The 112,780-nt window shown below is 69.9% G+C and carries 108 protein-coding genes and 1 pseudogene (2 of these 109 only partly in view); 55 read left to right on the forward strand and 54 right to left on the reverse strand.

Features of this window, described 5'->3' with window-relative positions:
* A protein-coding gene (locus tag AB0J16_RS06660) for a DEAD/DEAH box helicase (protein WP_358535381.1) crosses the window boundary here: on the reverse strand, positions 1-565 show its start. 4,280 nt of this gene lie to the left of the window's left edge; only the first 565 of its 4,845 coding nucleotides appear in the window; it begins with the start codon at positions 563-565; the stop codon falls past the left edge of the window.
* A gap of 89 nt (positions 566-654) precedes the next feature.
* Here AB0J16_RS06660 and AB0J16_RS06665 point away from each other — a divergent pair, with 89 nt between their 5' ends.
* Complete coding sequence (locus AB0J16_RS06665; protein ID WP_358436160.1) at positions 655-1,143, forward strand: VOC family protein; 489 nt, start codon at positions 655-657, stop codon at positions 1,141-1,143.
* Between the two features lie 239 nt (positions 1,144-1,382).
* Positions 1,383-1,577: a DUF3046 domain-containing protein gene (locus AB0J16_RS06670; RefSeq protein ID WP_225290661.1), complete on the forward strand. Its 195-nt coding sequence runs from the start codon at positions 1,383-1,385 to the stop codon at positions 1,575-1,577.
* A gap of 142 nt (positions 1,578-1,719) precedes the next feature.
* Here the strand turns inward: AB0J16_RS06670 and AB0J16_RS06675 are convergent, their stop codons facing one another.
* From AB0J16_RS06675 to AB0J16_RS06685, 3 genes are all read right to left on the reverse strand, one after another.
* Positions 1,720-1,998 carry a hypothetical protein gene (locus AB0J16_RS06675; RefSeq protein WP_358535383.1) on the reverse strand — a complete coding sequence of 93 codons (279 nt, stop codon included), beginning with the start codon at positions 1,996-1,998 and terminating at the stop codon, positions 1,720-1,722.
* Positions 1,999-2,211: 213 nt separating this feature from the next.
* Positions 2,212-2,490, reverse strand: a complete 279-nt coding sequence (locus AB0J16_RS06680; RefSeq protein ID WP_358535385.1) for a hypothetical protein — start codon at positions 2,488-2,490, stop codon at positions 2,212-2,214.
* Between the two features lie 11 nt (positions 2,491-2,501).
* Entirely contained in the window at positions 2,502-2,849 is a 348-nt protein-coding gene (locus AB0J16_RS06685; protein ID WP_358535387.1) for a VOC family protein, read from the reverse strand.
* Positions 2,850-3,247: 398 nt separating this feature from the next.
* On the opposite strand from AB0J16_RS06685, the gene recA reads away from it, so the two are divergent.
* The 4 genes from recA (at position 3,248) to AB0J16_RS06705 (ending at position 9,879) form a co-directional block, all read left to right on the forward strand.
* Positions 3,248-4,348 carry a recombinase RecA gene (gene recA / locus AB0J16_RS06690; RefSeq protein WP_357947004.1) on the forward strand — a complete coding sequence of 367 codons (1,101 nt, stop codon included), beginning with the start codon at positions 3,248-3,250 and terminating at the stop codon, positions 4,346-4,348.
* 1,071 nt (positions 4,349-5,419) lie between these two features.
* Positions 5,420-5,896, forward strand: a complete 477-nt coding sequence (locus AB0J16_RS06695; RefSeq protein ID WP_358535389.1) for a regulatory protein RecX — start codon at positions 5,420-5,422, stop codon at positions 5,894-5,896.
* Between the two features lie 600 nt (positions 5,897-6,496).
* A complete protein-coding gene (gene rny / locus AB0J16_RS06700; protein ID WP_358535391.1) occupies positions 6,497-8,113 on the forward strand; it encodes a ribonuclease Y in 1,617 nt (538 codons plus the stop codon).
* Positions 8,114-8,967: 854 nt separating this feature from the next.
* Positions 8,968-9,879 carry a hypothetical protein gene (locus AB0J16_RS06705; RefSeq protein ID WP_358535393.1) on the forward strand — a complete coding sequence of 304 codons (912 nt, stop codon included), beginning with the start codon at positions 8,968-8,970 and terminating at the stop codon, positions 9,877-9,879.
* Positions 9,880-9,956: 77 nt separating this feature from the next.
* Here AB0J16_RS06705 and AB0J16_RS06710 read toward each other — a convergent pair whose 3' ends face one another.
* The 10 genes from AB0J16_RS06710 to AB0J16_RS06755 all read right to left on the reverse strand — a co-directional run bounded on the left by AB0J16_RS06710 (position 9,957) and on the right by AB0J16_RS06755 (position 21,272).
* Positions 9,957-10,919, reverse strand: coding sequence for an ABC transporter permease (locus tag AB0J16_RS06710; protein WP_358535395.1), 963 nt, complete (start codon positions 10,917-10,919; stop codon positions 9,957-9,959).
* The gene (locus AB0J16_RS06715) at positions 10,919-11,881 is read right to left on the reverse strand and encodes an ABC transporter permease (RefSeq protein ID WP_358535397.1); all 963 of its coding nucleotides are present in this window, start codon (positions 11,879-11,881) and stop codon (positions 10,919-10,921) included. Before AB0J16_RS06715 ends, AB0J16_RS06710 begins: the two co-directional genes overlap by 1 nt.
* On the reverse strand, positions 11,878-12,894 hold the full coding sequence (locus AB0J16_RS06720; RefSeq protein WP_358535399.1) for a dipeptide ABC transporter ATP-binding protein: 1,017 nt from the start codon (positions 12,892-12,894) through the stop codon (positions 11,878-11,880). The genes AB0J16_RS06715 and AB0J16_RS06720 overlap by 4 nt, the downstream gene beginning before the upstream one ends.
* Entirely contained in the window at positions 12,894-13,916 is a 1,023-nt protein-coding gene (locus tag AB0J16_RS06725; RefSeq protein ID WP_358535401.1) for an ABC transporter ATP-binding protein, read from the reverse strand. Before AB0J16_RS06725 ends, AB0J16_RS06720 begins: the two co-directional genes overlap by 1 nt.
* Positions 13,917-13,964: 48 nt before the next feature.
* Entirely contained in the window at positions 13,965-15,791 is a 1,827-nt protein-coding gene (locus AB0J16_RS06730) for an ABC transporter substrate-binding protein (protein ID WP_358535403.1), read from the reverse strand.
* A gap of 210 nt (positions 15,792-16,001) precedes the next feature.
* Positions 16,002-17,855 (reverse strand): prolyl oligopeptidase family serine peptidase, encoded by a 1,854-nt coding sequence (locus AB0J16_RS06735; protein ID WP_358535405.1) that lies wholly within the window; start codon positions 17,853-17,855, stop codon positions 16,002-16,004.
* A 139-nt stretch (positions 17,856-17,994) separates the two neighbouring features.
* Positions 17,995-18,894 (reverse strand): amino acid ABC transporter permease, encoded by a 900-nt coding sequence (locus tag AB0J16_RS06740; protein ID WP_358535407.1) that lies wholly within the window; start codon positions 18,892-18,894, stop codon positions 17,995-17,997.
* Positions 18,891-19,562, reverse strand: coding sequence for an amino acid ABC transporter permease (locus AB0J16_RS06745; protein ID WP_225290673.1), 672 nt, complete (start codon positions 19,560-19,562; stop codon positions 18,891-18,893). The genes AB0J16_RS06740 and AB0J16_RS06745 overlap by 4 nt, the downstream gene beginning before the upstream one ends.
* Positions 19,563-19,623: 61 nt before the next feature.
* Positions 19,624-20,481 (reverse strand): glutamate ABC transporter substrate-binding protein, encoded by an 858-nt coding sequence (locus AB0J16_RS06750; protein ID WP_358535409.1) that lies wholly within the window; start codon positions 20,479-20,481, stop codon positions 19,624-19,626.
* 35 nt (positions 20,482-20,516) lie between these two features.
* Entirely contained in the window at positions 20,517-21,272 is a 756-nt protein-coding gene (locus tag AB0J16_RS06755; protein ID WP_225290675.1) for an amino acid ABC transporter ATP-binding protein, read from the reverse strand.
* A gap of 134 nt (positions 21,273-21,406) precedes the next feature.
* On the opposite strand from AB0J16_RS06755, the gene miaB reads away from it, so the two are divergent.
* The 4 genes from miaB to AB0J16_RS06775 all read left to right on the forward strand — a co-directional run bounded on the left by miaB (position 21,407) and on the right by AB0J16_RS06775 (position 25,328).
* Complete coding sequence (miaB, locus tag AB0J16_RS06760) at positions 21,407-22,894, forward strand: tRNA (N6-isopentenyl adenosine(37)-C2)-methylthiotransferase MiaB (protein WP_358535411.1); 1,488 nt, start codon at positions 21,407-21,409, stop codon at positions 22,892-22,894.
* 700 nt (positions 22,895-23,594) lie between these two features.
* A complete protein-coding gene (locus AB0J16_RS06765; protein ID WP_358535413.1) occupies positions 23,595-23,765 on the forward strand; it encodes a hypothetical protein in 171 nt (56 codons plus the stop codon).
* A 117-nt stretch (positions 23,766-23,882) separates the two neighbouring features.
* A complete protein-coding gene (locus AB0J16_RS06770) occupies positions 23,883-24,437 on the forward strand; it encodes a hypothetical protein (RefSeq protein ID WP_358535415.1) in 555 nt (184 codons plus the stop codon).
* A gap of 147 nt (positions 24,438-24,584) precedes the next feature.
* Positions 24,585-25,328, forward strand: a complete 744-nt coding sequence (locus tag AB0J16_RS06775; RefSeq protein WP_358535417.1) for an isocitrate lyase/phosphoenolpyruvate mutase family protein — start codon at positions 24,585-24,587, stop codon at positions 25,326-25,328.
* 12 nt (positions 25,329-25,340) lie between these two features.
* Here AB0J16_RS06775 and AB0J16_RS06780 read toward each other — a convergent pair whose 3' ends face one another.
* Positions 25,341-25,733 carry a VOC family protein gene (locus AB0J16_RS06780; protein ID WP_358535419.1) on the reverse strand — a complete coding sequence of 131 codons (393 nt, stop codon included), beginning with the start codon at positions 25,731-25,733 and terminating at the stop codon, positions 25,341-25,343.
* A 63-nt stretch (positions 25,734-25,796) separates the two neighbouring features.
* Between AB0J16_RS06780 and AB0J16_RS06785 the strand changes: the two genes are divergently transcribed.
* Entirely contained in the window at positions 25,797-26,222 is a 426-nt protein-coding gene (locus AB0J16_RS06785) for a MarR family winged helix-turn-helix transcriptional regulator (RefSeq protein WP_358535421.1), read from the forward strand.
* A gap of 43 nt (positions 26,223-26,265) precedes the next feature.
* The gene (locus AB0J16_RS06790; RefSeq protein WP_358535423.1) at positions 26,266-27,138 is read left to right on the forward strand and encodes an LLM class flavin-dependent oxidoreductase; all 873 of its coding nucleotides are present in this window, start codon (positions 26,266-26,268) and stop codon (positions 27,136-27,138) included.
* Position 27,139: 1 nt separating this feature from the next.
* Here the strand turns inward: AB0J16_RS06790 and AB0J16_RS06795 are convergent, their stop codons facing one another.
* The gene (locus tag AB0J16_RS06795) at positions 27,140-28,042 is read right to left on the reverse strand and encodes a ribonuclease Z (RefSeq protein WP_358535425.1); all 903 of its coding nucleotides are present in this window, start codon (positions 28,040-28,042) and stop codon (positions 27,140-27,142) included.
* 364 nt (positions 28,043-28,406) lie between these two features.
* Positions 28,407-29,669, reverse strand: a complete 1,263-nt coding sequence (locus tag AB0J16_RS06800; protein ID WP_358535427.1) for an RNA-guided endonuclease TnpB family protein — start codon at positions 29,667-29,669, stop codon at positions 28,407-28,409.
* A 45-nt stretch (positions 29,670-29,714) separates the two neighbouring features.
* Here AB0J16_RS06800 and tnpA (AB0J16_RS06805) point away from each other — a divergent pair, with 45 nt between their 5' ends.
* The 8 genes from tnpA (AB0J16_RS06805) (at position 29,715) to AB0J16_RS06840 (ending at position 37,183) form a co-directional block, all read left to right on the forward strand.
* Positions 29,715-30,131: an IS200/IS605 family transposase gene (gene tnpA / locus AB0J16_RS06805; protein ID WP_358535429.1), complete on the forward strand. Its 417-nt coding sequence runs from the start codon at positions 29,715-29,717 to the stop codon at positions 30,129-30,131.
* A gap of 246 nt (positions 30,132-30,377) precedes the next feature.
* Positions 30,378-30,893 carry a methylated-DNA--[protein]-cysteine S-methyltransferase gene (locus tag AB0J16_RS06810; RefSeq protein WP_358535431.1) on the forward strand — a complete coding sequence of 172 codons (516 nt, stop codon included), beginning with the start codon at positions 30,378-30,380 and terminating at the stop codon, positions 30,891-30,893.
* Positions 30,894-30,948: 55 nt separating this feature from the next.
* Positions 30,949-31,854 carry a tRNA (adenosine(37)-N6)-dimethylallyltransferase MiaA gene (miaA, locus tag AB0J16_RS06815; protein ID WP_358535433.1) on the forward strand — a complete coding sequence of 302 codons (906 nt, stop codon included), beginning with the start codon at positions 30,949-30,951 and terminating at the stop codon, positions 31,852-31,854.
* Positions 31,855-31,863: 9 nt separating this feature from the next.
* On the forward strand, positions 31,864-32,676 hold the full coding sequence (dapF, locus tag AB0J16_RS06820; protein WP_358535435.1) for a diaminopimelate epimerase: 813 nt from the start codon (positions 31,864-31,866) through the stop codon (positions 32,674-32,676).
* A 66-nt stretch (positions 32,677-32,742) separates the two neighbouring features.
* Positions 32,743-33,498, forward strand: coding sequence for a hypothetical protein (locus tag AB0J16_RS06825; RefSeq protein ID WP_358535437.1), 756 nt, complete (start codon positions 32,743-32,745; stop codon positions 33,496-33,498).
* 19 nt (positions 33,499-33,517) lie between these two features.
* The gene (locus AB0J16_RS06830; protein WP_358535439.1) at positions 33,518-35,794 is read left to right on the forward strand and encodes a tetratricopeptide repeat protein; all 2,277 of its coding nucleotides are present in this window, start codon (positions 33,518-33,520) and stop codon (positions 35,792-35,794) included.
* A gap of 44 nt (positions 35,795-35,838) precedes the next feature.
* The gene (locus AB0J16_RS06835; protein ID WP_358535441.1) at positions 35,839-36,597 is read left to right on the forward strand and encodes an SDR family oxidoreductase; all 759 of its coding nucleotides are present in this window, start codon (positions 35,839-35,841) and stop codon (positions 36,595-36,597) included.
* Positions 36,598-36,820: 223 nt separating this feature from the next.
* On the forward strand, positions 36,821-37,183 hold the full coding sequence (locus AB0J16_RS06840; protein WP_214638474.1) for a phosphomannose isomerase type II C-terminal cupin domain: 363 nt from the start codon (positions 36,821-36,823) through the stop codon (positions 37,181-37,183).
* Between the two features lie 47 nt (positions 37,184-37,230).
* Here the strand turns inward: AB0J16_RS06840 and AB0J16_RS06845 are convergent, their stop codons facing one another.
* Positions 37,231-38,508: a transposase gene (locus AB0J16_RS06845; RefSeq protein ID WP_358535443.1), complete on the reverse strand. Its 1,278-nt coding sequence runs from the start codon at positions 38,506-38,508 to the stop codon at positions 37,231-37,233.
* A gap of 31 nt (positions 38,509-38,539) precedes the next feature.
* Here AB0J16_RS06845 and tnpA (AB0J16_RS06850) point away from each other — a divergent pair, with 31 nt between their 5' ends.
* From tnpA (AB0J16_RS06850) to AB0J16_RS06870, 5 genes are all read left to right on the forward strand, one after another.
* Positions 38,540-38,956 (forward strand): IS200/IS605 family transposase, encoded by a 417-nt coding sequence (tnpA, locus tag AB0J16_RS06850; protein WP_358535445.1) that lies wholly within the window; start codon positions 38,540-38,542, stop codon positions 38,954-38,956.
* 426 nt (positions 38,957-39,382) lie between these two features.
* Positions 39,383-39,571, forward strand: a complete 189-nt coding sequence (locus AB0J16_RS06855) for a sarcosine oxidase subunit delta (RefSeq protein ID WP_358535447.1) — start codon at positions 39,383-39,385, stop codon at positions 39,569-39,571.
* A 133-nt stretch (positions 39,572-39,704) separates the two neighbouring features.
* Positions 39,705-40,808 (forward strand): FAD/NAD(P)-binding oxidoreductase, encoded by a 1,104-nt coding sequence (locus AB0J16_RS06860; RefSeq protein WP_358535449.1) that lies wholly within the window; start codon positions 39,705-39,707, stop codon positions 40,806-40,808.
* A complete protein-coding gene (locus tag AB0J16_RS06865; RefSeq protein ID WP_358535451.1) occupies positions 40,729-42,015 on the forward strand; it encodes a glycine cleavage T C-terminal barrel domain-containing protein in 1,287 nt (428 codons plus the stop codon). The genes AB0J16_RS06860 and AB0J16_RS06865 overlap by 80 nt, the downstream gene beginning before the upstream one ends.
* Positions 42,016-42,078: 63 nt before the next feature.
* Positions 42,079-42,747, forward strand: coding sequence for an HNH endonuclease family protein (locus tag AB0J16_RS06870; RefSeq protein WP_358535453.1), 669 nt, complete (start codon positions 42,079-42,081; stop codon positions 42,745-42,747).
* 47 nt (positions 42,748-42,794) lie between these two features.
* Here the strand turns inward: AB0J16_RS06870 and AB0J16_RS06875 are convergent, their stop codons facing one another.
* The 3 genes from AB0J16_RS06875 to AB0J16_RS06885 are packed head-to-tail and all read right to left on the reverse strand — an operon-like array spanning position 42,795 to position 45,057.
* A complete protein-coding gene (locus AB0J16_RS06875; RefSeq protein WP_358535455.1) occupies positions 42,795-43,109 on the reverse strand; it encodes a PepSY domain-containing protein in 315 nt (104 codons plus the stop codon).
* Between the two features lie 35 nt (positions 43,110-43,144).
* Positions 43,145-44,383 (reverse strand): HAMP domain-containing sensor histidine kinase, encoded by a 1,239-nt coding sequence (locus AB0J16_RS06880; RefSeq protein ID WP_358535458.1) that lies wholly within the window; start codon positions 44,381-44,383, stop codon positions 43,145-43,147.
* Positions 44,380-45,057 carry a response regulator transcription factor gene (locus tag AB0J16_RS06885; RefSeq protein ID WP_358535460.1) on the reverse strand — a complete coding sequence of 226 codons (678 nt, stop codon included), beginning with the start codon at positions 45,055-45,057 and terminating at the stop codon, positions 44,380-44,382. Before AB0J16_RS06885 ends, AB0J16_RS06880 begins: the two co-directional genes overlap by 4 nt.
* A gap of 90 nt (positions 45,058-45,147) precedes the next feature.
* Here AB0J16_RS06885 and AB0J16_RS06890 point away from each other — a divergent pair, with 90 nt between their 5' ends.
* Positions 45,148-45,579, forward strand: a complete 432-nt coding sequence (locus tag AB0J16_RS06890; protein WP_358535462.1) for a hypothetical protein — start codon at positions 45,148-45,150, stop codon at positions 45,577-45,579.
* Here AB0J16_RS06890 and AB0J16_RS06895 read toward each other — a convergent pair.
* From AB0J16_RS06895 to aceB, 8 genes are all read right to left on the reverse strand, one after another.
* Complete coding sequence (locus AB0J16_RS06895; protein WP_358535464.1) at positions 45,563-47,476, reverse strand: hypothetical protein; 1,914 nt, start codon at positions 47,474-47,476, stop codon at positions 45,563-45,565. The two genes, AB0J16_RS06890 and AB0J16_RS06895, sit on opposite strands and share 17 nt — an antisense overlap.
* A 62-nt stretch (positions 47,477-47,538) precedes the next feature.
* Complete coding sequence (locus AB0J16_RS06900; RefSeq protein ID WP_225290696.1) at positions 47,539-47,751, reverse strand: DUF2277 domain-containing protein; 213 nt, start codon at positions 47,749-47,751, stop codon at positions 47,539-47,541.
* 4 nt (positions 47,752-47,755) lie between these two features.
* Positions 47,756-48,109, reverse strand: coding sequence for an IclR family transcriptional regulator C-terminal domain-containing protein (locus AB0J16_RS06905; protein ID WP_358535466.1), 354 nt, complete (start codon positions 48,107-48,109; stop codon positions 47,756-47,758).
* Between the two features lie 221 nt (positions 48,110-48,330).
* Positions 48,331-49,083: an IclR family transcriptional regulator gene (locus AB0J16_RS06910; RefSeq protein WP_358535468.1), complete on the reverse strand. Its 753-nt coding sequence runs from the start codon at positions 49,081-49,083 to the stop codon at positions 48,331-48,333.
* A 19-nt stretch (positions 49,084-49,102) separates the two neighbouring features.
* Entirely contained in the window at positions 49,103-50,320 is a 1,218-nt protein-coding gene (locus AB0J16_RS06915) for a heterodisulfide reductase-related iron-sulfur binding cluster (RefSeq protein ID WP_358535470.1), read from the reverse strand.
* Between the two features lie 27 nt (positions 50,321-50,347).
* Positions 50,348-51,541, reverse strand: coding sequence for an FAD-binding oxidoreductase (locus AB0J16_RS06920; RefSeq protein WP_358535472.1), 1,194 nt, complete (start codon positions 51,539-51,541; stop codon positions 50,348-50,350).
* Positions 51,541-52,992 (reverse strand): FAD-linked oxidase C-terminal domain-containing protein, encoded by a 1,452-nt coding sequence (locus AB0J16_RS06925; RefSeq protein WP_358535474.1) that lies wholly within the window; start codon positions 52,990-52,992, stop codon positions 51,541-51,543. Before AB0J16_RS06925 ends, AB0J16_RS06920 begins: the two co-directional genes overlap by 1 nt.
* Before the next feature lie 186 nt (positions 52,993-53,178).
* Entirely contained in the window at positions 53,179-54,756 is a 1,578-nt protein-coding gene (aceB, locus tag AB0J16_RS06930) for a malate synthase A (protein WP_358535476.1), read from the reverse strand.
* A gap of 155 nt (positions 54,757-54,911) precedes the next feature.
* On the opposite strand from aceB, the gene AB0J16_RS06935 reads away from it, so the two are divergent.
* The 5 genes from AB0J16_RS06935 (at position 54,912) to AB0J16_RS06955 (ending at position 61,194) form a co-directional block, all read left to right on the forward strand.
* The gene (locus AB0J16_RS06935) at positions 54,912-55,601 is read left to right on the forward strand and encodes a DUF4097 family beta strand repeat-containing protein (RefSeq protein WP_358535478.1); all 690 of its coding nucleotides are present in this window, start codon (positions 54,912-54,914) and stop codon (positions 55,599-55,601) included.
* 83 nt (positions 55,602-55,684) lie between these two features.
* Complete coding sequence (hflX, locus tag AB0J16_RS06940; protein WP_358536135.1) at positions 55,685-57,097, forward strand: GTPase HflX; 1,413 nt, start codon at positions 55,685-55,687, stop codon at positions 57,095-57,097.
* A gap of 451 nt (positions 57,098-57,548) precedes the next feature.
* Positions 57,549-58,757: an amidohydrolase family protein gene (locus AB0J16_RS06945; protein WP_225290705.1), complete on the forward strand. Its 1,209-nt coding sequence runs from the start codon at positions 57,549-57,551 to the stop codon at positions 58,755-58,757.
* Between the two features lie 13 nt (positions 58,758-58,770).
* A complete protein-coding gene (locus AB0J16_RS06950) occupies positions 58,771-59,583 on the forward strand; it encodes a DegV family protein (protein WP_358535480.1) in 813 nt (270 codons plus the stop codon).
* A gap of 969 nt (positions 59,584-60,552) precedes the next feature.
* A complete protein-coding gene (locus AB0J16_RS06955; protein ID WP_358535482.1) occupies positions 60,553-61,194 on the forward strand; it encodes a ComEA family DNA-binding protein in 642 nt (213 codons plus the stop codon).
* A 27-nt stretch (positions 61,195-61,221) separates the two neighbouring features.
* Here the strand turns inward: AB0J16_RS06955 and AB0J16_RS06960 are convergent, their stop codons facing one another.
* Positions 61,222-61,395, reverse strand: coding sequence for a hypothetical protein (locus tag AB0J16_RS06960; RefSeq protein ID WP_358536160.1), 174 nt, complete (start codon positions 61,393-61,395; stop codon positions 61,222-61,224).
* Positions 61,396-62,059: 664 nt separating this feature from the next.
* Between AB0J16_RS06960 and AB0J16_RS06965 the strand changes: the two genes are divergently transcribed.
* Positions 62,060-64,153, forward strand: coding sequence for a ComEC/Rec2 family competence protein (locus AB0J16_RS06965; protein ID WP_358536137.1), 2,094 nt, complete (start codon positions 62,060-62,062; stop codon positions 64,151-64,153).
* Positions 64,154-64,553: 400 nt separating this feature from the next.
* On the opposite strand, the gene AB0J16_RS06970 is transcribed toward AB0J16_RS06965, so the two are convergent.
* From AB0J16_RS06970 to AB0J16_RS06985, 4 genes are all read right to left on the reverse strand, one after another.
* Positions 64,554-65,444 carry a hypothetical protein gene (locus AB0J16_RS06970; RefSeq protein ID WP_358535484.1) on the reverse strand — a complete coding sequence of 297 codons (891 nt, stop codon included), beginning with the start codon at positions 65,442-65,444 and terminating at the stop codon, positions 64,554-64,556.
* Positions 65,441-65,719 (reverse strand): hypothetical protein, encoded by a 279-nt coding sequence (locus tag AB0J16_RS06975; protein ID WP_358535486.1) that lies wholly within the window; start codon positions 65,717-65,719, stop codon positions 65,441-65,443. The genes AB0J16_RS06970 and AB0J16_RS06975 overlap by 4 nt, the downstream gene beginning before the upstream one ends.
* 368 nt (positions 65,720-66,087) lie before the next feature.
* Positions 66,088-66,915: a helix-turn-helix transcriptional regulator gene (locus AB0J16_RS06980; RefSeq protein ID WP_357947153.1), complete on the reverse strand. Its 828-nt coding sequence runs from the start codon at positions 66,913-66,915 to the stop codon at positions 66,088-66,090.
* 215 nt (positions 66,916-67,130) lie between these two features.
* Positions 67,131-67,688, reverse strand: a complete 558-nt coding sequence (locus tag AB0J16_RS06985; protein ID WP_358535488.1) for a TetR/AcrR family transcriptional regulator — start codon at positions 67,686-67,688, stop codon at positions 67,131-67,133.
* Positions 67,689-67,761: 73 nt separating this feature from the next.
* On the opposite strand from AB0J16_RS06985, the gene AB0J16_RS06990 reads away from it, so the two are divergent.
* The 4 genes from AB0J16_RS06990 (at position 67,762) to AB0J16_RS07005 (ending at position 72,358) form a co-directional block, all read left to right on the forward strand.
* Positions 67,762-68,457, forward strand: coding sequence for an alpha/beta hydrolase (locus tag AB0J16_RS06990; protein ID WP_358535490.1), 696 nt, complete (start codon positions 67,762-67,764; stop codon positions 68,455-68,457).
* A 145-nt stretch (positions 68,458-68,602) separates the two neighbouring features.
* A complete protein-coding gene (locus AB0J16_RS06995; RefSeq protein WP_358535492.1) occupies positions 68,603-70,060 on the forward strand; it encodes an ankyrin repeat domain-containing protein in 1,458 nt (485 codons plus the stop codon).
* 57 nt (positions 70,061-70,117) lie between these two features.
* On the forward strand, positions 70,118-71,089 hold the full coding sequence (holA, locus tag AB0J16_RS07000) for a DNA polymerase III subunit delta (RefSeq protein ID WP_358535494.1): 972 nt from the start codon (positions 70,118-70,120) through the stop codon (positions 71,087-71,089).
* A 123-nt stretch (positions 71,090-71,212) separates the two neighbouring features.
* Positions 71,213-72,358, forward strand: a complete 1,146-nt coding sequence (locus AB0J16_RS07005) for an epoxide hydrolase family protein (RefSeq protein WP_358535496.1) — start codon at positions 71,213-71,215, stop codon at positions 72,356-72,358.
* A gap of 39 nt (positions 72,359-72,397) precedes the next feature.
* Here AB0J16_RS07005 and AB0J16_RS07010 read toward each other — a convergent pair whose 3' ends face one another.
* Positions 72,398-72,931 (reverse strand): MarR family transcriptional regulator, encoded by a 534-nt coding sequence (locus tag AB0J16_RS07010; RefSeq protein WP_358536139.1) that lies wholly within the window; start codon positions 72,929-72,931, stop codon positions 72,398-72,400.
* 76 nt (positions 72,932-73,007) lie between these two features.
* Between AB0J16_RS07010 and AB0J16_RS07015 the strand changes: the two genes are divergently transcribed.
* Entirely contained in the window at positions 73,008-74,201 is a 1,194-nt protein-coding gene (locus AB0J16_RS07015) for an MFS transporter (protein WP_358535498.1), read from the forward strand.
* Here the strand turns inward: AB0J16_RS07015 and AB0J16_RS07020 are convergent.
* Both AB0J16_RS07020 and AB0J16_RS07025 read right to left on the reverse strand, forming a co-directional pair.
* Positions 74,143-74,856 carry an ABC transporter ATP-binding protein gene (locus AB0J16_RS07020; protein WP_358535500.1) on the reverse strand — a complete coding sequence of 238 codons (714 nt, stop codon included), beginning with the start codon at positions 74,854-74,856 and terminating at the stop codon, positions 74,143-74,145. The two genes, AB0J16_RS07015 and AB0J16_RS07020, sit on opposite strands and share 59 nt — an antisense overlap.
* Complete coding sequence (locus tag AB0J16_RS07025) at positions 74,846-75,769, reverse strand: ABC transporter ATP-binding protein (RefSeq protein WP_358535502.1); 924 nt, start codon at positions 75,767-75,769, stop codon at positions 74,846-74,848. Before AB0J16_RS07025 ends, AB0J16_RS07020 begins: the two co-directional genes overlap by 11 nt.
* Before the next feature lie 137 nt (positions 75,770-75,906).
* On the opposite strand from AB0J16_RS07025, the gene AB0J16_RS07030 reads away from it, so the two are divergent.
* On the forward strand, positions 75,907-77,136 hold the full coding sequence (locus AB0J16_RS07030) for a transposase (protein WP_358535504.1): 1,230 nt from the start codon (positions 75,907-75,909) through the stop codon (positions 77,134-77,136).
* Here AB0J16_RS07030 and AB0J16_RS07035 read toward each other — a convergent pair.
* From AB0J16_RS07035 to AB0J16_RS07050, 4 genes are all read right to left on the reverse strand, one after another.
* On the reverse strand, positions 77,119-79,734 hold the full coding sequence (locus AB0J16_RS07035; RefSeq protein ID WP_358535506.1) for an FtsX-like permease family protein: 2,616 nt from the start codon (positions 79,732-79,734) through the stop codon (positions 77,119-77,121). The two genes, AB0J16_RS07030 and AB0J16_RS07035, sit on opposite strands and share 18 nt — an antisense overlap.
* A complete protein-coding gene (locus tag AB0J16_RS07040) occupies positions 79,731-82,778 on the reverse strand; it encodes an FtsX-like permease family protein (protein WP_358535508.1) in 3,048 nt (1,015 codons plus the stop codon). The genes AB0J16_RS07035 and AB0J16_RS07040 overlap by 4 nt, the downstream gene beginning before the upstream one ends.
* Before the next feature lie 186 nt (positions 82,779-82,964).
* Complete coding sequence (gene rpsT, locus AB0J16_RS07045; protein ID WP_219527587.1) at positions 82,965-83,234, reverse strand: 30S ribosomal protein S20; 270 nt, start codon at positions 83,232-83,234, stop codon at positions 82,965-82,967.
* Between the two features lie 149 nt (positions 83,235-83,383).
* The gene (locus AB0J16_RS07050) at positions 83,384-84,373 is read right to left on the reverse strand and encodes a hypothetical protein (RefSeq protein ID WP_358535510.1); all 990 of its coding nucleotides are present in this window, start codon (positions 84,371-84,373) and stop codon (positions 83,384-83,386) included.
* 55 nt (positions 84,374-84,428) lie between these two features.
* Here AB0J16_RS07050 and lepA point away from each other — a divergent pair, with 55 nt between their 5' ends.
* A complete protein-coding gene (gene lepA, locus AB0J16_RS07055) occupies positions 84,429-86,258 on the forward strand; it encodes a translation elongation factor 4 (protein ID WP_358535512.1) in 1,830 nt (609 codons plus the stop codon).
* Positions 86,259-86,831: 573 nt separating this feature from the next.
* Here the strand turns inward: lepA and AB0J16_RS07060 are convergent.
* A complete protein-coding gene (locus tag AB0J16_RS07060; RefSeq protein ID WP_358536162.1) occupies positions 86,832-86,966 on the reverse strand; it encodes a hypothetical protein in 135 nt (44 codons plus the stop codon).
* On the opposite strand from AB0J16_RS07060, the gene AB0J16_RS07065 reads away from it, so the two are divergent.
* Together AB0J16_RS07065 and AB0J16_RS07070 are read left to right on the forward strand one after the other, a co-directional pair.
* Positions 86,938-87,252, forward strand: coding sequence for a hypothetical protein (locus AB0J16_RS07065; protein WP_358536141.1), 315 nt, complete (start codon positions 86,938-86,940; stop codon positions 87,250-87,252). The genes AB0J16_RS07060 and AB0J16_RS07065 overlap by 29 nt on opposite strands.
* A pseudogene (locus AB0J16_RS07070) lies at positions 87,240-87,386 on the forward strand (PaaX family transcriptional regulator C-terminal domain-containing protein); the annotation flags it as partial. The gene AB0J16_RS07065 and the pseudogene AB0J16_RS07070, both read left to right, overlap by 13 nt.
* 6 nt (positions 87,387-87,392) lie before the next feature.
* Here AB0J16_RS07070 and AB0J16_RS07075 read toward each other — a convergent pair.
* The gene (locus AB0J16_RS07075) at positions 87,393-87,530 is read right to left on the reverse strand and encodes a hypothetical protein (RefSeq protein ID WP_358536164.1); all 138 of its coding nucleotides are present in this window, start codon (positions 87,528-87,530) and stop codon (positions 87,393-87,395) included.
* A gap of 234 nt (positions 87,531-87,764) precedes the next feature.
* On the opposite strand from AB0J16_RS07075, the gene AB0J16_RS07080 reads away from it, so the two are divergent.
* The 4 genes from AB0J16_RS07080 (at position 87,765) to AB0J16_RS07095 (ending at position 93,438) form a co-directional block, all read left to right on the forward strand.
* Positions 87,765-87,944, forward strand: coding sequence for a hypothetical protein (locus tag AB0J16_RS07080; protein ID WP_358536166.1), 180 nt, complete (start codon positions 87,765-87,767; stop codon positions 87,942-87,944).
* A 229-nt stretch (positions 87,945-88,173) separates the two neighbouring features.
* Positions 88,174-90,408, forward strand: a complete 2,235-nt coding sequence (locus AB0J16_RS07085) for a carbohydrate-binding protein (RefSeq protein WP_358535514.1) — start codon at positions 88,174-88,176, stop codon at positions 90,406-90,408.
* A 100-nt stretch (positions 90,409-90,508) separates the two neighbouring features.
* Positions 90,509-91,975, forward strand: coding sequence for a GDSL-type esterase/lipase family protein (locus tag AB0J16_RS07090; RefSeq protein ID WP_358535516.1), 1,467 nt, complete (start codon positions 90,509-90,511; stop codon positions 91,973-91,975).
* On the forward strand, positions 91,972-93,438 hold the full coding sequence (locus AB0J16_RS07095; protein WP_358535518.1) for an RICIN domain-containing protein: 1,467 nt from the start codon (positions 91,972-91,974) through the stop codon (positions 93,436-93,438). The genes AB0J16_RS07090 and AB0J16_RS07095 overlap by 4 nt, the downstream gene beginning before the upstream one ends.
* A gap of 2 nt (positions 93,439-93,440) precedes the next feature.
* Here AB0J16_RS07095 and AB0J16_RS07100 read toward each other — a convergent pair whose 3' ends face one another.
* Complete coding sequence (locus tag AB0J16_RS07100) at positions 93,441-93,584, reverse strand: hypothetical protein (RefSeq protein ID WP_358535520.1); 144 nt, start codon at positions 93,582-93,584, stop codon at positions 93,441-93,443.
* A 118-nt stretch (positions 93,585-93,702) separates the two neighbouring features.
* On the opposite strand from AB0J16_RS07100, the gene AB0J16_RS07105 reads away from it, so the two are divergent.
* Entirely contained in the window at positions 93,703-94,038 is a 336-nt protein-coding gene (locus tag AB0J16_RS07105; protein ID WP_358535522.1) for a hypothetical protein, read from the forward strand.
* Here the strand turns inward: AB0J16_RS07105 and AB0J16_RS07110 are convergent.
* From AB0J16_RS07110 to AB0J16_RS07125, 4 genes are all read right to left on the reverse strand, one after another.
* Positions 93,995-94,834 (reverse strand): response regulator transcription factor, encoded by an 840-nt coding sequence (locus AB0J16_RS07110; protein ID WP_358535524.1) that lies wholly within the window; start codon positions 94,832-94,834, stop codon positions 93,995-93,997. The two genes, AB0J16_RS07105 and AB0J16_RS07110, sit on opposite strands and share 44 nt — an antisense overlap.
* Before the next feature lie 134 nt (positions 94,835-94,968).
* The gene (locus AB0J16_RS07115) at positions 94,969-96,051 is read right to left on the reverse strand and encodes a sensor histidine kinase (protein ID WP_358535526.1); all 1,083 of its coding nucleotides are present in this window, start codon (positions 96,049-96,051) and stop codon (positions 94,969-94,971) included.
* 338 nt (positions 96,052-96,389) lie between these two features.
* Positions 96,390-96,878, reverse strand: a complete 489-nt coding sequence (locus AB0J16_RS07120) for a hypothetical protein (protein WP_358535528.1) — start codon at positions 96,876-96,878, stop codon at positions 96,390-96,392.
* Between the two features lie 468 nt (positions 96,879-97,346).
* A complete protein-coding gene (locus AB0J16_RS07125; RefSeq protein ID WP_358535530.1) occupies positions 97,347-98,594 on the reverse strand; it encodes a glycoside hydrolase family 18 protein in 1,248 nt (415 codons plus the stop codon).
* Positions 98,595-98,687: 93 nt separating this feature from the next.
* Here AB0J16_RS07125 and hemW point away from each other — a divergent pair, with 93 nt between their 5' ends.
* Positions 98,688-99,908, forward strand: coding sequence for a radical SAM family heme chaperone HemW (hemW, locus tag AB0J16_RS07130; RefSeq protein ID WP_358535532.1), 1,221 nt, complete (start codon positions 98,688-98,690; stop codon positions 99,906-99,908).
* Positions 99,909-99,958: 50 nt separating this feature from the next.
* Here hemW and AB0J16_RS07135 read toward each other — a convergent pair whose 3' ends face one another.
* The 3 genes from AB0J16_RS07135 to AB0J16_RS07145 are packed head-to-tail and all read right to left on the reverse strand — an operon-like array spanning position 99,959 to position 102,401.
* Positions 99,959-100,813 (reverse strand): DUF4870 domain-containing protein, encoded by an 855-nt coding sequence (locus AB0J16_RS07135; RefSeq protein WP_358535534.1) that lies wholly within the window; start codon positions 100,811-100,813, stop codon positions 99,959-99,961.
* A complete protein-coding gene (locus tag AB0J16_RS07140) occupies positions 100,810-101,619 on the reverse strand; it encodes a DUF3097 domain-containing protein (protein ID WP_357947231.1) in 810 nt (269 codons plus the stop codon). The genes AB0J16_RS07135 and AB0J16_RS07140 overlap by 4 nt, the downstream gene beginning before the upstream one ends.
* A 17-nt stretch (positions 101,620-101,636) precedes the next feature.
* Positions 101,637-102,401 (reverse strand): hypothetical protein, encoded by a 765-nt coding sequence (locus AB0J16_RS07145; RefSeq protein ID WP_358535536.1) that lies wholly within the window; start codon positions 102,399-102,401, stop codon positions 101,637-101,639.
* 144 nt (positions 102,402-102,545) lie between these two features.
* Here AB0J16_RS07145 and hrcA point away from each other — a divergent pair, with 144 nt between their 5' ends.
* A complete protein-coding gene (gene hrcA, locus AB0J16_RS07150) occupies positions 102,546-103,559 on the forward strand; it encodes a heat-inducible transcriptional repressor HrcA (RefSeq protein WP_357947237.1) in 1,014 nt (337 codons plus the stop codon).
* Between the two features lie 11 nt (positions 103,560-103,570).
* Entirely contained in the window at positions 103,571-104,710 is a 1,140-nt protein-coding gene (dnaJ, locus tag AB0J16_RS07155; protein ID WP_358535538.1) for a molecular chaperone DnaJ, read from the forward strand.
* A gap of 35 nt (positions 104,711-104,745) precedes the next feature.
* Here the strand turns inward: dnaJ and AB0J16_RS07160 are convergent, their stop codons facing one another.
* The gene (locus tag AB0J16_RS07160; RefSeq protein ID WP_358535540.1) at positions 104,746-105,408 is read right to left on the reverse strand and encodes an ATP-binding protein; all 663 of its coding nucleotides are present in this window, start codon (positions 105,406-105,408) and stop codon (positions 104,746-104,748) included.
* Positions 105,409-105,517: 109 nt separating this feature from the next.
* Between AB0J16_RS07160 and AB0J16_RS07165 the strand changes: the two genes are divergently transcribed.
* The gene (locus tag AB0J16_RS07165) at positions 105,518-106,252 is read left to right on the forward strand and encodes a 16S rRNA (uracil(1498)-N(3))-methyltransferase (RefSeq protein ID WP_358535542.1); all 735 of its coding nucleotides are present in this window, start codon (positions 105,518-105,520) and stop codon (positions 106,250-106,252) included.
* 12 nt (positions 106,253-106,264) lie between these two features.
* On the opposite strand, the gene AB0J16_RS07170 is transcribed toward AB0J16_RS07165, so the two are convergent.
* Positions 106,265-106,924, reverse strand: a complete 660-nt coding sequence (locus AB0J16_RS07170) for a hypothetical protein (protein ID WP_358535544.1) — start codon at positions 106,922-106,924, stop codon at positions 106,265-106,267.
* Complete coding sequence (locus tag AB0J16_RS07175; RefSeq protein WP_214638568.1) at positions 106,921-107,400, reverse strand: SigE family RNA polymerase sigma factor; 480 nt, start codon at positions 107,398-107,400, stop codon at positions 106,921-106,923. Before AB0J16_RS07175 ends, AB0J16_RS07170 begins: the two co-directional genes overlap by 4 nt.
* A gap of 357 nt (positions 107,401-107,757) precedes the next feature.
* Between AB0J16_RS07175 and AB0J16_RS07180 the strand changes: the two genes are divergently transcribed.
* The 5 genes from AB0J16_RS07180 to ybeY form a co-directional block, all read left to right on the forward strand.
* Complete coding sequence (locus AB0J16_RS07180; protein WP_358535546.1) at positions 107,758-109,740, forward strand: vWA domain-containing protein; 1,983 nt, start codon at positions 107,758-107,760, stop codon at positions 109,738-109,740.
* Complete coding sequence (locus AB0J16_RS07185; protein ID WP_358535548.1) at positions 109,737-111,044, forward strand: extracellular solute-binding protein; 1,308 nt, start codon at positions 109,737-109,739, stop codon at positions 111,042-111,044. The genes AB0J16_RS07180 and AB0J16_RS07185 overlap by 4 nt, the downstream gene beginning before the upstream one ends.
* Before the next feature lie 4 nt (positions 111,045-111,048).
* Complete coding sequence (locus AB0J16_RS07190; protein WP_225291013.1) at positions 111,049-111,399, forward strand: histidine triad nucleotide-binding protein; 351 nt, start codon at positions 111,049-111,051, stop codon at positions 111,397-111,399.
* Positions 111,400-111,503: 104 nt separating this feature from the next.
* Complete coding sequence (locus AB0J16_RS07195; protein WP_358535550.1) at positions 111,504-112,532, forward strand: PhoH family protein; 1,029 nt, start codon at positions 111,504-111,506, stop codon at positions 112,530-112,532.
* Positions 112,529-112,780: the 5' portion of an rRNA maturation RNase YbeY gene (gene ybeY, locus AB0J16_RS07200; RefSeq protein ID WP_358535552.1), read on the forward strand. 225 nt of this gene lie beyond the right edge of the window; only the first 252 of its 477 coding nucleotides appear in the window; it begins with the start codon at positions 112,529-112,531; the stop codon falls past the right edge of the window. Before AB0J16_RS07195 ends, ybeY begins: the two co-directional genes overlap by 4 nt.

Here is a 112,780-nt window from a genome sequence, read left to right on the forward strand (position 1 = left end):
CCGGCGTGGTGATGAGGATGTCGGACGGGTGGGCGGCGAACCGCCTGCGGTCCTCGGCGGGGGTGTCGCCGGAGCGGATGGCCACCGAGATCTCCGGCACCGGCAGGCCGAGCCGGCGCGCGGTCTGCTTGAGCCCGGCCAGCGGTGCACGCAGGTTGCGCTCCACGTCGACGGCCAGCGCCTTGAGCGGCGACACGTACAAGACCTTGGTCTGCTTCTTGACCTGCTTCGGCCCTTGCTTGGGACCGGCGTCGACCTGCTTCTGACCCGCGTCGACCTGCTTCTGACCCGCGTCGACCTGCGTCGGACCCGCGTCGACCTGCGTCGGATCCGCGTCGACCTGCGTCGGATCCGCCGGAGTGGTGGGGTGGTCGGCGGCGGCCAGGCGGTCGAGGGACCAAAGGAAGGCCGCCAGCGTCTTGCCCGACCCGGTGGGTGCCACCACGAGCGTGTTGTCGCCGCGCGCGATGGACTCCCACGCGCCTTCCTGCGCACTCGTGGGCGCCTCGAACGCTCCGGCGAACCACTGCCTGGTGGTGTGGGAGAAATGTTCTAGCGAGCTCACCAGCACATACTGCCTCGTCGCACCGACAGAAAACTCATTGTGGCGGCGGTGCGAGATTGAGGCGGGGGCGCTGCGGACATAGAGCGAGCGTGGGCATCGACTACGCAGCCATTGAGAACCGCCGCGAGGACATCAGGGAGCGCTATCTGTTAGCGCACCGGCCGTCCAGTAGCGCGCGCGGCCTGCACCATTTCGCCCTGCTGTCGTCGGACGTGGAGCGGACGGTCAAGTTCTACCAGGAGCTTCTTGAGTTCCCCTTGACGGAGATTTTCGAGAACCGTGACTTCAAGGGCTCCAACCACTTCTTCTTCGACATCGGCAACGGCAACCTCCTCGCCTTCTTCGACTTCCCGGGGCTCGACCTCGGCCCCTACCAGGAGGTGCTCGGCGGGCTGCACCACATCGCGATCTCCGTCGACCCCGCCACCTGGGAGCGGCTGCGCGGCAAGCTCGAGGTGGCCGGCGTGCCGCACCAGATCGAGAGCGGCGCCTCCATCTACTTCAAGGACCCCGACGGCGCCCGGCTGGAGCTGCTCGCCGACCATCTGGGTGAGATGTACGGCTCGCGCGTGATGTGATCTACCGTCGCGACGCTCTACGCGTACGCGGTGTGCCCGCCCGAGGCTCCTGCCTGATGCCTGCGTGCCTTTCGGCTCTTTCCGATTTCTCCTGCTGTACGGCTAAGCGCTGGGTTAACCGGAGCTGGCGGCGCTTCTTTCGGTTGGCTTTGCACTCGGCGGACTTGGGCGGGGAGTGCTTGGGGGTCTTTGCCATGGGGGTGTCCTACCCACCCTTCCGGCGGTTCCATACTTGTGTGATGCGGCTGACCGAGTTCTGGAGACGGATGCGCGCCCACTTCGGGGAGTCGTACGCCGACTCGTGGGCCCGCGACTACGTGCTCGCCCCACTCGAAGGGCGGACGGTCGACCAGGCGCTGGCGGACGGCGAGAGCGCCAAGACCGTCTGGCGCGCGGTCTGCCAGGTCGAGAACGTCTCCTCCCGCCTCCGCTGACCTCCCGCCTCCGCTGACCTCCCGCCTCTACTGACCTCACGGCTCCCGGCTGACCTCACGGCCCCGGGCGGACCTCACGGCCCCGGGCGGACCTCACGGCCCCGGGCGGACCTCACGGCCCCGGGCGGACCTCACGGCCCCGCTAACCTCCCTGCTCGTCATCCTCCATGCTCTCTTTCAGTGAGCGGGCCGTCAGATGCAGGTCGTCGGCGGTGCCCTGACCGCCGGGCGACCACAGGAACTGCCACCCACGACCGGCGGGGGTGGCGAAAACGAGCGTCTGCTTGCCGGTGCGGGGATGCCACGCCCACAGCACTGGCTCCTCACCGCCCATCATGCGGCTCGCCAGCCCGTGACCGGGCAACAACTTGGCGAGTGCTTCCAGATGGGTGCGCCGTTCCCCGGTGTAGCCGCCCGTCAAGCCGCCTCCAACCCTCGCCCCTGCAGTGAGTCTCCCCAGCTCACCCCGCCTGACAACACCCGGAGGCCAACCCTCGTGAACATCACTTGACGGGATCTGGAGGTTACGCGGCGGTGTCCATGAGGGTCCGCACAAGAGCGTCCACACCCGCGTGATGGTGCGCTGGGTATCGGCGCGGAGGCCCTCGGGAGGGCGGGGGCCTCTTTCGCGTGCTCAGGATCCTGCGCTACCCAGCACACGCTCCGGATCGTCCAGCCAGATCCGCTGGCCCTCCGGCGTGACGGTGATGCCGTACCGCCGCCGGCTCGGCTCGCCCCAGGCGACCCGCTGGGCGTACGCCTGGAAGGCCTCATCCCACACCGGCCGGTCGCCGACCTGCTGAACGCCGTGTTCCGCGCTCCCCGGCCGCCAGGTGGCGACGGCCCACAGCGTACCTTGATCGGTATTCCAGGTGGAGCTGTCGTCTGCCGGCGAACGTTGAGCGCATGCCATCAAATTCCGATTCAGGGCGCAGGCATAGTCTCGCCTCCGATGCCTGTCTCGTTGCCGTCAGCGTCACGGAAGACCCACTTGCAGACGTTGCCGTGCTGCTCCATGTCCACCGGCCGCAGGCCGCGCCCTGCGATCCGCTCCACCTCGGACGTCGGATCGTCCAGCCAGATCATGCTCACGCCGCCGCCGGCGCGAGCGGCGTCCTCGATGACGTACACGTACCGGTCCTCGGCCAGTTGCCACACCGCTTCGACGTCGTTGGGCCAGAACGCCGGACCCCTGCCGAGAAGCCTGGTGTACCACTCCACGGCACTCTTGCAGTCGCGGACAGGGATGCCCGCGAAGATCCCCACTGCCACGATCGGATCTCCTCTCGCCACAGGGCCGGGAAGGTCCAGCCCACCAAAGGAATAGACTCCGCGCGTCTGCGGAAATCATCGCGGTCCGCGTCAGGCGCGCGGGGGGACCGCCTCGTCCGACCCCTGTGGGCAGACGCTCTGGCCTGCACACTTAATCTTCGATGTCACGAGCTCGCGTCCGTCAAGGTTCATCGGCACGCGCTCAACGTTCGGTGTAGGGGGACAGGAGCCGTTTGCGTGGGGCATTACCGCGTGTTCCTGCTGTGATCGAACAGCCGTTCGGCTAGGATGTAATCCGCCAGGCCACGCCCTCCCAGCGGCGACTCCGCAAAACTGTCGGTGGCAGGCCGTAGCTTTCACTCGACTGATCGGACCACAACCCTCCAGGGGGAGTTCCCATGGCTATCAACGACCGCGAGAAGGCCCTCGAGACCGCCCTCGCTCAGATCGAGAGGCAGTTCGGCAAGGGCTCCGTCATGCGCCTCGGCGACGACGCCCGAGCCCCCATCGAGGTGATCCCCACGGGTTCGATCTCCCTGGACGTCGCGCTGGGCATCGGCGGATTGCCGCGTGGCAGGATCGTCGAGGTCTACGGCCCGGAGTCCTCGGGTAAGACCACGATCGCCCTGCACGCGGTGGCCAACGCCCAGCGCGCGGGCGGCATCGCGGCGTTCATCGACGCCGAGCACGCCCTCGACCCCGAATACGCCAAGAAGCTCGGCGTCGACACCGACGCTCTGCTCGTCTCCCAGCCCGACACGGGTGAGCAGGCGCTCGAGATCGCCGACATGCTGATCAGGTCGGGCGCCGTCGACATCATCGTCATCGACTCGGTGGCCGCCCTGGTCCCCAAGGCCGAAATCGAGGGCGAGATGGGCGACAGCCACGTCGGCCTCCAGGCCCGCCTGATGTCCCAGGCCCTGCGCAAGGTCGCCGGCGCGCTCAGCAACACCGGCACCACCGCCATCTTCATCAACCAGCTCCGCGAGAAGATCGGCGTCATGTTCGGCTCGCCCGAGACCACGACCGGCGGTAAGGCGCTCAAGTTCTACGCCTCGGTCCGCCTCGACATCCGCCGTATCGAGACGCTCAAGGACGGCACGGAGGCGGTCGGCAACCGCACGCGGGTCAAGGTCGTCAAGAACAAGATGGCCCCGCCCTTCCGGGTCGCCGACTTCGACATCCTCTACGGCGTGGGCGTCTCCCGCGAGGGCGGCCTCATCGACATGGGCGTCGAGCACGGCTTCGTCCGCAAGTCCGGCGCCTGGTACACCTACGAGGGTGACCAGCTCGGCCAGGGCAAGGAGAATGCCCGCAACTTCCTGAAGAACCACCCCGACATGTCCAACGAGATCGAGAAGAAGATCAAGGACAAGCTCGGCGTCGGCCCCCGCTTGGACGCCCCGGCCGAGGCACCCGCGGCCCCGGCCGCCCCCGCCGCCGCTCCCTCGGGCCGCGGCGCCAAGGCCGCCGCCACGCCGAAGCCCGGTGACGTCTGATCAGTCGCCACATGAGTGACTCTGATCGGTCGTCGGATGAGTGACACGGACCCGTCGCAGGCGCCCCATTCCCATGACTGGGGCGCCTGGCCCGACCTCCCCACTCCACCTCCGGGCCGCCGCCGCAACTCCAGCGCCAACCTCTTTCCGCGGTCATCAACCCCGGAGGACACCTGGCCCTCCGAGCTCTCCTCGGACGACTCACCTCGAGGTCGGAAACCATCCCGGAGGAAACGGTCCAGCGGGAGGCTGCCCGGCGGCGACTCGTCCGATGGGAGGCCGCCTGGCGGCGAACCGTCTAGCGGGAAGCTGCCCGGCACCGAGCCGTCGGGTAGGAAGCCGTCCGGCGGGGAGCCGTCGGCAGGGTGGCCGTCGCTCAGCGAATGGCGCCAACGGTCCCGCTCCTCGGCCGAGCCACCCCCGGCCGAGCCACCCTCGGCCTACACGTCCCCGGCCCAGCCCGCTCATGCACCTGCCGATCCGAGCTCCGAGCTGGGCGCAGCATCGATCGCTGAGTCGTCCGGTGATTCGGGCGGCGGACAGAACGACGAGCGGCTCTCAACCGCGCCCCAAGAAACCGTCTGGCGGCCTGCCCAGGACAACTCACTGCCCACCGCAGGCAGGGCGGCTCCCCAGGGCGACGACGTGTCTCGGCCTGCTCAGGACAACTCAGTGTCCACCGCAGGCAATGCGTCTCCCGGGGGCCAGGACGTGCCTCCGCCTGCCCAAGGCAATTCATCGTCCACCGTGGACAACCCATCTCCCCGAGGCGACGTGCCGTTCTCCCAGGACGGCCTGTCGTCCGGTGCGGGCACCCACAGCGGTCAGTTCGAGGGCGGTTCCTATATCGGTGGCCAGGCCGGTGGCCACGCCGAGGATGATCCGTACCAGGATGATCCGTACCAGGGCGGCCGACGTGGGGAGAGGCGCTCCGGTAGAGGACGGCGATCGGGAGGGCGGGGTGGGAAGGGGGCACGTTCGGCGGGCTCTCGGGGGCGTGCTGGGTGGCTTCCCGACGGACCCGATGAGGGGTCGGCCGCCGGTGCGGCTCCCAACGCCGACCCTGAGTCGGTGGCTCGGGCCATCTGCCTCCGTCTGCTGACGATGGCTCCCAAGACGCGAGCTCAACTGGCCGAGGCGCTCCGTAAGCGTGACGTACCGGATGAAGCCGCGGAGGCGGTCCTCGACCGCTTCTCCGAGCTGGGCCTGATCAACGATGAGGCATTCGCCGAAGCCTGGGTCGACTCCCGCCACCACGGTCGTGGGCTCGCCAAACGCGCCCTGGCCGCGGAGCTTCGCCACCGCGGCGTCGACTCCGAGACCGTCAACGAGGCCGTGGACCGCCTCGAGCCCGACCAGGAGCTCGAAACGGCGCGCCGCCTCGTCGAACGCAAGCTGTCCTCAACCCGCGGCCTCGACCCCCAGGTCCGCACGCGCCGCCTCGCCGGGATGCTGGCCAGAAAGGGGTACGCCCCGGGACTGGCCTTCCGCGTCATCCGCGAGGCACTGGAGACGGAGGGCGTCGAAATCGAGGACGACTTCTCCTGACCTCCACACGGCCCCGCCCGCACCGGATCACTCTCCTCACACACGTTCCACACCGGGGTGCGGTTCGTCGGGGTGGGGTGCCGAGTCTCTGGGGCGGGTTGCTTGGTTTCTGGCGGTGCCGGGGTGCGGGGCTGTCCGAGGGGTGCCCGGCCCCTCGGGTGAGGTGTTCGGGCTCTGGCGGCAGCGGAGGCGGGCCTCTTTCTGGTCGGGCTCGAGGTTTGGTGGGAGGGCGTGCGTAGTTGCGTGCGGAGCGGCATTTCGGGGCAGAAGCGGGAAATCTGCCTCAATGAAGAGATGCAAGCCCGTAAGACACGCTTGATGACTCGTTTGCTTGCTCGTGACTTGTTCGACGCATAACCTCGACGGCAGTGAGGAGTTACTCCGCGCAGTGCGGATTGCCATACCGGTGATTGACGGACGAACGAGCTCGGTGGATCGAGGCAGGCGAGGTGTCGGCTATCGCAGTCGACGCCCGGTCAGTCTTGGTTGGATATCGGTCGTGGTGAAGATGCCGATTGGGCGATCAGCGCCGCGCATGTGACCCCTCCCGTTTTGAGGGCGCGTTACGAGTCTTGACGACGCGAGGAGGGCGGGGAGCACATGGGGCCGCTTGTCGTGGTGCTGTCGGTGGCGGTGCTCCTGCTGGCGTTCGGGATGATCGCCGCGTTGCTCATCGTCGTCCGCCGCACATCGGGCAGCGGTTCGCGGGTGCTCAAGCCGAGCCCTGAGCAATTGCAGGCCGTGCACGAGGAGCTTGAGCTGGCTCGTGAAGAGGCCGGGGAGATCCGGGGCAAGGCCGAGTCCGATGCCGAGGAGATCCTGCGCAGGTCGGCGGCCGCCGCCGAGAGCGCGGCGCAGTTGCGGCGCGAGGTCGAGGAGGAGGGGCGGATACTCAAGGCCGAGCTCAAGGAGCTCCGGGCCGACCTCGAACGCAGGGAAGGGCGGCTGGCCGAGCGCGAGCAGCGGCTCGACGAGGAGGCCAGGCGGCAGGCCGAACGTGATCGCAAGCTGGGCGAGACCGAGGTCGAGCTGGCCGACAGGCGCGCGGAGCTGCTGCAGGTCGAGAACGAGCGGCGGGTGATCCTCGAGCGCGTCGCCGGGCTCACCGGTGAGCAGGCCAAGAGCGAGCTGGTGCGCGAGATCGAGAACCAGGCCAAGCGCGAGGCCGCGCTGATCGTCAGGGAGATCGAGGGCGATGCGCGCAAGGAGGGCGAGAAGCGCGCTACCAAGATCGTGACGCTGGCCGTGCAGCGGATGGCGGCCGAGCAGACGGCCGAGTCCGTGGTGAGCGTGCTGCACCTGCCCGGTGACGAGATGAAGGGCCGGATCATCGGCCGTGAGGGGCGCAACATCCGGGCGTTCGAGTCGACGACCGGCGTGAACCTGATCATCGACGACACACCGGAAGCGGTGTTGCTGTCGTGTTTTGACCCGGTACGCCGGGAAACTGCCCGGCTCACACTGGAGAAACTGGTACTCGACGGCCGTATTCACCCCCAGCGCATCGAGGAGGTGCACGAGCGCAGCCGTGCGGAGGTGCAGGACCTGTGTGCGCGGGCGGGTGAGGACGCGCTGGTCGAGCTGGGCATCACGGACATGCACCCCGAGCTGACGCTGCTGCTCGGCCAGCTCCGATACCGCACCTCCTATGGACAGAACGTCCTCAAACACCTCATCGAGTCCGCGCACATCGCCGGAATCATGGCCGCCGAGCTCAAGATGGACCAGTCGCTGATGAAGCGCTGCGCCCTCCTGCACGACATCGGCAAGGCGTTGACGCACGAGGTCGAGGGCAGCCACGCGCTGATCGGGGCGGAGATCGCCCGCCGATACGGCGAGCAGGAGGACGTGGTGCACGCCATCGAGGCGCACCACAACGAGGTCGAGGTCCGTACGGTCGAGGCCGTGCTCACGCAGGCGGCCGACGCGATCAGCGGCAGCCGTCCGGGTGCGCGACGGGAGTCGCTGGAGGCGTACGTCAAGCGGCTGGAGCGGCTGGAGGAGATCGCGCAGTCGTACGACGGGGTGGAGAAGGTGTTCGCCATGCAGGCGGGCCGGGAGATCCGGGTGATGGTGAAGCCGGACGCGATCGACGACATCCAGGCGCAGGTGATCGCGCGGGATGTGGCCAAGCAGGTCGAGGAGGAGCTGACCTATCCGGGGCAGATCCGTATCACCGTCGTCCGAGAGTCGCGAGCGACCGAGTTCGCGCGCTGAGGTTGGCGATCAGTTCGCGATCAGTGCATTCCATGCTTTCCGCGCTGAAAGTCACGAGCAGTTTTCTGTGCGGCGTGGGGTGGGAGACGAGCCGTCTGTGCGGCGTGGGGTGGGAGACGAGCCGTCTGTGCGGCGTGGGGTGGGGGGCGACCTGTCTGCCCGACCTGGCGGTTAGAGGCTCTTTTGGGAACCCCCTCGGGCTGATCGCCGCACTGCGTGCCGTTGGCCCGCTGGGCTCGCCGTAGATCGATGCAGGCCAGTGTGGATATGACCCGCCTCCGGTGGGGGCTCAGGCTCTGGGATGGCCGTGATCACCTTGCGCGGGTGGTTGGTGGGTGCCGTGCGGCCCGCCTTCCCGTCCGCCGTCCCCAAGGCGAGCGGTGGGCGCCGACGCGCGCCACGGCGGTCGAGGACGCCCACGGGGCTTCTGAGACTCTCGGCCCTCATCGAGGGTGGACAGAGTTCTGGGGCTGGTCGCGCGACCCGAGCGGGGCCGTGGAGGCCGCCGTGATTGACCATACTTCATTGAACAGAGTATGGTTGCCGGGCGCGTCAGAGAGATCCACATTGGCGCTGATCGTGATAGTCGCGTCCACGGCCTCCGACCGGGGCACAGGGGACGGGCCGCAGCAGGTCAAGGCGGGCGACTGTTGCGGCAGCGCTCGGCGCCAGCCGCGAGGGTCGCTTGCGCCCGATCCGCACGACCTGCCAGATCGGACGGTGGCCGGTTCGTACGCGAGCCACGGAAGAAGTAGATCACGCGCGCCGGCGGGAGCGCCGGACGCCACCACGAGCCGTACAGGTGCCTGGGCGGTCGCGTGCGCGCGTGACGGTGACATACGGGGAGACCGACCATGAACACCATCAGAAAGACCGTCTTAGCCCTGGCCGTGACGGCCGTGCTCGGCGGCTGCGGGGGTAACGCCGAGCCACCTGGGAAGAGCGCTACACCTCCCTCGAAGCCGGCCACGATGGCACAGGAGAAGAGGCGCCAGTTCGAATCCGTCAAGGCGGACTGCATGAAGCAGAAGGGCTTCAAGTACATCGCCTACGTGCCACCGGAAGATCCCGACACCGACGAGGAGCGTAAGCGCAAAGCCGGTGACTATGAGGCGTTGAAGGCCCAGCGGGCGAAGTACGGCTTCGGGGTCTTCTCGGTATATGTCCACCCGAAGGGCCCAGACAGCCCCGACAACATGCCCGACCTCTCAGGGGCCGACCCCAACGGCAAAATCTGGACGAAGCTCTCCCCGGCTCAGCGCAAGAGCTACTGGAAGGCCGTGGGTGCCTGCATCGTCGTCGCGGCCAAGCAGGCCCTCGGCAAGAAGGTGAGTTCCGATATGGATCTGTTGGAACAGGCCGACGCCGTCTCGAACAGGGCGTACGAGCGCGAGATCGACGGCGACGCCGAACTGGTCAAGCTGGCATCGAGCATGGCCACGTGCCTGACAGGCAAGGGATACAAGGTCTCCGACACAAGGCCGTCGGAACTGCAGCAGCGCGGCTGGCGTGCGTTCCTCGATCAGGAGGACCAGATCGGTCGCCAGCAGCGCGAGGACGTTCCCGACGTGCCGTCGCCCCCCAAGAAGGGCGGGGTCAAGCGGACCTTCGGGGCCACGCTCACGCCCGCCCAGGCCAAGCCGTACCTGGCCAAGGAGGTCAAGGCCGCGCTGGACGATCTGGAGTGCGGCAAGGACTTCTATCGGGTCTACACCCCCAAGTCGGAGGCCATCGAGCAGAAGATCGACGAGGAATTCGGCAGCTGACGCGGTCGACCTCTGCGCGAAGGGGAAGCGATCGGTAGGAGGTCGGGGCGGGGAGCGGTTGGTAGGAGGGCGGCGGGTCAGGTCAGGCGGATGCGGGGGTCCAGGAGGCCGTAGGTGATGTCCACCAGGAGGTTGGCCACGACGACGGCCGTGGTGGCGAGGACGACGACGCCCATGATGACCGGGAGGTCGCCGCTGACGAACGCCTGTACCACCGCCTGCCCGATGCCGCCGAGGCCGAAGACCGATTCCGTCACCACCACCCCGCCGATCAGCGTGCCCACGTCGACGCCGAGTTGTGTCACCACCGGCGTCAGGGCGGCGCGTAAGCCGTGCCGGTAGATGACCTGGCCCTCGGGGACGCCCTTGGCGCGGGCCGTGCGGATGTAGTCCTCGCCGAGGATGTCCAGCATCGACCCGCGCGTCAGCCGTACGTAGGAGGCGGCCTGGACCATGGCGAGCGTGATCCAGGGCAGGATCAGGTGGCGGGCCCATTCGCCGGGGCTGTCGGTGAGCGGCACGTACGAGTCCGGCGGCAGCAGCGGCGCCCCGGCCATGGAGAGCTGGAAGAACAGGAAGTACAACAGCAGCAGGCCGACCACGAAGGTGGGCATGGACACGGCGGCCAGAGCCAGGAACGTCACGACGCGGTCCAGCAGGGAGCGCGCCCGGGTGGCGCTGATGACTCCGGCACCCACGCCGATGACGACCCAGAGGATCGCGCCGCCGATCACGAGCGAGGCAGTGGGCGGGAAGTCCTGGGAGAGGAGCTTGCCGATGGATTCGCCGGAGAAGTACGACTGGCCGAGGTCGCCGTGGATGAGGCGGTTCAGGTAGTCGAGGTATTGGACGAGGATCGGGCGGTCCAGGCCGAGGTTGTGGCGGATGAGCTCCACCTGCTCGGGGGTGGCCTGGCGACCGGCCAGCGTTCTGGCGGGGTCGCTGGGGGCGACGAAGAACAGCAGGAACGTGCCCAGCGTGACCAGCCACAGCACGAGCACGCCGAGCAGCGCCCGCCGGATCAGGAATCTGCGGAGCATCAGGCCCCCTTACGACGAGAGCGAGGACGACGGCGGCTGAACAGGCGTTCCATACGCGGGTCGATGGCGTCCCTGATGCCGTCGCCGACCAGGTTGAAGGCGAGCGTGGTGAGCAGCAGGGTGGCCGCGGGGAAGCCCAGGTACCAGTAGGCGACCCGGTAGAAGCCCTGCGCCTCGCTGAGCAGGTTGCCCCAGGAGGGGGTGGGCGGCACGATGCCGAGTCCGAGGAACGACAGCGTCGACTCGAAGACGATGGCCGCCGGCACGAGCAGCGTGGTCAGGACGATGACCGGGGCGAGCAGGTTCGGCAGGATGTCGACGAACATGATCCGGAGATCGCCGCAGCCGATGGACCGGGCGGCCTCGACGTACTCGCGCTCTTTAAGCGAGAGTGTCTGGCCGCGGACGACCCGCGCGATGGCCGCCCACGAGTAGAAGGCGATCACCCCGATCGTCGCGGTCAGCGACGGACCGGCGATCGAGACGACCGCGATGGCGAAGATCAGGTACGGGAACGACAGCACCACGTCCATGAGCCGGGACAGCACGGTGTCGATGACGCCGCCGTAGTAGCCGGCCAGCAGGCCGACGACGACGCCCACCAGCGCCGCCAGCCCGGTGGCGACCACGCCGACCAGCAGCGAGACCCGCGCCCCGTACAGAACCCTGATGAACAGGTCGCGGCCGAGCCGGTCGGTGCCGAACCAGAACGTGCCGTTCGGCGCGATCGGCAGCCCCTGCGCGGTGATGCCGGTGTCGCGGAACTGCTCGTCCGGGTCGTGGCCGTTCCAGGCGGCGATGAGCGGGGCCGCCAGCGCCAGCAGGCAGAGCAGGACCACGATCAGGCCGGAGACCAGCGCGACCTTGTCGGTCCTGATCCTGGCCCAGGCGAGCTGCCACGGGCTGCGGCCGGCGATCGTCCGGTCGCTGACCGCGTCCGGTCTGATCTCGGTGAGCGTCATGCGGGCCTCCCCCCGGAACCGGAACCGGAAGCGGTCAAGTCCTCGCCTGCCTCGACGGGGAAGTGGCAGGCCACCAGGTGGTCCCGGAGCGCCAGCGGCGGTTCCTCCGCGGAGCAGCGCTCCCGCGCCTTCGGGCACCGGGGATGGAAGCGGCAGCCGGATGGCGGGTCGATCGGCGAGGGGACGTCGCCTGTGAGGATGATGCGCCGCCGCCGTTCGGCCTCGTCCGGGTCGGCCACCGCCGTGGCGGAAAGGAGGGCGTTGGTGTAGGGATGCCGGGGATGTTCGTGCAGTTCGTCGGCCCCCGCGAGTTCGACGATCCTGCCCAGGTACATGACCGCGATCCGGTCGCTGATGTGCCGCACCACCGACAGGTCGTGCGCGATGAACAGGTACGTCAGCCCGAACTCGTCCTGCAGGTCCTTCAGCAGGTTGAGGATCTGCGCCTGGATGGAGACGTCCAGCGCGGACACCGGCTCGTCGCAGATGATCAGCCGGGGACGCAGCGCGAGCGCCCTGGCCACCCCGATCCGCTGCCGCTGCCCGCCGGAGAACTCCGCGGGAAACCGGTTGTAGTGCTCGGGGTTGAGCCCCACCCGTTCCATCAGCTCCTGCACGGTACGGCGCAGCTCGGCGCCGCGGCTCACCCGGTGGACCACGAGCGGGTCGGCGATGATCGAGCCGACGCGCCGGCGCGGGTTCAGCGAGCCGTAGGGGTCCTGGAAGATGACCTGGATGTCGCGCCGGTAGGCCCGCATCCTGGCCCTGGGCAGGTTCGTGATGTCGTCGCCGTCGAAGCGGACCCGGCCCGAGGTGATGGGATGCAGGCCCGCGACGCAGCGGGCGAGCGTCGACTTGCCGCAGCCGGTCTCGCCGACCAGCCCGAGCGTCTCGCCCGGCGACAGGTCGAAGCTCACCCCGTCGACCGCCCGCACCTGCCCGATCGTGTGCTTGACCAGCAGGCCGGTGGTGATGGGGAAGTGCTTGACGACGTTCTCGACTTCGAGGAGCATCAGGCCTCCTTCGCGTGCCGTCGCAGCTCGTCGGCCTCCGGGCCGAGCCCGACCGCCTCGTGGGGCAGCCAGCAGGCCGAGGCGTGCCCGCCGCCGCCCGTGACCCTGGCCGGCGGCGGCCGCTCGGCCGCGCAGACCGGCATGGCGTACGGGCAGCGCGGGTGGAAGGCGCAGCCCGAGGGGAGGTCGATCAGCGACGGCGGGGAGCCGGGGATGGGCCGCAGCCGGTCGCCCCGGGTCCCGGTGCTGCCCGGGATCGACTCCAGCAGGCCCTTGGTGTAGGGGTGGTGCGGGCGGTAGTAGAGGGTACGCCGGTCGGCCCGCTCGGCCACCAGGCCCGCGTACATGACCAGCACCTCGTCGGCGATGCCCGCCACGACGCCGAGATCATGGGTGATGAGGATGAGTGCGATGTCGAACTCGGCTTGGACCCGGCCGATGAGCTCGAGGATCTGCGCCTGGACGGTCGCGTCGAGCGCGGTGGTCGGCTCGTCCGCGACGATGAGCTTCGGGTTCAGCGCCAGCGACATGGCGATCATCGCCCGCTGCCGCATGCCGCCGGAGAACTGGTGCGGATAGTCGTCCACCCGCCGGTCCGGCCGGGGGATGCCGACCAGGCCGAGCAGCTCGATCGCGCGTTTGCGGGCCTCGGCGCGGCTGGTGCCGGGCCGGTGGACGTGGAAGAGCTCCTCGATCTGCCGGCCGACCTTGTAGAGCGGGTGCAGGCTGGTCAGCGGGTCCTGGAAGACGACGCTGATCTCCGCCCCGCGGATGCGGCGTAGCTGCTCGCGGTCCAGTTCGAGCAGGTCCACCCCTTCGAACAGGGCGGTGCCGGATATGTCGGCCCCGGGGGAGAGACCGAGGATGGCCTGGGTGCTCACGGTCTTGCCGCTCCCGGATTCGCCGACGATCGCCAGCGTCCGGCCGCGGTCGACGGTGAACGACAGTCCCCGCACTGCCTGGACCAGGCCGTCGGAGGTGGGGAAGGTCACCTTCAGGTCCGTCACCTCTAGCAGGCTCATGTTCCTCCCTCACGGCGCCCCGCGGGAGTGCCGCGGGGCGCCGCACCGTCATGGCGAGTTGGGGTCCAGCCAGAGGTTGGTGATGTCGTAGAGCTGGAACGCCGACAGATAGAGCGCGTTGCGCACCCGCTTGCTCTTGTAGATCGGCGTGTTCTGGTTGTTGAACGGCACGATCACCGCGTCGGCCATCACCGTCTGGTCGACCTGGTGCCAGAGTCCGGCCGCCTTGGTCGCGTCGGGCTCGGCCAGCGCCTGCTTGATGAGGGCGTCCACCTTGGGGTTGCTGTAGCAGCCGTAGTTGCTCGTGCCCGGGGTGCAGTTGGTCTGGAACAGCGGCTGGGAGACGGCGCGGCCGTTGTTGCCGTACCAGTCGGGCACCCAGCCGGGAGCTGAGATGTCCCACTTGCTGTCCTTGGCGATGGTCGGGTTCTGCAGGAACGCGCCGTAGTAGTCGCCCTGCCGTACGGGCAGACCCTTGACGGTGATCCCGCACTTCTGCAGGTCGGCCGAGTAGGACTGGAAGTTGGCCGGGTGGTTGCCCGCGTTGCGGAAGGCGCCGATGAGGGTCATCCCGTTCGGGTAGCCCGCTTCGGCGAGCAGCTGCTTGCACTTGGCCGGGTCGCCCTGGTCGCCGGGCGTCGGGTACGGGTTGTACTCCTGGTAGCCGATGTTGCCCGGTGGGATGGCCGTGTGCAGGGGGGTCGCCACGTCGGCACCGCCGTAGATCTTGGCGATGGCCACCTTGTTGATCGCGTACTCGATGGCCTGGCGGACCTTTACCTTGCCCATGGCGCCGTTCTCGTTCTTGCTCTGCTGGTTGAAGACGAGATACGGGTTCGTCACGGCGCCCGGGAAGATCTTGAAGTCGGGGTCGCCGCTCTTCAGCCGCGGGATCTGGGCGGTCGGCACCGGCAGGTCCCAGGACAGGTCCGCGCTGCCCGCCTCGATCTGCTGCTGCACCGCGTCGGGCTCGGTGACGCCCATCTTGACGTCGACGGCGTTGACGTACTGGTGCCTGATCGGGTCGGCCGCCTGCGTCCAGGCGGGGTTCCGCTCCAGCCTGATCGACTTGGTGGCCACGTACTGGGTGATCTTGTAGGGGCCGTCGGAGATCACGTGCTGGCGGAAGGTGGCGTCGTCCGGGACGTATTGGTCGTACTCCTGGGGCGCGGCCGAGGAGAAGTTCAGGGAGAGGATGTTGAGGAAGTCGCCCGCCGGCTGGACCAGCGTGAACACGATCGTCTTGTCATCCTTGGCCTGCACGCCGGCGATGTCGTGCGAGTTCTGGAAGGCGGCCAGCGCCGCCGCCGTGGGCTTGGCCTTCTCGAACGCCTTGCCGTAGGCCGCGCAGTAGGCGGCCATGCCCTTGATCGTGCTGGTGTAGTAGCCGGGCGCCCCCGCTCCGGCCACCGGGTTGCAGAGCCGCTTGAAGCCGCGGACGAAGTCGCCCGCGGTCACCGCCCGCGGCGGCTGGGTGTCCCATTGGACGCCGTCCCGCAGCTTGATCGTGTACGTGAGGTGGTCGGCGCTGAGGCCGCCGTTGGCGGTCGTCGGCAGCTCGGTGGCGACGTCGGGGACGACGGCGAAGCCCTTGGTGGTGTCGGACTCCTTGGCCACGCCGTTCAGGTTGAACAGCTGGCGCGCGTAACCGCGCATAATGCCGTTGGTGACCGTGTAGTAGGCGCTGGTGGGATCGAGATGGTCGACGTCGCCGCCGCCCACCAGCCTGATCGTGCCGCCCGACAAGGGCTTGCCGGTGTCCTGGGGCGCTGTCGGCGGTGCCGAGCCGTTCGTGCCGGTGTCCGTGGCGCAGGCGGCGGCGAGCAGACTTGCCGCGGCCACCACGGCGATGCTGAGATGGCGCAAGCTGGCCATCTGGCCCTCCCTCGTGCCGAGATGGGGATATGTGGCTGGCCAGTGGGGCGCGCTTCGTGGCCGCGAGGCGCGCCCCACGTGCTGCTCCTTCGAGCAATCCACTTGGGGAGGGCGGTGTCGAGGACGGTTATTCAACCGTTGGCGAGTAGCGACCGCCGAGTGATACCGGTTCTGTCTAAGAACCGTGATTGATGGCGACGAAAGCGAGAATCAGCTGAAAATCTGCTGGTAGAACGCCAGCTCCGCGGCCAGGGCGGTGGCCCGCGTCTCGGTGCGGCGGAAACCGTGCGACTCGCCCTCGAACGCCAGATAGGTGCATGGGACGCCGCGCTCGGCCAGCGCGTCGGCGAAGGCCGCCGACTGCTCGGGCGGCACCACGGGATCGTCGAGCCCCTGGAGCAGCAGCATCGGGCAGGAGACGCCGTCGACCAGCGCCAGCGGCTCGCGCTCGGCGTAGAGCCGCGGGTCCTCCGGGCCGACCAGCCACTCCACGTAACGCGACTCGAAATCATGGGTGTGGGCATGGAGCGGGGCCAGCGCGCTGACGCCGTAGTAGGACACGCCTCCCGCGAACACCTCCGAACGGCAGCAGGCCGCCATCACGGTCCAGCCGCCCGCGCTGCCGCCGCGCACCGCGATGCGCCCGGGATCGGCCAGCCCCTCGGCCACCAGCCATTCGGCGGCCGCGATCGTGTCCTCGACGTCGACGACGCCCCACTGCCCCTTCAGCCGATCGCGGTAGGCCCGGCCGTAGCCGCTGGACCCGCCGTAGTTGACGTCGAGCACGCCGATGCCGCGTGAGGTGAGGTACGCCTTCTCCAGGTCGAGCGCCGTGCCCTCGTGCGCCGTCGGACCGCCGTGCACGAACAGCACGTACGGGGGAGCGTCCGCCGAGTCCTCGGCGGCCGGGTTGGACGGCGGATAGAGGAAGCCGTGCACCCGGTGCCCCATCTCTACCGGCCTTGGCGTGGGCAGACAGGCGAGGTCGGGCAACTCGTCGAGGTCGCGCCTGAGGGTCTCGGCCTGGCCGGTGACGGTGTCGACGCGGATGACCGACTTCGGGAGCGCGGCGCCGTACGCGATGCCGGTCACGTGGGTGCCGTCGGCGGCCAGCGCCGGATCCCACCCGTCGCCCGGCGGATCGAGGTCGGCGAGCCGGCCCGTCTCCGGATCGAGGATGCCGAGCCGCAGGTCACCGCGCCCGTGCAGCACCGCGAGCCGTCCGTCGCCGAGCACGGCGTAGGGCAGGCCGCCCAGCGTCCACGGCGGCCAGGCGAACTCCTCCTCCAGAGGATGGAGCGGCTGCGGCGAGAGGTCGTGGAGGCCGGTCTGGTAGAGGTTCCACCACCCGGAGCGGTCGGAGATCAGGTAGAGGTGGCCGTCGTCCTTCCAGCTGGGCGCGAGCACGGACTCGGACGGGCCGCCGCCCACGGTCCACGATGTGCCGTCGGACAGGCGGGTGACGCGGAGCTCGGTGCCGGTCCAGGGCATGCGCGGATGGTTCCAGGTGATGTAGGCGAGATGCCGGCCATCGGGGGAGATCGCGGGGGAGGCGTAGAAGTCGCCGCCGGTGACCCATTCACGCGTCTCACCGCCGCCGACCGGGATCGAGACGATGGCCCTGGTCGTCTTTCCGTCGTCGGTGTGCCGTTCGCGTACGCACCAGACCTGGTCGTCGCGGACCAGCAGGTCGGCGTAGCGGTCGCCGTCGGGGGTGAGCGGGACGGGCTCGTCGGCGCGATCGGTGGGCTCGACCGGGTCGATGCGGATGGTGAGCAGGTAGAGGCGTTGGTCGGCGAGGCAGGCGAAGATCACGTGGCCCTCGGGGGTCACCGCGTAGGGCCGCCCGCCGTACTCGTGCACGCGGGTGCGGGCGCTCCACGGCTCGGGCAGCAGCTCGCGGCAGGTGCCGTCGGCGGCCCGGTGCATGATCGTGGTGCGTCCGCCCTCGTCAGGGCGGTCCTCCGTCCACCACACCTGGCCGTCGAGCGCGGTCGGCCAGCCGAGCCGCCGGCCGGACCGGGCGACGTCGGTGGTCGAGATGGGGGAGCGCCAGAAGGGCATAGACGCATCCTGCCGGAAGATCGGCAAGAGTGCGGGGTGATCACCTCACTCCGGTGACCACCCCGCTTCGATCACCGTAGCCCGGTGACCACCCCACTCCCGTCACCTGCAATGCGCGATGACCGCTTGATGACGTGGGCTACTGCGTCATGACGCTGCCGCCCATATCCGGCTGCCCCGGGGGCAGGGGCACCGCGCCCGGCGGCTCGAGCGGCCCGGCCGTGGTCTTGCGGCTGCGGCGGCTGCGCTTCTCCAGCCACGTGGCGAACGCGCTGAGCGCCATGGCCATGATGATGTAGATGACGCCGATGACGACCGCCGACACCAGCTTCGTGCCGGGGTAGACCGACGGCAGGGTCTTGAAGCCCATGTTCAGGAGGTCTACGTAGACGATGAAGTAGCCCAGCGCGGTGTCCTTGAGCAGGACCACGAGCTGGCTGACCACCGCCGGCATCATCACCGTGAGGCCCTGCGGCAGCAGGACCAGCCGCATCACGCCGCCCTTGCGCAGCCCGATCGCGTACGCCGCCTCGGATTGGCCCTTCGGGAGCGAGTTGATGCCCGCCCTGACCACCTCGGCCAACACCGACCCGTTGTAGAGGGTGAGCCCGAGCACGATCGCGAACAGCGCGTAGTCACCGCCGCCGAACACGTCGGGCGACAGGAACCAGATGAAGAAGATCAGCAGGAGCAGCGGGATCGCCCGGAAGAGCTCCACGATCCAGGCGGCGGGAATCCTGATCCACCGGTGGTCGGAGAGCCTGGCGATGCCGAAGACCGCACCGAACAGCAGCGCGAAGACCGCGCCCAGCACGGCGGCCGTGAGCGTGCCCACCAGCCCGGGCAGGATGAAGTCCACCCAGACGGTCTCGGTGGTGAACGGCTCCCAGAGCTTGCCGTCGAACTGGCCCTTCTCGTTGAACTTCAGCACCACCCAGCCGAGGATCGCCAGCAGGGCCAGCGCGGAGATCCCGGTGATCAGGTGGTTGCGCACCCGGCCGCGCGGGCCGGGAGCGTCGAAGAGGACGGACGTGCTCATCGGGCCACCGCCAATCTCCTGGCCAGCCAGCCGGTGTACCAGCCGATCGGCAGGATGAGTACCAGGAACGACAGCACGATGCCGATGAAGATGGGGATCGAGACGCCAGTGGTGTCGAACGTCTCCCTCATCTTGGCGGCGACGTCCACGGTGTAGCCCGCGGCCGCCACCACGGTCGTGTTCTTGATCATGGCGATCAGGACGCTGCCGAGCGGGGCGATGACCGCCCGGAAGGCCTGCGGGAAGATGACGAGCGTGATCGACTGGCTGAAGGTGAGCCCGATCGCGCGGGCCGCCTCGGCCTGTCCCATCGGCACCGTGTTGATGCCGGATCGCAGGGCCTCGCAGACGAACGCCGCGGTGTAGGCCGACATGCCCAGCACGGCCAGCCAGAACGAGTTCGTCAGCGGCACCTCGGTGGAGAAGATCAGCCCGAGGGTGTCGCTGAGCCCGAGGTAGCAGAAGGCCAGCACCAGCGTCAGCGGGGTGTTGCGCACCACGTTGACATAGGCCGTGCCCGCGGCCCGCAGGACCGGGGTGGGGGAGACCCGCATGGCGGCCAGGATCGTGCCGACGATCAGCGAGAACACCGCGATGATCAGCGAGAGCTTAATGTTGTTCAGGAATCCTTCGCCCAGGTCGGGCGCGTACTGAATCAGTTCGTCCATCGTGCTCCACCAGAGAGAATGGCGGCGGCGGCCGGGTCACCGGCCGCCGCGGACTTGAGGATCAGGCGCAACCCTCGGCCGGTGGGGCCTCCTTGGGCAGGTCCAGGCCGGTCTTGCCGAACCACTTCGTGAGCAGCTGGGTGGCCGTGCCGTCCTGCCACATCTTGGCGACGGCCTTGTTGACGGCCTCGCAGGTCGTCTTGTCGCCCTTCTTCAGGCCGATGCCGTACTTCTCGTCCGTGAACGGGTCGTTGAGCAGCTTGTACTTGCCCGGGTCCTGGCTGGAGAAGCCGGCCAGGATCAGGTTGTCGGTGGTGACCGCGTCCAGGTTGCCACCACTGAGCTTCTGCACGCACTCGGAGTAGTTGCTGGCACCGACGAGCTTGGCGGGCAGGTTGAGCTTGCCGTCCGGCGGCGGGTCGGTGATCCGCTTGTAGGAGTTGGAGCCCTGCGCCTGGCAGATCCGCTTGTCCTTGAGGTCCGTCGCCTTGGTGATGTCCGCGGCGTCGGCACGGACCATGGTGTCCTGGTGGACGACGACGTACGGGCCGCCGAAGGTGACCTTCGGCTTGCGCGCGTCGGTGATGGAGTAAGTGGCGAAGATGATGTCCACGGTGCCGTTGGCGAGCAGCGCCTCGCGGTTGGACGAGGGCGACTCCTTCCACGTGATCTTCACATCCTGGCCGCCGGCCAGCTCCTTCACGATGTACTTGGCGACATCGACGTCGAAGCCTTCAGGGTCACCGCCACCCTTTTTCAGACCAAGGCTCGGCTGGTCCCATTTGGTGCCAATGGTGATTTCCTTGGCGCCCTTGATCTTGTCCATGACGTTGGTGTAGCTGCCTCCACCGCCACACGCGGCAAGACCGACCGCCATGGCCGTGACGGCGAACACGGCCCCAGTTCGACGCATCTGCATAGTGGTTACCTCAATCTTCCTGCTGCGGACTGGGATCAATGCGTGAGGATCTTCGAAAGGAAGTCCTTGGCCCGGTCTGTCTGGGCGTTGGTGAAGAACTCGTCGGGGGTGTTCTCTTCGACGATCTGGCCGTCGGCCATGAACACCACTCGGTTCGCGGCTCTTCTCGCGAACCCCATCTCGTGCGTGACGACCATCATCGTCATCCCGTCGCGAGCCAGCCCGATCATGACGTCGAGCACCTCCTGGACCATCTCCGGGTCCAGCGCCGACGTCGGCTCGTCGAACAGGATCATCTTCGGGTCCATGGCAAGCGCCCTGGCGATGGCGACGCGCTGCTGCTGCCCGCCGGAGAGCTGCGCCGGGTATTTGTCCGCCTGCGCGGCGATGCCCACCCGTTCGAGCAGCTCCATGGCGCGCGTCTCCGCGGCGTCGCGGGCCTTCTTGCGCACCTTGATCGGCCCCAGCGTGACGTTCTCGCGAATCGTCTTGTGGGCGAACAGGTTGAACGACTGGAAGACCATGCCCACTTCGGAGCGGAGCTTGGCCAGTGCCTTGCCCTCTTCCGGCAGGGGCTGACCGTCGAAGATGATCTGCCCGCCGTCGATGGTCTCCAGCCGGTTGACGGCCCGGCACAGGGTGGACTTGCCGCCACCCGAAGGGCCGATCACGACCAGGACCTCGCCACGGGAAACGGTCAGGTTGATGTCCTTCAGGACGTGCAGAGCCCCGAAGTGCTTGTTGACGTGCTCCAACTTTACAAGTGGAGTGACGTCCCCGTTCTCCGTCATGTGCAAAACCTAGGGGCCATTAGGACGCTGGTCACTAACCGAGCGGTACCGATCCGATCACATCATGCCATCAAGCTGGTGTTTTAGATCCTACGACCGCCGCAAGCCGGACAAGGACTACCCTTGGACGTGCGATGACTGTGACCCAGGAGAGCCCCCGCACCTATGAAGTGCGCACATACGGGTGCCAGATGAACGTGCACGACTCCGAACGCCTTTCCGGCCTGCTGGAGGACGCCGGCTACGTGGCCGCGGCCGAGGGCGATACCGCCGACGTCGTGGTGTTCAACACGTGCGCCGTACGCGAGAACGCCGACAACCGCCTCTACGGCAACCTCGGCCACCTGCGACCGGCCAAGGTGAGCAACCCCCGGATGCAGATCGCCGTGGGCGGCTGCCTGGCCCAGAAGGACCAGGGCGAGATCGTCCGTAAGGCGCCATGGGTCGACGTGGTGTTCGGCACCCACAACATCGGGGCGCTGCCGGTGCTGCTGGAGCGGGCTCGCATCCAGGGCGAGGCGCAGGTCGAGCTCAAGGAGTCGCTCGAGGTCTTCCCCTCGACGCTGCCCACCAAGCGGGAGTCCGCCTACGCCGCCTGGGTCGCGATCTCGGTCGGGTGCAACAACACCTGCACGTTCTGCATCGTGCCGTCGCTGCGGGGCAAGGAGAAGGACCGGCGTCCCGGCGACGTCCTCGCCGAAGTCCAGACATTGGTGGATCAGGGCGTTCTTGAGGTCACGCTGCTCGGCCAGAACGTCAACACCTACGGCGTCGAGTTCGGCGACCGGCTGGCTTTCGGCAAGCTCCTGCGCGCCTGCGGCGGCATCGACGGGCTGGAGCGGGTCCGCTTCACCTCGCCGCACCCGGCCGCCTTCACCGACGACGTGATCGCCGCCATGGCCGAGACGCCCAACGTCATGCACCAGCTCCACATGCCGCTGCAGTCGGGCTCCTCGCGCCTGCTGAAGGCGATGCGCCGCTCCTACCGGGCCGAGCGCTACCTCGGCATCATCGAGCGGGTCCGCGCGGCCATGCCCGACGCGGCCATCTCCACCGACATCATCGTCGGCTTCCCCGGCGAGACGGAGGAGGACTTCCAGGCCACCCTCGACGTCGTACGCGAGAGCCGCTTCGCCAACGCCTTCACCTTCCAGTACTCCATCCGGCCCGGCACGCCCGCGGCGACCATGGACGACCAGATCCCCAAGGCGGTCGTCCAGGAGCGTTACGAGCGCCTGGTCGCCCTTCAGGAGGAGATCTCCTGGGCGGAGAACCGCAAGCAGGTGGGACGGACGCTGGAGGTCCTGGTCGCCGAGGGCGAGGGCCGCAAGGACGACGCCACGCGGCGGCTGTCCGGCCGCGCCGCCGACAACCGCCTGGTGCACTTCGCGGTCGGCGACCACACGCCGCGGCCGGGTGACATGGTCACGGTCGAGGTCACGTACGCGGCTCCGCACCACCTGGTGGCCGACGGGCCGGTTTCCGTCCGCTGTACCCGGGCGGGCGACGCCTGGGAGGCGCGGCAGGGCGCCCCGGCTCCGGCCAAGGGCGTATCGCTCGGCATGCCCACCATCGGCCGGCCGCCGGCCGTGCCCGCGGCCGGGGCGTGCTCGGCTTCCTAGCGCTGCGTCCCTGGGCGGGTCCTCATCCCCCCGAAGGCCCCCAACCACGACGGACCGTCACAGAGATCGAGACGGTCGTGTGACGGTCCGGTCCGTTGCGGCGAGGGGTTTCTGTGAGGCCCTTCGGGGAGGGTCATCGGCCGAGGAGTCGGTAGCAGTAGTCGCGGCGGAAGTCGAGGAAGGTCGCGCACGGGTCGGTTCCCAGGGGTACGGAAGGCGCCGGTCTTTGCGTGGACGCGCTTGTCCGGGAGGCCTGCGCGGTGGCCAGGGTCGGCTGCGCGGTGGTCACGGTCGCCGGTGCGGCCGGTTCGGGGTCCTTGCTCTTCGGCGGGGTCGGTACGGACTTGGGCGCCCGCGTCCTGCCCGCCGGGCCGCTCGGTGTGGCGCTGTCCCTTCGCGCGGGCGGTGGCAGCGCTTCGCCTACTCCCGGGCTCGGTGAGGGTACGGGCCGCGGGCGGGCCGCGATCTCCCCGGGCGTCAGGGTCTCCTTGGGCGCGAGGTCCTTCTCAGGCGTTAGACCCTTCTCAGGCGTCAGGCCCTCCTCGGGTGGCAGGCCCCTCTCGGGTATCAGGTGCTTCTCCGGAGTCGGGCCGTTCTCCGGGGGTGGGCCGCCGTCCGCCGCCAGGCTGTCGGCCGGGGTCGCGTACGAGGGCCATGACGTCGGGAGCGGTGGACGACTCGCCGGCGTAATGCTTGATCCATGGGAAAGCCCGTTTTCCTGATCATTTTCCGGCGCCTTTTCCCGCTCGGGACTTTGCGATCCCATGAACGCCAGAAAAATACCGAGCGCGGCGATGACGATCACCCCGGCCACACCTGCCGCGGCTGCCAGGCGGTCACGACGACCTGGCCGAATGGCATGAAGTGGTGACAAGTCGTGATTCCTTTGTGATTGGTGCGCGAGCATTCCACTCCTGCGGCTAGTGTGGTCCATCACCCGCGGAAGCCGGCGAGCTTTCCCGATACGACCGCAGGGAGTCGCAGCACCATGCAAGATCCGATGGAGCCGGATCGCCAGGAGATCCTCACCGGGCCGGGCGATATGCCGAGACCTGCCAGAAAAGCCAGGTCCACCAACAACAAGAAGACCGTCGTCATCGCCGCGTCGGCCCTCGTCGCCGTGCTCGCGGCGGGCGGCATCGGCTTCGCGCTGGCGGGCGGTCCCACCCAGCCGACAACGCCGGCCGGTCAGGCGGGCCAGTCGAGCCAGGCCGCCACCACCGACGAACTGCAGCAGGACGAAGAGGCGTCCATGGGCGACGCCAAGACGGACGCCCCCGACGCCGGCACCCCGTCCGACGTGGCCGACGAGCCCTTGACCGACACCGACACGGGCAACGCCGACACGGCTGACACGGGTAAGGCGGACACGGGCCTCGACAAGGGGTCGGCGGGCACCGACTCGCGCACCACGCCTCCGACCCAGAACGGCAAGAAGCCCACGTCGGCGCCGACCAGACCGGCGCAGGAGTCCGCGGGTGAGAGCCCGGCGGACGGCCCGGCGGGCCAGGTCATCGGACAGTGCTCGAAGAGCGGCTGCTGACCGGCCAAATGGCTCAGCGGTTCCCCTGGCCAGGTGGCTCAGCGGTCCGCGAGACAGGTGGCTCAGCGGACCGCGAGGCAAGTGGCTTGGCGGTTCCCCGGGCCATTGGCCCTTTGGTGGGAGCCGCTTCCTTTCTAGGCTGCCCGCATGACCACTGACAAGGCGGCTCTGCTGCGCGCTCTGCACGTGCCCGGCAACCCGCTGGTGCTGCCCAACGTCTGGGACGCCGCGTCCGCGCGAGCCGTACAGGAGGCCGGCTTCCCGGTGATCGCCACGGGAAGCGCGGCCGTCTCCAAGGTGCTGGGCTACGAGGACGGCGAGGGTACCCCCGTCGACGAGATGATGGCCGCCGTGGCCCGTATCACGCGCGTGGTGGACGTGCCCGTGACGGCGGACGTCGAGCGCGGCTACGGCCTGAAGCCGGCCGAACTGGCCGAACGCCTGCTCGCGGCCGGTGCGGTGGGCTGCAACCTGGAGGACTCCGACCCCCGCACCGACGTGCTCGTCGATGTGGAGGCACAGGCCGAGTTCCTGGCCGGTGTGCGGGCCGCGGCCGGGCCGGCGCTGGTGATCAACGCCAGGGTCGACACCTATCTGCACGGCGACGGGACGCGGGCGGCGGCGGTGGCGCGGGCGCGGCGCTATCTGGAGGCCGGCGCCGACTGCGTCTACCCGATCGTGCTCGGCGACGCGGAGGAGATCCGGGCCGTGGTGAGCGAGGTCGGCGGCCCGGTGAACGTGCTGTTCCGGCCGGGCGTCCCGGATCTGGCCGGGCTGGCCGAGCTCGGGGTGGCCAGGGTCAGCTACGGGGGCGGTCTGCACCGGGCGACGTACGACTACGGTCGCGGGCTGATCCAGGCGATCGACGAGGGCCGCAGCCCGTACGAGTGACCGCGTACCCGCTCAGTAGGACTGGAACTCCACCAGATTGCCTTCCGGATCACGGACGTGGGCGGCTCGCACGCCCCAGCCGGGCCGGTCCGCGGGCTCCGTGACGGACCGGCCGCCGTGGGCCAGGCAGACGGCGTACGCCCGGTCGACGTCGGCCACCCGGCTGACGAGCATGACGCGATCCTGGGCGGCGGCGTTCACCGGCAGGGCGTCGGCGGCCTCGGGCATGAGGCCACGGTCGAGCATCGACAGCACCCCCTCGGAACCCACGTCCCAGTGCGCGTAGGGACCGTCCGGGCCGCCCTTCACGAGGCTCGCCCCGAGCACCTCCGGCAGGACCGCGTCATAGAAGGCGAAGCACTCCGCGAACGCCGAAACCAGCAGCCGAGGATGCAGCACGTCCATCCGGAAATCTCCTGAAATAGTGGGTGGAGACCTATTATTGGGGTCGACCCTACAATATTCAGGATGGAAGCGCTGCCGCCGAGCCTGCTCGGACTCACCACGTACCTGCTGTCGAAGACCGGGAAGGCGGCCAGAGGCCGGCTGGCCGCGCGGCTGGCGGCAGATGGGCTGCGCATGTGGCACATGGCCGTGCTGGCGGCGTTGGCGGATTTCGGGCCGCACGCCCAGCGCGACCTGTCGGCCAGGCTCGGCATCGACCCCAGCGACGTGGTCAAGGTCCTGGACGAGCTCTCGGCGCCCGGCTTCGTCGACCGCGCTCGCGACCCCGGCGACCGCCGCAGGGTCACCGCCACCATCACCGCCCGGGGACGGCGCGAACTCACCCGCCTGACGCGGGAGGCGCGAGCCATCCAGGACGAGCTCCTCGCCCCCCTCGACGCCGCCGAACGCGACCAGCTGCACGACCTGCTCACCCGGATCCTGGTCTAGCGGCTGTTGTCCGTTCCGGGTGCGGGCGGGTAGGAAAGATCTCATGACTGCTCTCGGTGCCGTGTTCCGGCCTCAGCTACCGCCCGAACGGATGCGCGGCGTGGCCCGTGCCGCGGAGGAGGCGGGGCTGGATGAGCTGTGGCTCTGGGAGGACTGCTTCTCCCAGAGCGGCATCGCCAGCGCGGCCGCGGCCCTGGCCTGGACCGAGCGGCTGCGCGTCGGCGTCGGACTGCTCCCGGTGCCCCTGCGGAACGTCGCCCTGACCGCTATGGAGGTGGCCACGCTCCACCGGCTGTTCCCGGGGCGGGTCGTGCTGGGCGTCGGCCACGGTGTACAGGAGTGGATGGCGCAGGCCGGCGCGCGGGTGGACTCGCCCGTGACCCTGCTGCGCGAGCACCTCGCGGCCCTGCGGGCGCTGCTGCGCGGTGAGCGGGTCACCGTGGAGGGCCGTTACGTGCGGCTCGACGACGTCGCCCTCGACTGGCCGCCGGAGACGGCGGCCCCGGTGCTCGCCGGGGCGATCGGGCCGCGCTCGCTGCGCCTGTCCGGCGAGGCCGCCGACGGCACCATCCTGGTCGCCGGAACTCCGCCCGACGAGGTACGGCGGGCTCGTGGGCTCATCGACGAGGGGCGGGCGGCGGCCGGGCGTACCGACCGCCACGAGGTGATCTTGCACTTGCACGCGGCGACTGGGCCGGACGCGGCCGGACGGCTCAAGGCCGAACTCGAGCGCTGGGGCGATGCCGGTAAACCGGACTTCGGGGTCGCCGGGGACGCGGGCACGGTGGCCGAGGCCGTACAACGGCTGGCGGACGCCGGAGGCGACACCGTGGTGCTTCAGCCGACGGCCGATGAGCCCGACCTCGAGGGTTTCGTCCGGTTCGTGGCCGAAGAGGTGCGCCCGCTGGTCCCGTGACCTACGGGTGCCGTCGTCGGGGGACGGGGATCTTCATCAGGTCGCGGGCCAGGATGACCTCGCCGTCATAGCTACGCCGTACGTCGTTGAGGAAGGCGGGCTCGTCGGCGAAGCCGTAACGTTCGGAGAAGTGGGTCAGCACCAGGCGGCGCACACCGGCGTCGGCGGCGACGAGACCGGCCTCGAACGCGGTGAGATGGCCGTACTCCTTGGCCAGGGCGCTCTCGGCGGACAGGAACGTCGACTCGATCACCAGCAGGTCGGTACCGGAGGCGAGCTCGAAGACGGCGTCGCACAGGCGGGTGTCCATGATGAAGGCGGCGCTCTGGCCCGGCCTGGGGACGCTGCACTGGTCGAGCGTGATGCCGCGTACGGACCCGGTGCGCTGGAGCTCGCTGATTTCCGGCCCGCGAATACCGAAAGATGCCAGCTTGTCGGGCAGCATGCGGCGGCTGGTCGCCTCCTGGAGGCGGTAGCCGTAGGACTCGACGGGGTGGGACAGGCGGCGGGCGGTCAGCGGGCCGATGATGGCCTGCTCGCCGCTGACCGGCTGCTCCTCGATGACCGTGGTGTCGGCGAAGACGGCGGCATGCCGGAGCCGCTGCCAGTAACCGGCGCCGGAGGCGGGGTAGACCGCTCGCACGGGATGCCGGACCTTGTCACGCGCGATGCGCTGCACCACGCCGGGCACGCCCAGGCAGTGATCGCCGTGGAAGTGGGTCAGGCACAGCCAGTGGACGTCGTTGGCGCTGACGCCCGCGTGCACCATCTGCCGCTGCGTTCCCTCGCCCGGGTCGAACAGGAACCCCTGGCCGTCCCAGCGCAGCAGGTAACCGTTGTGGTTGCGGTGGCGCGTGGGCACCGCGCTGGAGGTTCCCAGGATGACGAGTTCACGGGAGGACACGAGCGCGATGGTAGACCGTCAGCGCCGGGTGAGGCGTCTGCGGGTCCAGCGGACCGCGCGGCGTCCGGCGCTTCCGACTCGAACAGGTCGCAGACCGTGAACGTCTCGCCCGGACGCAGGTGGCCGCCGATCAGGACCGCGCTCTTACCGAGGTACGCCCCGAGCTCCAGAAGGTCGCCCGGCCCGTCGGCCGACAGAAACCAGCCGAAAAGGTGCTGGTCGGCGGGCCAGAACCAGCCGGGGATCCGGTCGAGTGCGGTGGCGCTCGGTGCTGACATGCTGTGACGTTGACATCCTCCCCGGCCTGAAGGCCGGGGATTCCCCTACATCGCCGTAGGGTTCTTACTGCTTCCGTCTACGCCGCTCACGCGGCGTAGGTTTCGGGCGGTGCCGGGATCGGAGTTGCCTCACCCGGTCTTACCCGCTCTCCACAGTCGTTTTGGATGTCCGCCAGCCCGGCGGCCACCTGCCTTCGGTGCTGCTCCCGTCGGAGGCGGTGGCCTTCGGCGAGGATGTTGAGTGCAGCGGCGATGTCCCGGTCGTGGTGTTCGCCGCAGGACTGGCAGTCCCACTCGCGGACGTCCAGGGCGAGTTTGCCGACCTTCCAGCCGCAGCAGGGGCAGGTCTGAGAGGAGGGGAACCACCGATCGATGCGGATAAGGGTCCGCCCGTATCGGTGGGCTTTGCCATCCAGCAGGATCAGGAACGCACCCCAGGAGGCGTCGTTGACAGACTTGGCCAGCATCCCGCGCGCCAGGCCCCGCACGGCCAGATCCTCGATGTACACCGCTTGGTTCTCACGGATGATCGAGGTTGTGGCCTGGTGCAGGAAGTCCTTGCGCGCGTCGCCCACCTTCGCGTGCTGGCGGGCTACCTTGACCCGAGCCTTGTCCCGGTTCGCCGATCCCTTCTTCTTGCGCGACAGCTCCCGCTGGAGCTTGGCGAGCTTCTTCTCCCGCCGTCGCAACCACTTCGGGTTCGCGATCTTGTCCCCGTTCGACAGGATCGCGTAGCAGGTCAGCCCGAGGTCGATCCCGCTCTCGGGGTCCGCGTCGAGTCCGGGCAGGATCTGAGAATCGTCGGGCACCTCGACGACGAACGAGGCGAAGTAGCGCCCGCCCGCATCCTTGATGACCGTGACCGACGACGGGGCGACCGGGAGCGGGCGGGACCAGCGGACCTCAACCTCGCCGATCTTCGCGAGGTACAACATCCCGCTGTCACGCAGGCGGAAGGCGTTGGCGTTGGCGTTGAACCGTGCCGTCTGCCGACGGTCGCGCGCGGTCTTGAACCGGGGCAGTCCCATCTTCGGGCCGCGCCGCTTGCCCGAGACCGAGTCGAAGAAGTTCTTGTACGCCGCGTCCAGGTCGCGCAGCGACTGCTGCAACGGGACCGGGGAGACCTCGCCGAGCCACTCTCGTTCCGGGGTCCTCTTCGCGGCGGTGACGCAGATCTTCTGGATGTCTGTGCCGCCGATCCACGGCAGGCCCGTCTTGCGGGCCTGCTTGCGCAGCGCCAGGGCGTCGTTCCATACCACCCGCACGCACCCGAAGGTCCGGGCCAGCAGCTCCCGCGCCGGGGCGTCCGGGTACAGCCGGTAGTTGTAGCGCAACCTCGCCGGAACCACCCCCTCACTCCGAACACCTGATTCGAACACACTATCATCAGGTCTATGGCCACAGAAGATGAATACAGAAGAGGCCGACACGTAGTTTCCGCACTGCACGTCCATCTGGTCTTCGTTACGAAATACCGCAGGAACGTGTTCGACAACGCCATGCTGCGCCGCTGCGAGGACATCATGATCGAAGTCTGCGACAGCTTCGAGGCCGAGCTGCGGGAGTTCAACGGCGAACACGACCACGTCCACCTCCTGGTGAACTACCCACCCAAGGTCGCGATCTCCAAGCTCGTCAACTCGTTGAAAGGCGTCTCCTCGCACTACCTGCGCAAGGAGTTCACCGGCCTTGTCAACCGCGCTCCCATGGGTGGAGTGTTCTGGTCCCCGTCCTACTTCGCCGCCTCCTGCGGCGGCGCACCACTCACGATCATCAAGGCGTACATCGAACAACAACGCCGACCCACCTGACGCCCGGAGCGGACCCGACGGGTTCCGGGTCCGCGCTACGCGCTCCGGCCTGCCCCGCCTCCGGCCTGCCCCGCCTCCGGCGGGCCATCCCCCAAAGGGGACCGCATTCATCCCCGGCCTCAAGGCCGAGGCTTTCTGCGGACCTTCAGTAACAACACGGATTCCCGGCCCTGAAGAGCCTTTGCCACATGGCCATCCCGGAGTCGCCTAGTGTTTATGCCGGGAGCAATTCCCCCAGGGGAGGACATGATGGGTACGGTCGCGTTCGCCGAAGTGCCGACGCCGGTAGGGCCGTTCGTGCTGGCGGTGACCGAGGTCGGCCTGGCCGCCACGGGATGGGGCTCTCGGACGCATCCGGGGGAGCGGCTCGCGGATCTGACCGAGGTGGACGACCCCGAGCGCACGGCCTTCGCCGTCGCCGAGCTGAACGCCTACTTCGCCGGTGACCTGCGTACGTTCGAGACCCCGATCGACTGGCGCCTGACCTCCGGGTCGCGGCGCCAGGTGCTCAAAACCCTGCACGGCATTCCGTACGGCACCGCCGTCACCTACGGCGAGCTGGCCGAGCGGAGCGGTTCGCGAGTGCCGGCCCGCGGCATCGGCTCGATCATGGGCTCGAACCCGATCCCGATCGTCGTGCCCTGCCACCGCGTCGTCGCGGGCAACGGGCTGGGCGGCTTCAGCGGCGGCGAGGGCGTGGAGACCAAGCGCTGGCTGCTGACCCACGAGGGATACCTGCAGCCGACACTTCTCGATCTCTAGACGCTCGATCTCTAGTCGGTCCGTCCATACCTGCACAGTTGACACACTTGTCGGTGTGCGTCAGCAACCAGTCATCGCCGTCGTGGGCCCCACGGCCGCCGGGAAGTCCGATCTCGCCGTGGATCTCGCGCTCCGTCTCGGGGGCGAGTGCATCAACGCCGACTCGATGCAGCTCTATCGAGGGATGGACATAGGCACGGCGAAGCTTTCCCCGGCCGAACAGCGGGGGGTGCCGCACCACCTGCTCGACATCTGGGACGTCACCGAGACCGCCAGCGTGGCCGAATACCAGAAGCTGGCCAGGCCGCTCATCGAGTCGCTGGCCGCGCCCGTGCTGGTCGGCGGCAGCGGGCTCTACGTGCGCGCGGCCATCGACGATCTGGACTTCCCCGGCACCGACCCGGAGATCAGGGCCCGGCTGGAGGCTGAGCTGGCCGAACGCGGCCCGGCCCCGCTGTACGAGCGGCTGCGCGAGGCCGATCCGGCCGCCGCGTCGGCGATCCTGCCGAGCAACGGCCGCCGCATCGTGCGCGCGCTGGAGGTGATCGAGCATTCGGGCCGCCCGTTCTCGGCCACCATGCCGTCCTTCGAGGCGCTCTACCCGAGCGTGCAGATCGGGCTGGAGGTGCCCAGGCCGGAGCTCGACGAGCGGATCGAGATCCGGGTCGGGCGCATGTGGGCGGCGGGCCTGGTCGACGAGGTGCGGGCACTGCTCGGGCAGGGCCTGGCCGAGGGGCGTACGGCGAGCCGCGCGCTGGGCTACGCCCAGGTGGCGCGCTTCCTCGACGGCGAGTGGAGCGAGGAGCAGGCGTTCGCCGAGACCGTCCGGGCGACCAGGCGCTTCGCCCGCCGCCAGGAGTCGTGGTTCCGCCGCGACCCGCGGGTCCACTGGCTGCCCTACGACGCCCCTGACCTGCTGGATCGCTCCCTGGCGCGGATCGCCGGCCAAGGCTCCGCATAAAATGGTCAAATGCGCTTCCTTAAGGGTCACGGCACCGAGAACGATTTCGTCATCCTCCCTGACCCCGAGGGCGAGCTCGACTTGTCCGCCGTGCTGGTCGCCAAGATCTGCGAACGGCGCTCCGGGATCGGCGCCGACGGCGTCCTGCGCGTGGTCCGTACCAAGCTGAGCCCCGAGGTGGCCGACCAGGCCGCCACGGCCGAGTGGTTCATGGACTACCGCAACGCCGACGGCAGCATGGCCGAGATGTGCGGCAACGGCGCCCGCGTCTTCGCCCGCTACCTCGTCGAGACGGGGCTGGTCGGGGAGAGTGACTTCAGCATCGCGACCAGGGGCGGCGTCAGGAAGATCCGCATCGAGGACAACGGCGACGTCACCGTCGACATGGGCAAGCCCGTCGTGCGCGGCCACAGCGTCACCACCGTCGCCGGTCACGAGTACGAAGGCGTCCACGTCGACGTCGGCAACCCGCACCTGGCCTGCCCCATCGGCGACCCCGTCGTCCAGCTCGACCTGACCCACCAGCCCGGCTTCGACCCGGGGGTCTTCCCCAGCGGCGTCAACATCGAGCTGTTCAACGCGGTCGGCCCCAGCCGCGCGGTCATGCGCGTCTACGAGCGCGGCTCGGGCGAGACCCGATCCTGCGGCACCGGCACGGTCGCCACCGCCGTCGCGGCGGCGGGCCTGAGCGGGGAGACCACCGGCAAGTGGACGATCGAGGTGCCCGGCGGCACCGTCGTCGTCACGCTCACCGAGGAGACCAGCTACCTGACCGGCCCCGCCGTCATCGTCGCGGGCGGGAACCTGATGCTTGCAGAATGATGTTCTCCTGAGGGATGCTGAGTCCACTTGCCGAACTGAGCTTTTGCGAGCGGAGGGAAGGTGGACATGGCGGACCCCAGAACCACGGCGGCGCGCGTCAAGGGCCCCATCGGCCAATACGGTGGCGGCTTCATGGTCTCCAGAGAGGCCAAGGCCCGCTGCGAGGAGTACGGCCTCGGCCCGCGTGAGTTCTACTTCCGCGGGCGCTGCGGGGTCCTCGGCGAGTGCGCCGCCGACGTCGTCACCTCCGTCGCGGTCTTCTTCCCCGCCGCCCACGTCGAGGAGAGCTGGTACGGCGGGCGCAAGCTGAGCGTCGAGCGGGCCGTCGAGATCTACACCGACGTCTGCCACGAGTGGGGGCGGCGCAGGCTCGGCGGCTACGACGGCTGCGCCAGGCTCGCCGAGCTGCTCGAACCGGTCGTCGCCCAGGCCCCGGCCGCCGGGGCGCCGTTGTTCGCCGGGTGGCGGGCCGTACCCCTGCCTGACGACGCGCCCGCGCGGGCCACGCAGCTCATGCACGTCGTACGGGAGCTGCGAGGGGGGCTGCACGCCAACGCGGTGATCGCGGCGGGCCTCGACCCGCTGGAGGCGATGCTGGCGGCCGACCACGACGGCACCCCTTTCGGACACGCCACCGGTGAGGTGATGGCGAAGTTCTTCACGTGGCCGGAGCCGTACCAGAAGCCGGGTCCCGCTGTCGTCGCGAAAAGGGCCGCGGTCGAAGAGGTGACCGATGATCTGCTGGCATCTGTATTTTCGGTACTCAACAATGATGAATCGGACGAGCTCATCGAGCTTCTGCGTTTTGGGCACGGTGATTGACCTGGCAGACTGACTGCTCATGGACGTGGACATCTGGGCCTGGGTCGGTGAAACCCAGCAGCAGCTTTCTGAGGCGGGCAACGTGGGGCTCGCCATGGCGCTGGGAGACCTGCCCGCACAGGCCTACGAGGGGCGATACCCCCAGCTAGACGTGATGGCTCCGGCCATCGCCCAGCAGGCGGAGGCCCTGGAGCTCCCGTGGCTCGAGTTCTACGCCCGCTACTGGCACCTGCTCGGCCGCGTGGGCGACCGTGCGCAGGGTGCCGTCGCGATCGGTGACGCCGAGCACCTGCTGTCGTTCGCTCAGCGCGAAGAGGTGCGTGACTGCCCGGCCACCCCGGCCGCGGTAGAGGCGCTCGCCCTGGCGTGGGCCAACGCCGACGGCCCTGGCTATGCCACCGAGCGCCTGGAGACGCTCGACGCGGTCATCCAGGACCTGGAGCCGGCCAACCCCGCCTACACCGGGCTGGTGACGCAGTACGTCGCCGCGCTCATCGACGCGGGCCGGGCCGGCGAAGCCGTGACCTACGCCGAGACCGCCGTCGAGCGGCTGCGCGCCGCCGACCGCGAGGCCAGCTGGGAGCTCGGCGCCGAGAGCGCCCGCGCGCTGCTGGCCGCCGGACGCGGCGAGGACGCGCTGGCCGCGCTCCAGGCCGCGGCCGACTTCCAGGCCGACGACCCGGTGTCCAAGGAACGCAACGACGGCGTACGCCGCGCGCTGATCCTGGCCACGCTGGGCCGCATCGCCGAGGCCGTCGACGCGCTGCCCGACCTCGACGTGGTCGGCGAGCACCCGCGCTCGTGGGTCGAGTGGACACACGCCGTCGCCAAGCTGGCCGGCTCCTCGCAGATCACCAACACCTGGCAGCTCGGGCGCGTGCTGCGCCAGTGGATCGACTACTACGGCATGATGGGCGGCTACCGCGCCCGCTTCGAGCTCTCGCTGGTCGCCGGCGAGCTGGCCATCGCCAGGCAGGGCGTCTGGCAGGCGCGGCTGCTGGCCGACCTGGCCCAGTCGGCCGCCGCCGAGCTGCGCGACAGCACGGGCGTGGCCGAGCGGATCGCCGCCCTGCGCGCCGCCGCCGACGCGACGACCGAGCCGCCCGCGCCCTGCCCGGTCGAGGAGCGGGTCGCCTACTTCGACGCCGCCGACGGCCACAACGCCGACCCCGAGCGGTGGACCGGCTGGCTGGCCCCGCGCTCCGGCGAGGACCTGGAGACCACCCGCCGCCACACCACCACGCTCGGCTTCCTCGGCTACCCGGCGACGGGCGCCGACATCTACTGGAAGCTGCTGGTCGACTCCGGCGACATCGCCACCGCCGACCCCGACGACGTCTCCACGCTGACCACGCTGCTCATCGAGGCCCGCCAGGACGAGCGGCTGGAGCAGATGGCGGCGCTGCTGCCGCACGACACCCAATACCTCGCGATGGCCCGTCTCCACAGCGCCCGCGAGCGCTGGCCGGAGGCGCTGGAGGCGGCCGAGCACGCCGTGGCCGCCGGGGGCGGCGTCGAGGCGCGCCGCCTGGTCGCCACCGCGGCCCAGCAGCTCGACGACAACGCCAAGGGCGCCAAGGCGCTGCTCGAAGTGATCGACGAGATCACCGAAGAGGACACCTGGCGCATGATCGTCATGGCCACCTCGAGCGAGGACTGGGACATCGTCCGCAAGGGCACGGCCAAGATCGGCATGCCGATCAAGTCGACCGAGGGGCCGATCGAGGAGGAGATGGGCCTGATCCGGGTCATCCTCCCCGCGCCCGACGGCGGCCAGCGCCAGATCCTGTCCATCCGCACCGGCCCGGCCACCGCCCGGCTTGCCCTGCCACAGCCGCGCGGCATGGACTACAACGCTGGTGACCTGGTCGTGTTCGACCCGCAACTGCTGGAGCCGGTCCCCGACGACCCCGAAGAGCAGCAGAACTTCGTGCCGCCCTTCGCCGCGGTCCGCGTCCTCCGCCCCGGCGGCTACACCAGCTACTTCTTCGACGGCGCCGCGCCGAACGAGGAGGACTGGGCGGAGTTCACCGAGGTCATGGCCGAGCGCGGCTGGCCGATGTGGGTCTACAGCGACGAGAACTACATGGTCACCCACCCGACCGGCGGCGAGCCGCTGCCTGGTGTGTTCGGCTGGGTCGCGGTGCCGCCGGACGTGTCGGCGACCGAGGTCGACGCCCTGCTCGACGACGCCACCGAGCGCTGGTCGCACCCGCTGGCCTGGCTCGACCTGGCCAAGGAGGTCGACGTGGAGGTCGAGCGCCACGAGCGGATCGTCAAGGAATACGGCCTCTAGGATTCTGCAACGCTTCAGCCTCGACAAGGATTACGGTCTCTAGGATGCTGCAACGCTTCAGCCTCGACGGGAAGGTCGCCATCGTCACCGGCGCGTCGTCGGGGCTGGGCGTGGCCTTCGCCCGCGGGCTGGCCGAGGCCGGGGCCGACATCGTGATCGGGGCCCGGCGGCAGGATCGGCTGGACGAGACGCGGCGGCTGGTCGAGGAGACCGGCCGCCGGTGCCTGGCCGTGCCGACCGACGTGGCCAAGGTCGAGGACTGCCAGGCGCTGGTCGCCGCGGCCGTGGAGACCATGGGCGCGGTCGACGTGCTGATCAACAACGCCGGGGTCGGCACCGCCGTGCCAGCGCTGCGGGAGACGCCGGAGGAGTTCCGGCAGGTGGTCGACATCAACCTGCACGGCACGTACTGGATGGCGCAGGCGTGCGCGCGGGTGATGCGGCCCGGCTCGTCGATCGTCAACATCGGCAGCATCCTGGCGGAGACGACGGCCGGGCTGCCGCAGGCCGCCTACAGCGCGTCGAAGGCGGCGGTGATCGGGCTGACCCGCGACCTGGCGCAGCAGTGGACGGGACGGCGGGGGATCCGGGTCAACTGCCTGGAGCCCGGGTTCTTCGCCTCGGAGATGACGGTGCAGTTCAAGGCCGACTACATGGAGCGGATGGTCGCGCAGCGGGTGGTCATGGGGCGGGTGGGGGAAGCGGCGGAGCTGGTGGCCGCGGCGGTCTTCCTGGCGAGTGACGCGTCGTCGTACATCACGGGCGTCGTCCTGCCCGTCGACGGCGGCATCCTCATCACCTGACCAACTCGTCGGGCCGTGCGTCGTCTGGCCGTGCTTTGTCGGGCCGTGCGCCGTCTGGCCGTCCTTTGTCGGGCCACGCGTCGTCCGGCCACGCGTCGTCCGGCCACGCGTCGTCCGGCCGTGCGTCGTCCGGCCGTGCGGTGCCAGGCCGCTTACCGCCTGGTCAGGGGACGCCTGGTAGTTTGAGCGCGGGTTTATGGCGTGACTTTTCCATGGAGGGGCGATGCAGGACATCGACAGGCTGGCGGCTGTGATCCGTGATGAGCGGCCGTGGGGTGGATTCGAGCGGTTCACCCTCAACGAGGTGTCCACCGTAAAGATCATCGAGGTCTCGCCAGGGCAACGGCTGAGCCTGCAGCGTCATGAGCACCGCTCCGAGCTGTGGGTGGCGCTCGACCCGGGGTGCGTGTTCGAGGTGGACGGGAAGCGCATCGAGCCCGCTGTGGGGGATCGGGTGCTGATCCAGCAGGGGCAGACGCACCGGCTCAGCTCGTCCGGGCCCGCGACGCGGATCCTCGAGATCGCCTTCGGTCACTTCGACGAGGACGACATCGAGCGCCTTGAGGACTCGTACGGGCGCTCTTGACCTCCTCCCCGGCCCTTAGGGCCGGGGGTTCTCCCGTCGCGTGGCGGTTAGGCGGCGCGCGGGGGTTGATGTTTCGCAGACCGGGTACTCCCGAGGTCTCCACGTCCTGACACCACTAGTCCAGCGGCGTTGTTGATGTTGATCGCGGCGTTGGTGTCGGCATGGCCGACCCATCCGCAGGCGGGGTTGACGCAGGCGAATACGGTTGCGTTGCGGCTGGCCGGGTCGCGGTGGTGGCATCGGTGGCAGGTCTGTGAGGTGCCTGGGGCGGGGACTTTGACGACCTGCCCGCCATGGTCGGTGGTCTTGTATTCGAGCAGGGTGACGGTCCGGCCCCACGCCTGGCCGCTGATCGAGCGGTTCAGCCCCGCCTTTTGGGTGACGTTCTTGCCGGGGGCGTCGATCGTGCCCTTGGCGGAGCGGAGCATGTTCGCGATCTGGAGTTTCTCCACCTTGATCACGGCGAAGGTGGCGGCGAGTTCGGTGGTGGTTTGGTGCTGCCAGTCGATGGCCCTGCGCTTGGCTTTCGCGCGGAGCCGGGCGATCTGGTCGTAGGTGCGCCGCTCTCGGTGGGAGGGGCGGGTCCTGTTCGGCCGGGACGCGCGCTGGCGGGCGGACTTCTTCTCCAAACGGCGCAGGTGCTCTTTCTCGCCGGGAGTGAGCCAGTCGCCGTGTTCGCGCATGGTGCCGTCGGACAACGCCAGGGCGACGTTGATGCCTCGGTCGATCCCGACTTGTGGGCCCTGATGCGCGCAGGCGGGCGCGTGCAGGGTTTCGGTGCGGAACACGATCTGCCAGCCGAACGCGTCCTTGATCAGGCGTCCGCCGGTCACCTTGCCCGCAGGAGAGTTCTTCCCGACGCCGGGCAGGTCCTTGGTCCATCGAAACCGCACTCGCCCGACCATCGGCAGGGTGAGTGCGCCCCACCGCGTTGACAGGCGAACGATGCGCATGTTGCGGGCCTGGGGGACATCGACCGCCGGTTGAGGGTGGTTCTTCTTGGACTTGAACGTGGGCTTTCGGGCGGGGTGATCGGGGTTGAAGAAGTTCTCCCACGCCTGCCGATACGTTTTCAGGACGGCTTGGGCGGCTTGGGCGGGCAGTACGGCTAGGAACGGGAAGTCCGCGCGGGCTTGGCGGATCGCCTGATCAGCCTGGGCCAGCGTCGGTCTTCTGCTGGGGAAGTGCGTCCAGTAGGCGTGCAGGCAGTTCCATAGGGTGATCGCGGCGGATGCCTGCTCGTCCAGGAGCGCGGACTGGGCGCAGGTCAGCTCCAGGCGGGCTTTATGCCCGCGCTGCCGCTTGACCACCTCCGGCCCGCTCACCCCTGAATCCTAGCCGATCTAGTATTGGGTTATGGCTGAAACTGGCGACATCAGAACTGGTAGGCACTGTGTTTTCGTTCTCCACGCCCATTTGGTTTTCGTGACGAAGTTCCGGCATAAGGTGTTCGCCGACACCCACTTGACCCGAATGGAAGAGATCATGAGGGACGTGTGCGCGGATTTCGAGACCGAACTGACCGAGTTCAACGGCGGCCACGACCACGTCCACCTGCTGGTGAACTTCCCGCCGAAGGTCGCCCTGTCCAAGCTGGTCAACTCGCTCAAGGGTGTGGCCTCCCGGCGAATGCGCCAGGAGTTTCCCGAACTGGCCGCCCACTACTACCGCGCGAACAAGCTGTGGTCGGGTTCCTACTTCGCCGGGAGCGTCGGCGGCGCACCCCTGTCGATCGTGCGCCAGTACATCGAGCAGCAAAACCAGCCAAGTTAGAGCACCCTCGCGCCCTGGCGGGCACTCCCGCGCGGGCCTTCACCCCCCGGCCTGAAGGTCGGGGCACTGCCCCGCAACCCGGTGGTCGCCTGGCTCTCCCGTCGTGAGGGGTCCCGCCTTTTAAGGCGGGATCCTTTTTGCGGCCGGCCCGGCGAACCCCACCCCCGCACGGGGCCGGGCTCTGTCCAGGGACACGCTCCTCCGGTGGAGCGCGCTGGGCGGCGTGACGTGCGCGTTCTGGGCCCCGTCCGTGGTCCGGCCGAGAGCCGGTGGCCATTCGGTAGGCCCATACCTGGGCGACATGTGACCTTGCCGGGGCCTTGTCCGGGGGTTCGGTGGGCTCTATGTCGTTGCGTAGTCCGGTGCTTGTTGCGTATTAGGGAACAACCGGAGGGCGCATGGTGAGCCGGCCTCGTTTGGTGATCATTGGAGCCAGGCATCGCCTACCCCGAGACGCCCGCCACCGTCACGGACGCGGAGTGGGCCGAGTACGTGTTCCTGCGGGACAACCCCAAGGGCTGGTTCGACGAGCGCTGGTTCCACGTGCACGGCTGCCGGACCTGGTTCACGCTCCGGCGGCACACCGCCACCCACGAGTTCTGGAAGGCGCCATGACCCGTCTGGACACGGGCGGTCTGGTGGACCGCTCCGTCGTGCTGTCGTTCAGCTTCGACGGTCGCCGTATGGAGGGGCATCCCGGCGACACGCTCGCCGCTGCGACAAGGGCTACCTGCACTGTGACGTCCTGGTGGTCGGCGGCGGCCCCGCCGGGCTGGCCGCGGCGCTCAGCGCCGGGGTGGCGGGCGCCCGGGTGATCCTCGTCGACGACCAGCCCCGGCTCGGCGGCGACCTGCTCAACAGCCGGGTCCGCCTGGACGGCGCCCGCGCGCTCGACTGGGTGGCCCTGGTACGCGCCCGGCTGGCGTCCATGCCCGACGTCCGGGTGCTCACCAGGACCACGGCGATCGGCTACTACGACCACAACTACGTGGTGGCCGTCGAGCGCCGCCCCCGGGGTGAGCGGTTGTGGCATCTGCGCGCGGCCCAGGTCGTCCTGGCGACCGGCGCGCAGGAACGTTCGCTCGCCTTCCCCGGCAACGACCGGCCCGGCGTGATGCTCGCCTCGGCCGCCCGCACCTACGTCAACCGCTACGGCGTACGGCCCGGCCGCCGGGCGGTCGTCTTCGCCTGTACGGACTCGGGTTACGAGGCGGCGCGCGACCTGCGGGCGGCCGGGGTCGAGATCGCCGCCATCATCGATCCGCGCCCGCGAGCCGGTGCCGACGAGCACGAGTTCGCTGAGCAGATCGTCACTGGGACAGTCACGGGGACCGTGGCGGATGCCGACGGTGTGCTCACCGAGGTCCTGGTCGGTGAGCGGCGTTTCGAGGCCGACCTGCTGGCCGTCGCCGGCGGCTGGAACCCGGTCGTCCACCTGTTCAGCCAGTCGCAGGGCCGGACCGTGTTCGACGAGGAGGCGCAGGCGTTCGTGCCCGGCGTCTCCGCCCAGGCCGAACGCTCCGCCGGCGCCTGCCGGGGCCGCTACGGCATCGCTGAGGCCATCCAGGACGGCTACGCGGCGGGCTGCCAGGCGGCCCGGCCGACGGGCAAGAGGCAGGGAGGCGGCTTCCGCGTACCGGAGACCGACGAGCTCCCCCTGCGGCCCCCGGCGGCGCTCTGGGTGGTGGACCCGCTGTCCACCGACGCCTTCGCCGATCTGCATCGAGATGTGACCGTGGCCGACCACGCGCCTGGCCGACGACCACTACCTGATGACCACGACCACCGGCAACGCGGCGGCCGTGCTCGACTGGCTGGAGGAGTGGCGGCAGACCGAGTGGCCGGGGCTTGAGGTGTCGTTCACGTCCGTGTCGGACCACTGGGCGACGGTCGCGGTGGTGGGACCGAAGGCGCGGGAGATCATCGGGCTGATCGAGCCGGGGGCCGAGGAGCTGGCGTTCATGACGTACGCGGCCACCAGTGTGCTGGGCGTCGACGGGCGGGTGTTCAGGATCAGCTTCTCCGGCGAGCTGGCCTACGAGGTCAACGTGCCCTGGTGGTACGGCAGGTCGCTTTGGGAGACCGTGCTGGACCTGGGCGCGGTGCCGTACGGGACCGAGACCATGCACGTGCTGCGGGCCGAGAAGGGGTTCGCCATCGTCGGCCAGGAGACCGACGGCACGGTCACCCCGCAGGACCTCGGCATGTCGTGGCTGGTGTCGAAGCGCAAGCCCGACTTCGTGGGCAAGCGCTCGCATGCGCGGCCCGACACCGCCCGCGAGGGGCGCAAGCGGCTGGTGGGGCTGCTCGCCGACGATCCGGCCGCGTTCGTAGCGGAGGGTGCCCAGGTTGTGGGCCAGACCGGGCCGATGCTGGGGCACGTGACCTCCAGCTACCTGAGCGCGGCGCTGGGGCGGAGCTTCAGCCTGGCCATGGTCCGCGGCGTGGCCGTCGGCGACCGGGTCTCGGCGGTGTCGGGGGAGGCGGCCGTGCCCGTGACGGTGGTCGAGCCGGTCTTCTACGACCCCGGCAACACCCGGCGCGACGGTGACCCGGCTGTGCGGCCGGTCGCCGGGCGGGTGGAAGGTTGCCGCAAGGAAAGCCCGGCGGCGGCGTTCGCCGACCGCTTTGAGGCCGCCGGTTCCGAGCGGGTATGCCTGCGTGAGGTGCCCTTCGTGCGGATGTGGGAGGTTCGCGGGGCTGATCCGGGAGTGGGGCTGCGGCTGGGACCCGACTGGTGGCTCGTGACAGAGGACACCGACGAGCGGCCCGGGAGGGTGGACGCGTCGGGTGGCGCCGAAGAGCGGCCCGGTTGGGTGGATGTGTCGGGGCAGCGGACCGTGCTGGAGCTCATGGGGCCGGGCGCGCTGGACGTCCTGATCACCGGCTGCCCGATCGACCTGCACCCGGCGGTGTTCCCAGGGCACGCCCAGACGCTGCTGGGCAAGGCGGCCGTACTCCTCGAACGACTGGCGGGGGAGGGCGGCTACCGGATCTACGTGCGTTCGTCCTACGCCGCCTACCTCGCCGAATGGTTGCTTGACGCACTTGAGGGATAAATAGGCGCTTAGGGGTAATTGCTCTACCTAGACTTTACGAAAACTTGAGTCTGGGGGTGGAGCGTGCGGCTTCGGGTGGGTTTGGCCGGTTTGGCCACAGTGGGATTGCTCGCGGGATGCGGGCAGCTGGATGCGCAGACACCTAAAGCCGACACGGGCAAGGCCTCGTCGGCCGACGTGGGGGACGCCCGCAAGAAGCTGGCCAAGCTCGCCGTCAAAGGCCGCGCGCCGCGTACCGGCTTCGAGCGGGAGAAGTTCGGCCCGGCATGGGCGGACGTCGACCACAACGGCTGCGACACGCGTAACGACATTTTGAAGCGCGACCTGAAGGACGAGACGTTCAAGTCGGGCACGCACGACTGCATCGTCCTCACCGGCGTGCTGAACGACCCCTACAGCGGCAAGACCATCACGTTCAAGCGCGGCCAGGACACCAGCACCGCCGTGCAGATCGACCACCTGATCCCGCTGTCGGACGCCTGGCAGAAGGGCGCGCAGCAGTGGACGGCGGACAAGCGCAAGGAGTTCGCCAACGACCCGATGAACCTGATGGCCGTGGACGGGCCGCTCAACGGCCAGAAGAGCGACTCCGACGCCGCGACCTGGCTGCCGCCGCGCAAGGCGTACCGCTGCACCTACATCGCCAAGCAGATCGACGTGAAAGCGAAGTACGACCTGTGGCTGACCACCGGTGAGAAGGACGCGATGACCGGCATCCTCGACTCCTGCTGACGATCCGGGCGCGCCGCCTCGAAGAGGAGGCGCACCCGGCCGGCGCGTCAGTCGTCGTCGTCCGTACGGTCGGTGCTCTGGCCCAGGACCTTCCCCGTGGCCGCGTCGACGTCGAGTTCGTGGTCCACGTTGCCCTTGACCACCTCCACCTCCCACACGTCCGGCCGGTTCCCGCGGCCGTCGTAGGAGACCTCCTTGACCCACGCGCCGGGAACCTGCTGGTGCGCGATCTCGATGGCCCGCTCGGCCGTGACCTTGGGAGCCGCGGCGGTGGTCGTGGCGGCGGCGTAGGCGGCACCGCCACCCGCGACGAGGACGACGGCTCCGGCACCCGCTGCGACGAACTTGGTGATTGTGTTCATGCCCCTACGCAATCGTGATCGTCGGTAAGGCCGCGCTAAGCCCCGGTTAACGTCACCTCCACTACCGCCCCGCCCCCGGACGGGGCCGAGACCGACAGCCGCCCGCCCGCGTCCTCGGCCGTGCGCCGGGCGATGTCCAGGCCGAGCCCGGTGGATCCGCCTCCGCTGTTGCCGCGCTCCAGGAGCGCCTGGTCGAAGCCGGGGCCCTCGTCGGAGACCGTCAGCACGGCTCCGGGAGGGCGGGCCGCCAGCCGTACGGACAGGGCGGCTCCTTCGGGAGTGTGCGCGAACACGTTGCCGAGCAGCGCGTCCACGCAGGCGGCGAGCTCCTCCGCGCGGACCGCCACAGGGAGCGGGCCGGACGGAAGGTCCACCTCGACGGCCCGTCCCTGATCCTCCGCGAGCACCGACCAGAACCGCACCCGCTCCCGTACCACCGCCGTCGCGTCGCACTCCTCCAGGCCGGCGGCGCGGCGGCGGGCGTCGGTGATGACCGCGCTGACGGCCCGCTCCAGGGCGTCCACGCGGGCCCCGACGCGTTCCGCCTCCTCAGGGTCGCGCATCGACTCCACATCCAGCCGGAGAGCGGTCAGAGGGGTGCGCAGCCGGTGTGACAGGTCTGCCACCGACTCCCGCTCGGCCGCCAGCAGGTCGTGGATCCGCCCGGCCAGGTGGTTCAGCGCGAGCGCCACCGAGCGCACCTCCGGCGGGCCGCCCGGCTCCGCCCGCGCGGCCAGGTCGCCGCCCGCCAGCCGGTGCGAGACCTTGGCCAGCCCGTCGATCGGCCTGGTGACGGCGAGCGCCAGCCGGTCGGCCAGGACGATGCCCAGCATCGCCAGCGCCAGGCCGAGCACCAGCAGCGCCAGCCACGCCTCGCGGACCCCGCGCAGTAGTTCCGCCTCGTCCGCGAACGCCCTGATCACCACCGTTCCCTCCGGGGAACGCACCGAGACGAGCACCTCCCTGCCGCCCGGGGCCTCGGCCGTGACGCTACGGCCGGTGGTGGCCAGCCGTACCGCGTCGGAGCGGGGCGCGGCCTGGCCGAGCGTCCGCCCGTCGGGCATGAACACCGTCACGGGGTAGGAGACCTTCGCCACCGCGAGCTCCAGGTCGGGCGTGCCGACCGCGACGGCGACCGACTCGGCGGCGGCGGTGGCGCGGTTCATGGCGCCGTTCTGGGCCACGGAGCGGATCAGCAGCGCCATCGGCACCAGCAGCGCGATCAGCACGACCGAGGTGGTCGCGGCCACCAGGAGCGCCAGCCAGCGCCTCATGACGGTTCGACCAGCTTGACCCCGACGCCTCGCACCGTGTGCAGATAACGCGGTTCCGCGGCGGTCTCGCCCAGTTTCCTGCGCAGCCACGACAGGTGCACATCGACGGTCTTGTCCGCCCCGCCGTACGGGAGCTGCCACACCTCGGTCAGCAGTTCCCGCTTGGTGACCACCTCGCCGGGCCGGGCGGCGAGGTAGCGCAGCACGTCGAACTCGCGCGGCGTCAGGTCCAGCTCCTCGCCGCCGATCGTGGCGACCCGCGCACGCGGGTCGACGCGCAGCGCGCCGACCTCCAGCGGCTCGGGCGCGGAGTCGCCCGCGCGGCGCAGCACAGCCCTGATCCGGGCGTCGAGCTGCGCGGAGCTGTACGGCTTGACCACGTAGTCGTCGGCACCCGCGTCGAGCACCGGCACCATCTCGGCATCCCCGTCACGGGCGGTGGCGACGATCACCGGCACCCGGCTCACCGCCCGCAGCATGCGCAGCAGGTCCACGCCGTCGAGGTCGGGCAGCCCCAGATCGAGCACGATCAGGTCGGGCCGGTCCTCGACGGCCAGCCGCAACCCGTCCAGGGCCGTGGGGGAGGAGGAGACGGCATGGCCGAGCTCCCGCAGCCCGCGGCTCAGCGCCGTGCGGATCGCCACGTCGTCCTCGATGAGCAGGATGTCAGCCATATATGGCAACGGTAGAGGGTGCCAGGACATGGGCAGGGCCGCCTTATCGTGGCGTTAACCCGGCCTTATCCGGAGAGGGGGGAAGCTGGCGTGGTGAAGCGACTCGTGCTGGCCTGGGCCGCCACCGCGCTCGCCGCGACGGGTGCGGCCGTGGCGGTGCTCGGGCTGCTCGGCGGAGTGTTCACCGGCACGTCCGGGCGGGTGCTGAGCCAGAGCGAGATCCGCGCCGCCCTCGCCACCGCTCCTGTGCGGCCGCCCGGGACCGCCGCCCCGAAGGCGTCCGCGGGTCCGCGTGGCGACAAGGTCCTCCGTACGGCCGGCGGCACCGTGATCGCCTCCTGCGCGGGCGGCCGGGTGACACTGCGCTCGTGGAGCCCCGCCCAGGGCTACTCCGTCGACGACGTCGACCCGGGCCCCCGGCAGGAGGCCAGGGTCGAGTTCGACGCCGACGAAGACGAGGGCACCGACGTCGAAGTGCGGATCGGCTGCTCGGGCGACCAGCCGGTCATGCTTCCGCGCTGAGGGCCGCCTTCGTGAGCTCGGCCTGCCGTCTGATCTGCCCCATGACGATGGGGTTGACCCCTTTGGCCTGGAACAGCGCGACCATCTTGTCCATCACCGCGTTCGCCCGATCGAGGTCGCCCTGCCGGGCTTCGGCCCTGGCCAGGCGGCGCAGCACCATGTTCAGGGTGATGTTGTCGACGCTGGCGTCACGGGCCACCGCGGTGAGCTGCTCGATGCCCTGCTTGAGGTCCGGTGGCCGGATCCGTACGTGCTTGGCGGCGGTGATCGCCTTGAACTCCCGCTCGGCGTTGAGCCCCTTGACCATCCGGGCGTAGACGGCCAGCGGGTGGCCGCCGTACCTGCCGATCACCTCGTCCAGCGCCCGGTTGCCCGAGCTCAGCGTCGGCGAGTCGGAGCCGAGCAGCGAGAACAGCTTGCCCTGCTCGTCGCCGAGCATCAGCTCGGCCACCCGGTGGTCGTCCGCGCCGACCGGGTAGCGCACCTTGACCAGGCAGGCGGGGGAGACGATGCGGGATCCGTCGGCGGCGATGTACTGGCCGCGCACCTGGTACTCGCCGGGCTGCTGGAAGTAGTGCCCGTCGCGGCCGTGCCCGATGTAGGCGCTGCGGTACATGGCCGGGTTGCCCGAGTCGAGCCGGATGTCGGGTGAGCTGTCGACGCAGTGCCGCATCATCGGCCGGTAGAGCACGGTCCTGCCGGTCGGCTGGGTGATGGTGACCTGGGTGAACTCGGTGTCGGGGTGGAGGTGGCCGTGCGTGGTGCGCGGCTCCCCGGCCGTGGACAGCTTCAGCTCCACCACGACGGGCTCGCCGAAGCCGAACGACTCCTTGGCCCGCAGTTCGAGCCGCAGCCCTGACTGGTCCACGACCGGCTGCTCGAAGGGCGCGATGTCGGCGGCGCCGGTGCCGAAGGCGTTGGCGCCCATGGCCACGTCCCGGTAGAAACCATGGCGAAGGTGGACGAGCTCGGGGTCGGTGAACTGGAAGGGGAAGGCGGCCCAGTAGCCCTGCTCGCCGCCGGGCTGGTAGTTCTGGACGTAGTTCATCCACGACAGGTCACCGAAGCCGCCGTTCGGGCCGAGCGGCTGGGGTGGGTTGCCCAGGTTCTTCTGCCACGAGTGCAGCAGGTTGAAGGCGTGGCCGAGCTCGTGCACGTACGTGCGCAGCTGCGCCCGCTGCGCCTGCGGGGTCCGGCCTTTGATCGCGTCGTAGAAGACCGCGGATCCCTGCCGCTGATGCGCGTCGTCGTAGTCGAACATGATGCCCCGGTAGCCGCCCACGTGCTTGCTGGCCACCAGCAGCCACACCCGCCAGGCCGGTACGTCCCCGAACGCGCTGAACTGCTGCGTCATCGCGTGATGCAGCTCGGCGTCGTCCCACGCCAGGTCCGCGCCCGACCCGTCGACCGGGATCACCCCGGGCGGGTTGATGGTCAGGCGGATCCCCGCCTCGTCGTACGCGGCGGCCACGCTCAGCTCCCTCGCCGGCGAGCCGGTCGGGCCGGGCAGGGTCCCGGTGTCGTACCTCTCGAACGGCTCGGTGCCCGCCACCGAGTCCTGTTCCAGCAGCACGGTACGGAAGTGGCGGCCGGAGAACGTCAGCTGATAGCTCTGACCGGCGACCTGGGCGGTGCCCACCGTGCCGCTGATCGCGACCGTCACGTCCTTGGCCGGGGTGTCGAAGGAGAACGTCCCGCGCCCGGTGATCTTCGTCCCCGCGCCCTCGGCCACCGCCGCGGCCGTGTTCACCACGAACGAGCCGGCATAGGACGTGGTCGCGCCGGCCGTGGTGAACAGGTCCCCGCTCACCCGCCCCGTGGGCCGCGCCCCGTCCACATCCACCCGGAGTTCGAGGCGCGAGTCTCCGTCCGTACCCTGATACAGCCCACTGATCACGGGGTGCCCCCTGGCGAGATGGATGCGGTTACAGGGGACACTTCTCCCACCGGGGGATCGTGTCAACGCCCTCCGCGCACCTGCAGCGCCGCGAGCAACTCCTCCGACGCCTTGGTGATCGTCTCGACGGCCCGGTCGAACGCCTCGGCGTTGTGCGCGGCGGGCGCGCGGAACCCGGAGATCTTGCGTACGTACTGGAGCGCCGCCGCCCGTACGTCGTCTTCCGTCACGTCCTCGGTGTACGGCGGGCGCAGGGTCTTGATGCTTCTACACATGCCGTCAACGGTAATAGCCGATGCGCTGGCTTATCTCCCTCGCGCCCTCGGCCAGGAGCGCCCCGACCTCGGGCAGCCGCTCGGGCGTGAGCCGGTAGGACGGCCCCGAGACGCTCACCGCGGCCACCACCGAGCCGTCGCTGCCCCTGATCGGCGCGGCCACCGCGTTCAGGCCCACCTCCAGCTCCTCCACCGTGGTGGCCCAGCCGCGCTCCCTGATCTCGGCCAGCCCCAGCCGCCCGGCCTCGGTGAGCGTCGAGGGCGTGAAACGCGCCGGCTCGGCGGGCAGCCACAGCGCCCCGAACGCCAGCAGCACCTTGCCGCTGGAGGTGGCGTGCGAGGGGGTGCGCTGGCCCACCCAGTTGTGAGGCGGTAGCGGCCGCGGTCACCGCTCTGCTCCACCAGCCCGCCCTGCTCCAGCGCGGCCAGCAGCCGGAAGGCCGTGGACTTGTGCACGTCGAGCTGGACGGCGAGGTCCGTCACCCGCGTCGCCCCCTCCGCGCCAGGATCTCCAGGATGGCGATGGCCCGATCGACCGACTGAACGGACGTGTTGCTCATAGCGCAACAGACTAATGCTTCAGCTCCCGCCGGCCATCGGGCTGAGCTCGGCGCCGAAGTCCAGCGCGAGCTTCCGCATGGCCCCGGCCAGCTCCTCCCGGTCGAGGGCGTCGATCCGCTCCGCCGGGCCCGAGACCGACATGGCGGCCACCACCCGGTTCCCGTCGTGCACGGGCACGGCCAGGCAGTGCACGCCGAGCTCCTCCTCACCCAGGTCCATGGCGTAACCGCGGTCCCTGACCAGGCCGAGCTCGGTGAGCATGCCGTCGGTGTCGGTGATCGTGTTGGGGGTACGGCGCGGCATGCCGGTCCGTACGAACACCGCGACCGCCTCCTCCGCCGGCCGCCCGGCCAGCAGCACCTTGCCCACGGCCGTGCTGTGCGGCAGCACCCGCCGCCCGACCTCCGCGAACATCCGCAGCCTGCGCGGCGACGGCACCTGCGCCACATAGACGATGAAGTCGCCCTCCAGCACCGCCAGGTTCGCCGTCTCACCCGACAGCGACACCAGCTTCGACAGGTATGGCCGCGCCCACACCCCGACCATGCTCTCGGCGATGCCGCCCAGCCGCACCAGCCCGCCGCCCAGCGCGTAGCGCCGGTCCGACTCCTGGCGTACGTAGCCGCGGGCCAGGAGCGTCTGCAGCAGCCGGTGGATCGTCCCGAACGGCAGCCCGGTCTTTGCCGCGATCTCCGACAGCCCCGCCTCGCCACCGTGCTCGGCCAGCGCCTCCAGCACGTCGAGCGCCCGCTCGACAGACTGCACGCTCACCCGCCCAACCCCCGTCCGGTCAAAGAGAAACCCCGCGCAGCGACGCGTCCAGCACCTCGGCCGTGTGCGCCACCCTGATCCGCGCGCCGCCACGCCGCATCGCGGCGGCGATCTGCATCGTGCAGCCCGGATTCGCCGACACCAGCAGCTCCGCGCCCGTCGAGGCCACCGACTTGGCCTTGCGGTCACCCAGGTCGCGGGCCGCCTCGGGCTGGAAGATGTTGTACGTCCCGGCCGAGCCGCAGCAGATGGCCGACTCCGGCACCTCGCGCAGGTCCAGCCCCGGGATCGCCTTCAGCAGCTCGCGCGGCTGGGCCCGGATCCCCTGGGCGTGGGCCAGGTGGCAGGCGTCGTGATAGGCCACCGTGACGGGCAGGGGATGCCGATCCGCCACCGGTCCCAGCTCGACGAGGAATTCCGACAGGTCCAGCACGCGGAACCCCGGCTCGCTGCCCAGCAGCTGGCCGTACTCCTTCATCGACGACCCGCACCCGGCCGCGTTGACCACGACCGTGTCCACACCGGCCCTGGTGAACGTCCTGACCGTGCGCCGCGCGAGCCGCCTGGCCTGCTCCTCGCGCCCCGAGTGCACGCTGAGCGCCCCGCAGCAGCCCTGGCCGGGCGGGATGACCACGTCGCAGCCCTCCAGCGCGAGCACCCGCGCGGTGGCCGCGTTGACCTGGGGGAAGAACTCGCCCTGGACGCACCCGGTCAGCATGCCGACCACGGCCCGGCGCGGTCCCCTGGCCCGGACCAGCCGCGGTATCCGCTGCCTGCGCCCGACCCGGGGTGCCAGTCCCGCCATCGCCCCGAGGCTGGGATGCACCCGCTCCAGGAACGGCGCCATCCGCTCGGCCAGCCCCATTCCGGGGCGCAGCAGCCGCAGCCGGCGCGGGTAGGGGAACAGGCTGAACACGATCTCCCTGACCGCCCGCTCGCGCGGCTCGCGCACGTGGACCCGCTCGACCTCGGCCCGCGTCTGCTCGATCAGCCGGTTGTACTGGACGCCCGACGGGCAGGCGGTGACGCACGCCATGCAGCCGAGGCAGGCGTCGAAGTGCCCGGCCATCTCCGGCGTCACCGGGGTGCCCTCGACGTGCTGCTTCATCAGGTGGATCCGGCCGCGCGGCGAGTCCATCTCCTCGCCCCACAGCGTGTACGTCGGGCAGGTGGGCAGGCAGAATCCGCAGTGCACGCAGTCGTTGATCAGCTTGGGGTCGATGCCGCCGGACGTCATGCCAGATGCCTCCTGATTACCGCTCACTCAGATGCCGCCGATGAACCGGCCGGGAGACATACGGCGCTCCGGGTCGAACCGCTCTTTGACCCGCCGCATCAGCGGCAGCGCGCTCACCGGCCCCCAGCGGTCCACGCCCTCGTACGGCGCGGCCAGCACGGTCACCCGGCCGCCCAGCGGCGTCAAGCGCTCCCGCAGGCCGGACACGACACCCGCGAAGTCCGCGGGCGGTTCAGCCGTGGGCTGGAGCCAGACCCGGCCCGCGACGGGCGAGCCGCGGAGCGAGAGCCCGGTGTCGCGTACCTCCGCCAGGACGTCGCTCGTCCGCGCGGGCGGGAACCGCAGCTCGATCAGGAGCTCGTCGTCGCTGACCAGCCCCCACCAGGCGGGTGCCTCGTCCGTGACGGCGCCCGCGCCGATGGCCTCGCGCAGCGCCTCGGCCCGTTGCCCGGCGGCCGAACCCTCGACCAGCACGGCCAGCGTGATCGGCGCGTCCCCGCCGGGCCAGTCGAGCTCGACCGCGCTCGGCTCGGCCTGTGCGGCGGCCAGCATCGCGGTCACCTCCTGAACGTGCCGCTGGGCGAGCTCGGTCACGACATAGCGGCGGTCGGCGGGCAGCGGGTGCAGCCGGAACGTGGCCTCGGCGATGACGCCCAGGGTGCCGTACGAGCCGGTGAACAGCTTGCCCAGGTCGTAGCCCGCGACGTTCTTGACCACCCGGCCGCCCGACTTGGCCACGGTCCCGTCCGGCAGCACGACGGTGATGCCGATGAGCAGGTCGCGGGCCGTACCGTAGCGGAAGGCGCGCGGCCCGGCCGTCGCGGCGGCCAGCGTGCCGCCGACCGTGGCGCCCTCGGCGAACGGCACGTCCAGCGCCAGCTCCTGCCCCTGCTCGGCGAGCGCGTCGGCCAGCGCGTCCATGGTCACCCCGGCCTGGGTCTTGACCACGAGGTCGCCCGCGGCGTGCTCGACGACCTCGTTCAGGCAGCACAGGTCGAGCAGGACGTCACACCGCTCGGGCGGGTGGCCCCAGTGCAGCTTGGTGCCGCCGCCCACGGGCACGACCGCCAGGCCGGCCTCGGCGCAGGCGCGCAGCACGGCCGAGATCTCCTCGACCGACTCGGGCAGGGCCACCACACCCGCTCGCACGCCGCCCACGACGTCGTCCGGCCCGGCCTTCCTGACCGTCACGCCGGTCCGCTCCAGCCCGTCCATCTTCATCAGAACTGCTCCGCCTGCCCCGAGGCGACCAGCGGATGGACGCCCTTGCGCACCCCCGGCACCTCCCCGCACAGCCGCGGCGTGGGGAACACCTTGCCCGGGTTCGACAGGCCCTTCGGGTCGAAGGCGCAGCGGACGAGCTGCATGGTGTCGAGATCGTCCGCGGAGAACATCCTCGGCATGTACTTCGCCTTGTCCACGCCCACCCCGTGCTCACCGGTGATCGACCCGCCGTGCTCGATGCACAGGTCGAGGATGGCGCCCGAGACCGTCTCGGCCCGTTCGCCCGCCCCCGGCTCCGCGTCGTCGAACAGCACCAGCGGATGCAGGTTGCCGTCGCCCGCGTGGAAGACGTTGGCCACCCTGATCCCGTACTCCTCCGACAGCCGGTCGATGGCGGCCAGCACCTTCGGCAGCGAGGTGCGGGGCACCACGCCGTCCTGCACGATGTAGGCGGGGCTGATGCGGCCGACGGCCGCGAACGCCGACTTGCGGCCCTTCCAGATCGCCGCCCGCTCGGCCGGGTCGTCGGCCGTGCGCAGCTCGAACGCCCCCGAGCAGATCTCCCGCAGCCGGGCGAACTGCCGGACGACCTCCCGCTCCGGCCCGTCGAGCTCCACGATCAGCACCGCGCCCGCGCCCTCGGGATAGGAGCAGGACACCGCCGCCTCGGCCGCCTCGATGGCCAGCGCGTCCATCATCTCGATCGCCGCCGGCACGATGCCGGCGCCGACGATGGCCGACACCGCCTGCCCGCCCTGCTCGATGCTCTCGAACGCGGCCAGCACCGTGGTGACGGCCTCCGGGGCGCGGCTCAGCCGTACCGTGATCTTGGTGGCGATGCCCAGCGTGCCCTCCGAGCCGATGAACGCGCCGAGCAGGTCGTAGCCGGGGTCCATCCGGTCGAGGGTCACCAGGTCGCCGTCGGGGGTGACGATCTCGCAGGCTTCGATGTGGTTGACCGTGAAGCCGTATTTGAGGCAGTGGGCGCCGCCGGAGTTCTCCGCCACGTTGCCGCCGATCGAGCAGACCTGCTGGCTGGACGGGTCGGGGGCGTAGTAGTAGCCCTGGTCGCGGACCGCCTCGGTGATCGCCAGGTTGGTGACGCCCGGCTCGACGACGGCCCGCCGGTTGGGCAGATCGATCTCCAGGACGCGGCGCATCTTGGAGGTGACGATGAGCACGCCGTCCTGGCGGGGGAGCGCCCCGCCGGACAGGCCGGTGCCGGAACCGCGGGCCACGAACGGGACCCCGAAGTCGTTGCAGGCACGGACCACCGCGGCGATCTGCTCGGCCGTCTCGGGCAGTACGACGACGCCCGGGGTGGCTCGGTGGTAGGTCAGTCCGTCGCACTCGTAGGTGCGCAGGCGTACCGGGTCCGTGATCACCGAGTCGGCGGGCAGCAGCGCGCGCAGCGCGGCCGTCAGCTCGTCGAGCGGCTTGTCGACCATGACGCCCCCCTTCTGTCGGCCATCCCCGGTCATACCCGGCTCTCCGTCATCCTCGGCCCTACCGGGCTCTCGGCCATCCTCGGTCGTATCCGCCTCTCCGCCATCCTTGGTCATACCCGGTCAATCGCACTACCTTTCCGGATATATCCGGCGGAGACCCGCCGGATATATCCGGAAATTTCGTGATTACGGCATGCGGGCATACGCGGGCAGCGTCAGGAACTCGGCGAAGTCGTCGTCCAGCGCGACCTCCTTGAACAGCGCCGTGGCCTGCGCGTACAGCAGCTCGTCGTAACCCGGCTCGGCCGCGATCTTCGCCAGCTCCTCCGCGATGATCCGCTCGACCAGCTCCTTCGTCACCGTCGCGCCCGTGTCGGCCAGCGTGATGTCGTTGTGGATCCACTGCCAGATCTGCGAGCGGGAGATCTCCGCCGTGGCCGCGTCCTCCATGAGGTTGTGGATCGCCACCGCGCCGAGCCCGCCCATCCAGGCGGCCAGGTAGCGCAGCGCCACGTCCACGTTGCCGCGCAGCCCGGCCTCGGTGATGTCCCCCGGCGTCTCGGAGACCGACAGCAGATCGGCGGCCGAGACCGAGACCTCCTCGCGCGTCCTGTCGAGCTGGTTGGGCCGCGAGCCCAGCACGCCGTCGAACACCTCGCGGCAGATCGGCACCAGGTCGGGGTGCGCGACCCAGGAGCCGTCGAAGCCGTCGCCCGACTCGCGCGTCTTGTCGGCCCGCACCTTCTCCAGCGCGGTCGCGTTGACCTCGGCGTCGCGCCGCGAGGGGATGAACGCCGCCATCCCCCCGATCGCGTGCGCGCCCCGCTTGTGGCAGGTCCGCACGAGCAGCTCGGTGTACGCGCGCATGAACGGCGCGGTCATGGTGACCGCGTTGCGCTCGGGCAGCAGGAACTCCCGGCCCCGGGTGCGGAACTTCTTGATCACGCTGAACAGGTAGTCCCAGCGGCCCGCGTTGAGCCCGGCCGAGTGGTCGCGCAGCTCGTAGAGGATCTCCTCCATCTCGAACGCCGCCGGGTACGTCTCGATCAGCACGGTCGCCCTGATCGTCCCCTGCGGGATCCCCAGCAGGTCCTGGGCGCGGACGAACACCTGGTTCCAGAGCCGCGCCTCCAGGTGCGACTCCATCTTCGGCAGGTAGAAGTACGGGCCGCGCCCCTTGTCCAGCTGCCGCTGGGCGCAGTGGAAGAAGTAGAGCCCGAAGTCGAACAGCGAGGCCGACACCGGCCGCCCGTCCACCAGGGCGTGCTTCTCGTCCAGGTGCCAGCCGCGCGGCCGGACCACGATCGTGGCCAGCTCGGCGTCGGGCTTGAGCGCGTATGTCTTGCCGCCGGTCTCGAAGTCGATCGTCCGGTCGAGCGCGGCGCGCAGGTTGAGGTGGCCGCCGACGCAGTTGGCCCAGAGCGGGGAGTTGGCGTCCTCGAAGTCGGCGAGCCAGACCTTGGCCCCCGAGTTGAGCGCGTTGATCGTCATCTTGCGGTCGACCGGGCCGGTGATCTCGACCCGGCGGTCCTCCAGACCCGGAGCCGGCGGCGCGACGCTCCAATCGCTCTCCCTGACCCCCTTGGTCTCCGGCAGGAAGTCGAGCCGGCCGCCCGCCGACAGCTCCGCCTGCCGTACGCGCCGGGCTTCCAGCAGCTCCTGGCGGGTGGTGTCGAACTCCCGCTGCAAGCTCTCCACGAAGGCGAGCGCCTCCGGCGTGAGGACCTCGTCGAACCGGTCGAGCATCGGGCCGGTGATCTCCATATGCCCCTTCTTCCATGATGTGGAAAATTGGTTCTGGATTATGGAAGTGAAGCTACTTCATCGGCGGTCCCCGGTTCAAGGTGGGGGTCCCCTGGGGGAGGGTCAGGGGGAAACCCCGATGTACGGCATCCCCTGTGGACGCGAGGATCTGTCTCATGAAGACGATCGTGATCGCGGGTGGCCTCCTCGCCTCGGCATTACTGCTGACGGGCTGCGGGCTGAAGAACCTGGCCGGCCCGACCAACCAGGACACTGTCACGTACCAGGTCACGGACAAGGTCGCCAAGCTGCAGCTCAAGAGCGGCTCGGGCGACACCGTCCTCACCGAGTACGACGGCGCCGCGGTGCGGGTCACCGAGACCCTCCAGTGGCGCAACGAGAAGCCGAAGGCCGAGCACAAGGTCGACGGCGACACGCTCTCCGTGTTCTACAGCTGCCCCAAGGGCTGGGACAGCTGCAGCGTCGACTACAAGATCGAGGTCCCCAAGGGCCTTCAGATCGACGCCGACGCGGGCTCGGGCGACCTCACCATGAGGCAGCTGACCGGGCAGATCGAGGCCAACGCCGGCTCGGGGGACGTGGACGCCAGCGGTCTCGGGACCAAGAAGATCTACGCCGAGGCCGGCTCCGGCAGCATCGACCTGAAGTTCGCCGTCGTGCCCGACAGCGTCGAGTTGCAGAGCGGGTCCGGCGACGCCACCCTGCGGGTTCCGGCCGGTGCCTATGATGTGAAGACCCAGGTCGGATCGGGCGACGTGCAGGTCTCGGTCGACAAGGACCCGGCTTCTCCGCACAAGGTCTCGCTGACCACGGGCTCGGGAGACATAAGCGTGTTGCCGGGATAACCAGGTGATGGCATGAGGGATGTCATGTCACCATCGGGGAAGACACTCCGGTGTTCAGACGTTGCCTATTAGAGATGACACGAATGCACGAATACTCCGCGCTTGACGAGTTCGAGACCGGCGAAATGGACCTTGAGGAGCGCCAGGCACTGCGCCGCGTGGCGGGCCTCTCCACCGAACTCCAGGATGTCTCCGAGGTCGAATACCGGCAGCTGCGGCTCGAGCGGGTCGTCCTGGTCGGCGTCTGGACCTCAGGCACGGCGGAGGACGCTGAAAACTCCCTTCTCGAGCTGAAGCTCCTGGCCGAAACGGCCGGTTCGGAGGTCCTCGAGGGCCTCATCCAGCGCCGCCAGAAGCCTGACCCCGCCACGTACATCGGATCGGGCAAGGCGCTCGAGCTCCGCGACGTGGTCGAGTCGACCGGCGCCGACACCGTGATCTGCGACGGCGAGCTGGCCCCTGGCCAGCTCCGCCAGCTGGAGGAGACAGTCAAGGTGAAGGTCATCGACCGCACCGCGCTGATCCTCGACATCTTCGCGCAGCACGCCAAGAGCCGTGAGGGCAAGGCTCAGGTCGAGCTGGCCCAGCTCAGCTACCTGCTGCCCCGCCTGCGTGGCTGGGGTGGCAACCTGTCCCGGCAGGTCGGCGGACGCGCCGCGGGCGGCGTCGGCATCGGCGGCCGTGGCCCCGGTGAGACCAAGATCGAGCTCGACCGGCGCCGCATCCGCGAGCGCATGGCCAAGCTGCGTCGCCAGATCAGCGGCATGTCCACCTCGCGCGACACTATGCGCCACCGGCGCAGTCGCCGGGAGGTCCCGGCCGTCGCGATCGCGGGTTACACCAACGCCGGCAAGTCCTCGCTGCTCAACCGCATCACCGGCGCCGGTGTGCTGGTGGAGGACGCCCTGTTCGCCACCCTGGATCCGACCGTACGCCGGGCGCACACGCCCGACGGCAGGCTGTTCACGATCGCCGACACGGTCGGCTTCGTGCGCCACCTGCCGCACCAGCTGGTCGAGGCGTTCCGCTCCACGCTGGAGGAGGTGGCCGACGCCGACCTGATCCTGCACGTGGTCGACGGCGCTCACCCCGACCCCGAAGGCCAGCTCGCCGCCGTACGCGAGGTCTTCGCGGACATCGAGGGCGCCTTGGACATTCCCGAGATCGTAGTGATCAACAAGGCCGACGCCGCCGACCAGGAGGTGCTGGACCGGATCGCCAGACGAGAGCGCGACAGCATCGTGGTCTCGGCGCGCACCGGTGCCGGCATCGCCGAGCTGATGGCGCTCATCGAGCGTGAGCTGCCCAGGCTCGACCACGAGGTCGTGCTGCTCGTGCCGTACGACAGGGGCGACCTGATCTCGCGGGCCCACAAGGAGGGCGAGGTGCTCTCGGTGGACCACGTCGCGGAGGGCACGGTCCTGCACGCGCGCGTGCTCCCGAGTCTGTTCCAGGAGCTGGAGCGGGCCGGCAAGCCGGTCGAACGCGTCTCCTAGCGGTCGCATCGGGCAGCTCTCGGTGGTTGTGGGGGCCAGAACCCCCAAAATCACTGCGGAGCTGCCCAAAGGCGGCAGTGGTCCCTGAACGCTGGGATTGCTAGGATAAGCCGAGTCTTACGACACTAATGGCACGGGTTTCAGATGATCGCTGCTGCGAGTCAGGTCGCGTGCGGGGGCCACAGGGGATCGATGGGGCTGAGTGGCGGTTGGGATGAGTGGGCTTCTTTCCGAATAACCCTGTACAGCAAGCCCACCTGTGAAATAACGTAACTGAACTGAAATCGCCGGATCATGAGTCTGGCGATACGGTCACCGCACAGCCATACGCGGATGAGATCAGGAGACCCCCCATGTCGTCCGGACCCGGAGCCGACTCAGTGGGCGCGGCGGCAGCCGTGCGCTGCTGGGCACTGCGCTCAGCTGGGGGATCCCGCGGGGCGGTGATGCGGTGACCGTTCGGCTCCTCACCAACATCGGCCGCCTCTGGACCGGCAACGAGGTCCTCAGCAACGCGGCCATCCTTGTGCACAACGACCGGATCGCGTGGGTCGGGCGAGCGCCCGACCTGCCGCAGAGCGTGCCCGGCGTTGTCGACGACATCGTCGACGTGGACCACGTCGAAAACCTGGGCGGCGCGCTCGTCACGCCCGGCCTCATCGACGCGCACACCCACCCCGTCTACGCGGGCAACCGCTACGCCGAGCTGGCGATCCGCACCGGCGGGTCCACCTCCTCGGCGATCACCGCGGCGGGCGGCGGCGTGGGCTCGACCGTCACCGTGACCCGCGGCACCGACCCGTGGACCCTGTGCAACGGCGTGCGCGAGCGTCTTCGTGGCTGGCTGCTCAGCGGCACCACGACCGTCGAGGCCAAGACCGGCTACCACCTCACCCGCGACGGCGAGCTCGCCGACGTGCGGCTCCTGCGCGAGCTGGAGAAGGAGCCGATGATGCCGCGGGTGCACGTCACCTTCCTCGCGGCGCAGGTGGTCCCGCCGGAATACTTCGGCCGGCAGCGCGAATACGTCGAGGCCGTGGGCGCCTGGTGCGCCGACGCGGCCGCCGCCGGCGCTGACAGCGTGGACGTCTACTGCGACGAGGGCCACTTCACCACCGAGGAGTCCCGCTGGGTGCTCGCCTCGGGCCGCAACGTCGGCCTGCTGCCGCGCATCCACGCCGGCCTCTACAGCCGCCGCGGCGCCGTCCAACTGGCCGCCGAGCTCGGCTGCGCCTCCGCTGACGGGCTGCACCACATGTCCGAAGAGGACATCGCGATCATGTCCCGCTACGGCGTGCCCGCCGTGGTCTGCCCCGCGACGGCGCTCCAGCGCGGCCACCTGCCGCCGGTCCGCCAGATGATCAAGCACGGTGTGCAGATCGCGCTCGGCAGCGACCACAACCCCGGCTACTGCGGCATCACCTCGATGTCCCTGGTCATCGCGATGGCGGTGTCGGCGTTCGGGATGAGCGTCAACGACGCGCTGCGGGCGGCCACGCTCGGCGGCGCCACCGTGCTGGGCGCGCCCGACCGCGGCGTGCTGGCTCCCGGTCGCCTCGCCGACATCGTCCAGTGGGACGCCGACCACGAGGGCGCCTTCGCCTGGTCCTTCGGCCTCAAGCCGCGCCGGGTCTGGCGGGGTGGCACCCCGGTTCAGTAGTTGATCTCGGACTATGCCGCCATCGGTGTTCGTGGTCACGGATTCAACCGCTTACCTGCCTCCGGTGCCTGGTGTCGCTGTCGTACCCGTACAGGTGACTTCCGGCGGTCTTTCGTACGACGAGGACTCCTTCACCGGTGACCTGTCGTCGGCGACCACGTCCAGACCCGCACCCGCGCGCTTCGCCGCGTGCTACTCGTCATTGGCGGCGGGCGGCGCTTCGGCCGTGGTCTCAATACACCTATCCGGCGATTTTTCCGGCACAGCCGCCGCCGCCCTGCTGGCCGCCAAGGAGTCCCCCATACCGGTGGAGGTCATCGACAGCCGCTCGATCGCCATGGGCCTCGGCTACCCCGTCCTCGCCGCCGCCCGTGCGGCCGCGGACGGGGGAACGCCGGCGGACGTGGCAGCGGCGGCCCGGCGGTGCGCCTTACGGACCCGGACGTACTTCTACGCCGACACGCTGGAATACCTGCGGCGGGGCGGCCGAGTCGGGACGGCGGCCTCGCTGGTGGGCTCGGCGCTGCTGATCAAGCCGTTACTGCACCTGGTGGATGGGCGGGTGTCGCTGCTGGAGAAGGTACGGACCGCGACCAGGGCCATCGGTCGGCTGGAGGACCTGGCGGTTGCCGCAGCGGCGGGCAAGGCGGAGGTGCGGGTCGCCGTACAGCACCTGGGGGCGCTGGGACGGGCGGAGGGGCTGGCCGAACGGCTGGCCAAGCGGTTGCCCGGGGTGGTGGAGATGCGGGTGGTGGAGGTGGGGGCGGTTGTCGGGGTTCATGTGGGTCCCGGGATGCTGGGGCTGACGGTCACCTCGGCCGACTAGGGCGGTGTCGCCGAACGTTCGCCCTAGGGTGGTGTCGCCGAACGTCCGCCGAGCATCCGTTCTTCCGTTCCCCCGTGTGTCCGTCCGTGTGGGCTGCGAACGCCCCTCGTCCCGCAGTCGCGTGACCAGCGTGTCGCGCGCGGCCCCGTCGGGCAGGGCCTCCGCCACGACGGGCGGTTTCTTCCGTGCCTCCGGAGGGGGTGTTTCTCCGTGGGCCCTTTGGCACGATGGGCGGTTTCTTCCGTGCCTCCGGAGGGGGTGTTTCTCCGTGGGGCCTCTGGCACGACGGGAGGTTTTCTTACGTTCTCCCGTAGGGGGTTTCCCTCCATAGGGACACCAGCCACGACGGACCGTCGCAGGGATTGAGACGGTCGTCTGACGGCCCACTTCTTCGTCCACAGCACCGCCTGACCATGGCTCGGTTATCCCCAGAACCTCGTTCACCCGCCTGCGACCCCCTGCCGGTCTCGTACGTTCGCTGGCGTGCGCAACCACGATGCGACAGCCGAGCGGACCATCGCCGAGTCCCGCCTACGGTCGCTCACCAACCCCAGCCTGCCCGGCGGCGCACTCCATCGCCCACACGATCCGCCTCCGCAGCCCGGCCGAGCTCTTCCCGAGGCGCCCGTCCGGCCAGGACCAGCCCTGCGCGAGGCGGCCCAGAGACCAGGCCCAGCCCGGCATGAGACGCCCCATGGGCCAGACCCAGTCCTGCACGAGACGCCCATGAGGCCAGGCCGAGCCTCTCATGGGGCGCCCGTGAGGTCAGGCCGCGCTTCCACGCCTCACGTGCCGACTCAGGGATCTGGCCGAGCGACGGTCCCTCACGAGCCGGCTGAGAGATCTGGCCGGGCGGCAGTTCCTCACGACTCGACGCATAGGTCAGGCCGCGCGGCAGTTCCTCACGACCCGACGCATAGGTCAGGCCGCGCGGCGGCCCCTCACGAGCCGACCCAGAGGCCGAGCCGAATGACGGCTTCGATCCCGCCCTCGTTCGAGGCCTTTCGCCAGGCCGTCACCACCAAGCCGCCCGCCTCGCTCGACCCCGGCAGGCCGGGCCTGCGCATCCTGATAGCCCTGGCCGTTCTGACCGCGGTGGTGGCAGGCGTGATCGCGTGGCGCTCCCAACCCACCCCAGAATCCCTCCCCGCCCCACCTCCCAGCCCGCCGGGATCCGCCACCCCTTCTCCCACGGCCAAAGTGACCGTCCACATCACCGGCAAAGTACGCAAGCCGGGCCTCTACACCCTCGCCATGGGCGCCAGGGTGGCCGACGCGGTGACGGCCGCAGGAGGTCCTGTCCGCAGCACCGCCATGTCCTCGGTCAACCTCGCCAGACGCCTGGTGGACGGCGAACAGATCGTCGTAGGTGCCCCACCAGGCTTCCCACCCGGCCTCGCCTCAGCCGACCCCGCCACCACGACCCTCGACCTCAATTCGGCCACCCCCGACCAACTCGAACAACTCCCCGGTGTGGGCGAGGTCCTGGCGGCCCGCATCGCCGACTTCCGTACCGCGCACGGCGGCTTCACCAGCGTCGACCAGTTGCGCGAGGTCAGTGGCATCGGCGCGAAGAAATTCGAGGAGATCAAGGGAAAGGTCCGCGTCTGACATGCCCCACGGCCTCCCCTCCTCGCCTCACTCCTGGTCCCTGGCCCTGCCCGCCCTCGCCACCTGGGCCGCCACTCTCACCCTCCTGAACTCCTCCCCGACCACAAGCCTGATCGTCTCCGCTGTGGCCACCGTGGCCGTGCTCCTGACCGTCCTGAACTTCTCGCCGACCACGAGCCTGATCGTCTCCGCTGTGGACACCGTGTCCGCGCTCCTGACCCTCCCCAGGCGTTCCCGCGTTCTCCATGCGGGTTCACTCACTGGGATCGTGTCCGGTCGCACTTCCTCGGGAGCGGTTCCGGGGTCCGTCCGGCGGCTCTGGCGCAACGTGGCCATCGCGACCCTCACCTGCGTGGCCGCGACCTCAGCCTCAGTGGCCCTGCGCGTCCACGCCGTGAGCACAGGCCCGGTGGCTGACCTGGCAACCCGCGGAGCACAGGTCACCGCCCAGATCACCCTCACCGACGATCCGAAGATCAGACGCCACCGAGGCGGACGCTTCACCCAGGACCGCATAGTCGTCCCCGCCACCCTGACCGTCCTCCAAACCCCAGCCAGCATTGGATCGCCGCTTCGGCGAGGTGCGGCCGGCAGAGCAATCGCGGTGAACACCCCTGTCGTCGTCTTCGCCCAGGGCCCCGAGTGGAGCAGCCTCCTCCCGAGCCAGAGCCTGGAAGTAACCGCTCGCCTGGCACCGGCAACCCCAGGCGACTTGATCGGCGCCGTCCTCCTCGTACGAGGGTCACCCCGCGTCCTCACGCCTCCGTCATGGATCCAGGCCGCGGCAGGCACCCTTCGGGCGGGCCTACGGACGGCAGCAGACGTACTCCCGGCAGACCAGCGCGGCCTCCTCCCAGGCTTGGTCGTGGGCGACGTCTCCCGCATGGACCCACAACTCACCGCCGACCTCAACGAAGCAGGTCTGAGCCACCTGAACGCGGTAAGTGGGGCGAACCTCGCGATCGTGGCCAGCGCCGTCCTGGCCCTCTCCCGCCTGGCCGGCCTCCCGCTCGCCCTGAGAGCCGTCCTCGCCGCCATCGCGATGCTCGCCTTCGCCGTGGTGGCCAGACCCTCGCCCAGCGTCCTGCGAGCCTTGCTCATGGGTATGACCGCCGCCGTAGCCCTGGGCACCGGCCGGACCAAGGACGGCGTGGCGGCCCTGTCCGCGTCGATCCTGCTGCTCATCCTGTTCGACCCTGAACTAGCTCATTCGTACGGCTTCGCCCTGTCCGTGTTCGCGACCGCCGGAATTCTCCTCCTGGCTCCCCGCTGGCGAGCCCACCTCATTGGCCCCGACCCGGAAGAAACCCCCGCAAGCGCCGACACCCCCGACTTCGCCGCCGAGAGCCCCATTCCCACCCGGGCCGACGATGCCAGCCGTCACAGCGACTCGGCACCATACGGCGCCGTCGGGTCCGATCCAGCGGGCTGTGGTGTGGTCGAGTCCGGTTCGGCAGGTTGTGGTGCGGTCGGGTCCGATCCAGCGGGCTGTGGTGTGGTCGGGTCGGGTTCGGCACCATGCGGCGCCGTCAGGCCCGACTTGGTACCTCGGGATGGCATCGCGTCTGATTCAGCCGCTCACTCAGCCGCTGATTCGGCTGCGTTTGGTGGCTTCGCCTCCGGCTCGGCATCCCACAGTGCCGATGCCGACACCCCCGCTGTCGTCCTCGAGTCCCAGGAGCCGCCCTCCGCCCCGATTCGCTCATTGCCCGGGCGAGGTCGGCGCCGTTTGCGGCTGCCTCGGTGGGCGGCGGAGGCAGTGGCCGTGTCCGCGGCGGCGCAGGTCGCTGTGACGCCGGTTCTCGTGCTGATGTCCGGTCAGCTGACCCTGGTCGCCATACCCGCCAACCTCCTGGCGGGCCCGGCAGTGGCGCCGGCGACCATCCTCGGGTTCGTCGCCGCGCTGGTGGCTCCCCTCTGGCCGCAGGCAGCTCAGTGGCTGGTCATCCCGGCAGGGTACGCCGTGGGCTGGATCATCATGGTCGCCCAGTGGGCCGTGAGCATGCCACTCGCCACGCTCCCATGGCCGGGCGGTCTTCCGGGACTCGGGCTTCTGATGGTCGCCGTGGCCGTGCTGATCCCCGTGCTCAGACGTCGTACCTGGCGAACGGCGGCCCTCACGATGGCCGGCGCGGCTCTCGTGGTCGCGCTCGTGGTTCGCCCCATGGCCAAGCCCTGGCCGCCCCCGAACTGGCTCATGGTGGTCTGCGACGTCGGTCAGGGCGACGGCATGGTGCTGGCGGCCGGTCCCGGTCGTGGCATCGTCGTCGACACCGGCCCGGACCCCGTCGTCATGGACCGCTGCCTGCGCAGGCTGGACGTACGCGACGTACCCCTGCTGCTCCTCACCCACCCGCACGCCGACCACGTGGACGGACTCCCCGGCGTACTCAGGAACAGGCGTGTCGGCGCGGTCATCGTCAGCCCGCGACGCGTCGCCCCGCAGGAGAGCAACCGCATCGCGACCATCCTCGCCCGCCACCGGATCCCCGAATGGACACCTCCCTCGGGCAGCAGCTGGCAACTGGGCCCGTCCGAGATGACCATCCTCGCCCCCGACCCGGCCCAGGGCGACGCCGAGGGACAGGGGGAAGGCAGCCTGATCAACAACTCCAGCGTCGTGGCGCGCGTTCGCTGGCGAGCAGGCTCGGCCCTCCTGAGCGGCGACATCGAAACCGAGGCTCAAGACGCGCTGCTACGGCGCCTCGCCCCGCGAGCGGACATACTCAAGGTCCCGCACCACGGCTCGCGGCGACTGGACCCGGCCTTCTTCGCGTCCGTAGGCGCTCGCGCGGCGCTGATCAGCGTAGGAGCCGACAACGACTACGGCCATCCCGCTCCGTCCACGATCGCGCTCCTGCACCGCCTTGGCGCCCGCGTCTACCGAACCGACCGCTCAGGCGACATCGCGGTCATCGACCAGGACGGACAACTGGCGGTGGTCGCCCGCGGCCCGTAGCCGGCACCGGTCCGTTCCTGTCTGCCGTTCTGCGGACGCTGGAACGGGATGGGACGCAGTACTGCGTTACCCGACCTGGACGAGGGCAAGGCGAACGGCGTCGCCCCCAACCTCGTGAAGAGGCGCCCGTCCAGGCGAAGGGCGCTCGCCCCCCTCCCGGCGAGCGCCCCTTGTCTGGGCGGGCGCCTCCGGCGCGGGCTCAGCACGTAGAACGGTTCAGCGCGTTAGCAGCTCAGCGCATACAGGACTCAGCGCGTCAGTGGTTCGGTACGTCGGTGGTTCAGCACGTCACTGGCTCAGCACGTCAGTGGTTCGGTACGTCGGTGGCTCAGCACATCACTGGCTCAGCACGTCAGAGGATCGGTACGTCAGCGGCTCGGCAGGTTAGTGGCTCAGCACGTCACAGTGATTGCCGGTACGCGAGCCACGTCCTCCCCGCGCCCGCCGTCCTGGCCCGGAACTCGCGTCGCTCCTCCGGCCCGTACCGAGCCTTGTAGGTGCGGAATCGCGTCCACAGCGCGGCCAGCCCGATCACCGCGTCCGGCGGCGCGGACGACCACGACGGTACGCGGGACAGCAGTTCGTCCACCTCTGCTGGGGTGTGTCCGGCTTCGACGAGGTGGGGGGCGAGCATGGCCGCGTCGATCCAGGCCGCGCCCCGAGCGGAGAACGACCAGTCGATCGCGTACACGCGCCCTTGTGAAATGAGCATGTTGTTCGAGCCGAGGTCGTAGTGGAGCAGCGTGTTGCCGCGGAGGTCGCGCGGTTCGAAGCGTTCGATCGCGGTGTCGTACAGGTCGCGGTCCGCCGGGATGCCCTTGTCACGCAAGTGGGAGTGCTTAGCAAGGAGCGGCAGGATGTTGTCGATGACCGGCGCCGCTCCCCGGGGACAGGGGGTGAGCAGGGCGCCGAGCAGGGAGACCGTGTCCAGGACGGCGGGCAGGTCGGGGGAGCCGGGCGTCAGGTCGACGTGGCGGCTGTTGTCGTTGATGTACTCGAACACGGCCACCAGCCACCCATCCTGCTGCCCTCGCCACAGCAGGTGGGGTGCGGGAGTCTCGTCGGGCAGCACGTTCGCCGTCCAGGACTCCGTACGGTGTGCCTTGGCAGCGGGCCCGGATGCCTCGACGGCCTTGATGAACACGCTGTGATTCTCGGTCTGTAACCGGGCCGAGATGCCGGGCATGGTGCCTTCGCCGGCGGGCTCCGCCTTGATGACCGGGCCGCCGCATTCGAGTTCTACCGTTTCGCGCACGCTCGCCGGGAGGTCTTCCCATTGCTGCCGGGTCATCGTAATCCTCCATTTCCGGAGACGTCGGCGCAGCCCGAGTACCACTGACCGCGTCCGCCGTCTGCGATCAGCAGTTCGGCGTCGAGCGGGGGAGCGGGGGTGCGCATGGTTTGTGCGGTGGCGCCGACTGGCTCGGCCGCGGGGCGGAGCGCCTCCCCAGCCAGGTCGTCGGTGCCGTGGTCGGGTGCGACTCGCTCGACCGACTGATCGAGCGGGCCCTGGGTGATGAGGTCGCACGGGTGGCTCAGGGCCGACGAGTCCAGCAGGGGGATCATTGCCGTGCTCCAGCTGTGCGGCGGACGCGCGGTGGTGTCCGCGATAAGTGCGGATGGGTGTGCGGTGGTGTCCGCGACAAGCGCGGATGGGTGTGCGGTTGTGTCCGCGGGTGGCGCGATCGGACGTGGGGTCGTGTTCGCGAATTGCGAGATCGGACGTGCGGAGATGTTCACAGGTAATGCGGGCCGGTGTGCGGAGGGGTCCGCAGGTAAGGCGGTGGGGGACACAGCGACTTCCTCACGGAGGTGGTGCTTGCTTGCGGCGGCCGGGGTTTGGAAGTCCGGGAGCCTTCCGGCCGCCGCTAAGTGGTCCGCCTCGAAGGTACGAATCAGCGTTGTGGCCGCTCAAGTAAGTTTCGAAAAGTTTCTTAAAGATCTGGGCGGGCCGCGTCGATACAAGACAGCGCGAGCGGCCCGTAGACGGCCACTTCAGCCAGTGCGGTGAACGCCTTTTCGTACACGGCGACGTCGTCCGGTTTCTTGATCCGGAACTGCGCGGCGACACCGTCGACCCGGACCTCGGTGGCGTCGTACAGCCAGAAGTTCTCCGGCGGCATGACGGGTGGTTTGCGGCTGTACGGCAGGATGCCGAGGCTGACGTAGGGATTGTCCCGGGTGTAGGTGGCCAGCCGGTCGAGCTGGGCGTTCATCCCGGCGGGGTTCACCATGGGGGTGCGCAGCGTCTGCTCGCCGAGTACGAACACGAAGCGCCGTACGCCCCCGAGCGACTGCTGCTGCGCCATGCGCGCCGCCACGGCTCGGTCCAGGTCATCGGTTATGCCGCGGAAGGAGATGATCGTGGACAGATGGGCGCGGGCGTACGCCTCGGTCTGCAGCAGGCCGGGCACGGTGGAGTGCTGCCACACGCGTAATCGGGTCGTGCGCTCGTACAGCGGGATGAACGCCTCCTGGACCTGGCCCAGCCCATTCCGCTCCAGGCGCCGCCATTCGGTGTAGAGCGTGTCGATATGGCGGGCGGCGGCGAGCAGGTCGGGTATTTCGTGTTCGGCCCCGCAGGCGGTGGCCCAGGCGCGGATATCGTCGTCGCTCGGGACCTGCTGGCCGTTCTCGATTTTGGAGATGCGGGACTTGCGTCCGCGCCACCCCATGGCCTCGGCCAGGCGGTCGCCGGTCATTCGCCGGCCGTCCGCGGTGTGGGCGGTGCGTAAATCCTTGAGCCGGATAGCGAGCGACATTCGCGCTTCCATGATTGTGCTGTGACTTGTCATGGGCCACCTCGGCTTGGGTGATGGAGTTTGCTTTGAAGCTACGCCCGGGTTCGGCCCCCGTCTGTAGGGTTTCTTGAAAATCATGAAGAAACCATTGAGTACGGTTCGGCCGGATGTGACCATTGCTTTCGGCGAAACAGCAGCGACTCAGCTCATGCCGGCCGAGTCGGCGGCCCGCGAGTTCACCGTGCGCGGAGCAGGTCGAGGAAGGCGGTGAAGGCCGCATCGGTGCGGGCGGTGTCGCCGGTGGCGTCGGTGTCCATGAGGAGCCCGCGGACAACGGCGAGCGCGGCGGTGGCCAGCGCGGGTGCCGCCGCGCCATGGTGGGCGCGCAACCCCTGTTCCAGGACCGCGAGCCAGTCGGTGGTGGCGGCCCTGCGGAAGTCGGGCCACAGGGCCTGCCCGTCGGGCGTGTTGTGAACGGTGCCGAACAGGCGCAGGTAGGGCGCGCCCTCAGGGCCGCTCAGCACCCGCCAGGCTCGGGCGAGGGTCTCCTCGTATGGTTCGTCCCTTGGTGCGAGCGCTTTTCCGAAGAAGTCGAGCTGTCGTCGCCGGGCCTCGCCGAGCACTTCACGCAGGAGCCGTTCGCGGGTGCCGAAGTGGTAGATCAGCATGCGCGCCGTGGTGCCGGCGGCTTCGGCGAGCGGGGTCAGGCTGGTGGGCAAGCCGTGAGCCAGCACGTGATCGGTGCAGGCATCGAGGAGCGACCTTCTGATGTCGGGCTGTGGCTTGCGTCCCATGACCTTCCTTTGACGTAATGCTCGTTACGCATATTATCGTGCCCAGCCGACAGAGAAGATCCGGGAGGTCACGGTGCGGGTGGTGTTCGTCCACGGGGCGTGTGTACGTGACGGGGCATGGTGGTGGCACCGAGCCGCCGGCGAGCTGGAGGCGCGCGGCGTCCGCAGCTCCGCTCCGCCGCTGCCGAGCTGCGGGGAGACGGGGGACGTGCCCAGCGGGAAAGGGCCGACGCTGGAGGACGACGTGGCGGCCGTGCGTGAATGGCTGGCGTCGGACAACCAGCCGACGATCGTGGTCAGCCACAGTTATGGCGGTGTTGTGGCGAGCGCCGCGGCGATAGAGCTGCCCCAGGTGCGCCATCTGGTGTACATCGCAAGTTTCCTCCCGGAGGTGGGCGAGAGCCTGGCATCGTACGGTGACGGGACGCCCGCGCCGTACCTGGACTTCGACCCTGACGGCACCTTCGGCGTGCGCGCCGAGCTCGCCACGCGGACTTTCCTGCAAGACTGCGACCAGGAGGCGGTGGAGCAGGCGCACACGCGCTTGGTACGGCAGAGCGCTGCCGTCACCACCGCGCCGGTCCAGGCCGCTGCTTGGAAACAGATCCCGTCCACCTACGTCGTGTGCGCGCAGGACAACGGCACTCCTCCGGCTTTGCAGCGCGCCCAGGCCAAGCGGGCCACGCGCGCGGTCGAGGTGGCCGCGGGTCACCACCCCTTCCTGGCCCAGCCGAATGTCGTCGCCGAGCTCGTCCTCGATCTGACCTGAGCAACGGCGTAGGGTAGGTGTGCGCCCAGGGCGCCACCGGTCCGCGGACAGGGCTAAGCCCACCTGATGCTCATCGAACGACCCGGCCCGACCTCTTTTCCGGCCTGATCATGCGGACGCCAGGCCAGACGGAAAGGAGGCCCTCGTGCTCATCCATCGCCTGCCCGACAACCCCAGCCTCGAACGGCTCCGCAAGCAGGCCAAGACGCTGCTTCAGTACGCGAAGGCGGGAGTTCCCGAGGCGCTCGGGCTCGTCGCCGAGTTCCATCCCCGAACGCCGGAGACGCTCAAGCTGGCCGACGCGCAACTCGTCACCGCCCGCATGTACGGCTTCGCGAGCTGGCCCAAGCTCAAAGAACACCTCGGCACCGTCGAGCGCTACTCCCGCTCGCCGCACCGGGTCGCGCCGAGCGAAGAGTTGCCGGAGGAGTTCCTGCGGCTCGCCTGCCTCACCTATGGCACGGACTACCCGGGCCGGACCGCGGACGCCGACCTGCTGCTGGCCCGGCATCCGCAGTTGGCCACCGCGAACGTCTTCACCATGGCGGCCACCGGCTCGGCCGATGCGCTGGCCGATGTACTGACCGAAAATCCGGGGCTCGCCCGAGAGCAGGGCGGCCCCTTCGGGTGGGAGCCGCTGCTCTACCTGGCCTACGCGCGGCTCGATGCTCCCGGCCGGTACGTGGCCGCCGCCCGGCTCCTCCTCGACCATGGCGCCGATCCGAACGCCGGATTCCTCTGGGACGGGCTGCCCACGCCGTTCACCGTTCTCACGGGCGCGTTCGGTGGAGGAGAGGGCCACCAGCCACCACATCCGCAGGGCCTGGCGCTGGCCAGGCTGCTGCTGGCGGCAGGGGCGGACCCCAATGACGGTCAGACGCTCTACAACCTCGGGCTCGGCGGCGCCCGCTCCGACGACACCGCCCACCTTCAGCTGCTGCTGGAGTTCGGCCTGGGCCGTGGTGAGGGCGGCCCGTGGCATGCCCGGCTGGGTCCCACGCTGCAGTCCCCGCAGCAGATGCTGCGCGACGAACTGGCCACCGCCGCGCTGCGGGGCGGCCCGCGGCGGGCCCGGCTGCTCCTGGCACACGGCGCGGAGGTGGACGGCCTGGGCGGGCATCCGGCGTACGGCGGGCGCACCCCCTACGAGCTCGCCCTGTTGAACGGGCACACCGAGATCGCCGAGCAACTCGCCGCGGCAGGCGCCTCGGCGGTACTGGACGAGATGGAGACCTTCACCGCCGCCTGCATGCGCGCCGACGCCGACGCGGTGGCCGCATTCGGCCCGGAACCGCTGGCGCGGGCGCTCGAACGATTCCCCGGCCTGATCATCAGGGCTGCCGAGCAGCGCAAGCCCGCGGCGGTACGGCTGCTCGCCGGACTCGGCTTCGGCGTGAACCACCTGCGTGAGTCCACCCCGCTGCACGCGGCGGCCTGGAATGACGACGTCGAGACGGCCAGGACACTGATCGAGCTCGGCGCCGACCCGGCGATCAAGGACACGGCGTACGACGCGACCCCGCTCGGCTGGGCCGAACACGGCGGCATGCATCGCGCGGCGGCGTACCTGCGAAGTCTGGGAGAAGAGTCCAGTATGACGTGATCGGCACCGCCGTCGTCGAGTACCCGCTTGTCGGCGCCGCATGGCATGCTGCACGACATGGCGGCAACAGACCCAGCACTCGTGACCTTGGTCGTCGGCGACGAGGAGCTGCTGGCCGAGCGGGCGGTCAGCGAGGTGGTCGCGGCGGCGCGGGCGGCCGACGGCGGCGCGGAGGTGCACGATCTCATCGGCGGGAAGGTGGCGCCGGGGGAGCTGACCCAGCTGACCTCGCCGTCGCTGTTCGGTGATCGGTCCGTGGTGGTGATCCGGTCCGCGCAGGATCTCATCAAGGACGTCATCGCCGAGGTCGTGAAGTACGTGGCCCAGCCCTCCGACGACACCGTGCTCATCCTGGTCCACCCGGGCGGGGTGAAGGGCAAGGCGCTGGTCGACGGGGTCAAGAAGGCGGGGGCGCGAGTCGTCACCGTCAACAAGGTCACCAAGGCCGGGGAGCGGCTCGACTTCGTCAAGGGCGAGATCAAGCGGGCGGGGCGCGGCATTTCGAGCGACGCCGCACAGGCGCTGCTCGAGGCGGTGGGCAATGATCTGCGGGAGCTGGCCGCGGCCTGCAACCAGCTGGTGTTCGACACGGAAGAAAAGACGATCAACGCGGCGGCCGTGGCCCGCTATCACAAGGGGCGGGCGGAGGTCACCGGGTTCAACGTGGCCGACTCGGCGCTCGAGGGGCGGCTGGCCGAGGCGCTGGAGCAGCTCCGCTGGGCGCTCGGCACCGGGGTGGCCCCGGTGCTGCTGGTGAGCGCGCTGGCGGGCGGGCTGAGGGGCCTGGCCAAGGTCGGCGGAGCGCCGCGCAACCTCAGGGGCGGGCAGTTGGCGAGCCACCTGGGCATGCCGCCGTGGAAGATCGACCGCGTCAAGCGGCAGCTGAACGGCTGGGGTCCGGAGGGCCTGTCCCGCGCCATCCAGGCGGTGGCCGACGCCGACGAGCAGGTCAAGGGCGGCGGCGCCGATCCGGCGTACGCGCTCGAACACACGGTGCAAGTGATCGTCGCCAACCGTACGGGCCGGTAGATGCCCGTACAGGCCCATGGGTGCCACCCGCCCCGATAACCAATGGTCCGGTAGCCGGCGCCCCGGTAAGGTCGCGAAGCGTCGGAGGGCGATGTGCGCCTCCTGTCGGTTGCTGGAGGGTATGTGAGCTGGTCGCCGTTTCGTATTGAGGTGCCGGACGACGTGCTGGACGACCTGCGAAACCGGCTGCGTAACACGCGGTTCGGCGACCCCACGCGGCCAGGGGAGCAGGCGTGGCAGGGCGGCGCGGATCCCGGCTACCTACGTGACCTGGTCGGCTACTGGGCCGAGGGATTCGACTTCCGGGCACGTGAGGCCGAGCTGAACGCTCTGCCGCACGGCATCGCGCACATCGACGGCACGCGCACGCACTTCCTGAAGATTCCCGGCAGCGGGCCCGCGCCCATGCCGTTGCTGCTGAGCCACGGGTGGCCGAGCAGCTTCATGGAGATGCTGCCGCTGGCGGCCCGGCTGGCCGATCCGGGACGGTTCGGGGGTGATCCGGAGGACGCGTTCGACGTGGTGATCCCCTCCATGCCCGGCTTCCTCTATTCGGAGCTGCCCGCTGAGCCGCTGACCAGGGCGGCGATGGCGCGGACGCTGCACGCGCTGATGACCGAGGCGCTGGGCTACGAGCGTTACGGCGCGTTCGGCGGTGACATCGGCGGGGCGGCGACCGGGTGGCTGGGGGCGCTCTATCCGGATCAGGTGATCGGGATTCACCTGATCCATCCGCCGTTCCCGGCGTCGCTGGAGGATCCGCCGCTGTCGGCGGAGGAGCAGGCTTTCCTCGACGCGGAAGCCGTCTATGACGAGGGCGACGCCGGCTACAGCGCCATCATGGGCACGCGGCCCGACACCATCGCCGCCGCGCTCCTGGACTCGCCGGTCGGGCTGGCCGCGTGGATCGTGGACAAATACCGCGACTGGAGCGACTGTCACGGCGAGGTGGAGACGCGGTTCGACCGGGACACCCTGCTGACGATCCTCACCCTCTACTGGGCCACGGGCTCGATCGGCACCTCGTTCAGGCAATACTTCGACTTCGAGCACAACACCGCCCGGCCGCCCATCAGCGTGCCCGCGGCGGTCACGCTGAGCCATGAGCCGTTGATGGCCGACTTTCCGCGGGCACTCGCCGAGCGGGCCCTCTCGGACATCCGGCACTGGAGCGAGCCCGGCAGAGGCGGCCACTTCCTGCCCCTGGAGGAGCCGGCCCTCCTCCAGGAGGAGCTGACGAGCTTCTTCCGCGAGCTCCGCCGCCCCTGACCGGCTGCGGCTCCGCGAACTCGGCGCGCCTGACCAGGGTCAGCGGGTGGATTCCACGTTCACCAGGAGGCGTTTGAGCAGGCCGTCCAGGATCGCCTGCTCCGCCGGATCCAGCACGTAGACCATCGCGGCCTCCACCTCCCCCCGGATCCGCATGGCCTCCATCCACAGCTCGTGCCCCCGGTCCGTCAGCTCCACGTCGACCCGGCGGCGGTCGTCCGTGCTGCGCAGGCGGCGTATCAGGCCCGACTTCTCCAGCGTGTCGAGGCGGCCGGTCATCCCGGCGGGCGACAGCATCAGCTCCGCGGCCAGCTCCGAAGGCGTCGCGGAGCCCGAACTGGCCACCAGCCGATGCAGCGTCTCGAACTCGAAGTCCTGCATCCCCACCTCCGCCAGCGCCGCCTCCTTCGTCTGACGCAGATGCTTGACGAGGAAGTGCATCCGCGTCACGACCGCCTCCACCCGCTCGTCGTACGGCGCCTTGCCCCGCCACCGCGCCAGATGCCGATCGACCGAATCACTGGAGTCGGAGCTGGAGATAGAACCGGAGCTAGAGCCGGAGCCCGCGTTCATCGAGTCCACTCACCAATCCTAAGCCAGCAAGTATTTAGTTGACGAAACATTAGCCAGCGAATTAATGTCCAGCCCCATGAGACTTCTGCTCGGGCGAGCCATCTCCGCCTTGGCCACCGCCTTGATCCCCACCACCCTCACCCTCGCCGTCCTCCGCACCACAGGCTCGGCCGAGGCCCTTGGTCTCGTCCTGGCCTGCGAATTGATCCCGCTCCTCCTGCTGCTCCCGGTCGGCGGGGTGCTGGCCGACCGTTTCCGGCCCGAGCGGGTGGCGCTGGTGGCCGACCTGGTCCGCGGCCTCTCCCAGGCCGCCATCGGGATCGAGCTGCTGATGGGCGTTGGCCGCGTGCTCGACCTGGCCGTGTTGTCCGCGGTGGCGGGGGTGGCGATCGCGTTCGGCATGCCTGCTGTGCCGAGGCTGGTCGCGGCCGTGGTGCCAGGCCCGGATCGGCTGCGGGTGAACGCGCGCATCGGGGTGGCCACCAGCACGTCCGGCGTGCTCGCGCCCGCCCTGTCGGGCGGCGTGGTGCTGGTGGCGGGCCCGGGGTGGGCGGCGCTGCTCACCGCCGCGCTGTTCGCCTGCTCGGCGCTCACCCTTGGCGGAGTCCGTACGGCCAAGCAGCCCGAGAGGGCCCGGAACACCTTCGCCAAGGACCTGGCCGAGGGGTGGCGCGAGGTCAGGACGCGGCCGTGGTTCCTGAAGTCGGTGCTCGGCCATGGCGTTTGGCATTTCATGGCCGGGTTGTTCCTCACTCTCGGCCCGCTGACCGCGGTCAAGCACCTCGGCGGCGAGGCCAGCTGGGTGCTCATCGTGCAGTGCGGCACGGTCGGCCTGGTCGCGGGGGTGTTCCTGGTGCCGAGGCTGCCCGTCCGCCGGCCGCTGGTCGTCGTCCAGGTGGCCGCCGCGCTGTACCTGCTGCCGCTGGTGGCGCTGGCGCTGACGTCGAACGTGGTGCTGATCGCGGCGGCGTACTTCGTGGCGATGTTCGGGCTCGGGCTGCTCAGCCCGTTGTGGGAGACCGTCGTCGCCGAGGAGATCCCCGAGGGCGCGCTGGGGCGGGTGCGGGCCTTCGATCAGCTCATCTCGTTCGCGTCGCGGCCGTTCGGGCTGGCCGTGGCGGCGCCGCTCGCGGGCTTCGTGGGCATGACCGGGCTGCTGCTGGCGGGAGCGGTCGCCGTGGCCGTGGCGAACCTGGCCGCGATCACGTCCGTCAAGCCTCCGAAGACCGGCTCTCCAGAGGAGCGGCCTCCCGCAGGACTCCGTCGCTGATCTCCAGCACCCGGTCGGCCAGCGTGATGAGGCTCGGATCGTGGGTGGCGACGAGCGCGGTGACGCCCTCGCTGCGGACCAGGGCGCGCAGCAGCTCCATGATCTGCCGCCCGGTCTGTGAATCGAGTTGTCCGGTGGGCTCGTCGGCGACCAGCAGCCGGGGCCGGTTGGCCAGCGACCTGGCGATCGCCACCCGCTGCCGCTGGCCGCCCGACAGCTCGTACGGCCGCTGGTTGACGTGCTGTTCCAGCCCGACGAGGGAGAGCAGCACGCGCACGCGCGCCTCCCGTTCCGCGACCGGGGTGCGGGCCAGCCGCATCGGCACGCCGACGTTCTCGGCCGCCGACAGCACCGGGATCAGCCCGAACGACTGGAACACGAACCCCACCACGTCGCGGCGCAGCGCCAGCAGGTCGTCCTCGGACATCGAGGTCACCTCGGCCCCCGCCACGACGACGCGCCCGGCGTCGGGCCGGTCGAGCCCGCCGATCTGGTTCAGCAGGGTCGTCTTGCCGGACCCCGACCGGCCGCGGATGGCGATCAGCTCGCCGGGGTAGGCCGAGAACGACACCTCCCGCAGCGCCACGACCTCCTTCGGCCCGGCGCGATAGGTCTTGCGCACCCCCTCTACGACAACCAGAGGCTCACTGCTCATTGGAGGGCTCCTCTCGGGCCGGCCACACACCGATGTGGTCGGATTCGAGTTCGAGGCGCACCCGGCGTTCCATGTCCAGGGCGTTCATGAAGTCGCGGGGCAGTTGCAGCCGCCCCACGCGGTCGAGCACGGCGTACTCCTCGGCGACGCCCTCGCGGCGGAGCGTCTCGCTGCTGGTCCGCCCGTCGCGGATGCCGATCGTACGATCGACGCGCTCCGACACCAGCGGGTCGTGGGTCACGATGACCACGGTCACGCCCAGCTCGCCGTTGGCCTTGCGCAGCGCCCCGAACACCTCCTCCGAGGTCTCGCTGTCCAGCTCGCCGGTGGGTTCGTCGGCCAGGACGAGCTGCGGGGAGTTGGCCAGGGCGACGGCGATGGCGACCCGCTGCTGCTCACCGCCGGACATCTCGGGCACCTTGCGGTCCGCGCAGGAGGCGACGCCCATCAGGTCCAGGAGTTCGGTGGCCTGTCCCCGACGTGCCTTGCCTATCCCTGAACGGCCGGCCAGCTTCATCGGCAGCTCGACGTTCTCCCGGGCGGTCAGGTACGGGAGCAGGTTGCGTGCGGTCTGCTGCCAGACGAACCCGACGATGTCGCGCCGGTACCGCAGCCGGTCCTTCGCGGTCATTGACAGCAGGTCCGTCCCCGCCACCCGGGCCACCCCCGCCGTGGGCACGTCCAGGCCGGACAGCACGTTCAGGAGCGTCGACTTGCCCGACCCGGAGGCGCCGACGACGGCGACCAGTTCGCCCTCCTGGATGAGCAGGTCGAGGCCCTGCAGGGCGACCACCTCGACGCCCTCGGTCTTGTAGATGCGCACCAGGTTGTCGCACACGATGTGCGCGTCTCCGCCGAAGGCCGCCTTCTCTTCGGCGGCCCTAGCCTCCAGTTCGGACAACGTAGGACTCATGTGGGTGATGGCGCGGGGACCCGGTCTTTAAGGTCCGGGAGGAAGCGCCATCCCTCCTTTCGAAAACAGTATGGAAAGAATCGGTCACGTTCGGTAATGTGCACGGTGAGTGAGGCCGCTGTGACAGGAGGTGCGCGATGGCGATCCGCCGCTCCGCGACCAAACGCCACGGCCTGCCCACGATCGTGCAACTGCGCCTCACGCCCACCCCGGCCCAAGCCGACGCGCTGGCCGCGGCGGTGCTGCTGTGCAATCAGGCGGCGACCGTCGTCTCCCGTCTGGCCTGGGAGCATCGCACTTTCGCTGTGGTGGAGCTGCATCGGCTGGCCTACTACGAGGTGCGTGGGCAGGTGGCCGGGCTGGGCGCGCAAGCGGCCGTGCGGGCGATCGCCCGGGTCGCCGGCGCCTACGCCAACCGGCGCGCCACCAAGAAACGCGCCCATATCTTCCGCCCGCACGGAGCCGTCCCCTACGACGCCCGGCTGATGAGCTTCAACCGGGACGCCCGCACGGTGTCGTTGTGGACCCCCACCGGCCGCGTCACCGTCCCCTACACCGGCCGGCCAGAAGACCTCAAAGCCATCGACACGCTGCCGCGCGGCGAGGCCGACCTGATCTACCGGCGAGGGATGTGGCTGCTGCTGGTCGTCCTCACCCTGCCCAAGCCGGTGGTACGCGAGCCGGTCGGCGGCTTCCTCGGGGTAGATCAAGGTGTGGCCAACCTGGCGGTCACCTCCGATGGTGCGGTGCTGCCCGGCCCCGCCTTGGCCGGGCCGGTCGGCGGCAACGGCCACGTCCGCACGCTGCGCGAGCGGCGCCATCGCCAACGCCGACGGTTGCAGAAGAAGGGCACGGCGGCGGCGCGGCGGGTGCTGCGCCGTCTGTCCAGTCGTGAGCATCGGATGATGACCGACCTCAACCACCAGATCAGCAAGTTTGTGGTGCGTGAAGCCGAACGCACCGGCCGCGGCATCGCCCTGGAGGATCTTCAGGGCATTCGCGGGCGGGTAAGGGCTCATCGGTTCCAGCGGCGCACCCTGCACAGCTGGGCGTTCGCCCAGCAGATCGCCTTCACTCGCTACAAGGCCGCGCGAGCCGGGATCGCCTTCGTCCTGGTCGACCCCGCCTACACCTCGCAGGCGTGCCCGGACTGCGGGCATATCAGCAGGGCGAATCGGCCGGCGCGGGGCCGGTTCGTCTGCACAAGGTGTGGCCTCGCTGGGCACGCCGACCACATCGCGGCCCGCAACATCGCCACACGCGGCGTAGCGGGCTGGGCTGCCATCAACCAGCCACACGCTACCGGCCTCCCTTCACCCAGACGGGACCGCGAGAGCAAACCGCCAGATTCAGCCGGTGGTAGTTGATACGAGGTCACCCACTCGGAGTGCGGCGCCGAGGCTGCGCCGGCGGCTGATGGCGGTGTGCGCGTAGGTGCCGAGCACGGCGACGGCGGCCAGCCCGGCCGCCAGGACGACCGGTATGACCGGATCGGCGGAGTAGTCGCCGACGGGCAGGTCACCGGTGTAGGCGGACAGGTCGATGGCGGGCCCGAGCGCCGCGGGCAGGCCGAGGCCGAGCGCGAGCCCGGCGAGCGAGGCGATGAGGATCAGCGGGAGGATCTCCAGCACGGTCAGGCCCCGCGCCTGGCGGTCCGACAGCCCCAGCGTGCGCAGGAACGACAGCGCCCTGGCCCGGTCGGCCGCGCCGATCACCAGCGTCACCAGCACGGCGATGAGCGCGTAGACCGCGAGCGCGATGGTGGTGAGGAGCAGGATGTTCTGGACGGTGCCGGTCATCGGGTCGTCCTCGATCGCGGCGAGGGCCTGTTCCTGCGAGGTCAGCTCGGCCTTGGGCTGTCCGGTGGCCGCCAGCAGGGCCGCGGGATCCGCCTCGCCCTTGATCAGCAGGGTGTTGACGCCGGGCCGCTTGTTCGTCGCGAAGGGCAGCACGATGAACTTGCCGCGCGGGAAGAAGCCGGGCAGCGAGGCGATCTCGCCGGCCGTGGTGACCTTCATCCGCTCATACCAGGCGATCTCGAACGTGCCGCGTCCGCGCAGCTCGCTGGAGACCAGCACCGGGATCCCCGCGGCTCCCGAGGCGGTGAGGGGCACGCTGATCGGCGCGCCGTCCAGCAGCCGCCGCCATTGTGCCACGTCGACGGCGATGATCTCGGCGCGCTCGCCGCCGTAGCCGATCTGCGCGGTGGCGGTCTGCGCGGGCACCAGCAGACGTACGCCGGGCACTTTGCGCACCCGTTCGATGGCGTCGGGAGGCAGCTCCACGGGGGAGGTCAGCTTGATCGGCGCGCCGACGCTCTGCCAGGACGCCAGGCGCTGCGTGGTGGCCAGCCCACCGGAGATCACTGTCCCGAACACCGACACGGCCAGCGCGGGCAGCAGGATCAACACCGGCAGCACGCTGGCGGATCTGGCCCGGGCCGCCCTGGTCAGGCCCAGGAAGGGCACGGCCAGGCGGCCGCGCGCGGCCAGCCGTACGAGCAGCTTGAGGGGGAGGGGATAGCAGCGGATGGTGATCAGCGCGGCGGCGACCGTCAGCGCGACCGGTACGAGCAGCAGGAACGGGTCCTGGCCGCCGGTCGTCAGGCCGCGGGTGCGCAGCAGGTACGCGCCGGCCAGCGCCAGGCCGACGACCAGCACCTCTAGGGTGATCCGCCGGGCCGACGGGCGGGCGGCGGCCACGTCGTCGCGGCGCTCGTGCAGGGGCGTCCGGTGCGTCACGGCCAGCCGCGCGGCCGCGTAGCCGACGGCGGTGAGGGGCACAAGGGCGGGCCCTACGTGGGCGAGCCACGGCACCGGCCCCGGCACCAGGAAGGCCAGCCCCCACCCGGCCAGCGCCGCGGGCACCACCGCGATGGCCACGAGCGCCGTACCGGCACCCGCCACCTGCCGCAGCGACCCGCCGCGCGCCCGCGCCAGCGCGAGCGGGTGATCGATCCGCTCGGCCAGCAGTTGCACGGCCAGCACGAGCACCCCCAGCGCCACGACCAGCAGGCCGCCGAGCACCAGGAACATCACGGTCTGCGCGGTGCCCAGCGCGGTCCCGAACTTGTCCAGCAGCCCCGGCAGCTCCGTCTCCAGTCGGTACTGGCTGTCGGCGCCCGCCGGTTGCAGGGTGATCACGTGCCCGTAGTCCTCGATGGCGGCACGCAACTCGGGCAGGTCGAGAGAGGCTGCCGCGGTGGGCTCGACCGGCAGGATCCAGCTGTAGATCAGGTTGCGGTCGGCGCCGCTCAGGGCGGCCAGGCCGGCGGCCGGGATCAGCGCGGTCGTGCGCCGCTCCAGCTCCAGCTTGCCGGGCGGCTGGACCTGCGTGACGTGCAGGACGTCGGTGTCGTGGCTCCAGTAGCGGGCGCCGGGGTCCTTCGCCCTGAACACGCCCACGATCTTGACGGCGGCGTAGTCGCTCTCACCGAGGATCCGCACGTCGCCGATCTTCAGAGGCATCGTGGTGCGGGCCTCCTCCACGATGCCCACCTCGAACAGCGGGATCTCCGTCCCGCTCCAGCGCATGGTCGTCGGCTTGCCCGGCGCCCGGCCGTCGACCCACTCGACCCGCCGCTCACTGTCCGACAGCCAGGCGAGGTTGATGTAGGTCTGCCCGCCCGACAGGTGGACCGGCGTGTCGTACGTCTTCGCGCTCATTTGCCCGGTGGCCGTGACGAGCGGCCGCAGCCGCGGCGGCACGAGCGAGCGCAGCCGGGCGTCCCTGGAGACGAACTGGCCGGGCTCGTGCAGGTCGTCCGGCCCGCCGCGCGTCCTGGTCTGTACGGTCAGGTCGGCCTGCTGCGCGGGCGCGTCCTGGAGGGCTCGGTGGAGCGCTTCGTCGTACGAGCCCTGCAGCACCCGCGGCAGCCCCGCCACGAGCAGGCAGGCGCTCAATGTCAGCAGGGACAGCATGGCCATCGTGCCCAGATACGCCTGGGCCAGCCGCAGGATCCTCACAAGTCCTCCTGACGCTGCCCACGCAGGTTGCGGGCCAGTACGGCGACGATGCCGAGCAGCACCGCGGCCACCAGCGCCAGCATGGCCGCGGTCGCCGCCCACGGGATGTCGAGCAGCACGTCCGGCGTGACGGCCGCGGCCTGCCCGGTGAGCACGATGTGCGGCACGACCAGGACGCCCACCACGACCGCCAGCGCCGTGCCCGCCACCAGCGACAGTCCGATGACGAACGCCTGCTCGACCGCCAGCAGCCCGAACACCTGCCGCTGGCTCACCCCGAGCGCCCGCAGGATCGTGAACTCGGCCATCCGCTCCCGCGCCGCGACGGTGGCGTTCACCACGAAGCCGAGCGCGGCGAACGCCAGCGCCGCCGCGAAGCCCAGGATCAGCGCCCCCTGCAGCCCGCTGGCCAGCGGATCGTCCCGCAGCCGCTCGGCGAGCTCGCGCTGGTCGACCGCGGTGACATCCCACTCCGGCCGCTTCTTCAGCGCCGCGAGAGCGGGCCCGGCGTCACCGTCGTGGGCGGCGAGCCACCATTCGGTGGCCGGTCTGGGGATCTCTCCCGCCGCCAGGCCGTACGCCTGCAGCGTGGCCCAGTCGGCCAGTACGGCGGGCTGGTCAGCGGCGGTCGTCGGCATCCGGTCGACCAGGCCCGCGACCTTGACCTCGACGATCCGCCGATCCAGGTTGACCCGGCCCACCTGGCCCGCCGAGAGCTTGAGCGAGGCGGCCAGGTCGGTGGTGAGCACCACGGGCAGCGGGCCGGACAACTCGCCGAAGGCGACCGCGACCGGCTGTGATCCGCTCGCCTTGAGCGAGATCGGGCGATCCGCGCTCAGACCGGTCATCGTGACCTGCGCGCCGCCGCTCTCGGGCGGATTGGCGACCAGGCCGCGGACCGACAGCGGATAGGTGATCTTCCCGGTCCGCCCGGCGATCTCCGTGAGGTCGAGGTCGATCTGGTTGTCGCCCGGATGGAGCAGGCCCAGGGACAGCTCGCGCCAGACGCCGAGCGCGTCCGAGACCATCATCCGCAGCGACACCGCGGCGTCGGCGCGGGCGTGCAACGTGAGCGTCGTGGGCTTGCCCGGCAGCTCCAGCGGGGCACCTCGCGGCCGGCCCGAGCCGAGCACCCGCGCCATCTCCGCGACCGAGCGCGCCGACAGGTCGGGCCGCAACTGGAAGAGCCGGTCGAGCTTGCCGGCGTCGAGGCCGAGCAGGACCGCGCCCTCGCCGCTGAGCTGGACCGGGCCGCGGAAGGCGGGCGAGGCCGCCGTGACGCCCGGCAGCGCGGCGAACGCGGTGCCGCGCCCGAACGTGCCCAGCTCGGGACCGTCCGGCGGCCCGGAGATCCGCAGGTCGGCCCCGGCCTGATGGCGGGCCTGGTCCTGCTGGGAACCGCGCCAGGTGGCGGCCGTGGCCATGGACACGATGCCGATCGCGATGGCCATGGTCAGCAGCAGCGCGGGCCCGGCGTACTTGAGCGGCCGCCGGCTGACCTGCCAGACGCCGAGCGCCGGGGCGAGCGTGGGCCGCCTGGCGGTGATCCGCTCGGCCAGCTTCGAGACGCGAGGCACCAGACGCAGGCCCAGCATGCCCCCGGTGAGCAGCGCCAGGGCCGGTCCCGAGACGATGAGCGGGTCGATGCCGAGGTCGCCGGCGGCGGTCGCGGTGACGGGCGCGCCGTAGCGCCGCAGCTGCCAGATGGCCAGCCCCGCCACCACCAGCAGCGCCAGGTCCGCCCCGGCCCGCTCGATCAGCCCGCGCCCGCCGCCGCGGCCGCGCGCCGACTGCTCCTCCACATAGGTACGCCGGGCGCCGGCGAGGGCCGGGAGCATGAGGAGTACGGCCGAGGCCAGGGCCACGCCGATCGAGACCGCGAAGGTGCCCAGGTCGGGCGAGGGCGCCAGCCGTACGCCCGAGGCCCTGATCCAGGGCAGCGCGTTGACCAGGGCCAGCAGCGGCGGGCCGAGGAAGGGCGCGACGATCGCGCATGGGAGGGCCACCAGCAGCGCCTCGCCGCCCGCCAGTGCGGCCAGCCGCAGCGTGCCCGCGCCGCGCGAGCGCAGCAGCGCCACCTCCATGCGGCGGTGGTCGGCGAGCAGGCGGGCGGTGAGCATGAGCGCGTACGCCGCCAGCAGCAGCAACTGCAGGACCGGGATCAGCATAGTGGAGCGGGCGACCAGGGCGGCGGTGCCGAGCTGGGCGAGCATCTCCGGCAGGCGGCTGGTGGCGGTGCAGCTCGCGCAGCCGTTCGCGTGGAGTCGGTCGCGCAGCTCGGTCACCCGGGCGGCGAACGGCCGCAGCTGCTCCGGTGACAACGTGCGCAGGTCGGGGACGGCGGTCCAGGTGGCGTTGACGTTCGTGGCGAAGCGGCTCAGGAACGTCTCACGGGCGACCATCAGCGGGCCGTAGGTGGTGAACTCGCCCGTCTCGACGCCTCTGGTGAGCAGTTGCTCGCCGGTCCAGCGGTCGCCGAACGGGTCGTTGAGCTGAAAGACGCCGGTGATGCGGACGTTGACCGCCTTGTGGTCGAGGCGGCCTTCTGTGGTGATCTCCTGACCCGCCTTGACGCCGAGCGCCGTGGCCGCCGACAGGGAGATCGCGGCCTCGACCGTCTTGCGTTCGGTGGCGTTCGGCCAGGTGCCGGAGACCAGCTTGGCGTGGGCGTCGAGACCGTCATAGCTGCCGAACCTGAGCAGTTCGGGAGTCTTGCGGCTCTCCTGGCCCGGCCGGACGTAGGAGTCGGAGCGGAAGGCGATCGTGATGGCGGCGGGCGCGCCCGCGTAGGCCCTGGCGAGCTCGGCGCGGATCGCCTGGTCGAGCGCCGGGAACGTCTCGCCGGTGACGGGGGCGGCGATGGTCGCGGCCACCTGGCCCAGCGGCGCGGTCTCCATCGTGCGACGCACGCCCACCTCGGCGATGGTGGAGGCGTACATGGTCAGCGCGACCAGAGTCGTCGTGGCCAGCAGGATCGACCCGAACGCGGCCAGCAACAGCAACGGCTCGCTGAACGCCCGTTTGACGACCAACGGCCCCCGCATGTGCCCCCCTTGCCCCGTTTAGTGAACCTTTGGGCATTCAGCTGGGGGAGGGCAAGGTGATCTTCGCAACGGTGACAGACCTGATGCGGCCGTGTGATATCGAAATCGTGACACAAAAAACGCCGCACCCCTTGACGGAGGTGCGGCGCTCTGGCGCCTTGCTCTTCGATCGAGCCTGGCTGGGCCTTACTTGGCTGCCAGGGAGGCGGCCTGCTTGGCGATCGCCGACTTGCGGTTGGCGGCCTGGTTCTTGTGGATGACGCCCTTGCTGACGGCCTTGTCGAGCTGACGGGCGGCGGCCCGCTGCAGCTCGGCGGCCTGCTGGGCGTCGCCCTGCTCGGCGGCCTCGCGGAACTTGCGCACGGCCGTCTTCAGCGAGGACTTGACCGCCTTGTTGCGCAGGCGAGCCTTCTCGTTCTGCTTGTTGCGCTTGATCTGGGACTTGATGTTCGCCACGAAGAAGCCTCGGTAAAGTCTGAGTGATGGATGGGGCGCGCGGGCTCGTGAGAGGGGCGCGCCACACGCAGTTGAACAGATTACCAATAACCCAGAGGACAGCTCAAATCAACACCCTGGGAATTGGAGTCTCGGACCAGTGTACGGCCTCAGGAGAACCACTCGGTGGTGTATTCGCGCCAATCCTCCTCCGTGGCGGCGAAATCGACGTACAGGGCCAGGCCGAACCGCTCCCGCCTGCCGTGCTCCGTCAGGGCCAGCTTGGCGCCCTGGGCGGCCATGGCCACGCTCTCGGCGGCGTCGCTCCATCCGACGCCGTGGTCGTGGTAGGCGGGGGCGCCCACGAGGACCAGCTTCGTCTCCGGGACCAGGTCGAGGGCGAGGGTGGCCTGCCGTACGACATAGCCCCCGTAAAGGGGCTGCAGGGGAGTGAGGGAGTCGTACGTCATGATGGCCACCTGGTCGACGCGCTCGGCGGCCTCCCTGAAGTAGCCGCTCGACCAGTATTTGTCGTGGCCGAGGATCGCCCGGGCGGGCAGGCGTATCAGGGGATACGGCTCGATCTGGGGCGTCGAGATCGACAGCAGCTTGGTGTACTGGCGGGTTCTGCCGAGGAGGTCGAGGAACTCACGGTCGCCGTCACCGATCGGCTCGAAGTTGTAGTGGATGCCGTCGAAACCGGTCTTCATGATGGCGGCGACTCCGGCCAGGACGTTCTCGCGGGACTTGGCGTCGTCGAGATCGAGGAAGCCGTCGACCTTCTGGCCGAGCCAGGCGGAGATGCGGACGCCGGGGAGGTACTGCCGCCCCCATCGAACGAAATTTCCGGCGTTGGGGTATTTATCGGGATTTAGGCGGCCGTCCTTGTCGAACGGGCCCGCGTGGACGTACAGGTCCTTGATGCCCGTGGCGCGCAGGCGTACCGCGAGGCGCTCCACATCCTGCTCCGTACGGCGGCCGTCGACCCAGGCGTGGCCGAGCCAGAGAGCGTCGTTGCCCGTGCTCTTCGCCCAGGCCGCCGGGTCACCGGTAAACTGAACGCGGAGCGCGCCGGCGAGGAGGCCGAGCAGCGCGACGACGACGGCCAGGGCCAGCGCGACAAGGCGCAGGCCACGGCGAATGGCGGTTCGGGCAATCACCCGGGCATGTCACCATGAAAGACGCTTGACCTCAACCCTGTCGAAACGGACTTCGGTGCGCACTCAGCCTGGCCAGACCGACCCCGCGTTGATCCGCAACTTCTGCATCATCGCGCATATCGACCACGGCAAGTCGACCCTTGCCGATCGGATGCTGCAGATCACCGGCGTGGTAGACGACCGGTCCATGCGCGCCCAATACCTCGACAGGATGGACATCGAGCGGGAGCGCGGCATCACGATCAAGTCGCAGGCCGTGCGGCTGCCCTGGGACGGCCACGTCCTCAACATGATCGACACACCGGGCCACGTCGACTTCACCTACGAGGTGTCCCGGTCGCTGCAGGCGTGCGAGGGCGCGATCCTGCTGGTCGACGCCGCCCAGGGCATCGAGGCGCAGACGCTGGCCAACCTCTACCTGGCCATGAACAACGACCTGCACGTCATTCCGGTGCTCAACAAGATCGACCTGCCCGCGGCGCAGCCGGAGAAGTTCGCCGAGGAGCTCGCGGGCCTGATCGGCTGCGACCCGTCCGACGTGCTCAGGGTCTCGGGCAAGACCGGCGTGGGTGTGAGCGAGCTGCTCGACCACGTGGTGCAGACCATCCCCGCGCCGGTGGGCGCCGCCGACGCGGCCGCCCGCGCGCTGATCTTCGACTCGGTCTACGACACCTACCGGGGCGTCGTCACCTATGTCCGGGTCTTCGACGGCCACCTGGGCAAGCGCGAGCGCATCCTGATGATGTCCACCCAAGCCGCCCATGAGACGCTGGAGATCGGCGTCATCTCGCCCGAGCCCAAGGTGTCGGAGCTGGGGCTGGGCGTCGGTGAGGTGGGCTACCTGATCACCGGCGTCAAGGACGTGCGCCAGTCGCGCGTCGGTGACACCGTCACCTCGGTCGCCAAGGGCGCCACCGAGATGCTGGCGGGCTACGACCACCCCAAGCCGATGGTGTTCTCCGGCCTCTATCCCATCGACGGCGACCAATATCCCGAGCTGCGCGAGGCCCTCGACAAGCTGCAGCTCAACGACGCCGCGCTGATCTACGAGCCGGAGACCTCGGCCGCGCTCGGTTTCGGCTTCCGCGTCGGCTTCCTCGGCCTGCTCCACATGGAGATCGTCCGCGAACGGCTGGAGCGCGAGTTCGGCCTGTCGCTGATCTCCACCGCGCCCAACGTCGTCTATCGGGTGGTCATGGAGGACGGCTCCGAGCTGACCGTCACCAACCCGTCGGAGTTCCCCACCGGCGGCAAGATCTCGCAGGTCTTCGAGCCGGTGACCAAGTCGACCATCCTGGCCCCGGCCGAGTTCATCGGCGTGATCATGGAGATCTGCCAGGGGCGGCGCGGTCAGCTCCGCGGCATGGACTACCTGTCGGAAGACCGGGTCGAGATCCGCTACACGCTGCCGCTCGGCGAGATCATCTTCGACTTCTTCGACCAGCTCAAGTCGCGCACCCGGGGCTACGCCTCGCTCGACTACGAGCCCGACGGGGAGCAGGAGTCGGAGCTGGTCAAGGTCGACATCCTGCTCCAGGGCGAGGCCGTCGACGCCTTCAGCGCCATCGTCCACAAGGACAAGGCCTACGCCTATGGCGTCGACATGGCCAAGAAGCTGCGCGAGCTGATCCCCAGGCAGCAGTTCGAGGTGCCGATCCAGGCGGCCATCGGCGCCCGCGTCATCGCCCGCGAGAACATCCGCGCCATCCGCAAGGACGTCCTCGCTAAGTGCTACGGCGGCGACATCACGCGTAAGCGCAAGCTGCTGGAGAAGCAGAAGGAAGGCAAGAAGCGGATGAAGATGGTCGGGCGGGTCGAGGTGCCGCAGGAGGCGTTCGTCGCGGCACTGTCGACCGACTCCAGCGCCGACAAGGCCAAGAAGTAGCCCTTTCGGAAGCCCCGCACCCGTTTGTAGGTGCGGGGCTTCTCTCATGTACGGCCTGAGCGCTCCGCCGAGCACTCCACAACGGGCCTTCGCTTCGCTCTGGATGTCCTCCCAGGCGGGCTGACGCCCGCCCTGAAGGGCCTCGCTGCGCTCGGACCGCCTTCCCAAGAACGCTTCGCCGGGTCGGCTGATTGGACTGACCTTGGCGGCAAGATCGCCAAGTAGGCGGTGAGGCATCAGAAAAGCCCAGGCGCTCGCCAGGATGTGTTGGTAGATCATGTCTTGGGAGCTGGCGGGGCGCCGGTGCCCGGTCTGTACGCGGCTGGCGAGGTCATCGGCGGTCTGTTCCGGCCAGATAGCCGGACAGCCTTCCAACGGAGCACCCTCGCGCTGCGGCCTATGGGACGGGTCCACGCTGGGACTGCTCCCCAGCCGGCGCGCCGAAATTCAGGGGAAGGCGAAGGCGGTCTTCGGACAACAACGGGTGACCGATGTCCCGCCGACCTTAAGGCTTTGAATGAATGAGTCACATGCATGAATGAGCCGCACCTGGCCGATCCCCGGGACGTTGCCTCACCGCCGCAGGACGACGCCGTGGTGATCGAACGGTCCTAGGACGAGGCGTACTCGGGCCTGGTTGCCCTCGGCGGCGATCGTGGCCCTGCTGGGAGAGTTCGGCGTGACCCCTGGCGCCGCCCGCACGTCCATCAGCAGGCTGGCCCGTGGGGGGGTTCTGGAGGGAAGTCGGCAGGGGCGGTACGGCTACGCTCCGCTGTACGACGGGATGTGGATCTCGCCGGACCCCCATCGCCGGAAGAGCGAGCGGAGCCGGCGGCCGTGGCGCGCTCGGTGCGGTGACGGGTGTTCCGCGCGCAGCACCTGGAACTGGAGGCGGAGGCTGACCGCAGCCCGGTTGAGGCCTGGGACCTGGCGGCCATCGCGAAGGAGTATGAAACATTCACCGGCCACTGGGGCCCGCTGGTGCCCCGGATAGCTGCCGGCGCGGTGACCGATGCCACGGCGGTACGGGCCCGTACCGAGGTCATGGACGTCTGCCGCCGCTTCCCGGTGCTCGACCCGGTGCTGCCTGTTGTCCTTATGCCGCCAGAGTGGCCGCGCAGACGTGCCCGGCACCTATTTGTCCAGGTCCACGACGGTCTCCTGCGGCCTGGGCAGGACCACGTCCGTGCCGTGGTGGCCGGCGTCGCGGACGGATATCGCCCCGAAATCCAGGCGCACACGGTCGCGGATATGGCCGCTGGGATTCGTCACGCCGCGAACCGGTCCCTCCGCACCACGTCGTCCATGCCGGCCGTCGTCATCTATGCCGGCGGCCGTCGGTCGCATCGACCGTTGACACCTAATCGCACCGCAGTAACACTTCTCGACGCACATCGCCGTGTCTCCACGCCGGCCCCGACGCCGAGCACGCTGATGCCTTCAGCAGCCGTAGCCGGGCCCGGGGGTGGATCGAATTCCTTCACAGGTCCCACGCCAGGAGTGAGCATGTGGATGCAAAGGCGTACCTTCCTGAGACTGAGCGCCGCCAGAGCGGCGGCCGCCGGCGGCATGTCCCTGCTCGGCTCCTGGCAGGCGATCGTCGCTCAGGCCGGTGCCCTGGCAGCGCCGCCGACGGCGGGAGCGGCCGCTGGTGGCAGGTCGACCTGGGAAGCGCGGTGGCGCTGAGCGGCACGGAGGTGCGCTGGGAGCTCGCGCGCAGCTACCGCTACCAGGTGTCAGTGTCCGCTGACGGCGTCACCTAGGCGCGGGTGGCAGACCGTACGGCGAGCACGGCCACCGCGCAGGTGCAGAGCGACGCTTGGCCAGGCTCGTCCTGCAGGGCGTGCGTGAACTGAACCTGCCTCCAGTCCCCTACCTGCGATAGCCATCCGGCCTACCTTCGGGAGCTCGAATCATGCACTTACGCAGCGCATTGCTGTCCGCTGCCGTCGCGGTGACGGTGGCCGCCGCCGGTGTCGTCATGGCCACGGGAGCCGCCGCGGCCACGACCCGCTACGAGGCGGAGAGCGCGTCGGCCACGTGTGATGGTGTCATCGAGTCCAACCACGCGGGCTTCTCCGGCAGCGGATTCTGCAACGCCAACAACGCAGTCGGCGCGGCGGCGCAGTTCACCGTGAACGCGCCCGCCGCCGGGACGGCCACCATCGCCATCCGGTACGCCAACGGCGCCACCGCCAACCGTCCCGCCGACGTGCTGGTCAACGGAACAGTCGCGCACGCGGCCAGCGCGTTCGACCCCACCGGTGCCTGGACCACCTGGGTCACCAAGACGCTGACGGTCACGCTGAACTCCGGCGACAACACCATCCGGCTGAGCCCCACCACGGTCGACGGCCTGCCCAACGTGGACTACCTGGAGACCGGCCAGGACAGCCCGAATCCGAACCCGACCGGCCGCCAGATGGAGGACCTCAACCGCGGCCTGATCAGCGTGCGCTCGGGCAGCGGCAACCTGGTGTCCTGGAGGCTGCTCGGCACCGAGAGCCCGAGCACCGGGTTCAACCTCTACCGTGGCTCGACCAAACTGAACTCCTCGCCGCTCACCGGTGGCACCAACTACCTGGACAACGGAGCGTCGGCCGATGCCTCCTACACTGTCCGCGCGGTCGTGGACGGCGTGGAGCAGGGCGCGTCCGAGCCGTCATTGCGCTTCACCGGCGGTAATTACCTGGACGTGCCGATCTCCCGTCCGGGCGGCAACTACACGGCCGGGGACGCGAGCGTCGGTGACGTCGACGGAGACGGCCAGTACGAGATCTTCCTCAAGTGGGATCCGAGCGACCAGAAGGACAACTCCCAGTCCGGAGTCACCAGCAACGTCTATATCGACGCCTACCGGCTCAACGGCCAGCGGTTGTGGCGCATCAACCTGGGTCGCAACATCCGGGCCGGTGCGCACTACACGCAGTTCCAGGTGTACGACTACGACGGGGACGGCCGGGCCGAGCTGGCGGTCAAGACCGGCGACGGCACCGTGTCCGGCAGCGGGCAGGTGATCGGCAACGCGAATGCCGACTACCGCAACGGCGACGGCTACATCCTCACCGGGCCGGAGTACCTGACCGTGTTCAACGGGCTCACCGGCGCGGCCATGTCCACGGTGAACTTCGAGCCGGCCCGCGGCAACGTCAGCGACTGGGGCGACAGCTACGGCAACCGCGTCGACCGGTTCCTGGCCGGAACGGCCTACCTGGACGGCCGGCGCCCCAGCATCGTCATGGGCCGCGGCTACTACGCCAAGAGCACGATCGCGGCCTGGGATTTCCGCGATGGCCAGCTCACCCTGCGCTGGAAGTTCGACTCCAGCAACGCCGGCAGCCAATGGACCGGCCGCGGCACCCACGCGCTGTCCATCGCCGACGTCGACGGCAACGGCACCGACGAGATCATCTACGGCGGCATGACCATCAACGCCAACGGCACCGGCCGCTACACCACCAGCTTCTACGCCCACGGCGACGCCCTGCACGTGGGCGACTTCGTGCCCAGCCGTACCGGCAAGGAGATCTGGCAGATCCACGAGCAGAGCTCCGGCGCCGCCGCCACACTGCGTGACGCCGGCAACGGCTCGATCATCATGCAGAAGAACAACACCTGCGGCTGCGAGGGCCCGGCCCGTGGCGTGGCCGACGACATCTACGCGGGAAACCCCGGCGGCGAGTTCTGGGGGGCGGGTACCGGCCTGACCAACCTGTTCAACGCCTCCGGCAGCAGCGTCGGGCGCACGCCCAGCAGCTACAACTTCCTCGCCTGGTGGGACGCCGACCCGGTGAGGGAACTGCTGGACGGCAACCACGTCGACAAGTACGGCACCAGCGGCGACACCCGCCTGCTCACCGGCTCCGGCGCGCACTCCATCAACGGCACCAAGTCCACCCCGTCACTGTCCGGCGACCTGTTCGGCGACTGGCGCGAGGAGATCATCCTGCCCCGCGACGACAACGCCGCCCTGCGCGTCTACGCCACCACCATCCCGACCGACCGGCGGATCTACACACTGCTGCACGACGCCCAGTACCGCGTCGCCATCGCCTGGCAGAACACCGCCTACAACCAGCCGCCGCACCCGAGCTTCTTCCTCGGTGACGGCATGAGCACCCCGCCGAAACCCGACATCTACGTCCGCTGAACGCCCAGCGGCCTGGCGGCCCGGCACCACCGGGCCGCCAGACCGTGACCTGCGCCGATGGCGAGTCGTCGTCAGCATGCCCTCACCCCCAGGAGCCTTGATGAAATGGGTGCCGAAGATCTCATTACTCACGGCGATGACGGCGGCACTGGCCGGCGCTCTCATCGCGTCCGCGACAGGCGCGCACGCCGCGACGACCCGGTACGAGGTGGAGTCCGGGCCTGCCGTGTGCGGCGGCGCCATAGCCTCCAACCACCCCGGCTACTCCGGTAGCGGTTTCTGCGATACCACCAACGCCGTCGGCAGCGCCGTGCAGTTCACCGTCAGCACACCGACCGCGGGCACCGCCACTCTGGCCATCCGCTACGCCAACGGCACCACAACGAACCGGCCGGCGGACATCAGCGTCAACGGAACGACGGTGCGGTCCGGGCTCAGCTTCGAGGGCACTGGCGCGTGGGACGTCTGGGCGACCATGAGCCTGCCGGTGCAGCTGAACGCGGGAACCGCCACCGTACGGCTCGCCGCGACCACCGCCGGCGGACTCGGGAACATCGATTATGTCGAGGTCGCGACAGGCGCCGGGGACGGCTCGCCCACCGATCCGAACATCCGTTTCATCGGCCGCTGGGACACCCGCAACAGCACCGCCTACGTCCCGGGCTGGGCCGGGGCCTACCTCAAGACCGGGTTCACCGGCACCACCGTCAAGCTGAAGCAGCGCAACACCATCGACCTCTACTACAGCATCGACGGCGGCCCCGACGTCTACCTGCAAGGCGGGCAGGGCACGGTGAACCTGACTCCGACACCGCTGGCGGCGGGCAACCACAGCCTGCGCGTGTCCTACCGCGTAGTGGCCGGCTCCTACCATGGGGACGCGGTCTTCCAGGGGCTGGTGCTCGACCTGGGCGCGCGCACACTCCCCGCCGAACCATCCCGCGGCATGGTGGAGTTCGTCGGGGACTCTATCACCGTCGGCACCACCACCTCGAAGAACGCGCTCACCGCGTACGGCTGGCTGGTCGGTGAGCAGCTCGGCCTGGACCACATGCAGGTCGCCCAGGGCGGCGCCTGCCTGGTGAGCACCGCCGACGGCTGCGTCGGCCTGGACCAGCGCTTCGTGAAGGTGAGCGCCGCCGACGGGGCGGCCGACTACGACTTCACCCGATACCAGGCGGGCGTGGTCGTGATCAACCTGGGCACCAACGACGTCGGCCACGGGGTGTCCACGACCCAGTTCCAAAGCTCCTATGTCGGGCTGCTGCACACAATCCGTGGCAAGTACCCGAACGCCGCGATCCTGGCCCTGAAGACCTTCCGGGGGCGGTATGTCCCGCAGACCCAGGCCGCGGTGCAGACCGTCAACGACGCCGGTGATCGAAACGTCTTCTTCATCAACACGGACGGCTGGGTGCCCCAGGACGGCCTCTCCGACGCCGTCCACCCCAACGATCTCGGGCACCGCGCGATCGCGGCGAAGCTGGCGCCGATCGTGGCCGCCCACCTCGCCCCGGCCCTTCAGCCCATCGGTAACACGCACCGCGAGATTGGGGCAACACCGTGACAAACCACCCGCATCCCCTCCGCCGAATCCTGCTCAGCGTTCTGAGCGCGCTGGCCCTGGTACCGGTAGTCGCCCTCGCGAGCGCCCAACCGGCCAGCGCCGACACCAGCCAGTTCAGGGGGGTGAACTGGGCCGTACCCGGCGACAACTTCGTCAGAGGCCCGCTCGTCCTCGATGGGCTGACCCAATCCGACAGCTACGCGACCGTCCAGGCCAAGGCGGACGCCATCTACAACGGGTTCGAGAGCCAGCTCGGCGTCAACACCGTGCGGTTACCGGTCAACACCCACACCGTCGGTTCGTCGTGGTGGAACGCCTACCGCGGTACCATCGACGCCGCTACCGCCAGGGGGTTCAAAGTAATCCTCGCCTACTGGGAGGACGCCGCGGCCTCAGGCGGCCGGATAACCGACATGGCCGCCTTCAACGCGATGTGGAACACCGTGACCGCCCAGTACGGCTCCAACGACCTGGTCTACTTCGAGCCGATGAATGAACCCCACGGCTACAGCGCCTCCGAGTGGACCAACCTCGCCGCCTCGTGGATCAACGCCCGCTCGTCCATTCCGAGGGGCCGGATCCTCGTGGGCGGCACCGGTTACAGCCAGGACGTCAGGCCGGTATGTGCCGACAACCGCCTCAGCGGAACGCTGCTGTCCTATCACCACTACGCCTTCTTCTACGGCGAGAAGGACTATGCCGGCTGGGTCCAGAGCTTCCGCGAGCGGCTGGGCACCTGCGCCTCCCGCGCGGTCACGACCGAGTTCGGCGCTCAGATGGACCTCGGCCTCAATTACAACGACGCGAGCAGCACCAACAACTTCGTCCGCTACTTCCGCGCGGACACCGATTCCATGCGGGACCTGCACATGGGTTCTGTCTACTGGCCGGCGCTCGGGGGAAAGAACAGCGGGAACGGCTACGACCATTACTCCATGTTCGCGCTCCAAGGCAGCGGCACCAACCTGACCTTGAGCATCCGCAACGCCACCGGCGCCGCGCACCTCAGGTACGGCTGGGGCGACGGTGGGACTGGCACTCCCGGAATGGTCACCCTCACGGCATCGAGCTCGGGCAAGTGCGTCGACGTCGTCAGCGCGTCCACGGCGGACGGGGCCGAGATCGCCCAATACGGCTGCAACGGCGGCAGCAACCAACGGTGGGAGTTCCGCGACCTTGGCACCGGCTACTACCAGATCGTCGCCGGGCACTCCGGCAAATGCCTCGATGTGGATGCGGCCTCGACCGCCAACAACGCCAGGATCATCCAGTGGACCTGCGGCAGCGGGCAGAACCAGCAATGGCAGGTACAGGACGCCGGCAGCGGCCGGGTGCGACTGCTCGCACGCCACTCCGGCAAATGCCTTGACGTCCCAAGCAACTCCACCGCCGACGGCACCCGCCTGATCCAGTACACCTGCGGCAGCGGGCAGAACCAGCAGTTCACGCGGAACGCTGCATAAGCTCAATAACGCCCAGCGGCGCGCCGTTGGGCGTCGGACGGGGGCGAGGCCGTTTCGGCGTCCGCGAACGACCAGCCGTAGAACCGCAGGTAATCTGGCGTCTCCTCGCCAGGCGCCGCCTTCAGCAGCTCGTTGGCCCGCTCCATGTCGGCGTCCGGCCGACCGCCCGCGAGTCCACAGCCCTGGTTCCCCGTGTACGCCGGGGATTCTGTCGGTGGCGCCCGCTACCTTGCTGTCCGAACACCTGTGCGATAGGAGGGTGGCATGATTGCCGCTGAGCAATTCGAGCGTGCTGCTGTTCTGGGGGTCGCCGTGGCGGAGGAGATGCGGCGGTTGCTGAGGCTCCACGCGGTGCCGGCCGAGGCGGCGGGTGACGGCACCGTCCTGGTCGACGTGCCCTATCCCGATGCGGCCGTGGTGGTGGCCGTGCTCGATGTGGCCGCCGACTGTTTTGGCGAACGCGGCGGCTCGGTCGAGGAGATCCGCCAGGCCGCGCTGGAGACGGTCTTACAACTGGCAGGCTTTGATGACGAGTCCCAGCTCAACCACATGGAGGTCACGGGTCCGGGCGGACGAGACCGCGGCGGTACGCGTACGTGACGGCCTGCGCGCGGTCTCTCAGACGGGCCTTGGCGAAGAGGTTGTTGATGTGGGTCTTGACGGTGGCCTCGCTGATGAAGAGGCGGGTGGCGATCTCGCTGTTCGACAAGCCGTCGGCGATGAGCCGCAGCACGTCGACCTCGCGTGGCGTCAGGCCGTCGCGTGCGCCGGCGAGCGCTTCGTCGCCGGTGCTCGTAGCCGTGTCCGCGCTGCCGGGAGTGCGCCGTTCGATTGTCGCGTCCGGCCTGCCAGGGGACGGCAGGGGAGGCTGCCGGAGAGCGGCGGGGCTATCGGCGAGGTCAGGCTGTGCGTCCGGGTCGGGATCAGGTCGCCCACCAGGGGGTCGGCCTCCATCGGGAGCGGTCATGGCATCGAGGAGGCGGCGTTGGACGGTGGGGTCGAGCTGGGCGTTACCGCGTACGACGGTGGCGATGGCCGTGGCGATCTCGTCCGAGTCGGCGCTCTTGGTGAGGAAGCCGCGTGCCCCCGCTCTGAGCGCGGCGAAGACCGACTCGTCGTCCGCATACGTGGTGAGCACCACCACCTGGGTGTCCGGGTGCTCGGTGCGGATGCGGCGGGTGGCCTCGACGCCGTCCATGCGCGGCATCCGGAGGTCCATCAGCGCCACGTCGGGCCGCTGCTCCACGACCAGGCGGAGCGCCGCCTCACCGTCCCCCGCCGAGCCGACCACCTCGATCCCCGGCAGGAGGCCGAGCAGCAGGACCAACCCCTCACGGACGACCGACTGGTCATCGACGACCACGACCCTGACGCTCATGATCTGGTCACTGCCCACGGGAGGAGGTTAGCCGGACCGTTGGTCGCGTGGGGGCATGAGGGGTCCACAGATGGACGCGGAAGCCGCGGGAAGTGAGGGGGGGTCGAGCGGGGATCCGTGAGCGGATGCGGGGTCGTTGGTCGTGAGGGGAGTCATGACGGGACTCGCAGGTGGACTCGGAAACCGTCGCTCGTCTCGCCCGCTGACAGGGTGCCGCCGAGAAGTTCGGCTCGTTCGCGCATGCCCACGAGGCCATATCCTCCCCCAGGTGTGCCTCGCTCGGCTCCGGCGGGGTTGGTGATGCGGAGGTCGCATGAGCCGGGCTCGTACACCAGTCTGATCGTGGCCGGAGAGCCGGGAGCGTGGCGCCGTACATTCGTCAGGGCCTCCTGGGCGGTGCGCAGCAGGGCGAGCTCCGTCTCCGGGGGCAGGCGGTGTTCCGTGCCTGAGACGTGCAGCGTGCACGCCCGGTCGGTGGTCGCCTGGAACTCCTCCGCCAGCGTCCGAAGCGCCTGCGGAAGGGCGGGCGAATCTTCGCGCAGGGCCGAGACCGCACGCCGGGCCTCTTCGAGCCCGGATTTGGCCAGGTCGCGTGCGCGGACGACGCGGTCGAGCGCTTCGTCGGTCTTGTCGGCGCGGAGCAGGAGCTTGGCGCCCTCCAGGTGTACGAGTTGCGCCGACAGCGAGTGGGCGAGGATGTCGTGAATCTCTCTGGCGATCCGTGCCCTTTCGGCGAGTACGGCCTCGCGGGCCTCGGCGGCTCTGGCCGCCCGGCGTTCCTTGACCGAGTACGCCACCAAGAACACCAGGCAGGCACTGAGGATGAGGCTGAGATCGCGACCCAGCCGCCCATAGATCGCCCCCTCCACGAGCAGCCCGCCGACGGCCAGAACGCCGATGGGCACCGAGTGGCGCAGCGGCAGCCGGACCGCCGCTATGCCAAGGCAGTACAGCAGTACGGCGAGCGCCGGACCGCCGTCGACCACCGCGTCGAGGATGATCGCGAGAACGACCGACAAGCCGAGCGCGATTGCCATGACCGGCGCCCGGGACGTGATCGCCGCGATGGGAGGTCGGGCCGCGACTGCTCTGACGGACTGGCGGGCCGCGATCGTGATGCGGGACGCACGGGAGGTGATCGCTCTGACCAGTACGCCGAACGCGGCTCCCTTTCGCGACACACCGAAGGGCTCGGACGGGCGTGACTCCACGTGGTCCAGCGGTGGTCGGGGCATCACTTGGTCCTGAGGTGGTCGGGCCGCGACTGGAAGAGCCGGTCGAGCTTGCCCGCGTCGAGGCCGAGCAGGACCGCGCCCTCGCCGCTGAGCCGGATTGGGCCGCGGCGGCGGTGAGGGATGCGGGGACTTGTGGTCCTGTCGGAGTGTGGACGTCTTGCGGGTCAGGGGGAGTTGGACGACGAGCAGCATGATCACTATGGCCGAGGTCAGTGTGGTGACCGTCAAGCTGGTGCCGGTCAAACCAAGCGTGGGCTTGGCCCGTATCTGTGCCCATACGAACACCACGATCGCCCCCAACCGCAGGACGAAGGGGACGATCTTTGACGGGTCAGGCATCACTCCACGAAATTATCCGCCCGCACGGTCGTACCGGAAAGGGCGCGGCCGCGACGGGCGACGAGCAGGGCCTGGGCGCCGATGGTAAGGCCGACGAAGAACAGGATGCCGGAGGTCGAGACGCCCAGGCCGAGGGCGGTGCCGGCGAAGTACAGGCCCACGCGGCTCGCGACCGAGGCCAGCCAGGCCAGAAGAGTCAAGGGGGTGGCTTTCGACCAGGTCACCCCGGCCTCGTCCATCCAGACGCGTACGGTCGCGGCTCGGACGGCACCGAAGACCACGGCGGCGATGGCCTCCACGGCCACGAGTGCCAGGCTCAGGGCAAGCTGGGTGGTGTCGATGAGGCCACCGGTGAGCAGGCCCAGCGCGACCAGGGCGGCCGAGACGTAGACGATGCCGTTTCTGGCGGTGGGGCGGGTCATCATCTGCCGGTAGACGACGAAGATGACGACGGCGGGGATGAGCAGTGCGCTCAGCAGGGGATCCATGGGTCTGACGGTAGGGAGGAGCGGTGTGGCGGCGGATCGGACTGGGGGTTGAGTCCTGGATCTCCACCCTGGGGTGGAGAGCAATGGGCGGTGGATCGGTCGTCGTTTCCGGCCTATCACGGGGATCGGGAGCTGATGCGCCGACTGCCGGCCGTGCCGGGCTACGCCCCCGATGGCACCGGATCGCGGAACGGGTCCTCAAAGACGCTCCATAAGCTCCGTCCGACTCGTGGCATCCGTGACCCCTGGCGGATGCGCGGCGTTCGTGAGCTCGGCTCGATTCGCGGCATCCGTGGCATCCGTGGCCTCTGACGGGCAGGCGGTATCCGGGCGCGACGCGAGCACGGACGGCAGCTGCGGCGCGAGGCGAGGGTGCGGACTGCGGGTCAGATGCGAAGGCGGTGTGCGGCGCGGCGGGAAGCACGCCCGCACACCACGATCAACCGCACCTTACGAGCAGCGTTGTGATCACCGCAGCACTGAGTACAGGGCCGATGTCAGCGAGGCGCGCGAGTCGTCCTGGTCGATTGACCACATCATCGACCCGCCCAGCCCCTTGAGCCGGATGTAGGCCGCCTTCTGCAGCATGACCGCCGGATCGTCGTACGACCAGAACTCGTTCCCGTCATACAGCCACAACGTCCCCGTACGCAGGTCCCGGTACCGCTTGCCGGGCTTGGTCGCCAGGTCCTTGTAGTCCTCCGTCCCCGGACCCCACTTGCCCGGTGCGGGGCCGGTGGCGGGCTTGTACAGGCCGTCGCCGCCGGCGGTCACCCCGGTCCAGCCCTGGCCGTACGCGGGGACGCCGACCACGATCTTGCTCGCGGGCGCGCCGCGTGACAGGTAGTCGCGTACGGTCTGGTCGACGCTGTACCGGATCGGGTTGGGGTCGCGGCGGTCCGTCAGCAGGTTGCCGTTGTGGCCCGTCTGGGGCTCCCAGTTGCCCCGCAGGTCGTATCCCTGGACCGTGGCGAAGTCGAGCTGCCTGAACACCTGCCGCACCTCGTACCCGGCGTCGATCTTGGCGGCGGCGGCCGGGAGGAAGGCCGTCAGCTGCGTCGACGTGGAGAACGCCCGCAGCCGCGACCGCAGCTCCGCCGCGAAGAGGGTGAAGTTCCGCTTGTCCTCGGGTCTGATGACGTTCCCATCGGCACCGGACGAACCGGGCCACTCCCAGTCGAGATCGATGCCGTCGAACACGCCGGCCCCCGTGCCCGCCGCCAGTCCCGGCAGGTCACCGCGCAGCCACAGGTCGACGCACGACTGCGCCAGCTTCGCCCGGGACTCGGGGGTGAGGACGGCGTCGGAGAAGTAGCGGGACCCGGTCCAGCCGCCCAGCGAGATCAGCACCTTCAGTCCCGGGTGCTTGGCTTTGAGCTTGCGCAGCTGGTTGAGGTTGCCGTTCAGGGCCTGTCCGGGCGCGTCGGCGACGGCGTCCACGCTCTGCTCGGCCGGTACGGGGCGCTGCCAGTCCGCCCAGGGATCGGCCGAGTAGCAGGTCCCCTCGGCGTTGACGAAGCCGAAGGCGTAGTTGAGGTGGGTCAGCTTGGCGGCGGCGCCGCTGGCCTCGACGTCCTTGACGTGGTAGTTGCGGCCGTAGACGCCCCACTGGATGAAGTAGGCGACGCGTTTGAAGCCGGTATGGGCCTCGGCGGGCACCGCGACCGCTGAGAGACCGAGGAGGAGCGAGAGCGCGATCAGGATCTTCGTCTTCACCAGGCGATCCCCAATTAGGAAACTTTCCTATAAGTTTCACGGATCGTAGAGCCGCTGGATCAGGCAGTCAATGGCAACGGGCACACTGGAGTCGTGCCATCCACCTTGCCTGACGGCGACCCCGCGCCCCCGTCCGGCGACCTGCCCGAGAGCGCGCTGCGCGGTCTCGGCGAGCGTCCGTTCGGCTTCTACGTGCACGTCCCGTTCTGTGTGACGCGCTGCGGCTACTGCGACTTCAACACCTACACCGCCGCCGAGCTGGGCCCCGGTGCCTCGCACCGCGACTACGCCGACACGGCCATCGAGGAGGTACGGCTGGCACGACGCGTCCTCGGTGACGTGGAGCTTCCGGTCGAGACCGTGTTCTTCGGGGGCGGCACGCCCACCCTCCTGCCTGCGGAAGACCTGGGCCGGATCCTCGGCGCGATCGACGCGGAGTTCGGGCTCAAGGCGGGCGCCGAGGTGACCACGGAGGCCAATCCCGAGTCGGTCGACCCGGCCTACCTCGGCAGGCTGCTGGACGGCGGCTTCAACCGGGTCAGCTTCGGCATGCAGAGCGCCAGGGAGCATGTGCTCAAGGTGCTCGACCGGCAGCACACGCCCGGCCGGGCGGCGCAGGCCGTACACGAGGCCAAGAAGGCCGGTTTCGAGCACGTCAACCTGGACCTGATCTACAGCACGCCGGGCGAGTCCGACGACGACTGGCGGGCGTCGCTGGAGGCGGCGATCGCCGCCGAGCCCGACCACGTCTCCGCCTACTCGCTGATCGTGGAGGACGGCACGCGGCTGGCCGCCAGGATCAGGCGCGGCGAGCTGCCGATGCCCGACGACGACGTGGCCGCCGACCGCTACCAGATCGCCGACGCGCTGCTGGCGGAGGCGGGCCTGCGCTGGTACGAGGTGTCCAACTGGGCCACGGACGACGACGCGCGGTGCCGGCACAACCTGCTCTACTGGACCGGTGGCGACTGGTGGGCGGTCGGCCCCGGCGCGCACAGCCACGTGGGCGGCACCCGCTGGTGGAACGTCAAGCATCCGGCCGCCTACGCGCAGCGCCTGGCCGCGGGCACTTCGCCCGCGCACGCGCGCGAAGTGCTCGCCGACGACGACCGCGACGCCGAGCGGCTGATGCTGGAGCTCCGGCTGGCCTCCGGCTATCCGGTCGCCGATGTGGCTCCGGGCGCGCGTACGGCCGTCGCGGTGGCGCTGGGCGACGGCCTGCTGGAGCCGGAGCCGTTCAAGGTGGGGCGGCTGGTGCTCACCCTGCGCGGCCGGCTCCTGGCCGATGCCTTGGTACGCGATCTGCTCGGCTGAACATTGCCCTGGTACGGGATCTGCTCAGCCGACTCTGGTACGCGATCGGCTCAGCTGACCATGCGGATGGCGATCGGGTAGCGGTAGTTCTCGCCCTTGTTGGCGGCGACGGCGGCCTGGATGTGGAAGATCAGCGACACGATCCAGATGATGGGGAACAGGATGATCCCGATCAGGACGACCGTCAGCAGGCCCGCGACGACGTAGCCGATGAACATCGTGATCTGGAAGTTCAGCGCCTCGGCCGACTGGTCGCGGACATAGGGTGACTCGTCCCGCTTCATCAGGTAGATGATCAGTGGGCCAATCCAGGAGACGAGCAGGCCGAGCAGGTGGGCCAGCATGGCCATCGTGGTGTCGTCGCTGCCCGGCCGCGGACCGTAGACGCCGGGGACGTGTGGCGGACGCTGCTGCGGGGCCGCGTAGCCGTAGCCGGGCTGCGGCGTGGGCGGCTGCCCGTAACCGTAACCGGGCGACTGGCCGTAGCCGCCGGAACCAGGCTGTCCGTAGGCACCAGAACCAGGCTGCCCATAGCCACCGGATCCAGGCTGCCCGTAACCGTAACCAGGTTGCGGCCCCGACCCAGGACCGCCCTGAGGCCCGGAACCGTACCCGGGCGTCGGACCGGGGCCAGGCTGGCCGCCGTACCCAGGCGCGGGACCGGAGCCGGGCTGAGCTCCGTATCCGGGCTGGTCGCCATATTCAGGCGCGGGACCCGATCCGGGCTGGCCGCCATATTCGGGCGCGGGACCAGATCCAGGCTGGCCGCCATACCCAGGCGTCGGACCCGATCCGGGCTGGGCGCCGTACTCCGGTTGCTGAGGGGTTTCGGGGTTGATGTCCGACTGCGAGATGCGCCGCGTCGCATCATCGTCCGGCGGCGGCTGCGGGGGATCCTGGCTCATGGTGCCTCCGTAACGAAGTCGATCAGTTCCTCGACCCGGCCGAGCAGCTCGGGCTCCAGGTCCGTGAATGCCGAGACGGCGCCGAGGATCCGCCGCCACGCGTCGGCCGGCTCCATCCGCCAGCCGAGGGCGGCGATCACGCCCTCCTTCCACGGCACCCCGCGCGGCACGTCCGGCCAGGCCGGGATCCGCAGCACGGAGGGCTTGACCGCCTGCCAGATGTCCACGTAGGGATGGCCCACGACGAGCACGTGGGGTGAGGTCACCTGAGCGGCGATCCGGCTCTCCTTGGAGCCCGGTACGAGATGGTCTACCAGCACGCCCAGCCTACGCTCCGGCGACGGGCCGAACTCGGCGACGATCGCGGGCAGGTCGTCCACGCCCTCCAGGTACTCGACCACGACGCCCTCCACCCGGAGGTCGTGGCCCCAGATCTTCTCCACGAGGGCGGCGTCGTGCACGCCTTCCACGTAGATGCGGCTCTCCTTGGCCACCCTGGCCCGCAGGCCCTCGACGGCTATCGAGCCGGACGCGCTCCGCCTGGGGCTCGACACCCCCGGGGCGGCCGGCCGTACGAGCGTCACGACCTTGCCGTCCAGCAGGAACGCGGCGGGCGCGAACGGGAACAGGCGGCGCTTGCCGAAGCGGTCCTCCAGCGTGACGGCCTCCTTGTCGCAGGCCACCACGGCGCCGCAGAAGCCGCTCTCGGCGTCCTCCACGACCAGATCGAGTTCGGCGGGCACCTGTGGGATCTTGCCCTTGCCCGGCCGCCGCCAATTTCCCGCTAGAACATCGCCGTCGTACACACGGGGACCGTAGCAAATCACCCGCCCGCCGCAAGGCGCTTGCGATGAGAGCTGCGCCGGGTCACCACCATGATCGTCGTGATGACGGCGGCAAGCACGCCCAGACCCGGGATCACCACCAGCGCCGCCACACCGCCCACCAGCCCACCCGCGGCGGCGGCGAAGTCGCGGCCGACTCCGAAGCGCACGTTCGTCGGCTCCTGGGTCGTGCAGGTGAACTGGTAGTCGCCCTTGGCCGGCGCGTTGACCACGAGGATGAGCTGCCACTGCGTGCCGTTGACGGTGACCCGCTCGGTGCCCGACGTCTTGGCGAGCTTGGCCTGGCCGGGACCGCCGTCGATCCGGCACATGTAGTGGACCTGGCTCTCACTGGCGAGGTACACCACCGGCTTCTCTACCGGGTCCAGCGGCACGGTGACGCTCTGGCCCGCCGTGAACGTCTTGGACGGGGCCACCGCGCCCACCGTGTTCAGGATGCCGCTGACGAACACTCCCACCCCGGCCAGACCGGCGAGCAGGGCCAGTCCCCAGGCGACCGCGATCCACCGCAATCGCGGTCTGATCAACTTCGGGTCAACCTGAGGGCCGAAACGCTGCGGCGTGCCGTAAGGTCCGGGCTGGTACGGCTGCTGCTGCCCGTAGGGGCCGGGCTGGGGGTACTGCTGGCCGTATTGCGGCGGACCATATTGGGGCGGCGGCGGGCCGAACTGGGGAGGTTGCCCCTGGTACGGACCCTGTCCCGGCGGCGGACCGTAGGAGGGGGGCTGGGAGTCATCGGTCATATCGGCCAGTGTGCGCCCTATGGGCGGCCACTCGCTAGCTCCGGTGTTATCGCACCTTGTGGGCGGGAGCCGTACACTTGGCACTCGGGAACACAGAGTGCTAGACCTGTCGTTTCCTGAAAGGCAGAGGTAGGAGGTGAGCGCGTGCTCGACGATCGGAAGCTGGCGGTGCTCCGCGCCATTGTCGAAGACTACGTGTCCACCAACGAGCCGGTGGGCTCCAGGGCGCTCGCCGAACGCCACAACCTGAAGGTCTCCCCAGCGACGGTCAGGAACGACATGGCCGCCCTGGAGGAGGAGGGCTACATCACCCAGCCGCACACCAGCGCGGGCCGCGTGCCGACGGACAAGGGCTATCGCCTGTTCGTCGACCGGCTCTCGCAGGTCAAGCCGCTGTCCGGGGCGGAGCGCCGGGCGATCGAGACGTTCCTCGCCGGCGCGGTCGACCTCGACGACGTGGTCACCCGCACGGTGCGGCTGCTGGCGCAGCTCACCCGGCAGGTCGCGGTCGTGCAATACCCGACGCTGACCCGTTCGACGGTCAGGCACGTCGAGCTCGTGCCCCTGCACGACCGGCGGATCATGCTCGTGCTGATCACCAACACGGGCCGCGTCGAGCAGCGGGTGGTCGAGCTGCCCGAAGTGGTGGAGGACACCCGCATCGCGCACCTGCGCGCGGTGCTCAACGCCTCCCTCGACGGCTGCGGCCTGCTCAACGTCCCCGATCAGGTCGCCGACCTGCCCGAACGGCTGCCCGTCGAGGACCGTCCCGTGGTGGCCACTATCCTGTCGGTGCTCCTCGAGACGCTGGTCGAGCGCCACGATGAGAAGATCGTGTTCGCCGGTGCGGCCAACCTCGCCGGGGCCGACTTCTCGACCGGGCTGCGCGACGTGCTCGAAGCACTGGAGGAGCAGGTCGTGCTCATGCGGCTGCTCGGCGAGACTTCCACAGACACCCCGTCCACGCTCACCGTGCGCATCGGCTCGGAGAACCCGTTCCTCCGTGGCACGTCGATCGTCGCAACCGGGTACGGTTCTGGCGACAACGAACTGGCTCGGCTAGGCGTGCTAGGCCCCACGCGGATGGACTATCCCGTGACGATGGGCGCCGTGCGCGCGGTGGCACGCTACGTCAGCCAAATCCTGGCTGCATCATAAGAGGTCGATAAGTGGCAAACAGCGACTACTACGCCACCCTCGGGGTGCGCCGTGACGCCAGTCAGGAAGAGATCAAGAAGGCCTACCGCAGGCTTGCCCGCGAACTCCATCCCGACGTCAATCCGGACCCCGCGACCCAGGAGCGGTTCAAGGAGATCACGCAGGCCTACGAGGTGCTGTCCGACGCCAACAAGCGTCAGATGTACGACCTGGGCGGCGACCCCTTCGGCGGCGCCGGCGCGGGTCAGGGAGCGGCCGGCTTCGGCGCGGGCTTCCCGTTCAGCGACATCATGGACGCCTTCTTCGGCACGGCCGGTGGCGCCCGCGGGCCCCGTTCGCGGGCCAGGAGAGGGCGCAACGCGACCATCCGCGTCGAGCTCGACCTGAGCGAGACCGCCTTCGGCACCACCCGCGAGCTGGTCGTCGACACGGCCGTGCTCTGCGAGGTCTGCCAGGGGGCGGGCGCCGCGTCCGGCACCCACCCCGACACCTGTGACATGTGCAACGGACGCGGCGAGATCTCCCAGGTCACCCGGTCGTTCCTGGGTCAGGTCATGACCTCCAGGCCGTGCCCCCAGTGTGGCGGCTTCGGGACGATCATCCGCCACCCGTGCCAGGAGTGCTCGGGTGACGGCCGCGTGCGCACCCGCCGTACGATCAAGGTCCGCATCCCCGCGGGCGTCGAGGACGGCACGCACATCCAGCTCGCCGGTGAGGGCGAGATCGGCCCCGGCGGCGGCCCGCCCGGAGACCTCTTCCTGGAGATCGTCGAGCGCCCGCACGAGATCTTCGAGCGGCGCGGCGACGACCTGCACTGCACGGTCCAGATCCCGATGACGGCCGCCGCGCTCGGCACCAACCTCGCCGTGGAGACGCTCGACGGCTCCGAGGAGGTCGACGTGCGGCCGGGCACGCAGTCGGGCCAGGTCATCACGATGTACGGCAGGGGCGTGCAGCGGCTCAACGAGACGGGCCGCGGCGACCTGCTCATCCACGTCAACGTGGAGACTCCGCTGCGGCTCGACGAGGCGCAGGAGGGGCTGCTGCGCGAGCTGGCCAAGCAGCGTGGCGAGGAGCGGCCGCCCGGGAAGTTCGCCCCCGGGCAGCAGGGGTTCTTCTCGCGGCTGCGGGACGCGTTCAACGGCCGCTGAACGGGACGCGTTCAACAGCCGCTGAACGGACGCGTTCAGCGGCCGGTGACCAGTGAGGGCACCAGGAGCTCGCCCGGGAGGGCCACCCGGGCGGTGATGCCGTGTGGCGGCGACTCGTCCAGCCACACGCGCACGCCGAGCCGCTCGGCCAGCCTGCCCACCACGTAGTGGCCGAGGTAGCGGGTGGGGGCGGCGAAGAAGCGCCGTTCGCCACGCAGCCGGGCGTTCGCGGCGGCGCGCTCTCCCTCGGTCATCCCCACGCCCTGGTCGACGATCGCGATGTGGCACTCGCCCTCGCGGGTGCTGGCCCGGATCTCCACCTCGGTGTCGGGCGCAGAGCAGGTCAGCGCGTTGTCGACCAACTCGGTCACCAGATGCGCGATCTCGGCGACGGCGGTGCCCCTGAGCAGGGCGTCGTCCACTTCCCCCAGCACCGCGCGGCCCGACCCGGCCGCGCTCAGGGCCGAGCGGAGCACGTCGCGTACGGCCACGGGATCGGGCGGGCGGCGCGGGCGGCCGGTGGCGGGCCGGTGGGGCTCCTCGGCCGCGGGCCCCGTCGTGTCCGGGGCCTTCCCGGCGAGCCGGCGCGGCGCCGCGCGGGCGATCGTGGCAGGGACGGTGAGCAGGACGGTCAGCCGGGTCTTCAGTGCGCACGGCCAGCGCCGCGCGCGGCGGGTGTTCCTGGACGGAACGGTCATCGCTCTGGACCCCTCGTAGAGTGACCTCAGGAAGGTGCGATCGCGGCCAACCTTAATCGTTTCGTGATCCTATGGCTACTGAACGTGAAAATCTTTGGGGTGATCGCCGGTGACCGTGCCGGTATTCCTGGCCGACGGCCTCGCTGACCGCACCGGGCCGGAGCTGGTCCTCGACGGTCCTGAAGGGCGCCACGCGGCCTCGGTCCGGCGCCTGCGCGCCGGAGAGCGGATCGACCTGACGGACGGCGCCGGCACGGTCGCCGAGTGCGTCGTACGCGAGGCGTTGAAGGACGCGCTCAGACTCGACGTGCTGGGCCGCTACGAGGTGCCGCCGCCCGAGCCCAGGCTGGTCGTCGTCCAGGGGCTGCCCAAGGGCGACAGGGGCGAGCTGGCCGTCGAGATGATGACCGAGGCGGGCGTCGACGTGATCGTGCCCTGGGCGGCGGCTCGCAGCGTCACCCAGTGGAAGGGCGACAGGGCGGCCAAGTCGCTGGCCAAGTGGCGTTCGACGGCCCGGGAGGCGGGCAAGCAGGCGCGCAGGTTCCATCTGCCGGAGGTGGCCGCGCCGGTGGCCACGGCCGGGGTCGAGGCGCTGCTCGGCGGCGCGGCGCTCGGTCTGGTGCTGCACGAGGAGGCCGCCGAGCCGCTGTCGGGCGTGACGCTGCCCGCCGGGGGCGACATCGTCGTCGTGGTGGGGCCCGAAGGGGGCGTCTCGGACGCGGAACTGGCCGGGTTCAAGGCGGCGAAGGCGGTGCCGGTGCTGCTCGGCCCGACGGTGCTGCGTACCTCGACGGCGGGGGTGGCGGCGGCGGCCGTACTCCTGGCGCGTACCGGACGCTGGTGAGCTCTCAGCCGCTCACGGTGTGGTCGCGAGAGGGGTGCCGCCGAGCGGGCTGGCGAAGGTGCCGGGCGTCGTGTCGATGTCGGTCGGTGGGCACTCCTCGAGCGGGCAGGGCCCGCCGGGCATGCTCGTGTCCGACGGCGTGGGGGTCGGCGTAGGCGTCGGTGTGGGCGTCGCCTCGTCCGTGGGGCAGTCCTCCGGCGGCTGCTCCTCGGTGGGCGTCGTGGGAGTGGGGCACGTGGGAGTCGGTGTCGCCTTGGGCGTCGGCTTGCTGGTGGACTTGGCGGTCTCCGAGGCGGGCAACGGCGCGGAGGTGATCGGGGCGGGCACCACGGCGGGCGGATCGTCCGCCGGCGGGCTCGGCTTCGGCGAGGCCGGCCGGCTGGTCGAGGAGTTGGACGGCGGCTTGGACCTGGTGTCCTTGACCGGCTCGATGGTGTCCTGCTGCATGACCTTGTGGCGCAACTCCGGGACGACCATCACGATCGTGCCCGCCACCAGCAGCGCGCTGGCGGCGGCGGCGCCCGCTCGCCACCAGAACAGGTTGCGCACCCCGCGCCGCTCGATGCGGGCGCGGATGATCTCCAGTCCTTCCGGCGAGGGCACGACCGTGTCCGCCTCCGCTCGGAGCACACGGCGCAGGACGTCGCCGTACTCGTCGGGGGACTGGGTCATGACATTTTCTCCAGGACGGATCGCAAGGCGGCCATGCCACGAGCTGTGTGGCTCTTGACCGCACCCTTGCTGATGCCCATGGCGTGGGCGATCTCAGCCTCGGACAGATCACCGTAGTAGCGAAGGACGAGTGCCTCTCTCTGACGTGTTGGCAGGGACCTTAGCGCTTCGATGACGGCGGTGCGTTCGAGCTCGCCGATCGCGCCGTTCTCGGCGCTCGGAGCATCGGGCAGGCCCTTGGGCGCGTACTTCTCGACGACCGCGCGGTGACGCAGCACGGAACGGGACCGGTTGACGACGGATTGCCGCAGGTAGGCAAGTGCTTTGTCGGGATCGCGCAGTCTACGCCATGCGCCATGGATGGCGACGAACGTGTCCTGCACGACTTCTTCCGCGGTTGCCATGTCTCGCACCAGCAACACAGCGAGACGCACTAATGACCGAAAGTGCGCACTGTAAAGCGCGGTCACGGCCATGTCGGCGTCCCACCCGACCGGCACCGCCCCCAGCGACCTGTCGGCCAAGAGGGTTTCGGTGGTCACATCATTGGGACGCGCAGCCTTCCCGGAGGGTTTACGCTCTTGCGGTTCCTTAGAGGGCATTAGCCAGTCGTGTCCTCGCCAGGTGGCTTCGCCCGACCCTGAATCGTCTTGTTTTTCGGCAGTCTCGCACACTAACCCTAACCGCGAGGATCTTCGGACGCACGGCACGGCGGATTACCGATTCGCAACGGAGACAGCAGATTCCGGCCGATCTAGGATCGAGGGAGAATGCGGCGCCCCCAGTCACCCCGCAGAGCCGCCCCGGCCGCTCGGAGCGAGCGGTTGAAGGACGTGGCTGCCATCGTGACGCCACTATGGGCCTTCCTGGGGGCGGTGGCGGCGCCACTGCTGGGCGGTGGCGCGGCCGGGCGCGTGGTGTTCATCGTGGCCTCCCTGGTGATCCTGGTCCTGACCGTGCTCGTGGTGGTGGTCCTGCTCGGCGCCCGGCTCGGCCCCGTCGGGACGGCCGTCGCGTGGCTCGGCACCCTGCTGCGGGCGTTCTTCGGCGGGGTGTGGCGGCTGATCGTGTTCGTCGCCCTGCTGGTCAGGGCCGCCGTGGAGTGGGTGAGCCGGCGCACCGGGCCGCTGACGGCCGGGGCACTCGGGTTCGTCGCCGGGGTGCTCGCGGTGGTGCTCGTCCTGCAGGGCGGGCCGCTCGTACGGATCGGACTGGGCTGGGCGCTCTCCACCCCCTGTGACCAGCCGCTGGAGCTGCGGGTGCTCACCTCCGCCGAGAACGTGGCCGCCCTCCAGGCGGCCGGCCGCCGTTACGCCGACGAGAGCGCCGACCTGCGCGGCTGCCCGCGCGTGCGGTTCTCCGTGACCCCCCAGCCGCCGCTCGCCACCATGTCCCAGGCCGCCAACAAGGAGTGGAACGACCCCGCCTCCTGGAACAGCAGCACCTACCGCGCGCTGATCGCGGTCCACCCCGACATCTGGATCCCCTCCAGCGCGGCCACCGAGGAATATCTCCGCCAGGCGTTCGCCAACCTGGGCCAGGTCACCTTCGACCGGATGACCCCGGTGGCCACCTCCGCGCTGCTGGTGGCGTTCACGCCCGCGCTGGAGGCGCGGCTGGGCACGCAGTCCCCGCCAACGGACCTGCCCGGGATGCGGGCCTGGCTGGAGAGCGTCGGGGCACCCCTGGCCAGGCCACGAGCCGACCTGTCGGAGATCGGGCTCATCGCCAGCGCCGGGCTCTACGGCGCCGACACCTCCAAGGACATCTCCGACGAGATGGCCTACACCCCGCCGAACCTCCCGCTCTCCGACGCCGCCAGCCTCCTCTGCTACGCCCGCGACCGCTTCGACACCGTCAAGGAATCGCTCGCCATGATCGTGCCGGAGCACCTCGTCTACGCGGTCAACAACCACCAGGACCTGGGCGCCTGCGCTCCGGGGCGGCAGACGGCCGGCCTGTCCTGGCACCGGCTCGACGGACTGCCCACCCTCAGCTACCGCTACGTCCGGCTGAAGTGGGCCGATCAGTGGAACGACGCGCGCGAACGGGCGGTGATCGACTTCCACGACTGGCTCGCCCAGGACAAGCTCGCCCCCTACGGCTACCGCGACTCGGCGGGCGTGTCCGACCGCAAGGAACCCATGCCGCTCGGCAAAGAGCTCGACTCAGGACAGGCCGACAGCGCCGAACCGGCCACCGTCGAACCGGCCCGGCTGATCGACCGCCTCGGCAAGGCGCATCCGGAGACGTCGTTCCTGCTGCTGGTAGACGCGTCGGGCTCGATGGGCAATCCGATCACCGGCGGCACCGCGCTGCAGCGGGCCAGCTCAGGGGCCAGCACCTTGCTCAGGCGGCTGCGCGAGGGCCGCGACACAGTCCGGCTGGCCACCTTCTCCGACTCCGGCGAGATCGGCGAGACCCTGGTGACGGGCTCGGCTCAGGTGGCCGGACGGCTGGGGACGCTGGCCGTACACGGGCGCGACGCCCCGCTCGGGGACGTGCTGGCGCGGGCGGCGCCCCTGCTCGCGGACACCCCCAACCCGGTCGTGGTCATGCTGACCGACGGCGGTCACCAGGCGGGCGACCTCGGCCGTACGGTGGCCGCCCTGCGGAAGGTGAAGGGGCTCAGGGTACGGCTGCTGCTCACCGGGGAGCAGCGGTGCGACGCCGATCACATCGCGCGGTTGGTCAAGGCCGCCGGCGAGGTCGTCAAGTGCGCGCCCATCAGCCGGGCCGAGGCCGCGACGCCGTACCAGGACCAGGTCGACGAGGTCGACAAGGAGCTGACGGAGTTGTGGCGGGAGAGCCCGTGACCGCGCGGCGATGGCGGGCCGCGGCCGTGGGCGCGGCGGCCGGGGTGCTGCTCACGCTCGGCGTGGTCGGCGTCAAGGAGCGTCCGGCGCCCGCGGAGCAGTGCGTGGACGACGACGTGATCAGGGTCGCCACCGGCGATGACGTGAGCGTCGGCGGCGCGCGCAGGGAGCTGATCCGCCGCTGGAAGGGCCCGCTCGTCCAGATGATCGAGATCTCCAGGGTGGCCGACCTCAAGCGCGACGAGATGCTGGCCGCCGCCCAGGCCGACCCGTGCCAGGCGTACGACCTGCTGATCATCGACATGGCCTCGACGGCCGAGTTCGCCGCGGCCGGCCTGCTCAGCGAGATCCGGCCCGAGGACGTCCCCTCGGGGCTGGTACGCCAGGCGCGCGAGAGCGGTCAGTGGGACGGCAAGCAGTACGCGCTGCCGTTCGCGGTGGACGTGGGGCTGCTGTACCGCAGGGCCGACCTGCCGGAGCCGACGAGCTGGGACCAGCTCTGGCCCGCCGCCCGCCAGGCCGGCGCCACCTATCGCCGCGGCGGCTACCTGGCGCAGCTCGCCGACTTCGAGGGCCGGACCGTGGGGCTGCTCGAACTGCTCCGCGCCTATGGCGCCACCGTGGTGGACGACGACGGCGAGATCGTCCTCGACCAGGCGCCCAACGACCGGCGGGCGCTCGCCGCGCTGCGGTGGATGCGGCAGTGGCAGAGCGACCAGACGCTGGGGGACTCCTGGAAGGACAAGGAGGCCGAGAGCCTGGCCGCCTTCGCCGACGGGGGTGCGGGATACCTTCGGCACTGGCCGTACGCGGATCTGCAGCTGATCACCGACGGCAGAACGCCGTTCAAGCTGTCGAAGCTGCCCGGCCCCGCGACGCTCGGCGGCTCGAACCTCGCCATCACCGCCAGATCCACCAAGTACGACAGAGTCCTCAAGTTCGTGAAATACCTCCTCCAGCCGGACAACCAGCGGCAGCTGTTCGCCTGCGGCGGCTACGCCCCGGTCGTCGAGGCCGCCTACGAGGACGTGGCCGCCTGCCCCGAGGCCGACGCGCGCGAGACGGGCACCCCGCCGACACGCGACGACCTCCAGCGACTGGCCACCGCGATCAAGGAGTCGCTGCCGACGGCCACGCGGCCCAAGCTGGAGCACTACACCCGGTTCAGCGAGGTGTTCAGGGCCTGCGTGACGAAGTACCTCTTCGCCGCGGAGGAGCCCACTCTTCGCGACATCGGGATCATCGCCGACGAACTGGAGGCGGCCAAGCTTGGCAGGACCGAGGAGGGCGAGCCCTGTGGGTAGGGTGCTGCCTGTGACCGACTGCCTCTTCTGCAAGATCGTGGCCAAGGAGATCCCGGCCGAGATCGTCCTCGAGAACGACCGGGCGCTGGCCTTCCGCGACATCAACCCGCAGGCGCCCACGCACGTGCTGGTCATCCCCAAGGAGCACCACGCCGACGCGGCCGCCCTGGCCCAGGCCGACGACGGCCTGGCCGACGACGTGCTCAAGACCGCGCACGCCGTGGCCGTGCAGGAGGGCGTGGCCGAGCGCGGTTACCGGGTGGTCTTCAACACCGGGCCGGGCGCCGGGCAGACGGTCTTCCACGTGCACGCCCACGTGCTCGGCGGGCGTGATCTGCGGTGGCCGCCCGGCTGATCCGCCGCGGTGATATTGGCGCGAGCAATCAGCCTGGTCCCGGCTACGATGGGCGGAGAAGTACATCCGAACAGACCGGGAGGCATCAGGCCGCTGGCCTGCCCATGTCCGAACTACATGAATCCCGAAGAACGGCACCTCCCTCGCGCACTCAAGCCAAGGTGCTGATACCGGACGAATACCCAATGGTCAGCCTCCTGGGCTCCCGTGACGAGCTGCTGCGCGTCATCGAGGGTGCGTTCAGGGCCGACATCCACGTGCGTGGCAACGAGATCACCGTCACCGGCAGCCCTGACGAGAGCGGCGCCGTCGTGCGCCTGTTCGAGGAGCTGGTCGAGGTGCTGCGCAATGGCGGCGAGCTGACCGCCGACGCGGTCGAGCGGAGCATCGCCATGCTGCGCATGACGTCCGACCGCCCGGCCGAGGTGTTGTCGCTCGACATCCTGTCCTCACGCGGCCGGACGATCCGGCCCAAGACCGTCAACCAGAAGCGCTACGTCGACGCCATCGACCAGTTCACGGTCGTGTTCGGCATCGGTCCGGCGGGCACCGGCAAGACCTATCTCGCGATGGCCAAGGCCGTACGTGCGCTGCAGGAGAAGCGGGTCAACCGCATCATCCTGACGCGGCCCGCCGTGGAGGCGGGGGAGCGGCTCGGCTTCCTGCCGGGCACGCTCTACGAGAAGATCGACCCCTACCTGCGCCCCCTGTACGACGCGCTGCACGACATGCTGGACCCCGAGTCGATCCCCAAGCTGATGGCGGCGGGCACGATCGAGGTGGCACCGCTCGCATATATGCGCGGTCGCACGCTTAATGACGCTTTTATCATCCTAGATGAGGCGCAAAACTCCTCGGCCGAGCAGATGAAGATGTTCCTGACCAGGCTCGGCTTCAATTCCAAGATCGTGGTGACCGGTGACGTCACGCAAGTCGACCTGCCCTCGGGCACGGTCAGCGGCCTGCGGGTGGTCCAGGAGATCCTCGATGGCATCAACGACATCCACTTCTCCCGGCTGACCAGCGCCGACGTGGTCCGCCACAAGCTGGTGAGCGAGATCGTCGACGCCTACGGCCGCTACGACGCGCTTCAGGAGCCGAAGCAGATCCAGCATCGGGGGAAAAGACGTTGAGCATCGAGATCAATAACGAGTCGGGCGCCGAGGTCGGTGAGCAGGGCCTGGTCGAGCTGGCCACGCACGTGCTGGGTGAGATGGGCATCAACCCGCTCGCCGAGCTGTCGATCGTGGTGATCGACGAGCGCACGATGGCCGAGCTGCACGAGAAGTGGATGGGCGAGCCGGGTCCGACCGACGTGCTCGCCTTCCCCATGGACGAGCTGCGACCGGGAGGCGGGGCGCGCGGCGACGCCGACACCGCC

Origin of the sequence: Nonomuraea sp. NPDC049750, assembly GCF_040659625.1 — a bacterium.
GTDB lineage: Bacteria > Actinomycetota > Actinomycetes > Streptosporangiales > Streptosporangiaceae > Nonomuraea.

What these genes read in the sequence shown, in the direction of transcription:
- AB0J16_RS06670 (WP_225290661.1), top strand. Translation starts at nt 1,383, where the DNA reads ATGCGGCTGACCGAGTTCTGGAGACGGATGCGCGCCCACTTCGGGGAG.
- AB0J16_RS06680 (WP_358535385.1), bottom strand. Translation starts at nt 2,490, where the DNA reads ATGGCATGCGCTCAACGTTCGCCGGCAGACGACAGCTCCACCTGGAAT.
- recA (WP_357947004.1), top strand. Translation starts at nt 3,248, where the DNA reads ATGGCTATCAACGACCGCGAGAAGGCCCTCGAGACCGCCCTCGCTCAG.
- rny (WP_358535391.1), top strand. Translation starts at nt 6,497, where the DNA reads ATGGGGCCGCTTGTCGTGGTGCTGTCGGTGGCGGTGCTCCTGCTGGCG.
- AB0J16_RS06705 (WP_358535393.1), top strand. Translation starts at nt 8,968, where the DNA reads ATGAACACCATCAGAAAGACCGTCTTAGCCCTGGCCGTGACGGCCGTG.
- AB0J16_RS06710 (WP_358535395.1), bottom strand. Translation starts at nt 10,919, where the DNA reads ATGCTCCGCAGATTCCTGATCCGGCGGGCGCTGCTCGGCGTGCTCGTG.
- AB0J16_RS06715 (WP_358535397.1), bottom strand. Translation starts at nt 11,881, where the DNA reads ATGACGCTCACCGAGATCAGACCGGACGCGGTCAGCGACCGGACGATC.
- AB0J16_RS06720 (WP_358535399.1), bottom strand. Translation starts at nt 12,894, where the DNA reads ATGCTCCTCGAAGTCGAGAACGTCGTCAAGCACTTCCCCATCACCACC.
- AB0J16_RS06725 (WP_358535401.1), bottom strand. Translation starts at nt 13,916, where the DNA reads ATGAGCCTGCTAGAGGTGACGGACCTGAAGGTGACCTTCCCCACCTCC.
- AB0J16_RS06730 (WP_358535403.1), bottom strand. Translation starts at nt 15,791, where the DNA reads ATGGCCAGCTTGCGCCATCTCAGCATCGCCGTGGTGGCCGCGGCAAGT.
- AB0J16_RS06735 (WP_358535405.1), bottom strand. Translation starts at nt 17,855, where the DNA reads ATGCCCTTCTGGCGCTCCCCCATCTCGACCACCGACGTCGCCCGGTCC.
- AB0J16_RS06740 (WP_358535407.1), bottom strand. Translation starts at nt 18,894, where the DNA reads ATGAGCACGTCCGTCCTCTTCGACGCTCCCGGCCCGCGCGGCCGGGTG.
- AB0J16_RS06745 (WP_225290673.1), bottom strand. Translation starts at nt 19,562, where the DNA reads ATGGACGAACTGATTCAGTACGCGCCCGACCTGGGCGAAGGATTCCTG.
- AB0J16_RS06750 (WP_358535409.1), bottom strand. Translation starts at nt 20,481, where the DNA reads ATGCAGATGCGTCGAACTGGGGCCGTGTTCGCCGTCACGGCCATGGCG.
- AB0J16_RS06755 (WP_225290675.1), bottom strand. Translation starts at nt 21,272, where the DNA reads ATGACGGAGAACGGGGACGTCACTCCACTTGTAAAGTTGGAGCACGTC.
- miaB (WP_358535411.1), top strand. Translation starts at nt 21,407, where the DNA reads ATGACTGTGACCCAGGAGAGCCCCCGCACCTATGAAGTGCGCACATAC.
- AB0J16_RS06765 (WP_358535413.1), top strand. Translation starts at nt 23,595, where the DNA reads ATGGGAAAGCCCGTTTTCCTGATCATTTTCCGGCGCCTTTTCCCGCTC.
- AB0J16_RS06770 (WP_358535415.1), top strand. Translation starts at nt 23,883, where the DNA reads ATGCAAGATCCGATGGAGCCGGATCGCCAGGAGATCCTCACCGGGCCG.
- AB0J16_RS06775 (WP_358535417.1), top strand. Translation starts at nt 24,585, where the DNA reads ATGACCACTGACAAGGCGGCTCTGCTGCGCGCTCTGCACGTGCCCGGC.
- AB0J16_RS06780 (WP_358535419.1), bottom strand. Translation starts at nt 25,733, where the DNA reads ATGGACGTGCTGCATCCTCGGCTGCTGGTTTCGGCGTTCGCGGAGTGC.
- AB0J16_RS06785 (WP_358535421.1), top strand. Translation starts at nt 25,797, where the DNA reads ATGGAAGCGCTGCCGCCGAGCCTGCTCGGACTCACCACGTACCTGCTG.
- AB0J16_RS06790 (WP_358535423.1), top strand. Translation starts at nt 26,266, where the DNA reads ATGACTGCTCTCGGTGCCGTGTTCCGGCCTCAGCTACCGCCCGAACGG.
- tnpA (WP_358535429.1), top strand. Translation starts at nt 29,715, where the DNA reads ATGGCCACAGAAGATGAATACAGAAGAGGCCGACACGTAGTTTCCGCA.
- AB0J16_RS06810 (WP_358535431.1), top strand. Translation starts at nt 30,378, where the DNA reads ATGATGGGTACGGTCGCGTTCGCCGAAGTGCCGACGCCGGTAGGGCCG.
- dapF (WP_358535435.1), top strand. Translation starts at nt 31,864, where the DNA reads ATGCGCTTCCTTAAGGGTCACGGCACCGAGAACGATTTCGTCATCCTC.
- AB0J16_RS06825 (WP_358535437.1), top strand. Translation starts at nt 32,743, where the DNA reads ATGGCGGACCCCAGAACCACGGCGGCGCGCGTCAAGGGCCCCATCGGC.
- AB0J16_RS06830 (WP_358535439.1), top strand. Translation starts at nt 33,518, where the DNA reads ATGGACGTGGACATCTGGGCCTGGGTCGGTGAAACCCAGCAGCAGCTT.
- AB0J16_RS06835 (WP_358535441.1), top strand. Translation starts at nt 35,839, where the DNA reads ATGCTGCAACGCTTCAGCCTCGACGGGAAGGTCGCCATCGTCACCGGC.
- AB0J16_RS06840 (WP_214638474.1), top strand. Translation starts at nt 36,821, where the DNA reads ATGCAGGACATCGACAGGCTGGCGGCTGTGATCCGTGATGAGCGGCCG.
- tnpA (WP_358535445.1), top strand. Translation starts at nt 38,540, where the DNA reads ATGGCTGAAACTGGCGACATCAGAACTGGTAGGCACTGTGTTTTCGTT.
- AB0J16_RS06865 (WP_358535451.1), top strand. Translation starts at nt 40,729, where the DNA reads ATGACCACGACCACCGGCAACGCGGCGGCCGTGCTCGACTGGCTGGAG.
- AB0J16_RS06875 (WP_358535455.1), bottom strand. Translation starts at nt 43,109, where the DNA reads ATGAACACAATCACCAAGTTCGTCGCAGCGGGTGCCGGAGCCGTCGTC.
- AB0J16_RS06880 (WP_358535458.1), bottom strand. Translation starts at nt 44,383, where the DNA reads ATGAGGCGCTGGCTGGCGCTCCTGGTGGCCGCGACCACCTCGGTCGTG.
- AB0J16_RS06885 (WP_358535460.1), bottom strand. Translation starts at nt 45,057, where the DNA reads ATGGCTGACATCCTGCTCATCGAGGACGACGTGGCGATCCGCACGGCG.
- AB0J16_RS06900 (WP_225290696.1), bottom strand. Translation starts at nt 47,751, where the DNA reads ATGTGTAGAAGCATCAAGACCCTGCGCCCGCCGTACACCGAGGACGTG.
- AB0J16_RS06915 (WP_358535470.1), bottom strand. Translation starts at nt 50,320, where the DNA reads ATGACGTCCGGCGGCATCGACCCCAAGCTGATCAACGACTGCGTGCAC.
- AB0J16_RS06920 (WP_358535472.1), bottom strand. Translation starts at nt 51,541, where the DNA reads ATGAAGATGGACGGGCTGGAGCGGACCGGCGTGACGGTCAGGAAGGCC.
- AB0J16_RS06925 (WP_358535474.1), bottom strand. Translation starts at nt 52,992, where the DNA reads ATGGTCGACAAGCCGCTCGACGAGCTGACGGCCGCGCTGCGCGCGCTG.
- aceB (WP_358535476.1), bottom strand. Translation starts at nt 54,756, where the DNA reads ATGGAGATCACCGGCCCGATGCTCGACCGGTTCGACGAGGTCCTCACG.
- AB0J16_RS06935 (WP_358535478.1), top strand. Translation starts at nt 54,912, where the DNA reads ATGAAGACGATCGTGATCGCGGGTGGCCTCCTCGCCTCGGCATTACTG.
- hflX (WP_358536135.1), top strand. Translation starts at nt 55,685, where the DNA reads ATGCACGAATACTCCGCGCTTGACGAGTTCGAGACCGGCGAAATGGAC.
- AB0J16_RS06950 (WP_358535480.1), top strand. Translation starts at nt 58,771, where the DNA reads ATGCCGCCATCGGTGTTCGTGGTCACGGATTCAACCGCTTACCTGCCT.
- AB0J16_RS06955 (WP_358535482.1), top strand. Translation starts at nt 60,553, where the DNA reads ATGACGGCTTCGATCCCGCCCTCGTTCGAGGCCTTTCGCCAGGCCGTC.
- AB0J16_RS06970 (WP_358535484.1), bottom strand. Translation starts at nt 65,444, where the DNA reads ATGACCCGGCAGCAATGGGAAGACCTCCCGGCGAGCGTGCGCGAAACG.
- AB0J16_RS06975 (WP_358535486.1), bottom strand. Translation starts at nt 65,719, where the DNA reads ATGATCCCCCTGCTGGACTCGTCGGCCCTGAGCCACCCGTGCGACCTC.
- AB0J16_RS06980 (WP_357947153.1), bottom strand. Translation starts at nt 66,915, where the DNA reads ATGTCGCTCGCTATCCGGCTCAAGGATTTACGCACCGCCCACACCGCG.
- AB0J16_RS06985 (WP_358535488.1), bottom strand. Translation starts at nt 67,688, where the DNA reads ATGGGACGCAAGCCACAGCCCGACATCAGAAGGTCGCTCCTCGATGCC.
- holA (WP_358535494.1), top strand. Translation starts at nt 70,118, where the DNA reads ATGGCGGCAACAGACCCAGCACTCGTGACCTTGGTCGTCGGCGACGAG.
- AB0J16_RS07010 (WP_358536139.1), bottom strand. Translation starts at nt 72,931, where the DNA reads ATGAACGCGGGCTCCGGCTCTAGCTCCGGTTCTATCTCCAGCTCCGAC.
- AB0J16_RS07015 (WP_358535498.1), top strand. Translation starts at nt 73,008, where the DNA reads ATGAGACTTCTGCTCGGGCGAGCCATCTCCGCCTTGGCCACCGCCTTG.
- AB0J16_RS07020 (WP_358535500.1), bottom strand. Translation starts at nt 74,856, where the DNA reads ATGAGCAGTGAGCCTCTGGTTGTCGTAGAGGGGGTGCGCAAGACCTAT.
- AB0J16_RS07025 (WP_358535502.1), bottom strand. Translation starts at nt 75,769, where the DNA reads ATGAGTCCTACGTTGTCCGAACTGGAGGCTAGGGCCGCCGAAGAGAAG.
- AB0J16_RS07030 (WP_358535504.1), top strand. Translation starts at nt 75,907, where the DNA reads ATGGCGATCCGCCGCTCCGCGACCAAACGCCACGGCCTGCCCACGATC.
- AB0J16_RS07040 (WP_358535508.1), bottom strand. Translation starts at nt 82,778, where the DNA reads ATGCGGGGGCCGTTGGTCGTCAAACGGGCGTTCAGCGAGCCGTTGCTG.
- AB0J16_RS07060 (WP_358536162.1), bottom strand. Translation starts at nt 86,966, where the DNA reads ATGGACGTGCGGGCGGCGCCAGGGGTCACGCCGAACTCTCCCAGCAGG.
- AB0J16_RS07080 (WP_358536166.1), top strand. Translation starts at nt 87,765, where the DNA reads ATGTGGATGCAAAGGCGTACCTTCCTGAGACTGAGCGCCGCCAGAGCG.
- AB0J16_RS07085 (WP_358535514.1), top strand. Translation starts at nt 88,174, where the DNA reads ATGCACTTACGCAGCGCATTGCTGTCCGCTGCCGTCGCGGTGACGGTG.
- AB0J16_RS07090 (WP_358535516.1), top strand. Translation starts at nt 90,509, where the DNA reads ATGAAATGGGTGCCGAAGATCTCATTACTCACGGCGATGACGGCGGCA.
- AB0J16_RS07100 (WP_358535520.1), bottom strand. Translation starts at nt 93,584, where the DNA reads ATGGAGCGGGCCAACGAGCTGCTGAAGGCGGCGCCTGGCGAGGAGACG.
- AB0J16_RS07105 (WP_358535522.1), top strand. Translation starts at nt 93,703, where the DNA reads ATGATTGCCGCTGAGCAATTCGAGCGTGCTGCTGTTCTGGGGGTCGCC.
- AB0J16_RS07115 (WP_358535526.1), bottom strand. Translation starts at nt 96,051, where the DNA reads ATGCCCCGACCACCGCTGGACCACGTGGAGTCACGCCCGTCCGAGCCC.
- AB0J16_RS07120 (WP_358535528.1), bottom strand. Translation starts at nt 96,878, where the DNA reads ATGGATCCCCTGCTGAGCGCACTGCTCATCCCCGCCGTCGTCATCTTC.
- AB0J16_RS07135 (WP_358535534.1), bottom strand. Translation starts at nt 100,813, where the DNA reads ATGAGCCAGGATCCCCCGCAGCCGCCGCCGGACGATGATGCGACGCGG.
- AB0J16_RS07145 (WP_358535536.1), bottom strand. Translation starts at nt 102,401, where the DNA reads ATGACCGATGACTCCCAGCCCCCCTCCTACGGTCCGCCGCCGGGACAG.
- AB0J16_RS07160 (WP_358535540.1), bottom strand. Translation starts at nt 105,408, where the DNA reads ATGACCGTTCCGTCCAGGAACACCCGCCGCGCGCGGCGCTGGCCGTGC.
- AB0J16_RS07170 (WP_358535544.1), bottom strand. Translation starts at nt 106,924, where the DNA reads ATGACCCAGTCCCCCGACGAGTACGGCGACGTCCTGCGCCGTGTGCTC.
- AB0J16_RS07175 (WP_214638568.1), bottom strand. Translation starts at nt 107,400, where the DNA reads ATGGCCGTGACCGCGCTTTACAGTGCGCACTTTCGGTCATTAGTGCGT.
- AB0J16_RS07195 (WP_358535550.1), top strand. Translation starts at nt 111,504, where the DNA reads ATGTCCGAACTACATGAATCCCGAAGAACGGCACCTCCCTCGCGCACT.